Source organism: Streptomyces sp. NBC_00887 (genome assembly GCF_045207585.1).
In genome coordinates, this window is record NZ_CP108788.1 from 9554005 (window position 1) to 9666151 (window position 112147).

General features: G+C 68.9%; 111 protein-coding genes and 13 pseudogenes (1 of these 124 cut by a window edge). 62 read left to right on the top strand and 62 right to left on the bottom strand.

Going from position 1 to position 112147, the window contains the following annotated elements:
* The first annotated feature begins 295 nt into the window (after positions 1–295).
* Positions 296–613, top strand: coding sequence for a hypothetical protein (locus OG844_RS43475; RefSeq protein WP_406387717.1), 318 nt, complete (start codon positions 296–298; stop codon positions 611–613).
* 187 nt (positions 614–800) lie between these two features.
* Entirely contained in the window at positions 801–962 is a 162-nt protein-coding gene (locus tag OG844_RS43480; RefSeq protein ID WP_406387716.1) for a hypothetical protein, read from the top strand.
* A 140-nt stretch (positions 963–1102) separates the two neighbouring features.
* Here the strand turns inward: OG844_RS43480 and OG844_RS43485 are convergent, their stop codons facing one another.
* Positions 1103–2074 carry a pyridoxamine 5'-phosphate oxidase family protein gene (locus OG844_RS43485; protein ID WP_406387715.1) on the bottom strand — a complete coding sequence of 324 codons (972 nt, stop codon included), beginning with the start codon at positions 2072–2074 and terminating at the stop codon, positions 1103–1105.
* 13 nt (positions 2075–2087) lie between these two features.
* Positions 2088–2543, bottom strand: coding sequence for a VOC family protein (locus tag OG844_RS43490; RefSeq protein ID WP_406387714.1), 456 nt, complete (start codon positions 2541–2543; stop codon positions 2088–2090).
* A gap of 176 nt (positions 2544–2719) precedes the next feature.
* Between OG844_RS43490 and OG844_RS43495 the strand changes: the two genes are divergently transcribed.
* The gene (locus OG844_RS43495; RefSeq protein ID WP_406387713.1) at positions 2720–3295 is read left to right on the top strand and encodes a CGNR zinc finger domain-containing protein; all 576 of its coding nucleotides are present in this window, start codon (positions 2720–2722) and stop codon (positions 3293–3295) included.
* Positions 3296–3469: 174 nt separating this feature from the next.
* A complete protein-coding gene (locus tag OG844_RS43500; protein WP_406387712.1) occupies positions 3470–4201 on the top strand; it encodes a S1 family peptidase in 732 nt (243 codons plus the stop codon).
* A 75-nt stretch (positions 4202–4276) separates the two neighbouring features.
* Here the strand turns inward: OG844_RS43500 and OG844_RS43505 are convergent, their stop codons facing one another.
* The 3 genes from OG844_RS43505 to OG844_RS43515 all read right to left on the bottom strand — a co-directional run bounded on the left by OG844_RS43505 (position 4277) and on the right by OG844_RS43515 (position 6175).
* Positions 4277–4672 (bottom strand): DUF6355 family natural product biosynthesis protein, encoded by a 396-nt coding sequence (locus OG844_RS43505; RefSeq protein WP_406387710.1) that lies wholly within the window; start codon positions 4670–4672, stop codon positions 4277–4279.
* Positions 4673–4908: 236 nt separating this feature from the next.
* Positions 4909–5952: a zinc-binding dehydrogenase gene (locus tag OG844_RS43510; RefSeq protein ID WP_406395967.1), complete on the bottom strand. Its 1044-nt coding sequence runs from the start codon at positions 5950–5952 to the stop codon at positions 4909–4911.
* A gap of 37 nt (positions 5953–5989) precedes the next feature.
* Complete coding sequence (locus OG844_RS43515; RefSeq protein WP_406387709.1) at positions 5990–6175, bottom strand: hypothetical protein; 186 nt, start codon at positions 6173–6175, stop codon at positions 5990–5992.
* Between the two features lie 53 nt (positions 6176–6228).
* Here OG844_RS43515 and OG844_RS43520 point away from each other — a divergent pair, with 53 nt between their 5' ends.
* From OG844_RS43520 to OG844_RS43545, 6 genes are all read left to right on the top strand, one after another.
* Positions 6229–6693 (top strand): hypothetical protein, encoded by a 465-nt coding sequence (locus OG844_RS43520; protein WP_406387707.1) that lies wholly within the window; start codon positions 6229–6231, stop codon positions 6691–6693.
* Positions 6694–7017: 324 nt separating this feature from the next.
* Positions 7018–8265, top strand: a complete 1248-nt coding sequence (locus tag OG844_RS43525) for an NAD(P)/FAD-dependent oxidoreductase (protein ID WP_406387705.1) — start codon at positions 7018–7020, stop codon at positions 8263–8265.
* 102 nt (positions 8266–8367) lie between these two features.
* Positions 8368–9078, top strand: coding sequence for an SDR family NAD(P)-dependent oxidoreductase (locus tag OG844_RS43530; RefSeq protein ID WP_406387703.1), 711 nt, complete (start codon positions 8368–8370; stop codon positions 9076–9078).
* Entirely contained in the window at positions 9075–10298 is a 1224-nt protein-coding gene (locus OG844_RS43535; RefSeq protein WP_406387702.1) for a lycopene cyclase family protein, read from the top strand. The genes OG844_RS43530 and OG844_RS43535 overlap by 4 nt, the downstream gene beginning before the upstream one ends.
* Entirely contained in the window at positions 10295–11026 is a 732-nt protein-coding gene (locus OG844_RS43540) for a methyltransferase domain-containing protein (protein ID WP_406387701.1), read from the top strand. Before OG844_RS43535 ends, OG844_RS43540 begins: the two co-directional genes overlap by 4 nt.
* A complete protein-coding gene (locus tag OG844_RS43545) occupies positions 11023–12576 on the top strand; it encodes an FAD-dependent oxidoreductase (RefSeq protein ID WP_406387700.1) in 1554 nt (517 codons plus the stop codon). Before OG844_RS43540 ends, OG844_RS43545 begins: the two co-directional genes overlap by 4 nt.
* Positions 12577–12667: 91 nt before the next feature.
* Here OG844_RS43545 and OG844_RS43550 read toward each other — a convergent pair whose 3' ends face one another.
* The 5 genes from OG844_RS43550 to OG844_RS43570 form a co-directional block, all read right to left on the bottom strand.
* A complete protein-coding gene (locus OG844_RS43550) occupies positions 12668–13675 on the bottom strand; it encodes a DUF5914 domain-containing protein (RefSeq protein WP_406387699.1) in 1008 nt (335 codons plus the stop codon).
* A complete protein-coding gene (locus tag OG844_RS43555) occupies positions 13672–14667 on the bottom strand; it encodes a phytoene/squalene synthase family protein (protein WP_406387698.1) in 996 nt (331 codons plus the stop codon). Before OG844_RS43555 ends, OG844_RS43550 begins: the two co-directional genes overlap by 4 nt.
* Positions 14654–16225, bottom strand: coding sequence for a phytoene desaturase family protein (gene crtI, locus OG844_RS43560; protein WP_406387696.1), 1572 nt, complete (start codon positions 16223–16225; stop codon positions 14654–14656). Before crtI ends, OG844_RS43555 begins: the two co-directional genes overlap by 14 nt.
* Positions 16222–17364: a polyprenyl synthetase family protein gene (locus tag OG844_RS43565; RefSeq protein WP_406387695.1), complete on the bottom strand. Its 1143-nt coding sequence runs from the start codon at positions 17362–17364 to the stop codon at positions 16222–16224. Before OG844_RS43565 ends, crtI begins: the two co-directional genes overlap by 4 nt.
* Positions 17365–17656: 292 nt before the next feature.
* Positions 17657–18529 (bottom strand): oxygenase MpaB family protein, encoded by an 873-nt coding sequence (locus tag OG844_RS43570; RefSeq protein WP_406387693.1) that lies wholly within the window; start codon positions 18527–18529, stop codon positions 17657–17659.
* 270 nt (positions 18530–18799) lie between these two features.
* On the opposite strand from OG844_RS43570, the gene OG844_RS43575 reads away from it, so the two are divergent.
* Positions 18800–19543, top strand: a complete 744-nt coding sequence (locus tag OG844_RS43575) for an esterase/lipase family protein (protein WP_406387691.1) — start codon at positions 18800–18802, stop codon at positions 19541–19543.
* 305 nt (positions 19544–19848) lie between these two features.
* Here OG844_RS43575 and OG844_RS43580 read toward each other — a convergent pair whose 3' ends face one another.
* On the bottom strand, positions 19849–20490 hold the full coding sequence (locus OG844_RS43580; protein ID WP_406387690.1) for a dihydrofolate reductase family protein: 642 nt from the start codon (positions 20488–20490) through the stop codon (positions 19849–19851).
* Positions 20491–20831: 341 nt separating this feature from the next.
* On the opposite strand from OG844_RS43580, the gene OG844_RS43585 reads away from it, so the two are divergent.
* From OG844_RS43585 to OG844_RS43600, 4 genes are read left to right on the top strand one after another with little or no spacing between them, the layout of a single operon-like run.
* Positions 20832–21410, top strand: coding sequence for a dienelactone hydrolase family protein (locus OG844_RS43585; protein WP_406387689.1), 579 nt, complete (start codon positions 20832–20834; stop codon positions 21408–21410).
* Positions 21411–21424: 14 nt separating this feature from the next.
* Positions 21425–21940 carry a DUF4259 domain-containing protein gene (locus tag OG844_RS43590; protein WP_406387687.1) on the top strand — a complete coding sequence of 172 codons (516 nt, stop codon included), beginning with the start codon at positions 21425–21427 and terminating at the stop codon, positions 21938–21940.
* A complete protein-coding gene (locus tag OG844_RS43595; RefSeq protein ID WP_406387686.1) occupies positions 21940–23154 on the top strand; it encodes a hypothetical protein in 1215 nt (404 codons plus the stop codon). Before OG844_RS43590 ends, OG844_RS43595 begins: the two co-directional genes overlap by 1 nt.
* Positions 23155–23165: 11 nt before the next feature.
* Entirely contained in the window at positions 23166–23840 is a 675-nt protein-coding gene (locus OG844_RS43600; protein WP_406387684.1) for a hypothetical protein, read from the top strand.
* Between the two features lie 139 nt (positions 23841–23979).
* Here OG844_RS43600 and OG844_RS43605 read toward each other — a convergent pair whose 3' ends face one another.
* Positions 23980–24660: a pyridoxamine 5'-phosphate oxidase family protein gene (locus OG844_RS43605; RefSeq protein ID WP_406387682.1), complete on the bottom strand. Its 681-nt coding sequence runs from the start codon at positions 24658–24660 to the stop codon at positions 23980–23982.
* Between the two features lie 450 nt (positions 24661–25110).
* On the opposite strand from OG844_RS43605, the gene OG844_RS43610 reads away from it, so the two are divergent.
* Both OG844_RS43610 and OG844_RS43615 read left to right on the top strand, forming a co-directional pair.
* Positions 25111–26820, top strand: coding sequence for a RecQ family ATP-dependent DNA helicase (locus OG844_RS43610; protein ID WP_406387681.1), 1710 nt, complete (start codon positions 25111–25113; stop codon positions 26818–26820).
* Between the two features lie 447 nt (positions 26821–27267).
* Entirely contained in the window at positions 27268–27801 is a 534-nt protein-coding gene (locus OG844_RS43615; RefSeq protein WP_406387680.1) for a GNAT family N-acetyltransferase, read from the top strand.
* Between the two features lie 265 nt (positions 27802–28066).
* Here the strand turns inward: OG844_RS43615 and OG844_RS43620 are convergent, their stop codons facing one another.
* Positions 28067–28729: a response regulator gene (locus OG844_RS43620; protein ID WP_406387678.1), complete on the bottom strand. Its 663-nt coding sequence runs from the start codon at positions 28727–28729 to the stop codon at positions 28067–28069.
* Entirely contained in the window at positions 28726–29853 is a 1128-nt protein-coding gene (locus OG844_RS43625) for a sensor histidine kinase (RefSeq protein WP_406387677.1), read from the bottom strand. Before OG844_RS43625 ends, OG844_RS43620 begins: the two co-directional genes overlap by 4 nt.
* A 194-nt stretch (positions 29854–30047) precedes the next feature.
* Here OG844_RS43625 and OG844_RS43630 point away from each other — a divergent pair, with 194 nt between their 5' ends.
* The gene (locus OG844_RS43630; protein ID WP_406387675.1) at positions 30048–30470 is read left to right on the top strand and encodes a DUF6223 family protein; all 423 of its coding nucleotides are present in this window, start codon (positions 30048–30050) and stop codon (positions 30468–30470) included.
* A 25-nt stretch (positions 30471–30495) separates the two neighbouring features.
* On the opposite strand, the gene OG844_RS43635 is transcribed toward OG844_RS43630, so the two are convergent.
* Positions 30496–31767 carry an APC family permease gene (locus OG844_RS43635; RefSeq protein ID WP_406387674.1) on the bottom strand — a complete coding sequence of 424 codons (1272 nt, stop codon included), beginning with the start codon at positions 31765–31767 and terminating at the stop codon, positions 30496–30498.
* An 854-nt stretch (positions 31768–32621) separates the two neighbouring features.
* Here OG844_RS43635 and OG844_RS43640 point away from each other — a divergent pair.
* Positions 32622–33269 carry a dihydrofolate reductase family protein gene (locus OG844_RS43640; RefSeq protein WP_406387673.1) on the top strand — a complete coding sequence of 216 codons (648 nt, stop codon included), beginning with the start codon at positions 32622–32624 and terminating at the stop codon, positions 33267–33269.
* Positions 33270–33379: 110 nt separating this feature from the next.
* Here OG844_RS43640 and OG844_RS43645 read toward each other — a convergent pair.
* The 4 genes and pseudogenes from OG844_RS43645 to OG844_RS43660 all read right to left on the bottom strand — a co-directional run.
* A pseudogene (locus OG844_RS43645) lies at positions 33380–33469 on the bottom strand (IS5/IS1182 family transposase); the annotation flags it as partial.
* Positions 33470–33981: 512 nt separating this feature from the next.
* The gene (locus OG844_RS43650) at positions 33982–34422 is read right to left on the bottom strand and encodes a VOC family protein (RefSeq protein ID WP_406387672.1); all 441 of its coding nucleotides are present in this window, start codon (positions 34420–34422) and stop codon (positions 33982–33984) included.
* 558 nt (positions 34423–34980) lie between these two features.
* Positions 34981–35376 (bottom strand): YciI family protein, encoded by a 396-nt coding sequence (locus OG844_RS43655; RefSeq protein WP_406387671.1) that lies wholly within the window; start codon positions 35374–35376, stop codon positions 34981–34983.
* Between the two features lie 456 nt (positions 35377–35832).
* Complete coding sequence (locus tag OG844_RS43660) at positions 35833–36117, bottom strand: hypothetical protein (RefSeq protein ID WP_406387670.1); 285 nt, start codon at positions 36115–36117, stop codon at positions 35833–35835.
* Positions 36118–36494: 377 nt separating this feature from the next.
* On the opposite strand from OG844_RS43660, the pseudogene OG844_RS43665 reads away from it, so the two are divergent.
* Positions 36495–37074, top strand: a pseudogene (locus OG844_RS43665) (hypothetical protein).
* Here OG844_RS43665 and OG844_RS43670 read toward each other — a convergent pair.
* The 4 genes and pseudogenes from OG844_RS43670 to OG844_RS43685 form a co-directional block, all read right to left on the bottom strand.
* The gene (locus OG844_RS43670) at positions 37031–37375 is read right to left on the bottom strand and encodes a transposase (RefSeq protein ID WP_406387669.1); all 345 of its coding nucleotides are present in this window, start codon (positions 37373–37375) and stop codon (positions 37031–37033) included. The pseudogene OG844_RS43665 and the gene OG844_RS43670 overlap by 44 nt on opposite strands.
* Before the next feature lie 13 nt (positions 37376–37388).
* A pseudogene (locus OG844_RS43675) lies at positions 37389–37718 on the bottom strand (transposase); the annotation flags it as partial.
* Between the two features lie 157 nt (positions 37719–37875).
* A complete protein-coding gene (locus OG844_RS43680) occupies positions 37876–38676 on the bottom strand; it encodes a maleylpyruvate isomerase family mycothiol-dependent enzyme (RefSeq protein ID WP_406387668.1) in 801 nt (266 codons plus the stop codon).
* A 347-nt stretch (positions 38677–39023) separates the two neighbouring features.
* Positions 39024–39644: a phosphotransferase gene (locus OG844_RS43685; RefSeq protein ID WP_406395917.1), complete on the bottom strand. Its 621-nt coding sequence runs from the start codon at positions 39642–39644 to the stop codon at positions 39024–39026.
* A 1561-nt stretch (positions 39645–41205) separates the two neighbouring features.
* On the opposite strand from OG844_RS43685, the gene OG844_RS43690 reads away from it, so the two are divergent.
* Both OG844_RS43690 and OG844_RS43695 read left to right on the top strand, forming a co-directional pair.
* Positions 41206–41985, top strand: a complete 780-nt coding sequence (locus OG844_RS43690) for a hypothetical protein (RefSeq protein ID WP_406387666.1) — start codon at positions 41206–41208, stop codon at positions 41983–41985.
* 384 nt (positions 41986–42369) lie between these two features.
* Positions 42370–43236, top strand: coding sequence for a helix-turn-helix domain-containing protein (locus OG844_RS43695; RefSeq protein WP_406387665.1), 867 nt, complete (start codon positions 42370–42372; stop codon positions 43234–43236).
* A 1680-nt stretch (positions 43237–44916) separates the two neighbouring features.
* On the opposite strand, the gene OG844_RS43700 is transcribed toward OG844_RS43695, so the two are convergent.
* Positions 44917–45147, bottom strand: a complete 231-nt coding sequence (locus OG844_RS43700; RefSeq protein WP_406387664.1) for a hypothetical protein — start codon at positions 45145–45147, stop codon at positions 44917–44919.
* A 59-nt stretch (positions 45148–45206) separates the two neighbouring features.
* The gene (locus OG844_RS43705; RefSeq protein ID WP_406387662.1) at positions 45207–45851 is read right to left on the bottom strand and encodes a hypothetical protein; all 645 of its coding nucleotides are present in this window, start codon (positions 45849–45851) and stop codon (positions 45207–45209) included.
* A 310-nt stretch (positions 45852–46161) separates the two neighbouring features.
* Here OG844_RS43705 and OG844_RS43710 point away from each other — a divergent pair, with 310 nt between their 5' ends.
* The 4 genes from OG844_RS43710 to OG844_RS43725 all read left to right on the top strand — a co-directional run bounded on the left by OG844_RS43710 (position 46162) and on the right by OG844_RS43725 (position 49173).
* Positions 46162–46614 carry a hypothetical protein gene (locus OG844_RS43710; RefSeq protein ID WP_406387661.1) on the top strand — a complete coding sequence of 151 codons (453 nt, stop codon included), beginning with the start codon at positions 46162–46164 and terminating at the stop codon, positions 46612–46614.
* Positions 46615–46839: 225 nt separating this feature from the next.
* Positions 46840–47637, top strand: coding sequence for a hypothetical protein (locus OG844_RS43715; protein WP_406387660.1), 798 nt, complete (start codon positions 46840–46842; stop codon positions 47635–47637).
* 244 nt (positions 47638–47881) lie between these two features.
* Positions 47882–48151: a hypothetical protein gene (locus OG844_RS43720; protein WP_406387658.1), complete on the top strand. Its 270-nt coding sequence runs from the start codon at positions 47882–47884 to the stop codon at positions 48149–48151.
* 476 nt (positions 48152–48627) lie between these two features.
* Positions 48628–49173, top strand: coding sequence for an MOSC domain-containing protein (locus tag OG844_RS43725; protein WP_406395966.1), 546 nt, complete (start codon positions 48628–48630; stop codon positions 49171–49173).
* 781 nt (positions 49174–49954) lie between these two features.
* Here the strand turns inward: OG844_RS43725 and OG844_RS43730 are convergent.
* Positions 49955–50390, bottom strand: a pseudogene (locus OG844_RS43730) (integrase core domain-containing protein); the annotation flags it as partial.
* Positions 50391–50532: 142 nt separating this feature from the next.
* Here OG844_RS43730 and OG844_RS43735 point away from each other — a divergent pair.
* The 4 genes and pseudogenes from OG844_RS43735 (at position 50533) to OG844_RS43750 (ending at position 52909) form a co-directional block, all read left to right on the top strand.
* On the top strand, positions 50533–51033 hold the full coding sequence (locus OG844_RS43735; protein WP_406387656.1) for a hypothetical protein: 501 nt from the start codon (positions 50533–50535) through the stop codon (positions 51031–51033).
* 195 nt (positions 51034–51228) lie between these two features.
* Positions 51229–51474: pseudogene (locus OG844_RS43740) on the top strand (NAD(P)H-dependent glycerol-3-phosphate dehydrogenase); the annotation flags it as partial.
* A gap of 66 nt (positions 51475–51540) precedes the next feature.
* The gene (locus tag OG844_RS43745) at positions 51541–51894 is read left to right on the top strand and encodes a hypothetical protein (protein ID WP_406387654.1); all 354 of its coding nucleotides are present in this window, start codon (positions 51541–51543) and stop codon (positions 51892–51894) included.
* Between the two features lie 52 nt (positions 51895–51946).
* Entirely contained in the window at positions 51947–52909 is a 963-nt protein-coding gene (locus OG844_RS43750; RefSeq protein ID WP_406387652.1) for a hypothetical protein, read from the top strand.
* Positions 52910–52917: 8 nt separating this feature from the next.
* Here OG844_RS43750 and OG844_RS43755 read toward each other — a convergent pair whose 3' ends face one another.
* The 5 genes and pseudogenes from OG844_RS43755 to OG844_RS43775 all read right to left on the bottom strand — a co-directional run bounded on the left by OG844_RS43755 (position 52918) and on the right by OG844_RS43775 (position 57599).
* The gene (locus OG844_RS43755; protein ID WP_406396372.1) at positions 52918–54315 is read right to left on the bottom strand and encodes an SDR family oxidoreductase; all 1398 of its coding nucleotides are present in this window, start codon (positions 54313–54315) and stop codon (positions 52918–52920) included.
* A pseudogene (locus OG844_RS43760) lies at positions 54222–54698 on the bottom strand (alpha/beta fold hydrolase); the annotation flags it as partial. The pseudogene OG844_RS43760 and the gene OG844_RS43755, both read right to left, overlap by 94 nt.
* Positions 54695–55564 carry a M24 family metallopeptidase gene (locus tag OG844_RS43765; protein ID WP_406387649.1) on the bottom strand — a complete coding sequence of 290 codons (870 nt, stop codon included), beginning with the start codon at positions 55562–55564 and terminating at the stop codon, positions 54695–54697. The pseudogene OG844_RS43760 and the gene OG844_RS43765, both read right to left, overlap by 4 nt.
* 30 nt (positions 55565–55594) lie before the next feature.
* A complete protein-coding gene (locus OG844_RS43770; protein WP_406387647.1) occupies positions 55595–56689 on the bottom strand; it encodes a PDR/VanB family oxidoreductase in 1095 nt (364 codons plus the stop codon).
* Between the two features lie 31 nt (positions 56690–56720).
* The gene (locus OG844_RS43775) at positions 56721–57599 is read right to left on the bottom strand and encodes a metal-dependent hydrolase (RefSeq protein ID WP_406387645.1); all 879 of its coding nucleotides are present in this window, start codon (positions 57597–57599) and stop codon (positions 56721–56723) included.
* Positions 57600–57733: 134 nt separating this feature from the next.
* Here OG844_RS43775 and OG844_RS43780 point away from each other — a divergent pair, with 134 nt between their 5' ends.
* Positions 57734–58384, top strand: a complete 651-nt coding sequence (locus tag OG844_RS43780; RefSeq protein WP_406387643.1) for a TetR/AcrR family transcriptional regulator — start codon at positions 57734–57736, stop codon at positions 58382–58384.
* Here the strand turns inward: OG844_RS43780 and OG844_RS43785 are convergent.
* From OG844_RS43785 to OG844_RS43795, 3 genes are all read right to left on the bottom strand, one after another.
* On the bottom strand, positions 58337–58636 hold the full coding sequence (locus tag OG844_RS43785; protein ID WP_406396374.1) for a rubredoxin: 300 nt from the start codon (positions 58634–58636) through the stop codon (positions 58337–58339). The two genes, OG844_RS43780 and OG844_RS43785, sit on opposite strands and share 48 nt — an antisense overlap.
* Before the next feature lie 37 nt (positions 58637–58673).
* Positions 58674–59054 carry a hypothetical protein gene (locus OG844_RS43790; RefSeq protein ID WP_406387642.1) on the bottom strand — a complete coding sequence of 127 codons (381 nt, stop codon included), beginning with the start codon at positions 59052–59054 and terminating at the stop codon, positions 58674–58676.
* Between the two features lie 122 nt (positions 59055–59176).
* Positions 59177–59311 (bottom strand): hypothetical protein, encoded by a 135-nt coding sequence (locus tag OG844_RS43795; protein WP_406387640.1) that lies wholly within the window; start codon positions 59309–59311, stop codon positions 59177–59179.
* Between the two features lie 220 nt (positions 59312–59531).
* On the opposite strand from OG844_RS43795, the gene OG844_RS43800 reads away from it, so the two are divergent.
* From OG844_RS43800 to OG844_RS43830, 7 genes are all read left to right on the top strand, one after another.
* On the top strand, positions 59532–60623 hold the full coding sequence (locus OG844_RS43800) for an IS630 family transposase (RefSeq protein ID WP_406387639.1): 1092 nt from the start codon (positions 59532–59534) through the stop codon (positions 60621–60623).
* 56 nt (positions 60624–60679) lie between these two features.
* Positions 60680–60994, top strand: a complete 315-nt coding sequence (locus tag OG844_RS43805) for a hypothetical protein (RefSeq protein WP_406387637.1) — start codon at positions 60680–60682, stop codon at positions 60992–60994.
* A gap of 415 nt (positions 60995–61409) precedes the next feature.
* Positions 61410–61895: a hypothetical protein gene (locus tag OG844_RS43810; protein ID WP_406387635.1), complete on the top strand. Its 486-nt coding sequence runs from the start codon at positions 61410–61412 to the stop codon at positions 61893–61895.
* Positions 61896–62491: 596 nt separating this feature from the next.
* Complete coding sequence (locus OG844_RS43815) at positions 62492–62989, top strand: transposase (protein WP_406387633.1); 498 nt, start codon at positions 62492–62494, stop codon at positions 62987–62989.
* Positions 62986–63426, top strand: a complete 441-nt coding sequence (locus tag OG844_RS43820) for a transposase (RefSeq protein WP_406395962.1) — start codon at positions 62986–62988, stop codon at positions 63424–63426. Before OG844_RS43815 ends, OG844_RS43820 begins: the two co-directional genes overlap by 4 nt.
* Positions 63427–63745: 319 nt before the next feature.
* On the top strand, positions 63746–64195 hold the full coding sequence (locus tag OG844_RS43825) for a hypothetical protein (RefSeq protein ID WP_406387631.1): 450 nt from the start codon (positions 63746–63748) through the stop codon (positions 64193–64195).
* A gap of 980 nt (positions 64196–65175) precedes the next feature.
* A complete protein-coding gene (locus OG844_RS43830; protein ID WP_406387629.1) occupies positions 65176–66816 on the top strand; it encodes an L-lactate permease in 1641 nt (546 codons plus the stop codon).
* Between the two features lie 40 nt (positions 66817–66856).
* On the opposite strand, the pseudogene OG844_RS43835 reads toward OG844_RS43830, so the two are convergent.
* A pseudogene (locus OG844_RS43835) lies at positions 66857–67564 on the bottom strand (transposase); the annotation flags it as partial.
* Between the two features lie 116 nt (positions 67565–67680).
* On the opposite strand from OG844_RS43835, the gene OG844_RS43840 reads away from it, so the two are divergent.
* Positions 67681–68706 (top strand): MmcQ/YjbR family DNA-binding protein, encoded by a 1026-nt coding sequence (locus OG844_RS43840; protein ID WP_406387628.1) that lies wholly within the window; start codon positions 67681–67683, stop codon positions 68704–68706.
* A 292-nt stretch (positions 68707–68998) separates the two neighbouring features.
* On the opposite strand, the gene OG844_RS43845 is transcribed toward OG844_RS43840, so the two are convergent.
* The 3 genes and pseudogenes from OG844_RS43845 to OG844_RS43855 all read right to left on the bottom strand — a co-directional run bounded on the left by OG844_RS43845 (position 68999) and on the right by OG844_RS43855 (position 73051).
* A complete protein-coding gene (locus OG844_RS43845; protein ID WP_406387627.1) occupies positions 68999–69214 on the bottom strand; it encodes a hypothetical protein in 216 nt (71 codons plus the stop codon).
* 757 nt (positions 69215–69971) lie between these two features.
* Positions 69972–70193 (bottom strand): annotated as a pseudogene (locus OG844_RS43850) (helicase associated domain-containing protein); the annotation flags it as partial.
* Positions 70184–73051, bottom strand: coding sequence for a BTAD domain-containing putative transcriptional regulator (locus OG844_RS43855; RefSeq protein ID WP_406395919.1), 2868 nt, complete (start codon positions 73049–73051; stop codon positions 70184–70186). The pseudogene OG844_RS43850 and the gene OG844_RS43855, both read right to left, overlap by 10 nt.
* Before the next feature lie 171 nt (positions 73052–73222).
* Between OG844_RS43855 and OG844_RS43860 the strand changes: the two genes are divergently transcribed.
* From OG844_RS43860 to OG844_RS43875, 4 genes are all read left to right on the top strand, one after another.
* Positions 73223–73372, top strand: coding sequence for a hypothetical protein (locus tag OG844_RS43860; protein ID WP_406387625.1), 150 nt, complete (start codon positions 73223–73225; stop codon positions 73370–73372).
* 33 nt (positions 73373–73405) lie between these two features.
* Positions 73406–74317, top strand: a complete 912-nt coding sequence (locus OG844_RS43865) for an esterase/lipase family protein (RefSeq protein WP_406387624.1) — start codon at positions 73406–73408, stop codon at positions 74315–74317.
* 146 nt (positions 74318–74463) lie between these two features.
* Complete coding sequence (locus tag OG844_RS43870) at positions 74464–74613, top strand: hypothetical protein (RefSeq protein ID WP_406387623.1); 150 nt, start codon at positions 74464–74466, stop codon at positions 74611–74613.
* Positions 74614–75127: 514 nt separating this feature from the next.
* Positions 75128–75925, top strand: coding sequence for a hypothetical protein (locus OG844_RS43875; RefSeq protein ID WP_406387622.1), 798 nt, complete (start codon positions 75128–75130; stop codon positions 75923–75925).
* 873 nt (positions 75926–76798) lie between these two features.
* On the opposite strand, the gene OG844_RS43880 is transcribed toward OG844_RS43875, so the two are convergent.
* Both OG844_RS43880 and OG844_RS43885 read right to left on the bottom strand, forming a co-directional pair.
* The gene (locus OG844_RS43880) at positions 76799–77809 is read right to left on the bottom strand and encodes a hypothetical protein (RefSeq protein ID WP_406387620.1); all 1011 of its coding nucleotides are present in this window, start codon (positions 77807–77809) and stop codon (positions 76799–76801) included.
* Between the two features lie 13 nt (positions 77810–77822).
* Positions 77823–77999: a hypothetical protein gene (locus OG844_RS43885; RefSeq protein ID WP_406387619.1), complete on the bottom strand. Its 177-nt coding sequence runs from the start codon at positions 77997–77999 to the stop codon at positions 77823–77825.
* A gap of 409 nt (positions 78000–78408) precedes the next feature.
* On the opposite strand from OG844_RS43885, the gene OG844_RS43890 reads away from it, so the two are divergent.
* On the top strand, positions 78409–79020 hold the full coding sequence (locus OG844_RS43890) for a DUF6461 domain-containing protein (protein WP_406387617.1): 612 nt from the start codon (positions 78409–78411) through the stop codon (positions 79018–79020).
* Between the two features lie 26 nt (positions 79021–79046).
* On the opposite strand, the gene OG844_RS43895 is transcribed toward OG844_RS43890, so the two are convergent.
* Complete coding sequence (locus tag OG844_RS43895) at positions 79047–79478, bottom strand: hypothetical protein (protein WP_406387616.1); 432 nt, start codon at positions 79476–79478, stop codon at positions 79047–79049.
* 222 nt (positions 79479–79700) lie between these two features.
* A complete protein-coding gene (locus OG844_RS43900) occupies positions 79701–80045 on the bottom strand; it encodes a C40 family peptidase (RefSeq protein ID WP_406387615.1) in 345 nt (114 codons plus the stop codon).
* Between the two features lie 86 nt (positions 80046–80131).
* Between OG844_RS43900 and OG844_RS43905 the strand changes: the two are divergent.
* The 4 genes and pseudogenes from OG844_RS43905 to OG844_RS43920 form a co-directional block, all read left to right on the top strand.
* A pseudogene (locus OG844_RS43905) lies at positions 80132–80524 on the top strand (IS5 family transposase); the annotation flags it as partial.
* Positions 80525–80540: 16 nt separating this feature from the next.
* A complete protein-coding gene (locus OG844_RS43910) occupies positions 80541–80891 on the top strand; it encodes a transposase (protein WP_406396375.1) in 351 nt (116 codons plus the stop codon).
* A gap of 318 nt (positions 80892–81209) precedes the next feature.
* Complete coding sequence (locus OG844_RS43915; protein WP_406387613.1) at positions 81210–81341, top strand: hypothetical protein; 132 nt, start codon at positions 81210–81212, stop codon at positions 81339–81341.
* The gene (locus OG844_RS43920) at positions 81338–81970 is read left to right on the top strand and encodes a hypothetical protein (protein WP_406387612.1); all 633 of its coding nucleotides are present in this window, start codon (positions 81338–81340) and stop codon (positions 81968–81970) included. The genes OG844_RS43915 and OG844_RS43920 overlap by 4 nt, the downstream gene beginning before the upstream one ends.
* Positions 81971–82029: 59 nt before the next feature.
* Here the strand turns inward: OG844_RS43920 and OG844_RS43925 are convergent, their stop codons facing one another.
* From OG844_RS43925 to OG844_RS43955, 7 genes and pseudogenes are all read right to left on the bottom strand, one after another.
* Positions 82030–82206: a hypothetical protein gene (locus OG844_RS43925; protein ID WP_406387610.1), complete on the bottom strand. Its 177-nt coding sequence runs from the start codon at positions 82204–82206 to the stop codon at positions 82030–82032.
* 18 nt (positions 82207–82224) lie between these two features.
* Positions 82225–83076, bottom strand: coding sequence for a helicase associated domain-containing protein (locus OG844_RS43930; RefSeq protein WP_406396376.1), 852 nt, complete (start codon positions 83074–83076; stop codon positions 82225–82227).
* Positions 83025–83207, bottom strand: a complete 183-nt coding sequence (locus OG844_RS43935; protein WP_406396389.1) for a hypothetical protein — start codon at positions 83205–83207, stop codon at positions 83025–83027. The genes OG844_RS43930 and OG844_RS43935 overlap by 52 nt, the downstream gene beginning before the upstream one ends.
* A gap of 1282 nt (positions 83208–84489) precedes the next feature.
* Positions 84490–84612, bottom strand: a pseudogene (locus OG844_RS43940) (IS5/IS1182 family transposase); the annotation flags it as partial.
* A gap of 114 nt (positions 84613–84726) precedes the next feature.
* Complete coding sequence (locus OG844_RS43945; RefSeq protein ID WP_406387609.1) at positions 84727–85395, bottom strand: DUF4232 domain-containing protein; 669 nt, start codon at positions 85393–85395, stop codon at positions 84727–84729.
* A 795-nt stretch (positions 85396–86190) separates the two neighbouring features.
* Positions 86191–86604, bottom strand: a complete 414-nt coding sequence (locus OG844_RS43950; RefSeq protein ID WP_406387608.1) for a hypothetical protein — start codon at positions 86602–86604, stop codon at positions 86191–86193.
* 1810 nt (positions 86605–88414) lie between these two features.
* Positions 88415–88771: an HIT domain-containing protein gene (locus tag OG844_RS43955; RefSeq protein ID WP_406387607.1), complete on the bottom strand. Its 357-nt coding sequence runs from the start codon at positions 88769–88771 to the stop codon at positions 88415–88417.
* 346 nt (positions 88772–89117) lie between these two features.
* On the opposite strand from OG844_RS43955, the gene OG844_RS43960 reads away from it, so the two are divergent.
* Positions 89118–90173, top strand: coding sequence for a GDSL-type esterase/lipase family protein (locus OG844_RS43960; RefSeq protein WP_406387606.1), 1056 nt, complete (start codon positions 89118–89120; stop codon positions 90171–90173).
* 691 nt (positions 90174–90864) lie between these two features.
* Here the strand turns inward: OG844_RS43960 and OG844_RS43965 are convergent.
* The 6 genes from OG844_RS43965 to OG844_RS43990 all read right to left on the bottom strand — a co-directional run bounded on the left by OG844_RS43965 (position 90865) and on the right by OG844_RS43990 (position 97752).
* Positions 90865–92052, bottom strand: a complete 1188-nt coding sequence (locus tag OG844_RS43965) for a hypothetical protein (RefSeq protein ID WP_406387604.1) — start codon at positions 92050–92052, stop codon at positions 90865–90867.
* Between the two features lie 262 nt (positions 92053–92314).
* The gene (locus OG844_RS43970) at positions 92315–92638 is read right to left on the bottom strand and encodes a hypothetical protein (RefSeq protein ID WP_406387603.1); all 324 of its coding nucleotides are present in this window, start codon (positions 92636–92638) and stop codon (positions 92315–92317) included.
* A 154-nt stretch (positions 92639–92792) separates the two neighbouring features.
* On the bottom strand, positions 92793–93995 hold the full coding sequence (locus OG844_RS43975; RefSeq protein ID WP_406387601.1) for an MFS transporter: 1203 nt from the start codon (positions 93993–93995) through the stop codon (positions 92793–92795).
* A 586-nt stretch (positions 93996–94581) separates the two neighbouring features.
* Complete coding sequence (locus OG844_RS43980; RefSeq protein ID WP_406387599.1) at positions 94582–94806, bottom strand: hypothetical protein; 225 nt, start codon at positions 94804–94806, stop codon at positions 94582–94584.
* A 727-nt stretch (positions 94807–95533) separates the two neighbouring features.
* Entirely contained in the window at positions 95534–97153 is a 1620-nt protein-coding gene (locus tag OG844_RS43985) for a cation acetate symporter (RefSeq protein WP_406387598.1), read from the bottom strand.
* Positions 97150–97752 (bottom strand): DUF485 domain-containing protein, encoded by a 603-nt coding sequence (locus OG844_RS43990; RefSeq protein ID WP_406387597.1) that lies wholly within the window; start codon positions 97750–97752, stop codon positions 97150–97152. The genes OG844_RS43985 and OG844_RS43990 overlap by 4 nt, the downstream gene beginning before the upstream one ends.
* Before the next feature lie 322 nt (positions 97753–98074).
* Here OG844_RS43990 and OG844_RS43995 point away from each other — a divergent pair.
* Positions 98075–98203 (top strand): annotated as a pseudogene (locus OG844_RS43995) (hemolysin III family protein); the annotation flags it as partial.
* Between the two features lie 222 nt (positions 98204–98425).
* Complete coding sequence (locus tag OG844_RS44000) at positions 98426–98599, top strand: CsbD family protein (RefSeq protein WP_329204906.1); 174 nt, start codon at positions 98426–98428, stop codon at positions 98597–98599.
* 74 nt (positions 98600–98673) lie between these two features.
* On the opposite strand, the pseudogene OG844_RS44005 reads toward OG844_RS44000, so the two are convergent.
* From OG844_RS44005 to OG844_RS44015, 3 genes and pseudogenes are all read right to left on the bottom strand, one after another.
* Positions 98674–99064 (bottom strand): annotated as a pseudogene (locus OG844_RS44005) (DUF2267 domain-containing protein).
* Between the two features lie 106 nt (positions 99065–99170).
* On the bottom strand, positions 99171–99566 hold the full coding sequence (locus OG844_RS44010; RefSeq protein ID WP_406387595.1) for a DUF2267 domain-containing protein: 396 nt from the start codon (positions 99564–99566) through the stop codon (positions 99171–99173).
* Between the two features lie 111 nt (positions 99567–99677).
* Positions 99678–100112 carry an Hsp20/alpha crystallin family protein gene (locus OG844_RS44015; protein ID WP_406387594.1) on the bottom strand — a complete coding sequence of 145 codons (435 nt, stop codon included), beginning with the start codon at positions 100110–100112 and terminating at the stop codon, positions 99678–99680.
* 129 nt (positions 100113–100241) lie between these two features.
* Between OG844_RS44015 and OG844_RS44020 the strand changes: the two genes are divergently transcribed.
* The 4 genes from OG844_RS44020 to OG844_RS44035 all read left to right on the top strand — a co-directional run bounded on the left by OG844_RS44020 (position 100242) and on the right by OG844_RS44035 (position 102500).
* Positions 100242–100904, top strand: a complete 663-nt coding sequence (locus OG844_RS44020) for an HSP18 transcriptional regulator (protein ID WP_406387593.1) — start codon at positions 100242–100244, stop codon at positions 100902–100904.
* An 818-nt stretch (positions 100905–101722) separates the two neighbouring features.
* A complete protein-coding gene (locus OG844_RS44025; protein ID WP_406387592.1) occupies positions 101723–101950 on the top strand; it encodes a UDP binding domain-containing protein in 228 nt (75 codons plus the stop codon).
* Positions 101951–101954: 4 nt separating this feature from the next.
* Positions 101955–102362, top strand: a complete 408-nt coding sequence (locus OG844_RS44030; RefSeq protein ID WP_406387591.1) for a hypothetical protein — start codon at positions 101955–101957, stop codon at positions 102360–102362.
* A gap of 15 nt (positions 102363–102377) precedes the next feature.
* Complete coding sequence (locus tag OG844_RS44035; RefSeq protein WP_406387589.1) at positions 102378–102500, top strand: hypothetical protein; 123 nt, start codon at positions 102378–102380, stop codon at positions 102498–102500.
* Here the strand turns inward: OG844_RS44035 and OG844_RS44040 are convergent.
* A pseudogene (locus OG844_RS44040) lies at positions 102455–103345 on the bottom strand (transposase); the annotation flags it as partial. The gene OG844_RS44035 and the pseudogene OG844_RS44040 sit on opposite strands and share 46 nt — an antisense overlap.
* A 207-nt stretch (positions 103346–103552) precedes the next feature.
* Here OG844_RS44040 and OG844_RS44045 point away from each other — a divergent pair.
* Positions 103553–103675: a hypothetical protein gene (locus tag OG844_RS44045; protein WP_406387587.1), complete on the top strand. Its 123-nt coding sequence runs from the start codon at positions 103553–103555 to the stop codon at positions 103673–103675.
* Between the two features lie 183 nt (positions 103676–103858).
* On the opposite strand, the gene OG844_RS44050 is transcribed toward OG844_RS44045, so the two are convergent.
* Both OG844_RS44050 and OG844_RS44055 read right to left on the bottom strand, forming a co-directional pair.
* Positions 103859–104086, bottom strand: coding sequence for a hypothetical protein (locus OG844_RS44050; protein ID WP_406387586.1), 228 nt, complete (start codon positions 104084–104086; stop codon positions 103859–103861).
* A gap of 102 nt (positions 104087–104188) precedes the next feature.
* Positions 104189–104530: a DUF6233 domain-containing protein gene (locus tag OG844_RS44055; RefSeq protein WP_406387584.1), complete on the bottom strand. Its 342-nt coding sequence runs from the start codon at positions 104528–104530 to the stop codon at positions 104189–104191.
* Positions 104531–104891: 361 nt separating this feature from the next.
* Between OG844_RS44055 and OG844_RS44060 the strand changes: the two genes are divergently transcribed.
* Positions 104892–105473, top strand: a complete 582-nt coding sequence (locus tag OG844_RS44060; protein WP_406387582.1) for a fasciclin domain-containing protein — start codon at positions 104892–104894, stop codon at positions 105471–105473.
* A 48-nt stretch (positions 105474–105521) separates the two neighbouring features.
* Here OG844_RS44060 and OG844_RS44065 read toward each other — a convergent pair whose 3' ends face one another.
* Entirely contained in the window at positions 105522–105659 is a 138-nt protein-coding gene (locus OG844_RS44065) for a hypothetical protein (protein ID WP_406387580.1), read from the bottom strand.
* An 860-nt stretch (positions 105660–106519) separates the two neighbouring features.
* Here OG844_RS44065 and OG844_RS44070 point away from each other — a divergent pair.
* The 5 genes from OG844_RS44070 to OG844_RS44090 all read left to right on the top strand — a co-directional run.
* Positions 106520–108790: a catalase gene (locus OG844_RS44070; protein WP_406387578.1), complete on the top strand. Its 2271-nt coding sequence runs from the start codon at positions 106520–106522 to the stop codon at positions 108788–108790.
* 261 nt (positions 108791–109051) lie between these two features.
* Entirely contained in the window at positions 109052–109444 is a 393-nt protein-coding gene (locus OG844_RS44075) for a hypothetical protein (protein WP_406387576.1), read from the top strand.
* A gap of 11 nt (positions 109445–109455) precedes the next feature.
* Positions 109456–110640 carry a zinc-dependent alcohol dehydrogenase gene (locus tag OG844_RS44080; protein WP_406387575.1) on the top strand — a complete coding sequence of 395 codons (1185 nt, stop codon included), beginning with the start codon at positions 109456–109458 and terminating at the stop codon, positions 110638–110640.
* A 182-nt stretch (positions 110641–110822) separates the two neighbouring features.
* Positions 110823–111860: an NAD-dependent epimerase/dehydratase family protein gene (locus OG844_RS44085; RefSeq protein ID WP_406387573.1), complete on the top strand. Its 1038-nt coding sequence runs from the start codon at positions 110823–110825 to the stop codon at positions 111858–111860.
* Positions 111861–112102: 242 nt separating this feature from the next.
* Positions 112103–112147: the 5' portion of a glutamate--cysteine ligase gene (locus OG844_RS44090; protein WP_406387571.1), read on the top strand. It continues 1047 nt past the right edge of the window; only the first 45 of its 1092 coding nucleotides appear in the window; the start codon lies at positions 112103–112105; the stop codon falls past the right edge of the window.

Consider the following 112147-nt stretch of genomic DNA (forward strand, 5'->3'; position numbering starts at 1 on the left):
CCCACCGACCAAGTGGCGAGTCACCTTCTCGAGGCAGACGGCAACTGAGGGCAGGCGGGCCGGCCGCAGTCCGTCAGCCGACGGACGACTGGTCCCGCGTACGTGCGAAGTGGCCCCGGGCCAGTACGAGGACCGTCCTGTCAGGAATGCTCAGACCGACCGTACGGTGATCGAGCGGGGCACGCATCTGCTGGTGTCCGCCAGCCATAAGAAGCCATCTCACTCGGGAACATCAGCGTCGGCTCACGCTTGCTGAGGCACGCATCTGATCTGCAGGGTGCGCAATACTCCGTCAATGAATATGCCGATCGGCCCCGTGATCCTCTTCGATGACGACTACTCCATGTATGTCCTTGAGGACCGAGCGTCTGCCGAGGCGTGGTGGGAGATGCCCGACGACTACTCATGCGGGTTCGACGCCCTGGCCAGACCGTTGCGCATGACGGGTGAGCCGCACCAGGTGTCCCTTGAACTCAACGGTGACGAACCGGCCGAGGCCGAATTGCGTCGTCTCGTCGCCAATCACTACCAGCGGTTCTCTCATGGGCAGGTCCCGCCCCGGTCGTGCGATCTTTCGGAGTTCGTGGCGGGGCTACCTGTCGAGGGTTCGTGACGCGGCTCCACCCGTCCAGCGCGACGCGCCGGCGCATCAGGACACGAGCCCGCGGTAGCAGATGAGGGTGCAGGCGATGCTGGTGAAGGCGATGTGCTGCGGGCCTCGACCAGGCCCGGCAACCATGTGCCGCGCTAGTCCGTCCTTTGCTGAGCGCTGTGACCAAGGCGGCCCCCCGTGGGCCGACATGGGTGGCATCTCGTGGCAGGGCGACCGTTTCGCCGAGTACCGGGACACCGGTCCGCGCGCGGGCACCGCGAGCAGCGACCGCCCGCAACTGACCGACAGCCAGGCCGCAGGTCAGGAGACAGTGGACTGGCTCGGTGCCTGGACGCCGACAGCGTCCTGACACGCCGCCTTGACCCGGCTCACTCTTCGATGCGTCTCACCGCTCCACCTGCTCCTCTTGCTTGATCCGTCTCATGGGGAAGCCCCGGGCCGATGGTTGACCGGGACTTCCCCGCGCTTGGCGTCGGTGCGACGTGCGTGTCATGGCCGATCAGAAGGTCTCCCGGCGACCGGCGGGTTGAACCGGGAGTATCCGGGCTGCGACCAGCGAAGGCGCGAGGTGGCCATGATCTCCCGCACGGCCGCGATCTCGAACTCGACGAGCCGCTGCGCCCCGGGGACGCGGGCGATCTCCGCCGCGTCCCACACCGTGCGGGCGGCGCCGGTGAGGTGCAGGGTGCTGCCCGTCTCCCAGCCGGGCAGCAGGATGCCCGCTGCGGGGTTGATTTCGAGGTTGCCCAGGGTCAGGAACATGGAGTTGCCGAGGTAGTCGGGCCAGCGCAGCCGGGTGGGCGAGAGCACCTCGACGAAGCCTGGGTTGCCGCCCCGGTGCGAGGCGTCCGCGTCGCCCTGGTCGGACGCGGTGGCGATGAAGAAGGTGTCGGCGGACCGCAGCGCCTGCTGCTGGGCGGGGCTCAGGGAGGTGCTGTCGGTGACGGAGCGGCGGTTGCCGGCGGTGAGGTCGGTCCTGGGGTCGTCTGCGGGGAGGAGGCGGTAGTCGCGGGTCTGGAGGTACTTGGGGCAGTTCGAGACGACCTGGTCGAGGTCGATGCGCAGGCCCGCACCGTCCTGGACGGAGCGGCCGTTGATCCGCATACGGCGGCGGGTGGCCGGTTCGATGGCGATCGCGCCGACCCGGGCAGGGGCGGGCGCCTCGCCCACCCCCGTACCGAGCAGGACGCCGGCGAGCGGATCCTCCGGCAGGGGGAGCGCACCGACACGCAGAGTCCGGGGGTCGGGTGTGGTCAGGAACCCCGGCTCGCCCGTGAGCTGGGTGGCCCAGACCCGGCCCGCCCTGTCGGTGCCTCCCAGCACCAGCATCGGCTGTCCGGCGAGGAAGGCGGCGGCCACTTCGGGAATGCTGTCCTTGAGCGCTCTGCCTGCGGACCCGGCCTGCCGGGTGAGGCCGGCCCGGTCCTGTACGGCGATCTCACCGCGGTGATAGCTGTCCACGACAGGCTCCCTCCTAGAAGAACCCGCAGGTGGGAGCACCGGCGGTCGGCGCATCCGACGGGTCGGCCCCGGTGGGCGCGTAGATCTCCAGACGGGTGCCGTCGGGGTCGGTGAAGAAGATCCCGCCTGACGTGCCGTGCTCCCCGTGCGGGACGACGCCGTCGTACGCGAACGCGGCGCCGAGCCCGCGCAGCACCTCTTCGGTGGCCCGGACCTCCTCGACGGTGTCCACCTGGAAGGACAGGTGATGCAGGCCGGGCAGGTCCGCCGCGAAGGTGCCCTCGCTCTGCTGCCAGAGGGTGACGAGCAGCCTGGACCCGCGGCCCAGGAACGCCCAGCGGCGGTCGTCCTCCTTGCCCTCGGCCAGCACGTCGAAGTCGAAGACCTCGCGGTAGAAGGCGAGCGAGCGGTCCAGGTCGGTGACGTTGAGGCCGATGTGGCCGGTCTGCAGTGTCGGTGCCTTGCTCATGGCTGCTCCCCATGCTTCCGGGTCAAGGCTGCGAGATGCTTCTCGTAACCGTTGAAATGAAAGTTAAGGGTTAGAACGAGCACCGTCAACCGGTCACGGGGGCTTGGCCGGTTAGTATCGATGGTGGTGAGCCGCCCTGTCGGTGGCTGCCTGTCCGAGACGGAAGGGCCCGACCCGTGCCGCACACCCCGGGGATCGATCCGCGTCCCCTGACCGGCGAACCGCCGGCGCTCGACCTGCTGAACACGCGGTGGATCGGCCCGGAGGGGTATCACGACCTGCTGGAAACGCCCGAGGGGCTGGCCATCTGGCTCGCCGCGCCCACGGTCCGGGAACTCACCGGCCCGTACGAGCCGCCGGCCGACGCCGCCACGCTCGACCGGCTCCTACGGGTACGTGCGGCACTCGACGGCCTGGTGGCAGGCGGGGACCCGCCCCCGGAGGGCGCGGTGAAGGCGCTCAACGAGGTGCTGTCCCATGGTCAAGTACGCCGGATCCTGGGTCCGGACGGGACGCCGCGCACGCGGGTGGACGTGGACGACGCGACCTGGGCGCCCGCCTGGCACGCGGCGGAGAACTGGCTGGAACTGCTCGCCGGCCGCCCCGAGCGCATCCGCCCGTGCGCCAACAACGCCTGCATCCTGCACTTCTACGACATCTCGAAGAACGGGACCCGCCGCTGGTGCTCGATGGCGGGCTGCGGGAACCGCGCAAAGGCCCAGCGCCACTACGCGCGCCGCAGTGGCGCCTGACGCGAGGCCGGCCGGTGCTGGAAGAGGGTCGGGAAATGGCAGGGTTGGCGGGGGGAGGCGTGATTACTCCCCGGTCACTCTCCGCTCACCGCCCTACGTCACCTTGTGGAAGGTGGACTGGCGAGCATAATGGCAAGGGCATGACATGTCAGCTCCGCACTACGGGGAGGGAACATGATTCCGCAGCGCATCGACAGGTCGTTCCGCGCAGCCGCCTCGGCGGTCGCAGCGATGATCCTGCTGCTCAGCTGGCTCAGCGCCGCAGGGTCGACCTCGTACGCGCAGGATTCCGGTGGTCATGCCACCAGGTCGGCCGGCAAGGCGATCGAGGTGCGTGGCGGCGACGTCATCCACAGCAACGCCGGAACGCGCTGCACCGTCGGCTTCAACGCCCGCAGCGGCAGTAGCCTCTACGGTCTGGTGACGGGTCGCTGCGCCCAGGGGGCCACCCGTTGGTACGCGGACGCGAGCCTGAGCGTGCTCATCGGCACCACCACGAGCGCGAGCTTCCCCGGCAACGACTACGCGCTCGTCCGTTACACGAATTCGTCGGTGGTCTTCCCCGGCGAGGTTTCGCGCGGCTCCGCCGGCGGGGTGCAGGACATCACGGGTGCCGCGAATCCGACGGTCGGTCAGTCCGTCTGCCACGTGGGCCGGGTGACCGGATACCGCTGCGGCACAGTCACGGCCGTGAACGTCACGGTCAACTACCCCGAGGGTGTGGTGAGCGGACTGTTCCGCTCCAACATCTGCTCCGAGCCCGGCGACGTGGGTGGCCCCGCGTTCGCCGGTAGCACCGCGTTGGGCGTCATCGTCGCCACCACCGGAAACTGTGCGGCAGGAGGAGCCACCTACTACCAGCCGGTCGTGGAGTGGCTGTCGGTGTACGGCCTGTCCCTCTACTAGGTGCCGACGGAACATTTTTGCGGAGCCGGACTCGGACCGGTGCGCAGGGCCCCCGGCGTGACCGGCACATCCACCTCAGTGGGGGGTGTGTCCGGTGCGGTCTCCGCTCCGGCACCCGGCACCGCCGATGTAGTACGCGTTGAGGTAGTTCGGCCCCGCACCCGGCAGTTGCGTGGCTCCGGGGCCGACGCAGAGATGGAAGTCGTTCCCGCTGCCGCCTCCTCTGACGTCGACATGGATCAACACCGTGGTCCCACCGCAGTGGTTGTATGCGGCGAACCGGGACTCTCGGACGCTGTACCGGAAGAAGCCGCACTGTGGAGCGGTGCTCGCAGCAGCCTGCTGCACTTCCGGACCACGGGCGGATTCGGCGAACGAGGGACCCGTGGACGTCACCATCGCCGTGGCGATGAGCGCGCTTGACGCCAGTGCGACGGTGACCCGAGGGGATGTGGGCAGGGAGAGTTTCACGAACATTCCTTACGGTGAGCCACTGTGAGCCATGACGACGGGCGACGAGCTGATTGCGTTCGCCGACGCCACAACACCGACTGCACAGCCACTCACCGACAGCAGCACCATAACGCTACGTCGGATTGTCGTGGCCGTATGTCACCGGATCGAGTGGTGGGGCGAGAGGAAACCAACGAGGCTCCCAGCGCGCTCTTCGTCGAACGGTCCGGGTAGGGCGACAGGCCCGACGAACCTCACGGAGTGACGGTGATCTTTCCTACGTGTGTGCCGCGCCGGAATTCCTCCTGGGCGGCGTGGAGTTCGCCAAGCCGATAGCTGCCGGCGATGCGGGGTCGTACGGTGCCGTTGCGAGCCATTTCCGCCAAGGAGGCGAAGTGGGCGCGGGTGTGCATCGAGGAGCCGATGAGACTGAGGTTGTGCAGGTACAGACGGCGTAGGTCGAAGGTGACGACGGGCCCGGCGACAGCTCCGGCGATGACCCAGCGAGCACCATCGCGCAGCACGGGCAGGAGTTGTTCGAGCCACGGTCCGCCGGCCACGTCCGCGACGGCATCGAGGCCTCCGGGCGCCAACTCCCTCAGCCGGTGCTGCAGCTCTGCCGGTTCTGCCTCCCGGAAGACGACAGCCGCAGCGCCTGCCTCCCGCAGTGCGGCCTCCTTGGAGGTACTCGTGAGCGCCACCACCCGTGTGCCGCGAGCGGCGGCGAGCTGGACGAGCGCGAGTCCGACCCCGCCGGAAGCGCCGGTCACCAGCACCGTCTCCCCGCTCCTGATGCGGGAGCGTTCCAGCATGCCCATCGCCGTGCCGTAGGCCACCGGAAGGGCGGCAAGTTCCTGGTCCGAGAGCGGGGAGGCGCTCATGTCGTGGACACGATCGGCATCGACCGCTACGTAGGACGCGAAGCCGCCGTCCGCTTCGCTGCCGAGCAGTCCGACGGGCACGGCGTCGTCGCGGGCATCCGCATAGAAGGCGGGATCGACCAGGACCCGGCGACCCAGCCACGCGTCGGGCACGTCCGCGGCTGTTTCGCTGATGACGCCCGCGATGTCGCCGCCCTGGATGCGGGGGAAGTCCAGTGCTCCGCGCCAGCCGGCCTTCGCCGCGGGGCGGCCGGGCAGCCCGTACGCGCCTTCCCTGGTCCACACGTCAGTGTTGTTGACTGCCGCCGCGCCTACGCGCACGAGCACTTGACCGTGCCCGATGCTCGGTAGCGGCCAGTCATCTCGAAGTTCGAGTGCCTCCGGACCGCCGTGCCGGAAGAGAACGGCGGCAGTCATCACGGTGTCGTTCACCCGCCCATTCTGCGGGCACGGATCACGCCCGCCGAGGGTTGAACGAGCGGGTGTCGCCCGTCGCGTCGGCGAGTACCTCCTGCGGCCGACCGTCGTGCGGAGGGGGACGGGGGCGGCTCACGAGGTACCACCGTTCTCCGTCTCGGCAGGCATCATCGAGAACGGCGGCGATCTCGTCGAGTACGTAGAGGGGTGGGGTGTAGGGCACGCGCAGACGGTGGACGAGGGCGGCGTCGGCCGCGAACCGTGGGCCTGCCGCGCGTGCGACCCCGTTCCGGCAGGCTTTCGATCCACGACGGTGTCGGCGGGGGCGGTGGTCAGCCGCAGCCACAGGGCGAGTCCGCCGGGCGGGAACCTGCAGACGAACGTCTTCCAGAACGCGGCGGCTTACCTCGGCCCCCTCGGAGACACCCCGGCACGGCCCGCCTCACGCCGGAGAACTCCCGTCGCCTGCACGCTCTCGCCGCTTGGTTCACCCTGCGGGCCTACGGGCAGGACGGCCGCCGTGAGATCACCGAAAGGTGCGTCGGATGCGCACGCGCCCTGGGTGACGCCGTCGAGAGCACACCCGGCCTGCGGCTCCTGGCGCCGGTCGGCCTCAATGTCGTCTGCTTCACCCTCGCCGACGACCCCACCGTCATGCAAGGACGCATCGTCGAGTACTGGATCCAGATCGACCGGCAGCAAATCACCGCGCAGCTGCAGCGAGCGGCAACCGAGCACTGATCCCGACCCATGGCCCGGTCATCCGTTCGTCGTCCTGGAAGTCGTGCTCTCCGACCAGGCGGAGGCGGCCATGGCGGTGGAGTCGCCGCTCGTGCTCAGGTGATGTGGAGTCACCGGTCGACACGCGGTCGAAGTGGCGCCTGGTTCCACCGGACGGAACGTGTTCGAGTGGACACTGTGAGTGTTTGCCCTCCGCGCCTGGCGCACGACGCACCGCAGACGACGGGCCTCATCATGGTCAGCGCGTGCGACCAACACGCGGAAGGCCACCGGGGGACGGACTCAACTCGTGACGGACAGAGGTTCGCGTCGAAGGAAGAGGTCATGACCGCTCAACATCGTCGCTCTCCGCTCACCGTCGTGGTCGGCGCGGGTCTGGGCGGCCTGGCCTGTGCCCTGGATCTGTGCCGCTCGGGTCAGCAGGTGGCGTTGCTGGAGTCGTCCGACGGTGTGGGCGGCCGGATGCGCACGGACCGGCGGGACGGGTTCCTGCTGGACCGCGGATTCCAGGTGTTCAACACGTCCTATCCTCAGGTGAAACGACGCCTGGACCTGCCCAGCCTGCGGCTGAGGCCATTCACCCCAGGGATCATCGCGCACACGTCGAAAGGGCCTGTCCGCCTCGCCGATCCGACCCGGCAGCCGAGGAGGGCGGGCACGCTGCTGCCCGGGCGGGCCCTGACGGCCCGGGACCTGGCAGCCATGGCTGCCCTTACCGCGCGGGACGCCGTCCTCCCCGTCGGCCCCCTCAAACGACGTCCGGACCGCTCCACCGCCGCCACCCTGTCTCGTGCGGGGCTGTCGGACGAGGCGGTCACGGAGATCCTGCGGCCTTTCCTGGCCGGAGTGTTCCTGGAGGACCGGCTGGAGACCTCCGCCCGCTTCTTCCATCTGGTCTGGCGGAGCATGGTCAGAGGAACGCTCTGTCTGCCCGCGCACGGCATCGGTGCCGTGCCTGCCCAGCTGGCCCGCTGCCTGCCCGACGGCGTCCTGAGGCTGGAGACACCCGTCGCCGCGGTCACCCCATCGGGGGTGCTCCTGGCGGACGGCCGCGAGCTGTCGGCCACGTCCGTCGTCGTGGCGACGGACGCCGTCACCGCGACCCGTCTGATGCCGGGTTCGGCCGTGCCGGACGGCCGTACGGTGACCACGTATTACCACGCTGCCATGGGAACACCGCTGGCTGAGCCGACCCTGGTGGTGGACGGCTCCGGAGCGGTGCTGAACACCTGCGTCCTCACCGAGGTCGCGCCCACGTACGCGCCGCCCGGCACCGCGCTGATCTCCAGCTCCGTGCTGGGCCGCGACCGACCCGGCGTGGACGGTGCGGTGCTCCGGCGCCTGTCCGAGCTGTACGGCACCGACACGAGCGGCTGGCAGCAGGTCGGGGTGTACACGGTCGACGGGGCTCTGCCGGTCATGGAGCCGCCCTGGCCGCTGAGCCGAACCACGCGTTTCGGCCCGGGCAGGTACGTCTGCGGCGACCATCGTGCGACCGGTTCCGTGCAGGGTGCCATGGCGTCGGGCACGCGGGCCGCCCGGGAGGTGATGAGCGATCTGGTGCGCCTTTGAATCCGGCCGGACCGTGTCCGCCGCACCCACCGCAGGCCGGTCCACGGAACACACAACGCGGTGCGGAAGCAGCCTGCCCGGACCGGCGAACGGGAGTGGGACGTGAACCTTGACGGCGCGCGCGTGCTGGTGGCCGGTGCTACCGGCGTCCTCGGTGGTGCCCTCACCACCGAGCTGGCCGGCCGGGGAGCACACCCGGCGCTCGCAGGCCGCGACCCGGCCCGCCTCGCCCGGGCCGCCACGGCGCATCCGGGCGCTCCGACCGTCCTGTTCGACGCGTACGACACCGCGTCCTGCGCCCGAGCCGTACACGGCGCGGCCGCCGGCCTGGGGGGACTGGACGCGGTCGTGACGGCTTTCGGGACGGTGGCCTTCGGCCGGGCGGCGGAGGTCGGTGACGAGGTCGCGGAGTATCTGACGGCCGTCAATGTCCTCGCGCCCGCCGCGTTCTTCCGCGCCGCGCTCGGCATCCTGCCTCCTGGTTCGGTGATCGTCGCCTTCACCGGCGTGGTAGCGGAACGCCCGCAGCCGGGGATGGCCGACTACAGCGCTTCCAAGGCCGCATTGAGCGCCTGGCTCGGCGCCGCGCGCCGCGAGGCACGGACCTCCGGCATCCGTGTCCTGGAGGTCCGGCCCGGACACCTGGACACCGGCTTCGCCGACCGGGCGGTCGCGGGCACTGCCCCGCCGATGCCGACGGGAGGCGACCCGCACCAGGTCGTCGGTGCGGTCGCCGACGCGATGGAGGCGGATGCCGAGCTGCTGCGCACGACGTCGGACGGAACGCCCGTCATCGAACGGCGTGCCCGATGAGCGGACCTTCCGACACGCTCGACGGGACGTCCGACGTGGTCATCGTCGGTGGCGGTGCGTCCGGGCTCAGCCTCGCGCATCGCCTGACGGCGGTAGGTGCCCCCACCGTGACCCTGGTGGAAGCACCGGACGGTCCACGACGACCGCCCGAGCGGACCTGGTGCTACTGGGACCAGGGGACCGGCGACTTCGGCGAAGCGATCACCGCCTCCTGGTCCCGGCTGCGGATCCACGCCACCGACGGCAGCGAGGTCACCGTCGACCCGTCCCCGCTGCGCTACCACATGCTCCGCTCGACGGCGTTCGAGCGGCTCGTGCACTCCCGACTGGCGCTGTCCCCCGGGGGACGCCTCCTGCGCGCGACGGCCGACACGGTACGCAACACAGTCGACGGCGCGGAGGTCCGCTGCACGGCGGCGGACGGCCGGACGCTCACACTTCGTGCCCGCCACGTGTTCGACTCCCGCCCGCGGCGCGCCCTGCCACCGGCCCGCACACAACTGATGCAGCACTTCCGCGGATGGCTCGTGCACACGGACGCGGACCGGTTCGACCCCACGGTCGCCGACCTGATGGACTTCCGTGTGCCCCAGCCGGTCCACGGGCTCGCCTTCGGCTACGTCCTGCCCCTGGCGCCGGACCGGGCCCTCGTCGAGTACACCGAGTTCTCCCGGACTCCGCTGACCACATCCGCGTACGAGACGGCGCTGGCCCACTACAGCCGCGACATCCTGAAACTCGGTGCGTTCACCGTGGAATCGGCGGAGCAGGGCGTCATCCCCATGACGGACGGCCGTTTCGCCCGCCGGAGCGGGCCGGCTGTCTTCCGGATCGGGACCGCGGGCGGCGCCACCCGCCCGGCGACCGGCTACACCTTCGCCGCCGTGCAGCGGCAGAGCCGCGCCGTCGCCGCCGCCCTCCACGGCGGACGAGCCATCGTGCCACCGCCCCACGGACGGCGTGCCCTGGCCATGGACGCGGTACTGCTGCGCGCCCTGGACACCGGACGGATCGACGGCCCCGACTTCTTCACCGACCTGTTCCGCCGCATCCCGCCGGAACGGCTGCTGCGTTTCCTCGACGGCGCCACCTCGCCCTGGGAGGAATGGGGCATCGGTATGCGCACCCCCATCGGCCCCATGATCCGAACGGCCGTCGAACTTCCCTTCCTGCCCCGCCGTTCCCACCCCGCCCCCCGATCCGGAGGCAACCACCGATGACCCTGCTGCGGGACCACGACCTGGCACGCGCCTTCGACCACGCGTCGCACGCCTACGACCTCCTCACGGCCCTCAACCCCGGTTACCGCACCGATCTCCTGCGCTCGGCCCGACGGCTCCGCCTGCCCCGCGCCGGGGAAGGCCTGCACGTCCTCGACCTCGGCTGCGGCACGGGAGCCTCAACCCGGGCCCTCCTGCGGGCCGCGCCCCGTGCCCGGATCACGGCCGTTGACGCCTCGTCGGGGATGCTGGGGCGCGCCATGGCCAAGCCGTGGCCGGCCCGGGTGCAGTTCGAGCACCGGACCGCCGAAGAAGTGGTCACGTACGGTGAGCGAACCTACGACGCGGTGTTCGCCGCCTACCTGTTCCGCAACGTCGCCGACCCGGACGGCGTCCTGACAGCCGTCCGGTCCCTGCTGCGACCGGGCGGCCGGCTCGCCGTGCACGAGTACAGCCTCAGCGGCTCGGCCGCCCACCGTGCCCTGTGGACGGCCGTGTGCCAGGGGGTGATCATTCCCGCGGGCACGCTCAGCGGCGACCGCGCCCTCTACCGACACCTGTGGCGAAGCGTTCTCGCCTTCGACACCGCCCCCGCCTTCACCGCCCGTCTCGCGGCCGCCGGATTCACGGGAGTGCGCGCCGCCCCCGTCGCCGGATGGCAGACCGGCATCGTGCACACCTTCCTCGCCCGCAGCGGTGCCCCCGCGACAGCGGAGTACGCCCGATGAGCGTCCCGCAGCGCGCCGCCCGGCGAGGCCGGGACCGCAAGGCCGAGATGCTCCAGCCCGTCCCCGGCCGGGACGGCTTCGAACGTGCGGACGCTCCCGGCGTCGCCGTGATCGGCGGAGGCATCGCAGGTCTCGCCGCAGCCACCCTGCTCGCCGAACGAGGCGCCCACGTCACCCTCTACGAACGGGAGGAGGGGCTCGGTGGCCGTCTCGCGGGTTGGCGCACCAGCCTCGCAGACGGCTCCGAGGCGACCATGAGCCGCGGGTTCCACGCCTTCTTCCGTCAGTACTACAACCTGCGTGGATTGCTGCGGCGGACCGATCCCGGACTCGACCGTCTCCGTCCGCTGCCCGACTACCCGCTGCGCCACAGCGGCGGGCTGATCGACAGCTTCGCCCACATCCCCCGTACACCCCCGTTCAGTGCGCTCGGGTTCGTCGCCCTGAGCCCCACCTTCGGCTGGCGCGATCTCGCCGCCATGGACGCCCGGGCAGCACTGCCACTCCTCGACGTCCGCGTGCCCGAGGTCTACGAACGCTTCGACTCGGTCAGCGCGACGCGCTTTCTGGAACGTGTCCGCTTTCCCGAAGCCGCGCACCACCTCGCATTCGAGGTGTTCTCACGCAGCTTCTTCGCCGATCCACGTGAACTGTCCGCAGCAGAACTGCTGTTGATGTTCCACATCTACTTCCTCGGCTCCTCCGAGGGCCTGCTGTTCGATGTGCCGAACGAGCCCTTCCCCCAGGCACTGTGGGAGCCGCTGGGCGACTACCTCCGGCGTCTCGGGGCGGATGTGCGCACCGGCACACCGGTGCGCGGCGTCAACCCGTGCGAGGGCGGGGGAGTGGACGTGCGGACCGACGCCGCCGCGGAAAGGCACGACGCGGTCGTACTCGCCCTCGATCCCGGGGCACTGCGCGGGGTTGTCGCGGCGTCACCCGGTCTCGGCACCCCCCTCTGGCGCGACGACATCGCCGCCCTGCGCACCGCCCCTCCGTACCTCGTCTCCCGGCTCTGGCTCGACCGGCCGGTCCGCTCCGACCGCGCCGGGTTCCTCGGCACCAGCGGATACGACGGCCTTGACAACATCAGCGTCCTGGAACGCTACGAGGGCGAGGCCGCCCGCTGGGCGGCGCGCACCGGTGGCTCGGTGGTGGAGCTGCACGCCTACGCGGTCGCCGCCGGAGCGAACACGGAGACGGTGCAGACCCGCCTCGTCGACAGCCTGCACCAGGTCTACCCGGAGACACGGCAGGCGCGAATCGTGGACGCACGGCACGCATGGCACTCCGACTGCCCCCTCTTCACCGTCGGCTCGTACTCCCGGCGGCCCACCGTGTCGACGCCCCACCCCCAGGTGACGCTGGCCGGTGACGCGATCCGCTGCGACCTGCCCGTGGCTCTGATGGAACGGGCCGCCACCACCGGATTCCTTGCAGCAGGCGTTCTGCTCGCCGGCTGGGGCGTCCGGGGGCAGACCCTGTGGACGGTTCCCCGGGCGGGCCGTTCACCTCTGCTGCGAGCCCTCGGCACGGTCGGCACGCGCTGATGCGCACGAGGCGCGCCGGCCCAGGCCGCGAGCGTACAAAAGGCCGTACGCGCAAGGGAAAGCCGACGCCGCCGACGCCTTCCCGCCGCTGTCACCCCGGGAACCGCCCGCTGCTGCGCAGACTCCAGCGCCGCTCCGCGTACGCCAGGTCGTCGCGCCACAGCCGGCCTGACGTACGGCGCATCAGCGGGCGCAGCGCCGGCGCGGCGGCCCGTGCCAGTGCGAAACCCGGCCGGTCCGAGGCGGCGACGACCGCCTCGATCACGGCGGTCCGTGGCCGCCCGGCCGCCTTGCGGGACAGCGGCGTGGCATGGGTCTCCACCACGGACGTGGCACCCTCACCCCCGGTGATGCGCATGACGACCGTGCGCGGATCGGGCGCGGTGAACTCCGCCCGGACCGGGACCACCAGACTTCCCGTCACGCGGAAGGAGACGTCGACGACGAAGGCGTCGTCATCCCCGCCTTGCGGTTCCCGGTCCACGGTCAGGTCGACGAACGAGTACGGATGGAACCACGAACCGTGCCACGGGTCGAGCCGGTTGGCGACCACGTCCTGCGGTTCGCATCGCCCCACCACCGTGAACACGGCATCCACCCCGCTGCCCGCCGCCGGCCGGACCGGTACCACGGGACGCTCCGAGGGCTCCTCGCCCCCGACAGCGTCAAGCCGGACCCACACCAGAATCCCGTCGTCATGGACCGGGTACGGATCCCAGCCGGCGAACGACCCACCGTCCAGAACCAGTCCGTGCCAATGGCACACCAGAGTGCCGCACACCACCCGGCTGTCGCGCAGGGGGGCACCGAGGTGCGGGCAGGCGCCGGGCCCAGCGTGGAGCTCACCCGTGTCGGACCGCCACAGCACGACCTCGACGCCGCCCACCGTTCTGCCGCACGGGCGGCCACCGGCACGCACGTCCCGGGAGGCCCCGACGACGAACCAGTTGCCCGAGGGACGGGCGGAAGCCCGTTCGAGCGCGTCGGCGATGAGCGCCGGGCGTGCCTGACGCCACGTCGGTGTCTGTGTCGCCCAGCTCGACCGGCGGCGTCGCCGCAGAGGCGGTGTCCAACCGGTCCGGTCCGCTCGGTCGCTCACTGCACAGGTCCTTTCACCTGCAGCGCCGTGCCACCCGCCCGGAGCGCCCGTTGCGCGGTGCGGGCGCGCCACCGCGCGCCCGCGATGTGCACGACCCCCACGGCGGCCGTGGCCGCACGGCGCCCGCGCGACACCACCGCACGGCGGTGCAGCACCGAGTACCCCTGGTCCGCGATCGCGTCGAGGATGCCGCTGTACAGCGTGAACGCTGTGCGGATGCAGGGGCGCACCCGCGGTTCGAGCATGGCGATGCCCGGTTCCGCCGACCGGTACACGTCCCTGGTCATGGCCTCGGCGGCGACGAGCGCCGCACGGATCCGCGGATCGCCGCGCCCCGTGCGGCGGCTCCACTCCAGCAGACCCCCGTCCACGCCGTGGGCGGTGAGCAGGTCCGTCGGCAGGTACACCCGACCCCGGTCCAGGTCTTCGCCGACGTCGCGCAGGAAGTTGGTGAGCTGAAAGGCTACGCCGAGGGCCGCGGCGTGCGGCTCAGCCTCCTCGCGCGGGGTGACCGTGCCGAGCACGGGCAGCATCTGCAGGCCGATCACCGCGGCCGATCCGTGCATGTAATCCCTCAGATCGGCATAGGTCGGATAGTCCGTGACGTGCAGGTCGCTGCGCATCGAGGCCAGGAAGTCGGTGAACAGCGTGTGGTCGATGCCGTAACGGTCCGCGGTGTCGGCCACGGCCCGGACCACGGGCTCGTCCCCGCCGCCGGTGAGCAGCCCGTGTGCGAGGTCGCTCTCCAGGCGTCGCAATTGCTCGTCCCGCTCCTCCGGCGTCCGGGGCCGGTCGAGGTCGTCCACGATGTCGTCCGCCCAGCGGGCGAAGCCGTACAGCGCGTGCACTGCGGAGCGGCGTTCCACCGGGAGCAGCCGGGTGGCCAGGAAGTAGGTCCTGCCGTGGCGGGCGTTGAGCCGCCTGCATCGGCTGTAGGCGGCGCGCAGGGCGGGGCCGGTGATCCCGGCGGCGTCCAGTTCACGACGGGTCATGGGCGTCCTCCTCGGTCGGGGCCGCCGCCACACGCGTGACACGCGGTGCCGGTCGGGTACGGAGGGGGCCGCTGCGGACGCCGCCGGTGACACGCGCGGCGGCGAGTTTGCCGCTGAGGAGAACCGTCGGCACGCCGACACCGGGGGTCGTCCCGCAGCCGCTCAACACGACGTTCTCGAGGCCGCGCACGAGATTGCGTGGGCGGAACGGGCCGGTCTGGGCGAAGGTGTGGGAGACGGAGAACGGGCTGCCCGCCGTATGCCCTTGCGCAGCCCAGTCCAGCGGCGTCACCAGCAGCTCCTCCTGGACGCTGTCCGCGAACCCGTTCAGGCCACGCCGCTCCAGCTCGGCGACCAGGTCGTCGCGGTAGCGCGGTCCCAGGTCCCGCCAGGCTGCGGGGGAGGGGCCGACGTCGGTGTTCGGGCAGGGCGCCAGCACGTAGTGGAGGTGCCTGCCCGGCGGCGCCAAGGAAGGGTCGTGCGCCGTCGGCCGAGTGATCAGCAGGGACGGGTCGCTCATCAGCTGCCCCGAACGGGTCAGTTCCTCGAAGGTGCGCTCCCAGGCCCCGCCGAACGAGAGGGTGTGGTGTGCGAGGCCGGGCCAGGTACGGTCGGTCCCCGCGTGCAGGACCACGGCGGACGGTGAGTGACGCAGCCGTACCGGGCGCCGGGGGGCCCGCCCCAGCAGACCGTGGGCGGCGGGCAGCTCACACGTCAGCACGACCGCGTCGCAGGCGATCCGTTCGCCCGAGGCCAGACGTACGGCACGTACCCGGCCGGCCGAGCGTTCCAGTTCGGTCGCCTCGGCCGACCAGCGGAAGTCGGCACCCGCGCCGGCCGCCGCGTTCGCCATGCCGCGGGGCAGCGCGTGCATACCGCCCTTGGGGAACCAGACGCCGGCCACGGTGTCCATGTAGGCGATCACCGCATAGGCCGCGAGTGCCCTGGCCGGAGCGACCCCGGCGTACAGGGACTGGAAGGAGAACACGCGACGCAGGCGGGTGTCGGAGAGGAAACGGCCGATGCGCCTGTCCAGCCGTCCGAAGCCCCCCAGCGCCGCCAGACGGGCCAGGTCCGGGTGCAGGAGCTGAAAGGGCGAGTCGAAGTTCGTGTCGATGAAGCGTCGCATCTGGACCCGGTACAGCCGCTCCAGCCAGTCCCGCAGCCCGCGGTAGCCGGCCGCTTCGGACGGTCCGGCGAATCGCCGGACCTCCTCTTCCATCGCCTCGCCGTCGGTGTGGACGTCGAGCGACGTTCCGTCCGCGAAGCACGCCCGGTAGGCCGGGTGCAGCGCCACCAGCTCGACGTGGCCGGCGAGGCTCTCGCCGACGGCGGCGAAGGCCTCGTCCGCCAGATGCGGCATGGTCAGCACCGTGGGGCCGGTGTCCACTTGGTAGCCGCCGAGGCGTACGCGGCCGGCCCGGCCGCCCGGGCCGCCGTCCCGTTCGACCACGGTCACTCTTCGGCCGGCGCCCAGCAGATGGAGGGCGCAGGCGAGACCGGAAAGCCCTGCGCCCACGACGACGACATGGTCCGTCGCACCCGGTACGGTCCTCACGCCGCCTCCCCGGCGTCGTCCAGGGCGACACCCGAGGCCCGTTCGACCAGCGCCGTGAACTCCCGCCGCACGGCCAGGTCCGCGCCGGTTGTCGTGAAGTGCCGCAGGCTCGTGGCCGCCAGCTCCGCGATCCGGGACTCCACGACGGCCCGGGCCCCGTTCCGCTCCAGCGCGGCCCGCATACGCTCCACGCCGTCATCCGACCGTGAGACCGCTCCGATGGCGAGCGCGTCGGCGGCCTCCTCGTCGCCGGAGGACTCGGCGAGCCTGAGACCCATGGCGAGAAGGTAGGTCAGCTTGTGCGTCCGCAGGTCGTCACCGGCCGGCTTGCCCGTCAGCGCCGGGTCACCGAAAGCCCCGAGGAGGTCGTCGCGGAGTTGGAAGGCCAGCCCCGCGCTCCGTCCGGCCGAGCGCAGCGCGTCCATGGTGTGCTCCTCGGCGTCGGCCAGGGACGCGCCGAGCGCCAGGGGGCGCTCGACCGTGTACAGGGCGCTCTTGAGCGTGGCGATGGTCACCGCCTCGTCGAGACCGCACGACCCGGCCGCCTGCGCGTGGATGTCCCGGTACTGTCCGGCGACCATCTCAGTGCGCATCGCGCGCCACTCGCGGTACAGCCGCGGGCCGTGCGGCGAGCCGAGCGCGGTCTCCGTCAGCAGGTCGTCGGCCCAGACCAGCGCCAGATCGCCGGCGAGCACGGCGGCGGCGGTCGCGAACGCTTCGGGCGCGCCCGTCATCCGCGCCTCCCGGTGCAGACGGGCGAGGTCGACGTGCATCGCCGGCGCGCCTCGGCGCAGCGGTGATCCGTCCATCACGTCGTCGTGGACGAGAGCGCACGCCTGGACCAGTTCGAGGGCGGCACCCGTGCGCAGTACCGCCGAGGCGTCACCCGCGCCGCCCGCCGCCCGCCACCCGCACCACGCGAACGCCGTACGCAGCCGCTTTCCGCCGCGCCGGACGAACGCTGCGACACGGTCGGCGACGTCAGTAGCGAATACCGGATCCACATCGCGGGCCCTGCGCAGGCCTGCGTCGAGGACGTGCTCGAGTTCCGTCTCGAGGGCCTGGACGGCATCGAGGGCTGTCAGCGGATCGTCGACGGGACCGATCGGTTCGGCCACGGTGGGCCGTAGTCCCAGCATGCACAACCCCTACTCACTCTCGGTCACCTGCACACCAGTGCTTCCGGCGAATGCCTTTGTGCGGATGCGCTGATGTCTGCCCCGTTGACGGGATGTCCGGATGATGCTCACCCGACCGGCCCAGCCGAACGGGTGTCACGGCGGCAGACGCCCCACCGCAGGGGTTGAGACGGCGCCTCGATGCCGGGTGCATCGTGCACAGGCGTGCGTGGGGGCCTGGGGCGTCGGTCAGGCGTCAGTGGTCGCGCCGCGCTCAAGCGCTCAGCGGCGGGCTCGTGGTGCTGCCGACCGATCACAACGGCCGGCGTGGTGGAGCCATGGCCCAGCGAATTGCGGCGGTCAGTGCGCGCCCGGTCGGGGTCACACCGGCTTCGGCCATGCCGGGCAGCCGAGGTAGCTCCAGCGACGTGCGGGCCCACCGGGGGAGGGCGGCGACGGCGTTGGCGGCGAGGACCGCATAGGGGACGCGGGCGGCCCAGGGCAGGGGCGGGTGCAGCAGAATGAAGCGTGCTGCCTCGCGTGCCTCTTCCGTCGGGCGCAGTTCACCACGGTAGGCCGCGAGCTGGGCGGCGAGTTCCCTCCGATCGCGCGGAGGATCGCTGACGCCGAGCGCTTCGGCCACGCGTGCCGTGTCGGCGACGTAGCCGTCGTACCCGGCGGCGTCGAGCGGTTCGGCCCCGTAGCGCTGGTGCGCGAGCAGGAAGCTGTCGACCTCAGCCACATGCACCCAGCCGAGAAGATGCGGGTCGGCGGCGTCGTAAGGCTCTCCGGACGGAGTCGTTCCGTGCACCTGGCCATGTACGGCCCGTACCCGCTCGACCGCCTGCTGTGCGTGATCCGCTGTCCCGTACGTGGTGACGGCGAGAAAGGTACTGGTGCGCTGGAGCCGTCCCCAGGGATCGCCGCGGTAGCCGGAATGGGCCTCCACGGCAGCCATGGCCAACGGGTGCAGCGACTGGAGCAGGAGTGCCCGGAGTCCACCGATGAACATGGACGCATCGCCGTGGACGACGCGAATCGGCCGGTGCGCACCGAACCAGCGCGGGCCGGGCGTTCCGTGTATGCGGGCACGGTTCTCCGGTCCTTCGGGACCCGCGACCCGGGCGAAGACGGCGCTGCCCAGTCGCTCCCGCAGGCGGGGTCCGCCACCCGTGGACGCGTCCATGAGGCCAGTATGCGCTCACGGACGCCCGGGCGAGAGAAGCGAGGGCCGCCCCAGCGGGACACGCCCGCAGAGCGGATCTCGGCTGGGCGACCACCGGCGGGTCGTCCCCCTCAGGTGCGGTCCACGCGGCCGGGCAACCCCCACCAGGCGTTCGGAGCGCCCGGCACCCATCGGGGAACGCCGGTGAATTCGCCGATGGCGCCAGTGCCTCGCGCCCCGACTCTTGTCGGGTCAGGCACCCTATCCCCGCATCCCCATCAGGAGTGCTCCATGCGTCGTCGTTCACCCCGCCGGCTTCTCGGCGTTCTCGCGTCCGCCATGGTCGCGTTCACCGTGCTCTCCTCGGCGTCGACGGCAGGCGCAGCCCAGACAGCGGCCACCCCTGCGGCAGCACAGGCCGCTGCGACCGCCGCTCAGCCGCTCTCGACCAGCACCCCGGTCGTCTTCGTCCACGGATACACGGGCAACGCCTCCAACTGGGCCACCGCCATGAGCGTCTTCCAGCTCAACGGGTGGTCCAGTTCCAAGCTCTTCGCCTACGAGTACAACTCCTACGGCAACAACATCAGTAACGCTCAGGGCCTGGCCTCCTTCGTCAACAACGTGAAGTCCCGGACCGGAGCGAGCAAGGTCGCGATCGTCAATCACTCGATGGGCGGCCTTGTCAGCCAGTACTACCTGAAGGTGCTGGGCGGCAACACCAGCGTCAGCCACCTCGCCTCGATCGCGGGCGCGAACCACGGGACCACGTACGCCGGCGCTTGCCTGATCTACACGACCTGCCAGCAGATGTACCCGGGCTCCTCGTTCATCGCCCAGATCACCTCGGGCGACGAGACCCCGGGTGACACCAGGTACGCGAGCTGGTACTCGGCGTGCGACGGCATCATCCTCCCGTACACCAGCACGCGGCTGAGCGGCGCGACGAACAACAACGTGGTCTGCCAGACCCACATCGGGTTCCTGGCGGACACGGTCGTGCTGGGCCAGATCGCGCGCTTCGTCGCTTCCTGACCTGTCGCGCGAGCCGACTTGTCCCCGGCACCCGTGGTGCCGGGGACAAGGAGTGTCGGCGAGCGCCTTCCGGGCGCGCGGGTGTGCAGGTCAGCAGCGGGGTCCGGAATGGCGGTCCGCCTTGGCAAGGTCGGTGAAGGGGGCCGGGCAGCACGGGCTCCGGGTCATCACGTCCCGGCGGCTGGGAACACCTCCGGGGGTAGACCTCTACCCAGGTATCGGATGCAAGCGCCCAGGCCGGTCGGCCGGCCACGTGAGAACTCGCCGACCGACTACGACCTTCCGTCGCAGCTCCCAGGGCGGCGTCAGCCGCTTCCGGCACCGCGATCGGGTGCGCTCATGTCCCCCGTCGCGGGCGTGCCGTCGGCGAGCCCGTAGCGCAGGTACACGGTGCCTTTCGGGCCGGCTACCGGAGGGGCGAGGAGCGTGACGTTCGTGGGCACCGCGCCATCCTCGAACACCTTCTTCCCGACGCCGAGCACGATCGGATGCAGCCAGAGGTCGAGACGGTCGAAGAGCCTTTCGCGCAGCAGGGTCTGCACGAGGTTGAGGCTTCCGACGACCTTCACGTGCTTGTGCCGGTCACGGATCTCGCGCACCGATTCGGCGAGGTCCGGCCCGAGCTGCGTGGACCCGGCCCAGGAGAGGTCGGGCCTGCCGCGAGAGGCCACGTACTTCGGGACGCTGTTGAAGAGTGTGGCGATCTCGTTGTCCTCGCCGCCCTCCTGGTGAGGCCAGTAGGCGGCGAAGATCTCGTACGTCCGCCGGCCGAGCAGGAGGGCGTCCGTGCCCTCGTACGCGGCACCGACCTGTGCCCCGGCGACCTCGTCCAGCAGGGGCGCCTGCCAGCCACCGAACGGGAACCCCACCGGGTCCTCGTCGGGGCCGCCGGGCGCCTGCCCGACGAGGTCGAGGGTCGCGAACAGCTCGATGTGGATGGAGCCCATGACTTACTCCCGATGAGTCGGTTGTCTCCCCCTAAGGGATAGACCTGCGGATGCCCGCAGACTCATCGCCGCGACGGCACCCGGTTTCACCTGGTCCGGCGGAATATCTACGAAGTCGGTAGGGAAGTGTTCGGGGAGCAGGCAGTCCGCGATGACTTCTGGGCGCTGGACGCCACCATCGGGCCACGGTCCCCGGGTCCCGGAGAGCTGGCCTGGATCGAGCATGTCATCGGCCGGGGACAAGGGTCTGATCAGTTCGGGCTGCGACCCGCAGATGTCAGTGGCCCGGGCCATACTCGTGCTGCGGTGCCGCCCGGGCCCCGCAGCACGAGGGGAGCGGCATGACTGAGGTGCTGGTTTTCCACCATGGGCATGGGCTGACCGTCGGCGTCCGTGAGTTCGCCGAGCGGCTGCGACGGGCCGGACACACGGTTCACGTCCCGGACCTGTTCGAGGGGCAGGTATTCGACACTCTCGAGGAGGGCTTGGCTTACGCCGAGGACGTGGGGTTCGGCACGGTTGTCGCGCGCGGAACCGCCGCTGCCGAGGGGTTGGCTTCGGAACTCGTCTACCTCGGGTTTTCGCTCGGCGTCCTGCCGGCGCAGAAGCTGGCCCAGACCCGCCCCGGGGCAAGGGGCGCGCTGCTGCTGGAGGCATGCGTCCCGGTCGCGGAGTTCGGCGGCGCCTGGCCCCTTGATGTTCCGGTCCAGGTCCACGGTATGGACGCGGATCGGTTCTTCGCCCGTGAGGGCGATGTCGACGCAGCCCGGGCGCTCGTCGAGACGGCGGCGGATGCCGAACTGTTCCTCTACCCCGGCGACAGGCACCTGTTCACCGACAGCAGCCTGCCGTCGCACGACGAGCACGCCGCAACGCAGGCCACCCGTCGTGTGCTGGACTTCCTCGACCGCATCAAGTAGCCCGGCGTTTCGGCGTGGGCGGCCAAAGCCAAAGGGAGCCCGCTCCGAACTCCGCTCCCAGTACTGGTGCGTCGCCGACTCCGAAGCCCACGCCCCGTTCTGGCCCACTGCCCCGAGCCGGACGCCTTCGCCGGACGGGCAAACGCGAATCCATGATCCGCAGTGCACTCAAACGTGCCGCGGACCCTGCGGACCACCTCGGCACCTCCGACGGCGAGCGCGTACCGGCCGCGGCTGCCCTGGTCGTTGCCCAGCATCCTGATGGCGAGCCGGCCTGTTCGAACTACGGCCCATCAGAGCCGCTATCGGAGCTGCCCGCGGATCTTCGCACGCTCGTCGTCGACGCTCTGGACCAAGTGGTCTCCGAGCTCTCGGAACTCGCCGGGCTCTGGGCCGAAGCTGCGAACGGCCCGAAGTGGCGCCAGGACATCACCCGCCTTCGCGACGTCCAACCACGAGGGCCGGCCCGATGGGACCCGACCGATATTGCCTGGCGGATCGAGGCCCGGGTCGGGCAGGGTGCCTGGTGATGAGCGATGCGTGCGAGGTGCCCTATGCCCTCCCCAACTCCCTGGAGGGCCTGCTGCAACGGGGGCGTGGTCTGGGTGCGGTGCGAGCGGTTCGGGATCCGCAGAGGGCTGCCGCCTTCGTGTATGACGGGATCCGCCGCAACTGGCGGTGGGACGACCAGTCGGATGAACGGTCCCTGTACCTGGCGCGGCTGGTCCGTGATCTGGGCCTGTCCTCCCTGCCGATCGTGGACATGCTGGCGGGGGATGAGGAGGCTTGCTTGCGGGCCTGCGAGGTGCTGGTGCTCCTGGCTCTCGCCGGATCAGGCGACGCCAGGGAAGGGCTTCTGGGGTACGTCCGAGAAGGCGAGCACCGGGCCCGCGTGCTCGAGTTGCTGTCAGCCCGCTGGCCGTCGCAGTGGTGGGAAGTCCTCGGTGACATCGCGCGCGCCCGGATCGGCGCGGAGCCGGAGCTTCCGTGGCGCTCCGAGCCGTGGACGCGGTTCGGTATCAAGGGCCAGAGCCGTTCGTTCGTTCCGCGCACGTCACTGAACGGACTCGGCACCGCCGAACTCCTCGCTCTGCTCGCCGACAGTCACACGGAAGGCAACACGAAGGTCGACGCGCTGCGCGCGCTCAATGCCCGAGAGCCTGCTGTGGAGCTGATACCGCTGGTGCCCTCGTTGGGCATGGCCAACGGCCGTCGACCCTTGCCCCTGCTCAGACGGGCCGTTGAGCGCCTGGGCACCCTGGCCGTACCGGCGGCGCACGGCTGGGCACAGGAGGACCACCCCTGGCTGGCACAGCTGGGTACCGACGTCCTGGCCGACCATCCCGGACCGGAAGCATTGCCGGGACTCGTGCAAGAACTCGTCGAACAGTGGACGGCGCGGGCCTGGTGCGGTCCTGACCAGACGGCCCGGCGCCTGGCCAGGTTCGGCCGGGACGCCGCCGGGGCGGTTCCCTACCTGCGGCGCTTCTGGCTGCACACCCCGCACTCGTACGAGCGGACCGCGTACCTGGAGGCACTCGCCGCCATCGACCGGGACGGTCTGGAGCATGTGTACACCGAGTCCCTGTGGGACTGTGAGGAAACGACGCGGCTGCTGGGGATCACCTCGGCACCTACGAACCCGGAGACTCTGAGCCGGATCGCCGCGCTGCGTGATGACCCGATGGAGACGACTGAGGTGAGAGCCGCAGCCCGAGTACGGCTGGCGGTCGCTACTGGCTAGCTGCTCTGACCTTGACGGGCCCCGCAAGAGCGAATTCCGATCCCCGGATCGGTGTCATCGCCGCCAAGCGCCGTGTCACCTTGTGTCTGCGCCTGCGCTGGGCCGTCACCGGTGACGAACACGGGACCCCGGTTCTGGCCTGTCACTTCGACACCGGCGTGCTGAACGCCGAGGCCACCGTCGACGGCTGGTACGCACGTACTGCTGACGTCCGTCCCCGCCGACCCCTCAACCGGGCACGGTCTCCGTCACTGATGGAGGCAGGTGCTCCGCCCGACACCGGGCGCGGGCAGACTACGCACATGAAGCTCCCCGCCGAAGCCCTGGCCGCCACTGCGCTGCTCGAGGTCGTAAGAATCTCCGACCTCCCGACAAAGCGGGGCACCCCGTATCCAGGCAGTGCGGGCGCCCACTGGATCGGGAGCGAGGCCGTCAGCGCCCTGGCCTTGATCGAAAGCCTGCCCGGCAGTGAGCAGCACCGCTGCGGCTTCTTGCCGGGCTGGAGTGTCCGGGCGTACGCGGACACTCTCGACCTGGTGCTGTTCGAGGCGGCGTTCTGCTTCAGCTGCTATGAGGTCCGCATGCAGGGAACCGCCGTACCCCCCGCACTGGCCACGCAGTTCTTCGACGCGGGCGCCCCGCAGGCACATGCCCTCCTGGAGCGTTTCCGCGAAGCAGCTCCGTAACCGGCCGACCCTCGAACTGAGCGCTCCAGTCGTCCAGAATGGCCAACTGGAGCGGTCGGCCACCTTGGGCCTCTCGTTTGGATCATGGCGGGCCCGTGTCCCGGGGCGAGAGCGGCTGCGACCGCGTCCGGGCGGCGGCTCAACCCGCCCGGGTTCCGCTGCGGGCGGCGATGTGCCGGGGCGGTTCGATGCCGTCAGGGAGCAGAGGGTCGGCTTCCGGGGCGCCCCAGGTGGAGACCAAGGGCAGGACGCCCGCCCAGATCCCGAGGGCGGCGTCGGGTCCGTCGCCGTCCTCCGGGGCGCCCGTGCGTATCTTGACCGACGCCTCTCGAAGCGAAATGGCTAGCAGTGAGGTCGCCGCCAGCTCCCTGAGGTTCGGCCGCCGTGCGTGGTCCCACTGTCCCGGTGCGGCCTGCTCGGTCAGGCAGCGCAGCCCCTCCAGCTTCCCCTGCGCATCCGTGAGCAGGCGCGGGACGCCGTAGATCATCGCGCTGCGGTAGTTGACGCCGTGCTCGAACACCGACCGCGCAAGGACGAGGCCGTCCACGTGCGTCACGGTGACGCATACCGTCGCCCCCGGCGAGGCGGTCAGGCTCCGGCTGGCCACGGAGCCGTGGAAGTAGAGGTTCTCCCCGTCGCTTCCGTAGACGGTGGGGACGACCATGGGGTCCCCTTCGATGACCACACCGAAGTGGCACAAGAAGCCTGCGTCCAGGATCGCGTCGAGTTCGCCGCGGTCCAGGCTGCCCTGTTCCCGTAGTCGGCGGTGACGGGTGCGGTCTGTTTCCGGCAGCGTGGCGGGCAGTTGGCTGGGGTTCACGTCAGCTCTTTCACGAGGGCGTTGTCCGTTGCTGGACTTCATGCCGAACCGGACGGCTGTCGCGGCCCGGCACAGGCGCGCGCTCCACCGAGGTCGATGCGCCCTCAAGCTACCGATATCGGTAGCTGGGTGCCAGCCCTCAACGAAATCAGTTCTACGGAACCTGAAAAGGTGCGAAAACCGTTGCAAGGTGTGGGGCGGTGCGGGAGGTGAGGGTGCCGCGATCCCGGTCCGCGACGGCGCTGCGACATGCGGCGCTGAGCGACATGCGCACCCCGCCGGCGCGGCGTGCCGCTCGCGCGCACAGTCCGGGGCGGGCGAGCTGTCGCGCGGGCGGTCGACGGGATCAGCCGCATTCGGTGCCGTGAGGTGGCGGACGCGGGGTAGTCGGAGGTCACCCGGACGGCGCTTTTGCCGCCCGGCCCGATCCCACAGCCCCCGAGGAGCACCATGTTCACCTTCAGCGCGTTGTCCCGGCGACTGCAGCGCAGTGCGCGCAAGGTGTTCGGATGGGAGCGGCTGCGCCCGGAGCAGTTGCGGGCGATGAAGTCGGTCATGGAACAGCGCGACACTCTCGTGGTGATGCCGACCGGCGCAGGGAAGTCCGCCGTCTACCAGGTGCCCGGGGTACTTCTGTCCGGCCCCACCGTCGTCGTCTCCCCTCTGATCGCCCTGCAACGGGACCAGGTGAGCGGCCTGTTGAGACGGGCCGGTGCGGACGCCGCGGCCGTGAACTCCACCCAGAGCCGCGGCGAGAACGACGCGGTGTGGGACCGGATCAGCGAAGGAGACGTCGACTTCGTCTTCCTCGCCCCGGAGCAGCTGGCCAAGGACGAGGTGGTCGAGCAGCTCGCGGCGGCACGGCCCGCGCTGTTCGTCGTGGACGAGGCACAGTGCGTGTCGACCTGGGGGCACGACTTCCGGCCCGAGTACCTGCGGCTGGGCCAGGTGATCGACCGGATCGGCCGCCCGCCGGTGCTCGCCCTCACGGCGAGCGCCGCCGCCCCGGTGCGGGCGGACATCGTCCAGCGGCTCGGCATGCGCGACGTGCGGGAGGTGGTCACCGGCTTCGACCGGCCCAACATCCACCTGGAGGTCATTCCCTTCCGGAGCGCCGCCGACAAGCGCCGGGCGGTGGTCGAACGCGCCGCCGCCGAACCCAAGCCCGGGCTGGTCTACGCTGCGACCCGCAAGGAGTCCGAGGAGTACGCCCGCGAGCTGGGCGACCTGGGGCTGGGCGTGGCGGCGTACCACGCCGGCCTGCCCGCCAAGGAACGCGGCGCGGTGCACGACCGTTTTCTCGCGGGGGAGCTGGACGTGGTGGTGGCCACCTCCGCCTTCGGGATGGGCATCGACAAGCCGGACGTCCGGTTCGTGCTGCACGCCTCGGTGCCCGGCTCCCTGGACGCCTACTACCAGGAGATAGGCCGCGCCGGACGGGACGGGAAGCCGGCCCGGGCGATCCTCGCCTACCGGTCGCAGGACCTCGGCATGCAGCGGTTCTTCGCCGCCGGACGCCCCGACCCGGACACCGTCTCCCAGGTAGCCGGCACACTGGAGGAACACGCCGGCCCGGTCCGGCCGAGCGACCTGCGCAGCGAGACGGGCCTGACGGCCAGTCGGCTGACGGCCGTCGTCAATCTACTGGAACAGGTCGAAGCGGTACGCACCACCGAATCGGGAGACCTGGAGACCACCGGCGCCGCCGATCCGGCGGAGGCCGCCCGCAAGGCCGTCGAACTCGGTGACGCACACCAGCAGCTGGAGCGATCGCGGGTCGACATGATGCGGGGCTACGCGGAGAACACGGGCTGCCGGCGGCGGTTCCTGCTCGGCTACTTCGGGCAGGAACCGGAAGCCGGGGGGTCCTGCGGCTCCTGCGACCGCTGCGAGGCCGCCGCACTCTCCCCGGACGGCCCGAAGGCGGCCGCGGGGGTGCTGGCCGGCACCGGCGGACCGGTGGCCCCGCAGGAGGTGAGCCGCGCCGGCGCCGCCCCGCACCCCTTTCGGCTCGGCGCCCGGGTCCGGCACGGTCAGTGGGGGGACGGCTCGGTGATGAGCCAGGACGGCCGTCGGCTGACCGTGCTGTTCGAGACGGCCGGCTACCGCACGCTCTCCCTGGACGTGGTCGAACAGAACGGCTTGCTGACGTTGCGCTGAAGGCCCGCGGCCGGCGCGGACCACGGGCCGGGCCGCGGGCACTCGCCCCGCAGCCCGGGATCGCGGGCCCGCTCCAGCTGGGTCTTTCGTTTGGATCAGGCCGGGCTCGCGTGCCCTGGTGCCGCACCTCGCGGCGTTGTCGTCCGTCGCCGACGCTCCGCGTCGCCTCCCTCCTCCGCCTTGCGAGGCACAGCACCAGACCCCGCTCCCTGACCCGGCCTGATCCAAACGAAAGACCCTAGCCCCAGACTTCGCGGGTCACCATTTCAGATCTGTTTCGGCCGTGTGCGAGCGGCCCGTGCAGCGGACCGGCCCGACGGTAGTGGCAAGTCAGCCTGCGGCCCGCCCGACCGCGCCTACGCCTTGGGCGATGTCCAAGTGGCTCTGTTGGCTGTTTCACCAATAGGGATGTGGCATCACCCCATGTCATGCGTGAGGCTGGTCCGCATGGAGATCAGAAAGGGCGTGCGCGATGATGTCGCGCAGATCGCAGCGCTGCACGCGGAGAGTTGGCGTACGGCGTATGCGGGGATTATGCCGACCAGCTTCTTGAGCGGCCCCCTCTTGGAGGGCCGGCTGGAGCTCTGGGGCGCGAGGCTTCTTGAGCCGGAGTCCGGCGCAGGATTGTTCGTTGCTGTGGACGGGGGCGAAACAGTCGGTTTCGCATACGTGGCCCCGCGCCCTGACGGTCGGCTTCTCCTGGACAATTTGCATGCCAGGCCAGGCCGTACGGGCTCCGGCATCGGAGGTCAGCTGCTCCAGCACGCTCTCACGTGGGCTGCTGCCGAGCATCCCGAGCGGGCGGTGTATCTGGAGGTGCTGCGCGCCAATACACGCGCAATCGCCTTCTACGAGCGCCACGGGGCTGTCCGTACCGATGAACGTGTCTGCCTGTTCGAGCAGGGGTTTGAGTTGCCCGAGTTCGAGTACACCTGGGCTGCCAATCCGGCGTCGGCGCATTCCGGCGCGCTCTCCCAGTGATCACATGCAAGCCTCGATCCCGCAGCCTGGTCGGCGGTTCATGAGCGGAGCCAAAGAGCGTTCGATGCGCGGGAGCAGCTGGGGTCGGGCGACCCGACGATGTCGCCGAGGTTCACGCCGCCCCGGTCCGCGAGCCGTGACCTGACTCGAGCCCTGCAAGCTCAGGCGGCCCGAAGACCGGATCCGTTGGGGGTGCTCAGGGCACGCGTGGGGATGTCCGTCCGCGTGAGCACGGAGGTGACTTCGACGTGGCCGTCGCTGGTTGTCAGGAGTTGTGGGGGGTGACCAGGCCGGATTCGTAGGCGAGGACCACGAGCTGGGCACGGTCCCGGGCCCGGAGTTTGGTCATGGATCTGTTGATGTGGGTTTTCGCGGTCAGCGGGCTGATCACCATGTGGTCCGCGATCTCGTCGTTGGAAAGGCCTTGCGCGACCAGGACAACGGCTTCGCGTTCGCGGCTGGTCAGCTCTTCCAGGGCCGTATCAGTGGCCGTGGGAGGCGGCTGGGTGATGTATCGGTTGATCAGCTTGCGGGTGATGGAGGGTGCGAGCAGGGCATCGCCGCGCGCGGCTACGCGTACGGCGTGCAGAAAGTCCTCCGGCACGATGTCCTTGACGAGGAATCCGGCCGCGCCGGCGCGCAGGGCGTTGAAGACGTATTCGTCCAGGCCGTAGTTGGTGAGGATGACGACGTGTACTCCGGCCAGGGCCGGGTCCGCTGCGATGCGCCGAGTCGTCTCGATGCCGTCGAGACCCGGCATCTGGATGTCGACGAGCGCGATGTCGGGCAGGTGTTCCTCGGCGAGTCTCAGGCCGTCGTGGCCGTTGGCGGCTTCGGCCACGACTTCGATGTCGTCCTCCAGGTCGAGGAGCGCGCGGAATCCGCTGCGGATGAGTGGCTGGTCGTCGACCAGCAGGACACGGATCATGAGGCTCGTTCCAGGGGGAGTTCGGCCTGGACGGTGAAGCCGCCCTCGCTGCGTGGTGCTGCCCGCAGTCGGCCTCCGAGGGCGGTGACGCGTTCGCGCATCCCGAGGAGCCCGATGCCCGGTTGCGGCGCACTGTCCGGGGTGGCTTTGCCGTCGTCGTCGACGCGGATCGCAAGGGCGTCAGGCCGGTATCCGATGCGGACCGACACCGTGCCGGCGTCCGCGTGGCGGGCGATGTTGGTCAGTGACTCCTGAACGACCCGGTAGACGGTTTTGCCCACTGCGGCCGGCACGTCGTGGCGCTCTCCTTCGATCGTCAGTGTCGCCAGCAGACCGCCCCTGCCGGCCCGTTCAACCAGCTCCGGGATGTGGTCGAGCCCACGGGGCGGGGACTTGTCGTCGTCACGCAGCGCCTCCAGCGTGGCGCGGAGCTCCCGGGACGCCTCACGGCCGGCCTCACGGATCGCCAGCAGGGCCTCTGGCACCGTCTCGCCGCGCTTACGTGCCACGTGGACGGCGACTTCGGACTGCACCTTGATGACCGAGATCTGGTGGGTGAGCGAATCGTGCAGCTCGCGCGCGATGTGCAGCCGCTCCTCGTCGGCGCGGCGCCGCGCGGTCTCCTCGCGGGTACGTTCGGCTTCGTCCGCCCGTTGCTCGGCCTGCCGGAGGGCTTCGCCGGCGGCGCCGGCGGCGATGAGCCAGGCGATTTCGAGGGCGCCCCGGGCCTGCGCGAACGCCTCGCCCGTGTCGTGCAGGCCGGAGGTCAGGGCTGCGAGGGGGAGAGAGGCCAGCACGGCCACGCTCACCGCCACCGTGATGAGGCGGTGTCCTGCCCGCATCGCCGCGTACACCGCGAAGAGGAACGCGACGGCGGCCACGTCGAAACCTGCCGCCTGGTACCCCACCGCGCACAGCGCGGTGACGGCGAGGACGGCGATCGGAGCTCGGCGGCCCGCGGCCAGCGCGAGGCCGCCCACCGTCAACAGCACGTATCCGAGCAGGTCGAGTCCCGTGGCGGAGTGCTGCCCGGACAACCCGGTGACCATCAGCGCTGTCGCCACGCCCACGGCTATCAGCCAGTCTCTGACATCGGCTCGAATGCGGAACTGTCCCATGCTCATGCCCGCACCGTAGCCCGTGGCCGCCGCGGGCGAATCCCGCGTGCGGACGAGCGGCCGACTACCGCGCGCGCAGTAGCACCGAAGCACCTGCTGCGACCGCGGTAGCGCGAAGTGCCTGCGTCTGCTGGACGACCTGGCGGGGCCGGGCCGAGATGCTCCAACCACATCCGTTTCGTGGGAAAAGGAGCACCCTCATGTCCGCTCGTCGCCTCTTCACCGCCTCTGCGACCGCCCTGCTCAGCGGGCTCGGTCCTGCCGCACCAGCGGCAGCACACCCCTCGGTCCAGCCTGTCGCCGCCGGCGTCACCGAATTCAGCCTCGGGAGGCTGGGAGCCACCACCGGCGGGCTGCTGGGGCTGGCCGCACTGGTCATCGCCGTGTTGGCCCTGACCCGACCTGCCGGCCGGCTCGGCATTGCCAACGGGTCGCTCGGGGCCACGGCAGCCGTGGTCCTGGGACTGGTCGCCATGGCTCTCGGCGGGCTGGTCGCGGCCACCGCCGACGGTGGGCTCGGCACCGGCAACGGCTTGGGCGGGGCATACGTGGCCCTGATGCTGGGGCTGATCGGCACCGCCCTGGGCAGGCGAGCTCTGGGCCGCGTCCGCCGCACCCGCTGACAGAGCGGATGCGCGTCAACCGTGGTCACCCACTGCGGGCGGTCACCACGCGACGTACCGCGTAGGCAGCGGTGCCGACGGTCAGAACTGCGGCTCCGGAGATCACCGACGAGGCCGGCAGGGCGAATGCGAGGACGAGGCAGCCTGCGAGCCCGACGGCCGGAATGATCCGCGCGGGTCGGCCCTCGTGCGGGGCGAGCGTCCACGCGGACGCGTTGGCGACGGCGTAGTAGACGAGCACCCCGAAGGAGGAGAACCCGATCGCCCCGCGTACGTCGGTGGTCGCGGCGAGCGCGGCGACGACGGCGCCGACCACGAGTTCGGCGCGGTGCGGCACCTGGAACTTCGGGTGGACGGCAGCCAGGGCATGCGGGAGATGCCGGTCGCGGGCCATCGCCAGGGTCGTACGCGAGACCCCGAGGATCAGGGCGAGGAGCGAGCCGAGCGCGGCCACCGCGGCACCTCCCCGTACGACCGGCGGCAGCCAGTCCGCGCCTGTGGCACGCGCGGCATCCGACAGAGGGGCAGTGGCGTCCGCCAGGCGTTGCGGGCCCAGCACGAGCAGGACGGCGACGGCGACGGTCGCGTAGACGACGAGTGCGATGCCGAGAGCGAGCGGGATGGCCCGCGGGATGGTGCGGGCGGGGTCGCGGACCTCCTCGCCGAGCGTGGCGATGCGGGCGTAGCCGGCGAAGGCGAAGAACAGCAGGCCCGCCGCTCGGAGCACCCCGCCGAACGTCGCGTCGTCACCGATGCCGAGCCGGGCGGCGTCCGCATCGCCGGAGGCGACCACGGTGACCGTCACGGCGACCAGGACGGCCAGGACCACGGTGACGATGACGCGGGTGAGCCAGGCGGACTTCTGCACCCCCGCGTAGTTGACCGCGGTCAGCGCCACCACGGCCGCGACCGCGACGGCGTGCGCCTGACCGGGCCACACGTAGGAGCCGACGGTCAGCGCCATGGCCGCACAGGAGGCGCTCTTGCCGACCACGAACGCCCAGCCCGCGAGGTAGCCCCAGAACTCGCCCAGGCGCTCGCGCCCGTAGACGTAGGTACCACCGGAAGCGGGGTAGCGGGTGGCGAGGCGTGCCGAGGACGTCGCGTTGCAGTACGCCACCACGGCCGCCAGCGTCAGGCCGAGCAGCAGCCCCGACCCGGCCGCATCGGCCGCCGGAGCCAGAGCGGCGAAGATCCCCGCCCCGATCATCGACCCCAGGCCGATCACCACGGCATCGAACACACCCAGGTGCCGCTTCAACTCGCCCGCGCCCGCGGGCCCTGACTTCGTGTCCATCACTCGTTTCCCAGCCGCACTCCGGTAGATGTACCGGCGCACCGTATAGGAACAAGGTGTCGAGGCGGGGTCAGCGAAGTTCGTAACGGCCGCTGTCGGGGGCAACTGGCGTGCAGCGACCCTCCCGTGGGGAGGCCGGGAGGGGCGGCAGGCCCCGCCTTTGCCGAAGCGCGCAGGCGGGGCCGTTGCGGGATCCCGATCCTCGGGGGGATGACCGGGTTCCGCGCGATCAGCATGGCACTGGAATCAGCCAGACGACAGAGGCATGACCGGAAACAGTTGATCGGGTTGAATCAGGGGCACAAACGGAGCACCATCACCGCAGCCGTCCGGCCCGCGTTCGTGGGTTTCGGTGCGCTTGCGGGAGCGCGGAACAGCGGCTTTGCGCTCAGGACCGACGAGGCGTTGCCGGCCGAAGCGAGTGGGCCCCGTTCGCCGGGTGCCGGTGCGAGATCGACACCGAGTTATGCCGCCGGCCGTTGCAGCGCTGATCCGGCTGTCCGCGACAGCCGGATCAGGGTAGTGCTCGGACTCCACCTCCATGGTCTGCTGTGGTGACGCCACCGATAGAGCGGCGATCAGGTCACGCAGCGAGGCCGTGTGCGCGTGACGCCGCGTGGGCGTTTCTCACGACCCGTCCGACGTCTGTGGCAGTGCCTTCGAGTCTCCTCGATGGCCGAGCGGATAGTCGAAGACCCCACCGGCGCGGACGCCCGCTCACCGCCGGAGTCTGGGCAAACTTCACAGGGAGAGACGCTGTCGTAGCCCAGTTTCTGACCCGTCACGGAATCAGCGATGAATTCTCACCGCCCGGCTAGTCTCACTACCGTCATCGCCCATCGCGGGAGGAACGCGTGAATCAATTACTGAGAGTCCAGAACTTCAATGTCTCAAGTGACGGAATCGGCGCGGGAGAGAACCAGACCCTCGAGAGACCGTTCGGTGATGGGGTCGAGCCCGAGAGGCTGTTCGCCTGGGCGGGCGCCACGGCGAGCTGGCCCATGCGCACGGACCCAGGAGGGAGCCGAGGCCTGGACGACTACCTCACGAGGGACTACGACCGCAACATCGGCGCAGAGATCATGGGCCGCAACAAGTTCGGGCCCCAGCGCGGGCCCTGGCAGGACCATGAATGGCAGGGCTGGTGGGGTGACAAGCCGCCGTTCCGCACCCCGGTGTTCGTCCTGACCCACCACGAGCGTCCGTCGTTCACACTTTCCGACACGACGTTCCACTTCGTCGACGGTGATCCGGCCACGGTCCTCGAGCAGGCCCGGGAGGCGGCGCAGGGCAAGGACGTCCGGCTCGGCGGCGGGGTGACCACCATCCGGCAGTTCCTCGACGCCGACCTCGTCGACACCATGCATGTGGCGGTCTCGCCGGTAAAGCTCGGGTCCGGACTACGACTCTGGGAGTCCCCAGACGAGCTGCTCGACCGGTTCCACCTGGATGTCGTGCCCAGCCCGAGCGGCGTGAAACACCACCTGTTCTGGCGGAAGTGACCCGTCCTCAGGGCCGGCCCCGGTCGGCTGTCCCACCTCCCGAGGCCGCCCTGAGGTGGGCCGTCGAGCCTGCTGCACACGGCCGGCGAGTCTGCTCGAGGGTCCGCCGGCGGGAGGACGGCGAAACCGCTGGTGGGGTCGCGGTGAACGATGTTCATGTCGATGCCGAGAGTGGCGGTGTGCTCCACGAGGTGCTGGCGTCAGCAGCCGTCGGCGCAGGTCGAGTGACCAGCCCGGCCGCTCCGCGGTGACCTCCTGGTGCGCCAGGTGAATCCGGGCCCCGGCACACGGCCCCGAGCGGTGCGCGCGGCGTCCCTCTCCTCGACGGAGGAGCGACCGGCCTGACAGAACGTGGTCTCGGACGATCAGCACCTGTCGTCCCACCCGGCGCTTCCCCGCCCCGCCCGCGGGCTGGAGGGGGCCAAGGCGTCGATGTCGGGCAAGGGGCGCCGGTTCCCGCCACCTCCGTCCGACTGCACAGGCAGCGCGTAGTTGTTTCGGACGCAGGGCCCCATCCGGACACCTGACCTGTGGTCCTCCGCCCACCGGCCGAGCCGATGCCCCCAGTCCCGCGAGACGATGCCCGGCGCCTACCGGCGGGGGCAGGTTCGACGGGGGTCAGGTGGGTCACGTCACCGGCCAGAGCTCCAGGCTGATCGGCGGGTCCGCACCTCGATGATCTTGTTCTGCTGCGTGGTTCGACTTCTCCTTCTCAGTGCAGTTGCTGGGCCAGCCCGACGATGATGCCGTCCGGCCCGCGGAGGTAGCAGAGCAGATAGCTGTCCTCGAACCGGGCGATCTCGCCGACGAGTTCGGCGCCATGAGGGCGCAGCCGGGCAACGGTGGCCTCGATGTCGTCGACGGCGAACATGACGCGGTGCGTGCCCAGAATGTTGTGTGGCCGGTTGCGCGGCCCGGCGCTGATCGCCGCAGGGCTGCGGTACTTCGCCAGCTCGAGCCGGCTGCGACCGTCCGGGGTCCGGACCATCGCGATGTCACAGTGGACGCCGTCGAGTCCGGTGCACTGGTCGGCGACGAGGCCCTCGACCTCCGCCCTGCCCTCCAGCTCCATGCCGAGTTCCACGAAGAACGCCACGGCGGCATCAATGTCCTCGACGACGATGCCGACGTTGTCCATCCGCTGAATCGCCATGGTGGTGTCTCCTTCGTTCTCATGCGGCCGGTGGTGGCCGCTGATGTCCCTGGGACGGCGCCGGTGGCACGCTCTCGACATCCTCAGCGCGACCTTCGCACTACTTCCTCGACGATGCGCTGCGTGCGCCCTCGGGCATTGCGCCTCCACAACTGGTTCACGGTGCCGGGTCACCCTCGGCGGGTGAGTTCCTCGTGGCGCCGCCCTCGCCGCACCAGTCGGGGCCCTGCCGCGCGGCGTCGGCGCGAGCTGGGGCCGCGCTGCCCCCAGCGGGCCCGAGCATCCGTGGACGGGAATGCAGATCAGGGATGGATGAGGCCCCGGGAACAAGCTCCGGTACGTCCCGTTCAGCCGAACCTCGTCGCCGAGGTACGCGCTGACACACCGGTAGACCGTTGTCGGCACCGGCAACCAGCGGCCGTTATGGTCGAACTCCGGCCTGAAGCCCGCACTCTGGCGTGGGTGGTGGGACCGTGACGGCCTCACCGGCGCGCAGAGTCACATGGGAGGGGCTCAGGCACGAACCGATCCCGGCCCCCATGCGTCGACCGGGCCGGATCAGGCCTCCGGTGGGCCCTCGGGGATCGGGTGCACTTCGACCGGGTCGCTGCCGGGCTTCCCGCCTGGGCCGGGACACGCGGACGCCCGTGCGGCGATCTCCAGTGCCCGGTCCTCGCTCTTGACGTCGACCACCCAGTACCCGGCCAGGATGTGCTGTTCCGCCTGTGCCGGCCCGTCGGTCACTTGCGGGCGCCCATCGCTTCCGGCCCTCACCGTCTTGACCAGCGAGGGGCCGCCGAGGCCCTGACCGTCCACCCATTCACCAGCGGCATTGATGTCCTCGTTGAGGGCGTTCATGTGGGCGAACATGGCCTCCATGTCGGCTGTGGAGTAGGACGACATGATGGCGTCCCACTGGGCCGCAGGCACGTTCATCTGGATCATGTACTTCATGTTTCTCACTTTCCCGGGCCGGCTGGGAATTCCTCGGGCTTACGAAGAGGAAGACAGCCGGACATTGCGGAACTCATTTCTGCAACCGTCCTCACTATGCTCCGCCAGCACATACCCGCCGGGTAGAAACCCCCGACGATGCGGGAGACAGTCGCATTCCGGCGTCGCCTGCCAGCTCACCCGGCGGTGACTCGAACAACGGAACGTTGAGCTGACGCAGGCATGGGAGGGATCCCGCGGGATCAGGATCATCAGTCACAACAGTGTGGTCATCACCCGCATCACCTGCCGCTGATGAAGACCTGTTTGTGAGGCCGCCCAGCCCTGGGCGTGGCCTTCGTCATTGCTGGGTTCGACGGAGCCCGCACCTTGATGGCTAGTTGCTCGCAACGCAGACGGCGGAGGCCGCGATCCGAGCAAGGGGCCCCCAGCGTCGCGAGGCCGGCCGGTATCTCGTCACGGTGCGCCGCGGACTTCATCCAGGCAGGCAGTCGGGCGAACATCCCCATCGTCGGAGGAGGCATGACGCTCGCGCAGCCGGGCACCCACGCAGGCGGCGAGGGCATCCACGTGCTCCTCGTCGTAGGCCCACAGGATCCGTCCCGCGCAGCGGGTCTGAAGCCAGAGCGGCCGCCGGAAGAAGGGGTCCTCGATGCCGCCGGGCACCTCGCCGGCCAGGCCCACGTCCCACTCCTCGGCCGTCCGGTCGACCACATGCGGGCGCCGGACGCGGGTCCCCAACGCGCTCTGGGTGCACTCCGCCTCCGGCCTGTTCTGGAGGTGGGGCTGCCTACCTTGTTCGGTTGGGGCTCGGGTCCGTCTCGGCCAGTCCTGCGGCCCCTCGCCCGCCGGTGAGCAGGGGGCTGCCCCTGAGGTCGAACATTACGGCGCAATGGTTATGGGAGTTGCCTCGCGCAGGGCAGCCAGTCGTCGTGGGCGATCGCTCTCATCCTGCGGCCCCTCCGTCACCGCCGCTGCGGACCGGGTGACAATGACCAGCACGGGTCAGCACACAGTGAATTGACTCAGAGGTTGTTGTCTTTCCGGGCTTGAGACTGCGTTCTCGCTGGTCAGGCATAGGGTCGGCGGTCTCGTGGCAGTGGTGACGTGTCGTGTCGTTGCGTTGGTGTAGGTCGAGGACGCCGTCGGTCGTGGGACTGCTGGAACAGCGTGAGCTCACCGCTCACCGCTCACCGCTCGCCGTCGTGTCGACGGTCTGCGGGAGGAGGCCGGCCGCCTCCAGGCGGAGCTGGCCTTGGCTGAGCGGGAGTGGAACGAGTGGGTCATCGCCCGCTCACGCGTGGGCGAGGTACTGGCCCCGGGCAACGACGCCGTCGTCGGCCCCCCGCCTCCGAGGGTCTGCCGGCTCCCCGTGTGCAACCGGCGCGGCCCGAACCGGCGGAGGCGGCGAAGCCGAAAACAGTGGTGCAGGTGTGGCGCGCGGGGCTGGCCTGGTCGGCGCTGTCGGTGGACTACCAGCGCATCCTGCAGGCCCTCAGCGACCGTAACCGACTCGGTCAAGGAGCGTTGACGTGCCAGGAGATGGCCGCCTGTTTCGGCCTGGACCCCGTACCGGGAAAGGTGGAGGCACTGCGATCGAAGGCCAAGCGGCTGACGGCGCGCGGCTGGCTGATCGATCCGGCACCTGGCCGATTCACGCTCGCGAAGGACGTGGCCGGGCAACGCGGCGGGTCATGAGCATCGTCATCGACCAGTAGACCATCGCCTCCGCGCTGGCGATGGAACGCTCGAAGTCGCGCACGAGACGGCGACTTCGCATCAGGTGGGCGAAGAACCGCTCGACGATCCACCGCTTGGGCAGCACGACGAAGCCGCGCATGTCGTCGCTGCGTTTGATGATGGCGAGGACCAGGGCGAGGGCCGCGAGGCAGTACTCGACGAGGCTGCCGGTGTATCCGCCGTCGGCCCAGACCAGGGCCAGGGTGCGCGGCAGTGACCTGGGTGAGCAGGACCTGGGCCGCGGCGCTGTCGCCCACATCCGCTGCGGTGACCATCACCGCGAGCAGCAGGCCAAGGGTGTCGACCACGACGTGCCGCTTGCGCCCGTCGATCAGCTTGCCGCCGTCGAAGCCGCGGCTGTCAGAGCCGACGACCGCGTCCGCTTTGACCGACTGCGAGTCGATCACGCCGGCGCCCGGCTCCGAGTCCCGCCCGGCCCGCTCGCGGACCAGGCGGCGGAGCTGGTCGTGGAACTCGCGGGCCAGATCGTGGTTGCGCCAGCGCCGGAGGAACGCGTAGACCCGGTCCCATGGTGGGAAGTCGGCAGGCATGGCCCGCCACTTCGTGCCGTTGTCGACCAGGTAGCGGATCGCGTCCAGCATCGCGCGGTGGCAAATTCGACTGCCATCCAGGTGGACGGTCGGCTTGGTGACGCCCCGAGGCCGCCTCGCGGGTTTGAGTCCGGTGCCGCGACTGACGAACCTGGCGAAGAGTCGTGTCTTACCGGCTCGAGGCGCGGCCAACCGCCCCCGCTACGTCCTACTTCTCCTCCGGCTCCCAGGCGCGGAGCAGGTCGAGCAGCCCTGCGTCTCCGTCAACGCGCAAGGAGTCGGCCTGGATCCGGTCGTACAGGTAGAGGACCAGCTCACTGGCCGTGCCGTGGACGGAGGCGCCGGCTGCGTCCGAGTCTTCGCCGGTCGCCGCGGTGGGCGCGGGGATGCGGGTGGTGCGTGCGCCGTCGCCGTCGACGGTGAGGCGCCAGGAGCGGCCCTCGGCGGAGTGGAAGTCGAAGGCCGTGGGCTTGTGCGGCCAGGCACTCGGCGTTCCGCAGACGGTGAACAGGAACTCCTCCACACCGTCGAGTGCCAGCTCGACCGGCAGCGGTTGCGGGGCGCCCCCGGCGAGCTGGGCGTCGTAGGTGTGCACCGCGGTCTCCTGGATCCGGTGCCGGGCGGTGCCGCCGGCGGTCTGCGGTGACTGCGACGCGGGCCACCACGTCCAGCAACCGCTCTCCGGTCCCGCCTCGCGCAGGGCGCCCAGCAGGAGCTGCGTCGACGCGGCCAGCCAGGCCAGCAGGGCCTCACGCTCCTGCGGCACTTCCAGCGCGGCGCGCGCGGCGACGGCCTCGGCCGGGGGAGCGTCGGCAGACCCCGCGCCGACGATGGCGGCCCAGAAACGGTCGCCCCCACCCAGGTGCTTCACCAGATCGAACAGCGTCCACCCGGGGCAGGTCGGCACCTGCGCGTCGAGACCGGGCGCGGCGGCGACCACGGCGCGGAAGGCGGTCGACCGTTCATCGATCAGTCGCAACAGGTCAGGGAACTCAAGATTCTTTTCCACGCCGGATGTCTATCACCGTGCTCCGGTGATCGGACAGCGATTTTCACAGTCGCCGCCGGTTGGCCATTGCGGGCGTCCTCGCCTCCCACCGCTCGGGTGACAAGCTGCGCACTGCTGCGAGGACGCTGGTGGTGGCGGTACGCCAGGCGCCGTGCCTGTGGGTGCTCTGGCCTCGCCGTGCGGCCGGGCACCTCGGCGACGTGACGTCCACCCGGTGCGCGCGGTCATGCTGCCGCTCGATGTGATGGACGCGGAGGTCACGACGGCGGGGGAGGACCGGTCGGGTCGGGAGTTCAGGTGACTCCCGTTCGACCAGCACTCCTCAAGTTCGGAACAACAACAGCCACTCAGCCTTCCTCCAGCACCGCCCGGATCACATGCCGGGCGTTGTGTGCCATAGGCGGGTTCGTCTTCCGGTAACAGGGCAGCGCGATCAGCGCCTGCGAGAGTGTCTTCCCCCGGCCGCGGATCCATGTTGCATCGTCCACAGCGAGTGCCTCGCGGAAGACCTTTCCGGCAGCGGCCGGCAGCAGATTCCACGCTGGGAACAGATCGCAGGCAGGATCCCCCACCCCCGTGCACCCGAAGTCGATCACGGAGATCAGTCGGCCGCCGTCGATCAGCAGGTTGCCCCGAACTGTGCCGTGAATCAGAGCGAGGGCTCGTCGTGCCAGGAGCCGCCCCAGTACTCGGGCGGCGGTGGGGTGGGCCGTTGGAGGATGGCCAAGGCATCCTCGACGCGGCCGAGGTCGATGAGGTAGCCGGCCAGGTCGTGCCTGTTCGCGGGGGCGTGCTGTTCGAGGACGGCGAGAGCGTCCTCGGTGCGTCCGGTGCCGGCGAGGAGCTCGGCGATATGCGGCGCCGCGTACGAGGTGGCACCTTCGGGGTGGGCACGGGCCTGTGCGATCGCTTCGTCGATACCGTTGCAGGCGGCGATCAGCGGCAGTCGTATCCAGTACAGGTCCCATTCCTCCTCTCCCCCGCGGGCGGCGGCGAGGGAGTCGAGGAGCTCCAGACCGTCCTGGGGGCGGCCGTGCTCGAGGTAGAGACCGGACAGAGTGTGGAGGATCCAGTCGTCCCCGTTGTGGGCTTCGGCCTGGACGCGCATCACATCGATCGCTTCGTCGCCCCTGCCGTGCCGGGCCAGGAGCTGCGCGAGCTCGAATGCCGAGTTGGACGTTCGATCCACAGTTCCCTCGGCCTGACGGTATGCCGCGACCGCGCCCTCCACGTCGCCGCGCTCCTCCAGCAACCGCGCAAGCCGTTGCACGGCGAACCCGGAGTCATCACTCGTCGCGGCCGCCCGCAGTGCGTCGAGCCGGCCGTGCCGTGCCAGCAGTGCAGCGAGTTGCTCACGGTGTCCGACCGGCGTGATGTTCTCGGCGCACAGCAGGGCGGTCGCCTCGTCGATGCGGCCCTGGCGCTCGCGGATGGTGGCGAGCAGCCCGATCGCCATGTCGCGATCGAAGCCTCGGCAACACCACGGAAAGTCGGAACACCGGTGCTCGGTTCGGGCCGTGAGTAGAGCGGCGACTTCGTCGTCGCGCCCGGCGGGTCCCGCGACGTCTACCAACGCCTCGGCCAGGGACGGCTCACCGAGGTGCGGTCGCAGCAGGGTGAAGGCCTCCGCGGCGCGCCCGTTCCGGGCGAGGAGGCGCGTGTAGGACTCCAGCGCCATCGGATGCCCGGCCTCCATACGGACCCGAGTGATCTCGACCGCCTCCTCGACGCGGCCCCAGCCCTCCAGCAGGTCCGCGGCGGCTTCCACGGCCGTCCACCAGCCGGTCGCCAGGTACGGAGCGAGCACCTGCAACGCGTCGGCCTGCCGCCCCTGCTCGCCCAGCAACCGCGCCCATGCGAGCGCGCAGAACCATTCCCCACGCCCGGCCCGCGCTTCCACCACGTCGGCGTAGCCATGTTCGAGCAGCCGCGAGACCAGTTCCGGTGGGATACAACCGGACCGCGTCCGGGCCCGGTGGTCAAGATCAGTAGCGTCCACGAGCACGCACCCTAGCGTTCGCTCCTGACACCCTTGCCGTCGCCACCGGCGACTTCGAATAGAGCGCCGTGGGGACGACGCTCTTCGCCAGTCTCGCCGACTGCCGCCGCCTCCACCGACGTTACGAACGCGAAGCCGCCCACTTCCTCGCCCTCACCAGCTCGCGTGCACCCTCATCTGCTGCCGCAGGCTCTGAGGGGCACGTTCAAGTGCCCCTCGCGGGCCTGGAATGCCTCCGTCGCCCCGCACGTTGACCGTCCACTTGCCGTCCTGCGTGCGCCTCACCAGCTGCTCCTCCTCGGTGGCAGGGGCCTGGGAGAACGGGGTACCGCCGGACGGCCGGGCGGGGGACGCAGGTGCCACGGCAAGAGGGCGTGCGGGAGGTGGCTGATCATCGGCCCGGCCGTCGGGATGTGCCCGTCAGGCCTTTGACCGGGCGCCGCTTCGACGGAGGATGGGGAAGAGAGCGGGCTTGCGTGGTGAAGTGTGGGCCGCTCTGACAACTCCGACAGCAGGGAGCGTTTCTTCCGATGACCGCACAGCCCGCACGCCCTGAGCACAGCGGTCCCGAGGCCACCTCGGTCATGGATGTCTTGCCGTTCAAGTCTTCTCTCGTCAAAGCGGTGTTCAGGGACGTGACCCCGATGCACGTCTCTCGGTCGGCCGCGTGGGCCGCCGCGTCGGTGACGCGGACAGTGCTGACGGAGATCATCGACGGCGCGCGGAGAGCCGCGGCGGAGCAATCCCGGAAGAAGCTGTTGTCCGGAGACCTTGTCTCGGCGATCGACCGGAACGTCGAGCTCGAGGTGGGGCACAAATGGTACGACCACAGCCCGACGTTCAAAGGCATGACCGGTGTCCTGTACGACGCCGAGGGTGCCATCGTGCCTTCTCGTAGGCGCAGCAAGTCGCGCAAACCGAGTGCTGTGGTCGGCGCACACAGGTTCGAGGCCGGGGTCAAGAAGCTGCTGTGGAGCCAGGGGGCGACGGCCGTCCCGGAGATGATCCGCGACCTGGACGGAATCGCGAGCGTGTTCCTGACGGACCTCGCCCGGGAAGCTGCCCTTGTCGCCCGCGAGGGCGGGGTCAAACGTTTCGGTACGGTCACCCCAGTGATGTCGGGCGAACCGGCCCCACCCCCGTTCCTCCAGGATTCCCCCCGTGCCCTGCCCGCCCGCAGGGGGGACGGGCGGACCATCGGCAGGGACGACATCCTGGCCGCCACCACGATTCAGTTGTTCGGCGGCAACCTCAGGCAGCGAGCCCTCACCGAGGCACGCGAGGCGACACAGAACACTTCGGCCGGCTGAGCGGGTTCGACCGACATCGCCGCCTGCACCCCCATCTGCTACCGCAGACTCCCCAAATGAGATGGCCTCCAACGGCATACCCGCGATTGACTGACGACGGGGCAGGAACGTCGGAACGGCGCCTCATGGCGAGCCCTGATCAGCGTGTCCCGGCCGGTGTGACCCTCGGACCGCAGTGTGAGGGCGGCCGGGGCGCTGCCCCCTCGGCGCCGACGACGCCGGAGCCGTCAGGCATGCGTGACCTCCGCCATCCGGCACTACGTGATGAGGGCACGCGAGACACGCGGGCGGCGAGCTGACCCGACCGCACAGGGCACAGGATGTCGGGTCCGGCACAGTGGGACCTCCCTAGCGTGGAGACCAGTGAGGAAAGGACGGCCAGGAGTGCTGGAGCGGCTGAATCAGGCCATGGACCACATCGAGGAGCACCTCGATGAGCGCATCGACGCGGCTGATCTGGCCCGTATCACCGTGACATCGGAGTACCACTTCCGGCGGATGTTCTCCGCGCTGGCGGGCATCCCGCTCTCCGAGTACGTCCGCCGTCGGCGGCTGACGCTCGCCGGGGCCGAAGTGCTCGCCGGGGAGCGGACTCTGCTCGATGTGGCGGTGCGGTACGGGTACAGCTCGAGCGAGGCGTTCGCGCGTGCCTTTCGCGCCGTGCACGGGGTCGGCCCCGGCGAGGCACGGCGGACGGGTGCGGCGCTGCAGTCCCAGCCACGGATGTCCTTCCGACTCATCGTAGAAGGGAGCAGCAGCATGCGGTACCGGGTAGTGGACAGGGACGGATTCAGGCTCATGGGCAGGGGGACACAGGTCCCGCTGGTCTACGAGGGGATGAACCCGGCCATCGTGGAGTTCGTCAAGAGCATCGGCAAGGAGACGCTGGGGCGCTGGGAGGAGTACGCAGACGGGGAGCCCGGCGGTGTGGTGGCCGCTGTCAGCAACCACTCCGCGGACGACTCGGAGGGCACCGAAATCGACTACTTCCACGGGGTGGTGAGCGACGCGGAGGTGCCCGGCGCTTCGGACAGCCTTGACGTCGAGCCGGGCATGTGGGCGGTGTTCGAGTCCTCGGGCCAGTTCCCGCAGGCGGTGCAGTACCTCTGGCGAGATGTGTACACGCAGTGGTTCCCGTCAAACCCGTACCGGAGCCGGCCGGGTCCATCACTTTCGCGCACGCGGGTGTCCGAGGACGGCACACACGCGGACGCGGAGGTGTGGATTCCGGTGGAGCGGGTCAGCGGCTGAATCCGACGTCGGCTACGGGCTCGCAGGGCAGCCCGCCGAATTCGTACAGCCACTTGTCCGGCTTACGCCCCCACGATTGATGGCGGTCGGCCGTGACAGGAGGCGGGCCGTGCGGGTTCTTCGAGTGTGATCAAGAAGTACATCCGCACGGCCATGTGTCTATCGCGGTCCGGCCAACGAGTTCCCCGACCGGATCAGCGCCCCGCCTCCGAGGCCGAAAGACATCGACAACGCGCCACTGACCGAGCGGTACAGGTGGCGCGAGCTGCGACGCCGGCAATCTTCCCGCCGGAACACCGTCGAGCACGCCAACGCCGAGCATCGACAACGGCGCCCCTCCAGCCGTACACCGGACGCCGCGAGGACTACGGCGAGATCCATCTGGCCGTCGCCGGCCTGGCCTGGCCTCCGACCGTGCTGCCCGGTGCATCACCCGACACCAGCCGAGCGCCGAACTCGTGCCCGCCCGCACGATGGCCCGCTGAGCCACCCGCCCAGCCGAACCCCAAGCCGGTACACCCCGATATCGATCGTGGGGCAGCCCGTAAGTCAGACAGGGACTCAGTCGGCCGGCTGCCGCCGGCCGAAGCCACCCACCGTGTGTACGCCGCGGACTGGACCGCAACCACGCTGCGGTGGGGACTCGGCGCCGACGACAGAGAACGGGCCGCGCTGGTGAAGGTCGCCGATGAGTGCCGGATGTGACTGAGGAGTGCAGAGTCGCACCTTTGAGTCCTGAGCGGGAGGCGAGACCCCCCGCGCCGACCTAACGATCGCCCCCGCACCCTTCATCCTCAGGAATGCAGTCCGGCGAGGAACCGTCGTCTTGGACGGGCTGTTGAGCACGTGAAGTTCCGTCGCGGGGAAACGGTCGTCGTCTCACGGACTGTTCGCACGAGGAGATCGAGCCGGCGGCCCGGGCGGCCCGTGCGCTCGACAGCGGCTGTCGCGGATGGGCACGGCGATCGGTGAGTGTGGTGCCCGTCCAGGCGCTTCGGGGGCGGTCATGGTGCGCCCGAGCCGCTTTGAGCAGACCACGTACCCTTGGCCCCGTGCCCCGTCATCCGAACAAGCCCCGCAAGCTGGTCGCCGACGGGCGCGTATACCTGTGGTCGCTCCGCCACAGCCACCGAGCGCCGGACAGCGGCCGGTCCGCGGACTGCCGCGAGACCCTCACGCTGCACCCTCAACCGCCCGGCATCGGCGGCCCGCTGCGCATTGTTTTCGCCCAGCACCCGGGCCGGTACGTTCCAGGTGGGTTTCCCCTGGGCTCCGGGGACGTGGGATTCGTGGGGGGCGGCTCCCTGAACCTGCACGAACCAGGCGCCGTCCGGGCCCTGCTCGACGCGGCGTTGGCTCGCGGGTGGCAGCCGGGGGAGCAGGGGGCGGTGGAGGTCGACGGATGGCCGCTGCTGGAAGCGCCGTCGCCCCCGGCCCCTGTGCTGATTCCGCGTAGCGTGATTCCCGGAGCTACGAAGGCAGCACCGGGAGCTGCGTGTTCCGCAGGAATCGCTGAGCTGCTGCAGCCCAGAAGGTCGTGGACAAACTGGTTCAGAGACTCGCCCTCAGCGGCGGCGGCCGGGCGGACCGCTTCGAGTCCGGTCGTCGGAAGGCGACAGTGGAAGACGGCAGAGGCGAACTCCCCGGCGGGCGCGGGGCGACCGCCGCCCGGGTGCCATGTCAGTACCTCTCGTCGAGTTGGTACTGGCGCACGTCGACTGCCGTCCACTCCGATGTGTCTGCCATGTCCTGGCTCGCAGTCTCGGCGCCCTCGGTGGCGACACGGCTGCAGACGACCTTCCGTTGGTCGACAGTGGTCTGCTCCCACGCCTTGCCCCACGGATCGTGGCCGCCGGGCCGCAAGCCGAGAACCGCAGCCGGCGGCGGGTGGCATGCCCGCATTGGCAGCATGCGCCGGCTCACCTCCGCCGGCGCGGACAGCACACGGGGCGATCGCGCCGAGCTGGTGGTCATTGCTTCCGAACTCCAGGCGTGAACGGACCGGTCGCGGGGGCTACACATTTGTCGATGACGGTCCTCTCGCCGGCTGCCGAGCCCTCCAGGCAGAGCCGCCCGCCCTTCTCGCGCAGGTCGAGGAAGAACCGCGTGGACGCACCGGACTGCTTGAGATCATGGATGCGCTCGTCGGCATAGCCGAGGTCGTTCAGGATCGTCCTGACCTTGGTGGGGGAGGGGTCCACCAGGTTCCAGAGTGCCTGGGCGATGCGCTCTTCGTGGAGGTTGCTCGCGCACCAGTCGCGAGCGTTCAACTCCACTTCCGGCCCCGCTGCAGGAGCGATCGGCTCGATCGCATCGCTCGGCACCTCGGCACCCGGCGGCAGCTCCTCCGCCGGACCCGTCGGCGGCCCCTCCGGCGGGGCGCTCGGGGGACACGACTGCTCGAACCTGTCCCGGATCTGAGTGAGGGACGGACCGGCCTGGCCTCCGACGGCTTCCGCGCGCTTGGTCTGCTCTGCGCCGACGGTCGGCTTTGCGGTGCCTTCCGTGCCGCACGCACCAAGCGCGAGCACAGAGAGCCCTGTTACGGCGAGGGTGAGGCGCAGACGGCGCGGGGAGCGGGCAAACGTGCTGGTTGCAGCAGGGATTCGTGTCATGCGCACAGCTTCTGATCAAGCCAACCTCCCGCGCGTGAGTACGCATACTCACGTAGGCAGGGGTACTCACTCAAACGTCGATGAGGCGTGACCAAGCTTCAGTGAGACAGAGCAGGTCTAGCAGGTCGCGCTGCTAAGGGTTGTTGTCCCGTCCCAGTCGAACTGGTCCCTGTCTCAGGTGATCCGGCCCGATGGTGCTGTAGCTCTACGTGGTCAGTAAGTGGTGACTCCGCCTGTTGAATGAGGCCTGACCGGTGTCGAGCCGGAGCCCGGTAGCTTCGGATCGAAGCCTGCCTGGCATCCTGGCCGCATGGACGCCGACGCCCTGACTCCGGTCCACCTCGACATGGTGATGGACGGGTTGGCAATGAATTCCGCCTTGCCGGAATCCATGATCCGGCGACTGTTCGCATGGCGGCGGGGCCGCGGAAAGGTGGCGAGGCGTCCGGACCTCACCGAGGACATGATCGCCGAAATCATTGCCATCGACGACCACTGGCTCCTGCACAGCCTGGCGCTCAACGACCGCCTGCCGGACCGGTTCCGCATCCGTCTGGCCGCCCATCGGGACAGCGCGGTGCGGTCCGCGCTCGTTACACACGCCGAGACCGCGCCGAGGGAGATGCTGGAGCAGCTCATCGACGATCCTGAGTCACAGGTCCGCGAGTACCTGGCCCAGGGCCGTCACACACCGCCCGACCTCCGGGCCCGCCTCGCCGTCGATTCCGACCCCAGGGTCCGCGCCGCGCTGGCGAAGCACTAGACACAGGCACCGGAAGAGGTCCGCCGGATCCTGCTGACCGATCCCGAGGCCGAGGTCCGCGCCGCGGCCTGCTCCACCTATTTCGCGCATCGGCCGCATCCAGTACCGCCCTCGGACCTGCTGCCGACGCTGTTGTCGGATCCTGTGACTCGGGCGGGCGCGGTGATTCACGCCGTTCTCGACGCAGACACTCTCCAGCGGCTCACCGACGATCAGGACAGCGACGTGCGCACTGAACTCGCCCAGCATCCCGGTTTGCCGCCGTCGGTCCGCGAAGTCCTTGCCGGCGATCCGGCCTTGAGCGTCCGGGTGAAGGTCTTCGCCCGACCTGACACGCCGGAGCACATGCGGGCACAGATCCACGCCTCGGTCCACGAGCTTTCGCATTCGATGGCCGATCCGGGCCCTGACGCCGACGATGAGGCAGTCCTGCAGTGGTATCAGAATGCCTTCGCACCCACGGACCTCCGGATCCTGCGCCTGCCATGGGTTACGGCCGATCCGCTGCCGCACATCGACTCGCCCTATGTCAGCTTCCGAGTCTCCGCGGCCGCCAGCAGGGCCCTTCCCGTCGACGCAGTGTCCCGGTTGCTCGACGATGAGGAGGAGATCGTCCGCCTCACTACGGCACACACCGCCCCGCACCTGGTCGATCCTGAGACCGCCGAGAGCATCGAGCGCCGCTACCACCCTCGGCGGGACAAGTTCACGTTCTGGTGGGACAAGGCGGAGGTCTTGACGTTCCCGCCGACAGCCCTGAGCCGTTTCGCCACCGACCCTGAGCCCCGGCTCCGCTCCTTCGCGCCCCGTAATCCGGATCTGCCCCCGGAACTCGCGGAGAAGCTGGCCTTCGACCCCGAAGACCGCGTCCGCCGCGCAGTCGCGGCCCACCGCAGCCTCCCGCTCACATCCCTGCGCCGACTCCTCGCCGACTCCTCGGAGCGTGTCGCGGAGGCCGCCGGCGCCTCGCCGTTCCTTCCTGTTGAGCGCATGGAGTGGCTGCTGACCCAGGCGGGCCTGTAGTCGTCAGGTCGACCGGGCTCGGTTGGGACGTGGGTCCCCGAAACGATGGCCCGACCTCACCGAAGATGAATACGACATCTCGCCGTGGTCGACCTGTTCGCTTATCGGAAGGGCAAGCGGCCTTCTGGTCTACTCCCGATGCGCTGGAGCATGACGGAGGCTGGACGACCACGACGCCGATGTCTCCTAGTGCACCGTTCACCGCCACATGTCCAGCCACCCACCCGCTCAGGAACCGGGGCCCATGACCAGTCAAACCGGAATCATGTCTGGCGATGTCCTGACCGAATCCCAACAAGCCCTCCATGCCGGCGTGTTCAAGCACCACGAGGGCGTCGTGACCGCCGTCCTTCGGGAGCCGGCCAGGCACGACCTCGACTGCACCTTCGCCACGACCACCGCCTTCATCCTCGGCATGGACGCCGGCACCTCCGGAAGAATATGCGCACGGGCTTCCGGGAGTGGCTCGTCGTCCGACATGACCGTGACGACAACCGGACCTGGGCGGCTCTGACCCGCCACCTCGCCCCCAACGGCTGGCCCGCCCACTCACGCCCCAAGCCGACACCGAGGCCGTGACCACTCTCCATCGGCTCCTCGCCGAGTTCTTCGACACGCGAGAGCGACCGAACAGCATCGCCAAGATCTTCAGCGACTACCAGTCGTGGCTGACTACCCGGCCCTGATTCCAGTCCGAAACGGCGTCACCGGACCAGCCGAGACAGCACCCGGCATCCAACCAGTCGGAACCAGATCAACTGAGAATTCCGGCCGCGCGGCATGTCAATTGATCTGGTCGTCACAGGTCATAGTCCTACCCACAGACAAGATCAATTGCGACGTGACAGTTGTTCCCTTGACACACGCTGACGGGAGGAAGCCGGTCGGGTTCCGCACCCTGACGCATCCGTCCAGCGAAGTCCGTTCACAGGGCTGGTTGCCCCGCCTTTAGGATCGAGCAGCCGCAGAAGAACGACAGTGGGAGACGTGGTGGCTGGTCTGGTAGGCGCTGTAAGTCGGAACGAGGTGTACTCGTTCGGCAAGCCCAATCGTGATTCCATCACGCTGCTCACGGGGCTCGGAGTGGAAGGAGACGTTCACGCAGGTGAGACGATCCGTCACCAGTTCCGCATGACCTACGAGCCGGACCTACCCAACTTGCGCCAGGTCCATCTGATGCATGAGGAACTCTTCGGCGAGCTCGCGCGCAAGGGCTTCAAAGTCTCTGCGGGCCAGCTCGGTGAGAACATCACTACGCGTGAGGTGGACCTGTTGGGTTTGCCCACCGGTGCTCTGCTCCATCTCGGAGAGCGGGCGGTGCTCGAGGTGACGGGGCTGCGCAATCCGTGCGCGAAGATCAACGACTTCCGTAGTGGGCTGCTCGGTGAGGTTTTCACCATGGACTCCCTGTCCGGCGAGTTCACCTTCAAGTGCGGCGTCATGGCCGTTGTCCGCCGAGGAGGGATCGTCCGCCCCGGTGATTCCATCGAGGTCGAAACCCCGCCACCTCCCCACCGTTCGCTGGAACGGGTCTAGAGGCTGTGGCCTGGCTGAGAAGTTGCCCAGCCGACCGGAAAGTCCGGCGCCCCGAAGGCTGCTCGGCTACGGTGGCTGGGAGGTAACGCGTGTCCTGGCCATCTGTGATCATCCTTGTCTCCGCAGAGCGACGTCCGTTGCTTGAGGGGCAAATCCGTGCTTTGAGCAAGGTGTCGGATCCTGTGACGGGTGACGGCAGGCTGTACTGGGACGGGTACTCGTACTCCACGACCTCTCAGCCGAGGTCCTGGCTGGCTACGAGCGTGAGGAGCTTCAACAGATGACGACCCGGTTCGACGAACCATAGGCGGCGTACGTTTCGTACCAGTCCATGGACGCGGCCCGGGCCTTCCTCCGCGACGTTCTCGTCAGCATCAACCACTACCTGCGGGACCTCGTCGGCCGTGGGGACCAGTCCCGGCCTCGACGACATCGGGCTCTTGGGCGTTCAGTCCCCAGGTGAGTTCCCAGGTCTCGATCAGGGCGCGGACGGCGGTGGCGCCGTTCTTGTCGGCGGCGTGCAGCAGCGCGAGGGGCGCGGCCCTTCTGCCGGGCGATGTGGCGGTACCAGGTGGCGGCGGGGATCCGGGCGGGAGGAGTGCCGGCTGATGTTGCGTCGGAGGCGGCCGCGGCGCCGGCCCGGATTGGCCAGCATGCACCTGTACGCCCGCGGTTGCCTGCGTGCGCCGACATTGATGTCAGACAGCGACATCGCCACACCAAGGAGTTGGACCCCACCACGTCGGCGATGGGGTCAAAACTCAACGCCTGCACCAGCCTTCTAGGTGTATTTACCCTCAGCGTTGTTGACTCGGTGATCGGTGGCTTGCCGTCGAGTGCGGTGTGGCAGCGGTGGTGGTTGTAGCTGTGGAGGAGAAGTCTGCCAGGGCAGCCGTGCGCTCGTCGTTGGAGGTGTAGGGCCGCAGGTAGGCACACTCCTCCTGGAGGGTGCGGTTGAAGCGTTCGACCTTGCCGTTGGTCTGTGGCCGGTAGGGGCGGATGCGCTTGTCGGCGATGCCATCCGCGGTGAGGGCCTGGGTGAAGAGTTTGGACTTGTAGCAGGAGCCGTTGTCGGTCAGAACCCGTTCGACAGTGACGCCGTGTCCCTTGAAGAACGCGTGAGCCCGCTGCCAGAACCCGATCGCGGTGTGCTGGCGTTCGTCGGCCAGGACCTCGCTGTAGGCGAGCCGGGAGTGGTCGTCGACGGCGGAGTGGATGTGGCGGCGCCTTCCGCGCGCCAGCCGGCACGATCCAGGTCAAGCCTGTTCGATCCCTCGTGCGTAGGGGTATGCCCTGCATATGCCCTGCCTTGCCGACCGCACGTCAGGGCTCGGACCGGATCTGGCTGATGGGGGAATCGTGCGCACTCGCGTGTCCGGACTGGGCCTCGGTCCGATCCGAGGGGACTACACCGTCATGACCCCGTTCGCGGGCACCCTGCTGCAGATATTTCGGGGATTCCTGCTTATCTTCTGGGTCGTCATGGCCGGTCTTACCGTGTTCACCCCCGACCAGGTCGACGGGAACCTCGCCTGGACGACGGCGGTGGTGATCGCGGTCTACACCGTGACGTTCGGATGGCGTCTGCTGACCGCCCGGCTCGGCATGAACCGGTGCTACCTCCTGGCGGAGGGGGTGGCCGTGACCAACCGCTTCGGCCGGGTGACCGATTCCGTGGCCTGGAGCGACGTGACCGGTATCCAGCAGACAACGGTCGTGGAACTCTACATGGGAGCGCACCGCATGGAGATCCACCGGAACCAGACCGCCAAACCCCTCACGTTCCTGGCACCGGGCGTGAAATCGCAACTGGTGGAAGCGCTGCTCACCGAGGGCCGCCGCGCAGGAGCCCTGCAGTGAGGGGCATCGGGGTCCCGGGCCGTGGCCACTTGCTATGGCAAGCGCGGATACATCTACCAGCGGCTGCAGGGCGGGTAGCGGCGGACCTGGTGGGTCGATGACGCCAGTCGTAGAAGCGGTAGCCCTTCGCACCACGTCCGGCGGACATCCTGCGCTGTTCTGCAGGTCTCGCGGTCGAACGCCGGCGGTCTCCGGCCCCTCTCCCGCAACCGCACCTTCGGCACCCACCTCGGCCAGGGCCTGAGCGTCGAACAGGCAACGGCTGCCACCCGGCAGACCACCGAGGGCGTCAAGAGCGCGGAGGCGATCCTCGCCCTGGCCCGCAGCCACGACGTGGAAATGCCCATCACCGAAGTGATGTCGGACTTTCTTCACGAGAAGATCAGCCTCAGCCAGGCCGCGGCCGCACTGATGCAGCGGCCGCCCAAGCCCGAGCGCTGACCCCGCCGCCCGCACACCGGGCCGGCCACCGCACCTTCACCCTCCAAGTCACGGAGGTTGTCACCCATGCACGAATCCGTGCTGCCTGCTGCCCAGACCGCCGTCACCCTCGCCCTCGGCGCGTGGATGATCACCGGCTTCACCCGTCTCCCCGGCCGATGGCTCCGCTGGAAGATGTTCTGCCGGGCCACCTTCACCGTCATCACGCTCACCGGCACCAAAGACGGGCGCACCGAGTCGGTGAACGTCTACGACCATCTCTCCCCAGGCTCATTCATCCTCGGCCCGCCGCAGCTGCAAGCCATCCTCAACTACCTGGTCCGCAGCGGCCGGTACGACCGCCTCGACGGACACGGCCGCCTCCTGAATGCCCAGGGCGAACACCACATCGAGGTGAGGGGCAGCCGTGTGGTTCTTTGACAGCATCACCTCCGGCTTCCAGAACCCCACCGACCCCGGCCGCCTCCAGCTGTTGCGCATCGTCATCGGCACGGTGCTGACCCTGCGCTTCGCCCTGTCCTTCGGCCAAGGCGGCTGGGACCGCTTCACCCCCGACTCGCTCAGCACGCACCTTGCCAAACAGCGCTTCGGCAAGCGGGCCCGCCTCCTGATCCGGTTCCACCGGCCCGCACTGTTCATCCGCAGCTTCGCGGCCGTCGTCCTCGCCGTTGGGTTCCTGCCTCGGCTGTCGCTCGTGCTGGTCCTGGCCGGCGCCGCCATGGAACTTCTCTACCTCAAGAGCCCCAACGCCGTGCTCTTCACCCTGTTGACCGGCACCTGTCTCCTCCTTGCCGGCGACCTCGGCCACGGCCTCCACATCGAGCACCACCCCAGCACCACCAACACCTGGGCGCAGTGCCTCCTCGTCTTGGTCACCGCCGACATCTATGGGAACAGCGCCTGGCAGAAACTCCGCTCGACCCAGTTCCGAACCGGCCTCTACCTTGCACAGTGGATCCACGTCTACGCCCAGATCAGAGACCGATTGCCCCACCGCCGCCAATACGGCGTCCCCGGCTTCGTCCGCCACCACACCGGCAACCTCACCGACCGGGACATCCGCTTCTGGCGCTTGGCATCGGCCACAGCCATCGCAGCGGAGTTCGCACTGCCCCCAGCGCTACTGATCCCGCAGACGATGCCGTACACAGTGGCCGCGGGCATCGCCATGCATGTTGCGTTCACCTGCCTCAAGCCCCGACAACTCATCACCTTCTCCGGCCTTACGTCGGCACCTACCTCGCCTTCATCTGAAAGAGAGGATCAAGGTATGCGCTGGTCCACGGATGGGGCCCGACTCCGCTCAGTCCTCGCAGGACTGCGGCACCACCCAGCTCAGGCGCGCTCAGCCAGCCTTCGCGGCGGGCTCGAACGCCGTCTGCGTCGGGGTTTTCGAGCCGATGCCGAGGGATTTGGACATGGGAAGCCTTCCTGAACGGCCACTCAGCCGATGTTGAGGCGGGCAGCGGTGCGCAGGAGGGCGGGAGACAGACGTCCGATGAGGCGGGCGGCTTTGGCTTCGAAGGTGACGGGTACGACGGCTCGATCCTTGGTGACGGCGCGCAGGATCTGGTCGGCGACCTTCTCCCGGGGGAAGTTGCGCTGTGCGTACATGCCGGAGATGCGCTTCTGCTTGGTGGCCTCCTGTGTGGCGTCGAGTCCGGAGAACGTGGTGGTTTTGGTGATGTTGGTGTTGACGATGCCGGGGCAGATCGCGGAGACGCCGATGTGGGAGGCGGCCATTTCGGCGCGCAGGCAGTCGGAGAGCATGAGGACGGCGGCCTTGCTGGTGGCGTAGGCAGCGAGCATCTTGGACGGGAGGTAGGCGGCGGCGGAGGCGAGGTTGACGATGTGGCCGCCCTCGCCACGTTCGGCCATGAGGGTGCCGAAGGCGCGGCAGCCGTGGATGACGCCCCAGAGATTGACGTCCAGGACGCGCTGCCATTCCTTCTCGGTGGTTTCCAGGAAGGTGCCGGAGTGTCCGATACCGGCGTTGTTGACGACGATGTCCGGAACGCCGTACTCCGCCGCGACTTCCGACGCGAAGGCGTCGACGGCGGGGCCGTCGGAGACGTCCACGCGCCAGGCACGGGCGGAGGCTCCGATCAGGCGGGCGAGTTCGGCGGTGCGTTCGGCGGCTTCGAGGTCCACGTCGCAGATGGCGATGTCCGCGCCCTGTTCCGCGAAGGCCAGGGCTGTGGCCCGGCCGATGCCGCTGCCGGCACCTGTGACAACGGCGAGCTGTCCGGTGAAGGGCATGCGGCTGTCTGCTTGGCCCCGGCGGGATCTGTTCAGGGGACCTGCGGCCTCCTGGCCCTCATGGTGGGCGACGAATTCCTTGACCATGCGGGCCACGGTGGTTCCTCTCTCCAGCAAGGCGGACCAGTGGGTGGCGGGAATGGTCCGCTGCCACAGGTGCGGGGCCCAGCGTTCGAGTCCGTCGGCGAGTGCCGGGCTTACGTAGTGGTCTTTGGTCAGGCCGATGAGCTGCACGGGCACAGTGGTGGGCCGCTGCCTGGGGCGCAGGAGGCGGGGGAGCATGTTGGCGCGGTAGAGGTTGATGCCGCGTACCGCGTCTGCGGTGAGGGTGGACTGCGGGTGTCCGGGGCGGGGGGTCACGCCTTCCACCCGGTGCAGCACGGCGTCCCAGCGGTCGGCGAGTCCGTTGCGCCAGGCGGCGGGGGCGAGGGCCGGAAGGTGGAAGGCGGCGATGTACCAGGAGTGCGCCAACTGGTTGAGGAGCTGGCCGACATGGCGGGGGGTGGGGCGGGCGAGCCGGTGGCGGATCCAGTGGCCGACATGGTCCAGGCAGGGGCCGGAAATCGAGGTGTACGAGGCGATCCGGCCGGGCGCAAGGGGTGGGTGACGGCCTCCCAGGACTGGATGGAGCCCCAGTCGTGGGCGACCACGTGGACGGGACGGTCAGGGCTGACGGCCTCGGCCACCGCGAACAGATCGGCCGCGAGCAGCACCAGCCGGTAGTCCCGGCGCCGGGCAGAGGGCCCGGACTCACCGGCGCCGCGCACGTCGTAACGCACGACATGGTGGCCGGTGGCGAGGGCGTCCGCGACGTCGTCCCACACCCGGTGGGTGTCGGGGTAGCCGTGCACGAGCAGCACGGTGGGGCGCTCCGGGTGGCCCTGCTCGTACACCGCGAGCGGGATGCCACCGGATGTCACGGTGCGCCGTCGTGGCTCGGCGAGGCGGTCGGGTATGGCGTTCATCGGGCCGCGTCCTCCCAGCGGCGTACGTGGGGAAGGTCGTCGTCAAGCCAGTAGGCGTCGTCGTCGGTGACGACCAGCAGCTCTTCGAACTTCAGGCCCACGTCACGGAATCCGACATGCGGCTCGACCGCCCACAGCCCGGGGGCCGGGGCGTGGCGCGAGGAGCGGCCGTCGGCCCACAGGGGGGAACGTCCGTGCAGCCGTTCGCTGATCAGCTCCCGGCCCAGGGTCTGCAGGGTGCGTACGCCGAAACCGAAGACGTTGACGCCGGCCGGACCGCGCGCCTTCATCCGGGTCACCTGGTGGCCGATCACCCGGCCGGGATAGACCTGGTGACGGTTGTCGTAGCCGTGCTTGGCGATGAGTGCGTCCACGGAGGCGTAGATCTCGTTGAGGGGCTTGCGGTCCCGCACCTCCTGGACGATCAGCTCCCGGTAGTGGCGCAGGTCCAGCGCGATCTTGTCCCAGACCGGGTTCTCGCCGATCTTTCCGGCGTAGCCGATGTCGGCGGTGTAGCCGTCGACGACGGGCGCGCAGTCCAGGACGTACGACATGCCTTCCTCCAGGCGGCGGCCGCTGGCGAAGAACTGCAGCGGCGTCCTGAAGTGCCGGAAGGCGGTGCGGTCGCCGAACCATGCGAACGGTACGTGGAAGAAGTCCTCGACCCCCTCCGCGACCAGCTCGCGGCCCAGCCGGGCCGCCGCCTGACGCTCCGTCACGCCCGGCTCCAGCCAGTCGCCGACCTTCTGCGCGCAGTGGTACGCGAGCTGCTGGAGCTCGCGGAACCGGTCGAGGTCATGGTCGTCGAAGGGGAACGCGGGGGCGGCGGACGAGCCCGCCCTGCGGGTTGGTGCGTGCGTGCTCATGGTCTCGCCTTCGCATCGTGAGGGAAGGAGCTACAGGTCCAGTTCGAGGCGGGAGCCCTCGGGCGCGCGGGAGACGCATACGCGTATCCGGCCGGCTGCCTTCTCCTGTTCGGTGAGCCTGCTGTCGCGGTGGTCCACGGTGCCGGCGGCCACCCGCAGAGTGCAGACGCCGCAGAAACCCTGACGGCAGGAGTACGGCGTTGCCGGGTTCCTCTCCAGCAGGACGTCGAGGGCGGACCGGTCGGCCGGAACGGGCAGGACCGCACCGCTGCGGCGCAGCTTCAGCTCGAAGGGCCTGCCGTCGACAATCGGCGCGGCCGCGAACCGTTCGAAGTGCAGAGCGGATGCCGCGCTGTCGTCGAAGGCACGGCGGACAGAATCAAGCATGGGACCGGGCCCGCAGCAGTACACGGCAGCCCCGGTCGACGCGCGGCTGAGCAGCTTCGCGCCGTCGGGTACGCCGTGCTCGTCGTCCGGCAGGATCTCGACCCGGCCGGGTTCGAGCGCGGCGAGTTCCGCGCCGAACGGCATTGAGGCGCGGGAGCGGCCGCTGTGGATCAGCTGCCAGTCCAGGCCCAGCCGGGCCGCCTCCCGGACCATCGGCAGGATGGGTGTGATGCCGATGCCTCCAGCGATGAGCAGCACCGAACGGTCCGCGGCGAAGGGGAAGGCGTTGCGTGGCCCCCGGGCAGTGACCCGCGCGCCTTCGCGCAGGATGTCGTGGACTTCGGCGGACCCGCCCCCGCCACCTTCGATACGACGTACCGCGATCCGGTACACGAAGCGGTCCTGCGGATCGCCGCACAGCGAGTACTGCCGCCTGCGGCCGGACGGCAGATACAGATCCAGATGCGCACCGGCCTGCCAGCGGGGCAGCGGCGAGCCGTCCGGGGCTGCCAGCCGTAAGGAGACGACATCCTCGGCCAGGGCTTTGCGGGCGGTGACCACAAGCCTCAGTGGGGCGGACGGCTCCGTCGCCGGACGTCTTCCGTACCGGTCGGATTTCGTGACGGCCGGGAGGTAGTAGTTGCCGAACACGTCCAGGAACCGCATGAGGCGGTCGGGGCGAGCTCGTCCGTACAGGTCAGGTGGCGCGGCAGACTGGGTGTCGCGATCGCGGCTCATCGTGGCGGGTCCTTGTCGTGACGTACGTCGGTCAGTGAGCGGCGGCGCGGGCGGCGGGAGAGGAGCCGAGATAGGCGACCGCCTGCCGGGTCGAACCCTCCTGCGAGGGGTGGTAGCGGGGGCTGAGGTAGCGCGAGGCGGAGCGCGTCAGCCGGCCGAGTCGCGGCAGCAGCCCCCGCCGAGCTCCGTCCACGTAGGCGCGCCAGGTGGGCTTGGCCCCGGCGGCCAGGCCGGGATCGGCCGCCATCAGGAACCGGGCCCCGCGTATCCACAGATGGAACAGCACCGGACCACCGATGGCCAACGTGCGAATACGCCGCAGATATCCGGGGTCGAGGTGGCGCAGCAGGTCAAAGGCCACACTGCGGTGCTCGACCTCCTCCGCGCCGTGCCAGCGCAGCAGATCGAGCATGGTCGGATCGACGCCTGCCCGGTCCAGTCCGTCGGCGTTGAGTACCCAGTCGCCCAGAAACGCGGTGAAGTGCTCGACCGCCGCGATGATAGCGACCCTCTCGATCACGCGCTCGCGCATCCGTCCCGCCGACATGCCGGGGCGCTCCCCCAGCACCCGGCCGAAGAAGAACTCCACCTGCTCCACGTACGGACGCGGGTCCAGGCCGTTCGCCAGAAGATGGTCCAGGACACCCTGGTGCGCTTCGGCGTGGATGGCCTCCTGCCCGATGAAGCCGAGGACATCGTCGCGCAACTCGTCGTCCGTGATCAGCGGCACCGCTTCCTGGAAGGTGCGTACGAACCAGCGCTCGCCCTCCGGAAGCAGCAGGTGAAGGACATTGATGACATGCGTGGCCATCGGCTCGCCGGGGATCCAGTGCATGGGCAGCCGGGACCAGTCGAACTGGACGTCGCGCGGCTGAAGAACCAGGTTGTCGTGCTCATCGGTGGTGCTCATGAAGGCACTCCTCCGTCACGAAGAGAGGGGGCTGGGCAAGCAGGCCAGAACCGGGACAGCGACAGAGCCGGCCCCCGTTATTGAGGTTTACTCAACAGTAGGAGTTATTGATTTCCTGTCAATAGGATGGGGTCATGGCTCGTCAGACCTCTGCCGCCCGCGCATCCCGGATGCCGCCCACCGACCGCCGGACCCAGATCCTCGCGGCTGCCCGCCGGGTCCTGGAGGTCCGCGCCATCGACGAGGTCTCCGTCGAAGCCGTCGCCAGCGAGGCCGGCGTCTCACCGGGGCTGCTGTTCCACTACTTCGGATCCCAGCGCAAGTTCCGGGAGGCGATCCTGGAGTCCGCCGCCGACGAACTGCTGGCCCATGTCCGCCCCGACCCGGCACTCAGCCACGCCGAACAGCTGACCACCAGCATCGAGACCTTCATCGACTACGTCTCCCGCTATCCGGCCATCTACCAGGCCATCACCCGCCTCAACACGGGCGCCGGAGTGCGCACTCTGCACCGCTCGGCACGCGCCACCCTCGCGGGCTGGCTCACCGAAGCCCTCGCCGAAGTCGGCGCACCGGCAAGCCCCGCGCTCGACCTGGCCGTGGCCGGCTGGCTGGCGTACATGGAGGAAGTCGTCCTGGCGTGGCTCGACCGGCCCGGGATGGACCGCGCCGCCCTGGTCGACCTGTGTGAGCGCAGCATGTACCAACTCGTCAGAACCGCACTCAACGACGACCAGCTATGGGAAGAGATCCTGGTGCGGATGGGCAGCACGCCACGCGGATGACGAAGGACTCAGGTCTGGGTGATCTCGGTCAATCTCGAAGTCCACCTTGGCTGCGTCGCAGTCCGGGCAGGACCAGTCATCCGGTATTCGGGCCCACCGGGTACCGGCGGGGAAACCCTCGCGGGGCGCCAGTCTGTTTGTTGTCGAGTTCTGTCCGTCCTTGGCCGTTGGAACGCTGCGACGGCCCCGATCCAACGCGTCGACAGCCTGTCGACAGTTCAGTCGATCACTCGCTGGTGCGCATTGCATCATCGAGCAGTGCGGCAAATTCACCGCCAAGGCTCCGCGGCTATCGGGTCTGCCACGCCCCGTACGAGGTCCTCCGGTCCCCAGTGGCGGTCAGTGGCAGATCATCAGCCACCGCGCAGCGGGAAACCGCGACCAACGGAGTGTCCGGGGCGGTACCGGGGACAGCGAGCATGTCGCGTACCAAGGCGTCGTGCTCATGACGGCCGAAGGGCGGGGTCTCCAGCCACTTGACCGAGCCGACGAAGTGCACCTGCCGGGCCACCGGCTCGCGGTCTGCACCAATGAGATCGATCTCGGGGTTGTTCTGACGGTTCCACCAACCGCCGATGGCCTCGGTCGGGTCTGATGCAGGGTTGGGTGCCAGGATCGCAAACATGCCGGGCTGCGACAGGGCTTCCGGCGAGACGGTGCCAGCGGTCAAAACCGTTGGCACCGCCCCGTACCCAGCACTGCGGTCACCAGCAACGCCAGGATGAGTGTCTCGGCGGCGAGCAGGACGCCGTGCACCTTCGCTCCGACGTCGATACGGCGCCGTCCGAGCCTTCACACCAGCACGATGCCGATCGCGGCGAACAGCCCCCACGGAAGGGGGCTAGCGGGGAAGCGGTGGTACGCAGCGGCGAACTGCGTGCCGAGCAGGCCGTACACGCCGATCTGCAAAGTGTTGAACGAGAACATCGTCAGCAGGCCGGCTGCCGCACCGAGCGTCCGGCACGACGCCGGCAATCAGGTAGCCAGCCCGGAGCGCGGACGCCTCCGGTCGAGATCGCCAGTGGAGCGATGCCGATCATGATGGTTAATGGCGACGCTGGGGCTATGACCATGAGGTGACGCCGGCCGTGCCGAGACTTCTGCCTTGAGCTAGTGACCTGAGTCAGAGGTTTGGCGTTAGTTGGCTATGAGTCGTCCGGGGCCGAAGATTCCGCCGCTGTCACTGACCGATGCTCAACGGGCTGTGCTGGAGGGCTGGGTGCGTCGGCGGACGACCGCGCAGGTGCTGGCTCAGCGGTCACGGATCGTGCTGGAGTGCGCGGACGGCCACTCGATCATGGAGGTGTCCCGTCGGCTGCGGGTTGCGCCGGACACCGTCCGCACCTGGCGGCGGCGCTTCCTGGAGAACGGCTTGGACGGCTTGTGTGACGAGCCCAGGCCGGGTGTCCCGCGGAAGATTACCGACGCGGATGTGGAACGAGTGATCGTCAGAACGCTCGAGGAGACGCCGAAGAACGCGACGCACTGGTCGACGCGCTCGATGGCCGCCGCGACGGGCATGTCGCAGTCGACGGTATCCAGGATCTGGCGGGCGTTCGCTCTGGCCCCGCACCGCTCGCAGACCTACAAGCTCTCCACCGATCCGTTCTTCATCGATAAGGTCCGCGATGTCGTCGGCCTCTATCTCGACCCGCCGGAGAAGGCTCTGGTTCTCTGCGTGGACGAGAAGTCGCAGATCCAGGCCCTGGACCGGTCCCAGCCGGTCCTGCCGATGATGCCCGGGGTTCCCGAGCGCCGAAGTCACGACTACATCCGCGCCGGCACCACCACTCTCTTCGCCGCCCTGGAAGTCGCGACGGGCAAGGTGATCGGGTCGCTCCACCGCCGCCACCGGGCCGTCGAGTTCAAGAAGTTCCTGGCCAAGCTCGACAGGGAAGTCCCGGCCGGCCTTCAGGTCCACCTGATCCTCGACAACTACGCGACGCACAAGACGCCCGAGATCAAGAAGTGGCTGCTGGCACACCCGCGCTTCCACCTGCACTTCACACCTACCAGCGCGTCGTGGCTGAACCTGGTCGAGCGGTGGTTCGCCGAACTCACACAGAAGAAGCTTAAGCGCGGAGTACACCGCTCCGTCCAGGCCCTCGAACGTGACGTCCGGGCCTGGCTGGCCGACTGGAACGACCAACCCAGGCCCTTCATCTGGACCAAGACGGCCGACGAAATCCTCGACAAAGTCGCCGCCTACTGCCACCGAATCTCTGACTCAGGTCACTAGGTCGTTTCCTTCGGATCACCTTCAACGACCCTGTCTGGCCTGGATACGGTGACGGCATGACGACGATCCTGCGGCATCCCCGACCCGGATTCACGTGGGATTGGTGGGCAGTGGACGCTCACGGCTTCCTCGTGCAGTTCAGTGGCGGGCCTGCTCCTGAGCATCTCCTGTCGCATGTGGATCGTGTCGACGCTGCGGCTGCGTGGGCCGAGGAGAATTGTCCGGCATGGTTCAACGATGCTCCCCCATCGCTTCACGCCTTCAGCTGCAACGGCGAGCTGCCGGTCTACACCCGCAACAGCGTCCCGGACTCCCCATTGCGGCTGTCCGGCGCCCCGGCAGCAGTGCGAGCTACACCCACCCGGCAATGATCGGCAGCAACCGCTTACGCACCCCCGGCGCACCACCGGTCCACCGCCAGGCGCGTGGTCCCCCGGACGCCGGTGAATCGGTAACAAGCGGTCTCCGCTGATTCTCGAACACGTATCACGGGGGTCGCGCACACGCGCGAACTGGCATTCGCCACCGTCCAAGCGCTCCGGCGCCAAGTCCGGGTGGACTCGTAGTTGGGGTGCCGGTAGGAACGCTGTCACCAGCCGATTGGTTCGGCTTGAGTGAGTCTGTCTGCGGCGTCCCACCCCCTCGCAATCTTGCAGGTCAGCGGCCTGTTTTTGTCCCAGGCGTTCCATCTCCCGTCCCACCCTTGTGGAGCCTGCGTCCGGGGGCCCACTGTCTGGATATCCGAACGGCAAGGCGTACGAACACGATCAAGGAATTGGGGTTGTCATGCGCAAGGAATCTCGCCTGAATCGGGCGGCCGGTGCAACCGCCGCCGTTGTCCTCATGGCATCCGGGATGGTCGTCGCGGGGGCACCCACCGCCTCCGCGGACAATTGTGGCGGTCTCGGTGACTACTTTTGCGGCGCGGTGAAGAACAGGACCGGCCGGGCGATGAACTACACGACCAATCTCGGCGACGGCAACGGCCGCTGCTACGTGTGGAACATTGACGGCGGTACCGCGAGTCACCCCGACACCCTCCCATGTGACCAGAAGTCGATCGGCAACGGGATCGTGGGCGGCAATGGCACCGGCGTCGACGTCGACGCCTTCACGTTCAACGGTTGGGGCTACCACGAGCGATTCTCGCGGACGGGCACGTGGCACTGGCGGACGGCGGGCACCTGGACGAAGTTGTGGAGCGGGGAGTTCGCCGACTGCAGCATCGGCGATTACAACGAGATCTGGTGCACAAGGCTCATGCAGATCTGAGGCTGCCCGTGATGAAGGCGGCGGCCAGGCCTGGGCCGCCGCCTTCATCCGCACTGACCGCGAGAAACAGCTCCGCTTCCCACGGAGGGCCTGTCCGACCTGCCCTGCTCAAGCTGTCGTCATGAAGGGTGGTGTGTGGGCCGCGGTGTTGAAGGAAGAACCGCTTCAGACAGGCCGTAACTGAACGGTCGGCAGCGTCGACCTCCAAGCCGATGAAGCCCGGCACAGTGGCTAAGCGACGGCGAGTGCCGCCCGCCGCCCCGCATCCGGCACATACGCGGCGATGCCGCTCCAGGACAAGACCCGTGCGACCTGGCACGGCCGCAGCGCTACCGAAACACCCGTTCCGAGCCCTTCCCACTGCGATGCCGCACAGTTGTGGTCACGGGCAGGTGGGCGCGCAGGCCCAGAGTTCGGTGGGTTCGCTCAGGAGTCCAGTGCTGGTCTGGTGGGTGCCGAGAGACCGATCCCGGTGCAGGCGTGCACCGCACAGGGCGCAGTTCCAAGGTCGTGCGGTGGGCGAACGCGCACATCACCCCCGAGGCGTACACCATCGACGACACAGGCTTCCCCAAAGACGGCATGGACTCCCCGGGGTGGCCCGGATGTACTGCGGTGCGCTGGGCAAGCGCGGCAACTGTCAGATCGGCGTGAGCGTCAACCTCGCCAGCGAGAAGGCCTCTTCGGCCATCGACTGGCGGCTGTTCATCCCCGAGAGCTGGGACGATGCCAAGCACGGTGACGACCCGCTGATGGCTGGGGCCATCGTGCGCCGCCGCGCCCAGGCAAAGATCCCCGACGAGGAGCGCCACCGCGAGAAGTGGCGTCTGGCCCTGGACATGCTCGACGAAGTCACGGGCGAGTGGGGCCTGCCCGGCCTGCCGGTGACCGCCGACGCCGGCTACGGCGACGCCACCGGTTTCCGCCAGGGCCTGACTTACCGCGGTCTGCTCTACGCGGTGGCCGTCAATGCCACCACCAGTGCCCAACAACCCGCCGACGCTGAACCAGCACGCGCCCCCTACAGAGGCCGAGGCCCCCCCCGGCCCCCGCCTACCCGGACAAACCAAGTAACCTTCGCCAACTCGCCCTGAACGCAGGCAGATCAGCCCGCCGCACCGTCACCTGGCGCCAGGGAACCAAGACCAGCAAGCGCAACCCCACCGCCGAAATGCGCTCGCAGTTCACCGCCCTGCGCGTACGGCCGGCGAACAAGGACATACCCCGCGCCGCCGACGGATCACTGCCCGAATGCTGGCTGATCGCCGAATGGCCCCACGACACCGCCGAGCCCACCGACTACTGGCTTTCCACCCTGTCCACCGACACACCGCTGCGCGAGCTCGTACGCATCTGCAAGATCCGCTGGAGAGTTGAACACGACTACCGCGAACTCAAGGACGGCCTGAGCCTGGACCACTTCGAAGGCCGCAGTTACCTGGGCTGGCACCGCCACGTCACCCTCGCCGCCCTCGCCCAGGCCTTCTGCACCCTCCTGCGACTCGACCCAAAGGCCCCTGCGCAGGCCTGACCCTGTACGCGGTCCTCCGCGAACTCCAGGCACTCCTGGCCACCTGGACCGGCGCCTGTTCCATATGTGGCCAACCCGCCCCAGAACCCGAACCACACCGTAGAAGCTAACAAAGCCCTGCGAGGCGCCCCCACCACCGACCGGAGAGTTCGCGACCGGCCATTGTTTGGCCGCTGGAACAGCCCTGCCAAACAATGCGCCGACCGCTGAACTCGGTGATGCGAGCCCCAAGGGGCCATCCGGGCGACGGACTGCCGGACGGTCATGGGGTTCGGTCTTTCCCTCAGTTCCGGATGGATCACCAGAATCGGAGAGCGATATGCGCCAGAAGATCATTGCAGGGCTGGGAGTCGCTGCTACGGCGGTCGCGCTGTGGGGGGCGCCGGCGGCCCAAGCCCAGAAAGTTGCCGCCCCCTCGGCCGTGGCAGTGGACGACAGCTTCACGGTCTGGACCGCCGACGTGTGCGGCTCGGCCGACTTCATCGATTACGGAGAGGGAGCCCCGGGCGGCGGGTCCAACGACGACTACATCGAGGTCTGGGACGCCTGCGAGGACACCCATGGCGTGAGGGCCTACGCATGGCTCGACGGCACCTACCTCGGCTCGAAGTACAACGGGAACGGCGCCTGGGAGTACGTGGTCTGGGACCCGTTCGGCAACGTCACGGCGGGTCAGAAAGTGGGCCTGAAGATATGCCTCGTCGACGGGGCCAACGACACGACACCTTCCGACTGCGACGAGATGACCAGAACGTCCGTGGACGGCTGACGGGGGTCGGAGGTATCGCCCGCCAGGCCACCGAACAGCGATGGGGGCACTGGGCCCGCGGGGAGACGTCGCCTGGGTGATCACCCGTCGCGCCCGTGCGCCAGGGCGCCTATGGCCCGCTCGGCACCTGCAGCGAGGGCGAAGGCACACTCGGTTCAGCTGCTCGGCGCGAGCTCCGCGGCGTCCTGGCCGCCGTCCTTGGTCCAGGTGCCGTAGGGCCCCGGGAGGCCGGGCTCCTACGGCACCGACCCTGCTCATTTGTTGTCAGCCTTTGCACTGGCCTTGCGAACCTGGCTGACGGCGGCGTGAGTTGGTGTGTGGCTGGGTGCGAGAAGAGATGAAGCTCCTGGTAGATGGATTGTCGTGCCTCCAGAGCTCGGCGCTCGCGCGCTTCCCGCCATGGACAGTCCGTCCCGCCCCTGGACCTGGCTGACTATCTGGCGGCCCCTCCTTTTTTGTGGCATCCCGCCGCAGGTCAGCGACCTACCTCCTCTACCCGCACGGTAGAGACGCCAGCATCCCGCCCACACCCAAATCAGCAAAACACCAGCTCAATCATCCCCGGAGAGGATCCGCACCCAAGAACGATCCGCCGTCCCACAGTCAGCCGGCCGAGGATGAGCCGCTCTCCCCCGTGCGTCCGGTCGAGGTTCGACGTTCGTCGATTGCGTGTCCTCAAGCACGTCGAACTCCCTGGGATACCGCCGCAATCACCTCGGGAACACCTGCCCGCAACCACCGGCATGCTGGATGCCGAACGGCGTTCGCGCAGGACCATGGCCCGGAGAAGGTGACACAGCCAGGAAACGCTCCTGCGGCTGCGCGACCTGCTGCGTTGTCTCCCCGTCGTCGACGTGGCTTCTGGCCCTCGACGGAGAGAGCAATACGGAAGATGATCGTGCACACCCCGCGTCTGATCCTTAGCAGGCGACCTGCCGTGGCTGGATGTGCCGGCCTTCCGTCGACTGAGGAGGGCTGCCTTGTACCGGCAAACCATCGATCCGGTGTTCGGCTCATTGGCTTGGAGCGCGCTGCTCGCCCTGGTCCCCATCGCAGCCCTCTTCGTGTTCTTGGGAGTTTTCCGCACCAAAGCCTGGGTGGCGTCCTGGGGAAGCCTGGCAGTCGCTGCGCTGGTGGCTGTTCTCGGCTATGGCATGCCTACCGGGCAGGCTGTGCTCGCCGCCGGTCAGGGGGCGGCCTTCGGCTTGTTCCCTCTCGCGTGGACCTTGGTCGCCGCGATCTGGATCCATTCCATGACGGTGCACAGCGGCCACTTCGACGTTCTGTGCCACTCGTTCGCCGCAGTGAGCAAGGATCAGCGCATTCAGGCAATCATCATCGCCTTTTGCTTCGGCTCGTTACTCGAAGGGCTTGCCGGGCAGGGGACTCCGGTGGCGATCACCACCGTCATGCTGGTGGGGGGCGGTTTCCGCCCGATGCGCGCAGCGGCAGTGGCTCTTGTCGCGAACACGGTGCCGGCGGCCTTCGGTCCGCTGGGGCTGCCCATCACGACCTTGGCCAAGGTCAGTGATCTGCCGATGGCCGACCTCGGCGCGATGGCCGGTCGGCAGGTACCGATCATCGCGGTGTTCGTCCCTCTCCTGGTGGTGGGGATCGCGGACGGGCGCCGGGGCGTCCGCCAGACGTGGTTTCCCGCCCTGGCCTGCGGTGTGTCGTACGGGCTCACACAGTTCGTGACATCCAATTACATCTCCGTTCCGCTCGCGGACATCAGCTCCGCGCTGGTGAGCGCCTGCGTGGTCACGGTAGTAGTCCGCGCACAGCATGTACGTCGGTCCCCTGCCCCTGCTCCGTCTGTCATCGCTCATCCCGACACGCCCCAGGCGAGTGCGTCCCCGCTGCCAGTGACGTCCGGCGTCCGAACGGAGGTCTGGCGTGCCTATGCCCCCTACCTTGCGATCGTCTCCATCTTCGTGTTCTCGCAGTGGAAGCCCGTCGCTGATGCGCTCAACTCGGCCACGGTCACCTTCCCTTGGCCCGGCCTGCATCTGTTGACATCGGGGGGAGAACCGTCGACGCTGCCGATGTTCAAGTTCAACTGGCTGGCCGCAACCGGTACCTTGCTGCTGATCTCGGGCCTCGCCACTATGGTGGTATTGCACATACCGCCCCGGGTCGCGGTCACCGCTCTCGCCGAAACACTCGGTCGTTTGCGTGGGCCGATCACTACCATCTCGGGACTGCTGGCTCTGTCGTTCGTGATGAATGCAAGCGGCCAAACGATGGTGTTGGGCACCTGGCTTGCCGGTACCGGTGGTGCGTTTGTCGTGATCTCTCCCATTCTCGGATGGCTCGGTGTTGCGTTGACCGGATCGGACACTTCGTCCAACGCGCTGTTCGGGGCGTTGCAGGTCACCGCGGCCGACAAGGCGGGCCTTCCGGCGACCCTGCTCACCGCGGCGAATGCCTCGGGAGGCGTGGTGGGCAAGATGATCTCGCTGCAGAACCTGACCATCGCCGCCGCAGCCACGGGGATGCACGGCGCTGAAGGCGATCTGTTCCGGCGGATGTTCCGATGGAGCGTGCTTCTGCTTGCCGGAATGTGCCTGATCGTTTTCCTCCAGACGACACGGGTGCTCGGCTGGATGACCGTGCACTGACGGGCCGGTGAATTTCAAGTCCAGTGAGACGGTTGTGGCGCTATGAGATTTGTGGTGCGGGGTCTCTGCGTTTCGCCGGGTCGTTGATCCAGGCGGTCTGGGGTATTGCGGGTGGTCGGGGGTGGCGGCCGAAGCGTTCGGGGTGGCGGGTGTATGCCTGGGCGAGGGTGACGGCGCGCTGGTCGCGGACTTCCTCGGCGGTCCCGAAGTGGACGGAGGCGGGTGTGTGCCAGCCGATGCCCGAGTGCCGGTGCTCGTGGTTGTAGTACGCGAGGAACGTGTCGAACCATTCGCGGGCGTGGGCCAGGGAATCGAACCGTTCGGGATAGTCCGACATGTACTTCGTGGTCTTGAACTGGGCTTCGCTGTACGGGTTGTCGTTGGAGACCTTCGGCCTCGAGTGCGAGCGTGTCACGCCGAGGTCGATCAGTAGCTGGGAGACCTTCTTCGATGTCATCGAGGTGCCGCGGTCCGCGTGCACGGTCTGGGGCACGATGCCGTTGCGGGCGATGGTCTCGCGGATCAGTTCCTCGGCCCGCACCGCCGATTCGGCCCGCTCGACGGTGTGGCCGACGATGTACCGGCTGAAGATGTCGATGATGACGTAGGCGTGATACCAGACGCCCTTGGCCGGTCCGGCGGCCTTGGTGATGTCCCAGGTGAACACCTGCGAGGGCCCGGTCGCGACCAGCTCGGGCACCGCCTTGGCGGGATGGGCGGCCTGGCGCCGGCGTTCACCGCACTGGCGGCCACCTCCGTACATCATGGGAGGCTGAGCCGGAGGCGTCGCTGCGACGCCTCCTCCGCCCTGTGGCGGGCAACAGTGAGCACCAGGACCAGTTGAAGAATAAAGGAATCCTCAGGATGATGGCAACGATCAAAGAGGTGCGCCAACTGGCACACTCCCTGCCGCGAACGGAAGAGGCTGTGGTCAGGGATCGAGTCAAGTTCCGGGTCAACCGCATCGTCTACCTCTCGTTCTCCAAGGACGAGACCACGATGGGATTCGCATTCCCTAAAGCAGAACGGGCGGATGCGATCGCCGCCGAGCCCGAGAAATTCAGCATGCCTGCTCCGGCGATTCAACGATTCAATTGGCTCGAGGTCCGCCTGGACGCTCTCGACGTAACCGAGATGGAGGAAATCGTCATCGAGGCCTGGCGTATGGTCGTGCCGAAGCGCGTGGCCGCGGACCGCCTTCGCGGCACCCGGTTCGACCGCGACGTGCCGGCCTCCGCCCCGCCCTTCCCGGCTGCTCCCTCTCCAGACGAACTGCGGCACGCCGCCGGTGTGTTCAACGGATTCAGCAACATTGACACCAGCTGGCTGAGGCTCCTGGACAGCACACGGCCGGCACTGGACCTGTCCGATGAGCACCACAGGGCCGCGCTCCTGCGATGGCTCAACTCATGGGGCTGCCGTATTCGTTATCCCCGCGAGGGAGAACCGGCACCGTTCGACACCGGCGTGGAGGAGTGGTGGCGCGACTGCGGCGCGGAACTGCCCGTTGCCGGCCTGACGGCCCTTTCGGACCGCGACATTTCCACATTCGCCGACGCCTACGCACAACTCGCGGCGCTCCGCGTCGCCTCCGGTCCGCGCGCTCGCTCGCTGGGCCCGACGGCAGCGGCCAAGGCGCTCTATGCCCTGCGACCGCACGGTGTGATGCCGTGGGACGCGGCCATCGCCGAGCAACTCCACGGCGCACGCGACGCTGCGGCGTTCGCCGGCCATCTGCGGCTTGGACGGTTTTGGGCACAGAGCCTGCTCGAAGCGATGGACGTGACCGAGGAGGATCTGCCCGGGGCGGTCGGCCGACCCTCCGTATCCCTCGCGAAGGTCCTGGACGAATACCTGTACGTCAAGATCACGAAGGCTGGACCCGGCTGAGGCGGAACGGTAATCAACCACCCGGATACCGGCCTTCTCCAGAGCAATGGCACCGACTCCTCCCGCATCACGCGAACGAACTCGTCACCGGTGCCCGGCCTCAGCCGGTAGGTACGGATCTCAAGAATCACAGCCGGTCTCCTGCGTATGCGCGGTATCGGTCGGCACGGTATCTGGTGCGCGCGGCGTCGGCCTCGCCAGTACTACCGGCCTCTGTCCCCGCAGGGCCGTGAGTCGCGCTCGGCGGCGCCGAGCGCGTGACGCGGCCTGCCCGAGGGCGCCGATGACCGGTCTACGCGACGCCGGGTGACTGGCGGCTGTCCCATGCGGCGGTGAGGGCGGCGACCGGGTCAGGGGTACAGGGCGCGCACGGCCACCACTCGCCGTTTTCGCGTGTGTACGGGTACCAGTGGGCGTCCGGGCCGAGGCGGAGCTGGAGCCCGGCATGGTCGACGGTGAGACGGTTCCGCCAGGACTGCAGGCGGGGCGGTGCGGCCGTGTCGTCCATCTCGGGTCCGGTGAGCGGGCACGGCGATGGCCGGGTGGGCGCCCGCCGGGACGAATATCACCCGACCCGGGTCGGGCTCGTAGGAGCTCACCGTGCCTGGCACTGGTAGCCGTCGGGCGGCCGGAACCACTTCGCCGGGTTCTTGCAGCAGCGCTCAGGCTGTCTCCGCGGACAAGGGATGCCACAGAAGATACTCCGCGAGCTGTTTCGTCTGCCGCCCGGGCAGCTGAAAGTGACGGCTGTCGGCCTCCCTCGCCCCGCAGCTCGTCCTCGCCGGACACGCGCCCACGGACGTCGCCCGTCTGCTCCGCGACCATCCCGCCACCGCCGACAGCCCGGACACCACCACGGCGTTCCTGGCCGCACTCACCGGCCACTGGCACCGCAACGCCCGGAAGCCCGCGCCCCCGGCGCCCCCGGACTGCGCGCCTACCAACACCGCGCCGCCGCCGGCCTCGCGCTCCTCGACTACCGCCTGAGCTGAACAGCGGCTGCTGCACCCTCGCGTCAGTGGCGGCACGGCTCCACATTGCCCGCAGGCCGCCCAAGATCCCAGGGCCTACACGCACTCCAGTGCGATGCCGCCGCCTTCGGGGGCACGACATCGCACTGGAGTGCGTGTAGGCCCTGGGACGCGGTGCCGCTGGGCCCGGGTCAGCGAAAGACCCCGGGCCGCACGGCTCGCCCGGGGTCCTCTCCAGTCCGACCTGGCGCTGCACTCCGTCCATCGGGCGACGCCGGGCCCCTGAAAACGACGTCAGGCCGCGGCCCACTCCAGCCCGAGGCCGGCCAGTGCGGCGATCTTGTCGGCGGTCAGCTTGGCCCGGCGGCTCTTGCTGTTGCTGAGGAACACCCCCAGCTTCACCTCACTCCCGTCCTCCAGCCGCTCCACATGAGCCCTGGGGACGGTCACAGAGCCCTCGCGGGCCTTGTACTGCGCCAGGGCCGCCACGCCCTTCTCGAAGGCGCTCACAGCCGCCCACCCCACCGGCCCGGCATATGGAGCTCTGCTGTCTGGTTGAATGCGCCACCGTCAGCGGGCGCTGCGTCGAGTTCGGCCAACAGGGCGCGGACCTGCTCCAGGTCTGATTCGGGGGCGCGGACTTCGAGGTAGATGTCGAGGGCCTGCCGCACGACTTCCCTGGCAACTTCGACGGTTCCTGTCGCCTGGTGGGTCTGGCCCAGGTGGAAGAGGTTCTCGGCTTCGTTGTAGCGGTGGCCCAGTGCGCGGTTGAGTTCCAGGCTGCGTTCGTAACCGTCAATGGCGTTCGTATGGTCGCCGAGCTGGTGGTAGGCGTATCCGAGGGTGTCCCAGGTGCCGGCCTGGCCGCGGGAGTCGCCCAGCTCCTGCTGGATGGCGAGTGCTTCTTGACCGCGGTGCACCGAGGTGGCGTGGTCTCCGTTCTGGGCGTGGTCCCAGGCCACCGCGTTCAGTGCGCGTGCCCTTCCTGCGAGGTGTCCGGCGGAGGTGAACAGGTCGACGGCGCTCTGGTCGTGTCGCAGGGCTGCGGCCCGGTCGTCTTCGCGTTCGTATAGCCAGCCGAGCGCGAGGTGGGTGTGGGCCCGGGGGACAAGGCTGCCGGTCGTCTCCGGGAGGGACAGTGCATGTGCCAGCTCGCGGTGAGCTTCGGCGTAGCGGCCGGTCTCGGTGAGAGCCCAGGCGAGCGAGCGGTGGGATTCGACCTGGGCGGCCGGGTCGCCGAGGCGGACGGCGGCGGCGAGAGAGAGGGTGTGCAGGTCGGCGATGTCGGCCCAGCGTCCGCGCCGGGCGAGGTAGGTGGTGAGGGCCCAGGCCGTCTGCCAGGCGCGGGCGTCCTGGCCGGTGCGCACGGAGTGGTCGACGGTCGCGGTGAGCACGGGGTGCTCGTTCGTGAACCATTCCATCGCCCTGTCGTGCGTGGTGAGTTCTTCCGGAAGGGCGCCGTGTGCGGGCGGGGCCAGTGGGATCGGGTCGCGGTGGGGCAGCAGGAGCCGGTCGGCGGCATATGCGGTGTGCGCGTAGTGGTCGAGCACCCGGGTGAGGGCCGCCCGCCCTTCGGCGGCGGGAGCTACGGTCTGCGCCAGCTCGAGGGCGTAGGCGCGCAGCAGGTCGTGGCAGGAGAAGCGGCCGGGGCTGCGTTCCTGGACGAGGTGGTGGGCCTGGAGGCGGCGCAGCCAGGTGCGGAGGCGGGCGGGCGGTTGGGCGGTGAGGCTGGTGGCGGCGGGCAGGGCGAGGTCGGGGCCGGGTGCCTGGGCGAGCTGGCGGAACACCCGGGCGCAGTCGTCGTCGAGGGCGAGGTAGGAGGAGGCGAAGACGGTCCGCACGTCGGCGGATGTCTCGCCGGTGTCCAGGGCGTCGAGCCGGGTCGCGGTCTGGTGCAGCTCTGCAGCCAGGGCGGTAAGGGTGAGCATCGGGCTGGTGGTGAGGCGGGCGGCCAGGACACTGATGGCCAGGGGGAGCCCGCCGCAGTACTGGAGGATCTCGGTGACGGTGTCGGGGTCGTCGGTGAGCTGTTCGGCGCCGAGGCGCCGGGCGAGCAGGTCGTGCGCCTCGGCAGGGGCGAGGGTTTCCAGGGTGAGTTGCGCGGCGCCGTGGGAGGCCGTCAGTGCGGGGAGCTGGCGCCGGCTGGTGATCAGAACTGTGCAAGTGGGGCTGCCGGGGAGCAGGGGCAGCACCTGCTCGGTGCTGTGGGCGTTGTCGAGCAGGATGAGGATCCTCTTGCCTGTCGTCAGGCTTCGGTACAACGCGGCATTCGCCTGCGGGTCCGTGGGGATGTCCGCGGAGCTGACGCCGAGGGCTTCCAGGAATCCCCGCATGACCACGTGCGGGTCGGCCGGCTCCCCTGCAGGGGTGAACCCCTGCAGGTCGGCACAGAGCTGCCCGTCGGGGAATTGCTCGTATCGGCCGTGGGCCCAGTGCAGCGCAATCCAGGTCTTGCCGACGCCGCCGGTCCCGCAGATCGCCGAGACCAGCACTGCACCGCCCGGTTCGGACTCAGTTGTCAACAGCTTGTCCAGCTGGGCGAGCTCGCTGCCGCGGCCGGTGAACAACGGCGGCGGGGCGGGCAGCTGCCGGGGGACCGGCGTGGTCCGCGCCACGCTCAACGGGGCGCGGGCCGGCGGGGCGAGCTGCGGGTCCGAGTTCAGGATCTGCTGGTGGAGCTCGCGCAGCGCCGGTTCCGGGTCGCTGCCCAGCTCCTCGGAGAGCAGGAGCCGGAGGCCCTGGTAGTGGTGCAGGGCGTCCGTGGGGCGTCCGCTGCGGTACAGGGCCAGGAGCAGCTGGGCGGCGAGGCGCTCGTCCAGCGGATGGGCGTCGGCCCGCGCTGTGAGGGGGGCGAGGCATTCGCTGTGGCGGCCGGTACGCAGCATGACATCGGTGTGATCCAGTTGCGCGGCCCACCGTTCCGCCTCCAACTGCGCGCGCACGGTGTCCAACCAGGGGGATTTCAGCCCGGACAGGGGCTCACCGTGCCACAACCCGAGCCCCTGTTCGAACAGTGCCCGGGCGGCGTGGTCATCAGTGGCTTCCGCGGCTTGCCGGATCAGACGGCGGAAGCGGTACAGGTCCACTACGGCCTCGTCGACCTCCAGGACGTAACCGCCGGAGCGGCGGACTATACGGGTGCCGTGAGGGCTCAGGGCGCGGCGGAGCCGGGAGATGTAGGCGTAGAGCGTGGTCTGGGCCCGTGCGGTCCCGTCGCCGCCCCACACCCGGTGGAGGAGTTGATCGGCTGGCACGGGGTAGTTGGCGTCGATCAGCAAGGCCGCCAGCACGGACTGTTGCTGCGGGTGACCCAGGGGTACCCGGTGCCCCTCGTTCCGTACCTCAAGGGCGCTCAACAAACAGAACTTCACCATGCCGTGGTGCCTCTCGCGCAGGTAGAGGTGCCGGAGCGGCCACTCTGACCTGCTGTATCAAGGTTTCGGCAAGGTTTCCCCCAAGTCGGCCGAGCATAGTAGCAGACGTGTCCCAAACCGGGTGGTTCGGAGCCTGGCAAGGACACGGGTAGCTGGCACAACTTCGCCCGCATGAAGGGTTGGAAGATCCTGCGTGACTGCCGACTCAAAGGCGACGGCGTCCATCACGCCATGTTCGGCACCGCCCGACTGCACAACCTCGCCCTCGCCGGAAAGCGAAGGGGTGGCACCGCGACCGGCCCCGCCGCCACCGTCCCCTAGATCGTTACGGGACAATCCTTAATGGGAGTATTTATGCGACTCAGATCGTCTCTCGTCACGTCCGTAGTGAGCGCCGCCGTCCTCCTCACCATGACGCCTGCGGCCAGCGCCGCCACTTCCTCTGAGGCCGAGACCTCAGCTGCGCGGGAAGACAGCAAGCAACGCCCGGTCTTCTTCATAAAGGGCTACACCCCAGGTCACACCTGTGGAGAGAAGTGGAACTCCGCCGCCACACTGTTCAAGAAGTCCAAGTGGGAGGGGACCCTACACCGCGTCGGTTTCTATGAGGAGGACGACGAGGAGGACGCCGAGAACGGCGGCATCGGGTGTGACGTACGGATCGACCCTGAGGGCAAGGGCACCGTGGATACCTCCCTGAAAGATCTCGGGCGCGGCCTCGCGTGGAAGATCCACGACATGTACTCCTCCAAGGGGCAGACCGTCGACGTCGTCGGCCACTCGATGGGCGGACTGATCGCCCGTGCCGCGCTGGCCGGATACGAGAAGGGTGACCCGACCTGGCCGCCGGTCCTCTTGGTAGAGGACGTCGTCAACCTGGGCACCCCGCAGAAGGCCGCACTGTTTGCCGCCCTCTGCTCCTCCAACCTGCAGTGCCGGGAGATGCGCTACCCGAACGGCACCTTCCGACGCTGGCTCGGCCCCACCCTCCCCCAGGCGAAGGGGGGAACGGACTGGACGCTCATCGGCTCGAATGCCGACGGTACGGTCGGCGCCGGCAACGCGGCTCCCACTGACGTCGGGGCGCAGCATTTGGTGCGCTACTCGGAGAGCTCCGGTCTCGATCACACCAAGCTGCGCACCAAGCGGGCCGGCACCTTCCCGCTCCGGTATACCAACAACGGCGGCGCCTGGGGATCACTGCCGCAAGGCGCTGCGCCTCTGCGGGCCACCATGAACGCCCTTTACTGGCACAGCCGCTGGTGAACCCTCCGAGAAATGGCATGGCGAGCGATTACTGTCGCTGAGCGCAACCGCCAGTAGCCCGGCACTGCTTGGGGAGCACCCCGTACGACGGACGCTGATTAACCCATGTCCGTCGTACGGGACCGCGATCCGTAGAAAGCAGCACCATGTTTGCCGAGGACGCCTCCACTATCCGCGCCGACCGCCTGCCCCGCGTGATGGCCAGTCTTCGCAACCTCGCTATCAGCGTCTGCCGACAGGACGGCCACACCAACATTGCTGCCGCCACCCGCCACAATGCCCGCCACCCAGGCTGACCTCTGGCCACACTCGGATTGACATGATCAACCGGAACTCACGTGCTCAACCGGACAGAACCGCAACACGCAAAGTCCCAGCTCAGTGGCCCAAGAAGCCCCGGCGTGGCCAGGTAGTCGACCGGAACGGCCGTCAGCCACTTGCTCGAACGCAGGTTTGTAGGCCAGTGCTCCCCACGCATCGATAATCAAGCTGCGCCAGCGCCGCATCCGCTACTCCTCGAAGATGGCCCGAAGTTCGGGGAGCCTACGCCCTTTGACGGTGCGGCTGGCTGGGGTCTGTGTCACGGTGGGTATGGGGCGCGGTTCGTGGGGGGAACTGATTGTAGATCGAGTCCCCTGGTTGGATCGCGGCTCCGGGGCTAATCCGGGATACAACCCACAACACCCCAGTGAGACCGTTGAGCTATTGCTCGATTTTCGGAATCACAAACGAGAATCGAACCATGTGATCCAATACTCGGCCATTACGTGGTCAATTTAGAGCAAGCTCGACTAGGGCAGGGAGGTAGCCATGGCGCAGATATCTGGATCCGGACAGAGCGAGGCTGGAATCCTCGGAACAAGCGAGAAGGAAGACGGCGTCCTTGGACTCGGCAATGCTCCCGGCAAGGCCGGCGTTGCTGGCGTCAACGAAAACAGCGGAAACGGCGTATTCGGCCGGGGCTTCAACGGCCTATTCGGAGACGGCAAGGACGGGAACGGCGTTGTCGGAGTAAGCCAGAACAACGACGGCGTTCTGGGAATAGGCAATATTTCCGCTAAGGCCGGCGTTGCCGGAGTGAACGACAACGGCGGCAACGGCCTGTTTGGTAGGGGTGGAAATGGTGTATTCGCCACGAGTAACGTAGCCGGGGGGAAAGCCGGCGTCTTTGATGGCGACGTCCTGGTTACGGGCGACCTTCTCCTCGCAGGTGCCGACTACGCCGAGGCCCTGACTGCTGCTGACCCCGCCGTTGCTCCTGGAACGGTTGTCATAGTCGGTGAAGACGGTCAGGTCCAAGCATGTGAGCAGGAATACGACACAGCAGTAGCCGGGATCGTGTCTGGTACTGGCGGAGAGAAGCCGGCCGTCGTGCTCGATCGCCACGACGGCGGCGTAGCGGTTGCGCTAGTGGGCAAGGTGTGGTGCTTGGCCGACGCCGATGCCACCCCCATCCACCCGGGCAACCTGCTCACAACCTCTTCCACCAACGGTCATGCTCGCCGCGTGACAGAACCCCACAGGGCGCTTGGCGCCATCATCGGTAAGGCATTGACCCCGCTCGCCAGCGGCCGCGGACTCGTCCGTGTCCTGGTCAGCCCTCGCTGAGAAGGACGAGACCATGATCAGTGTCCGTCAGCAATTCGGGCCGGGTGTCGGCAGCCTGGAAGCGGTTCGCTCGGCCTTGGGGCCCCAACGCCCGACATCGCTCCGCGATCTTCTCGGTCTCTACGCGGCGCCGATCGACTCTGATGAGCCTCTCGTGACGCCCGACGGCGTCCCACTTGGCGGACACCATGCCATCCACCTTGAGCGTAACGGGCTCCGCTACAACGGCCACGTGCGGGCGACGGGCTCGGAATTGGCTTCGGCTCCGGCTGGTGGCTCCTGCCCTGGAGGCGGCTGAGTGCAAGTGCGGCGGCCTCGTGCGCCTCTTCGTAGGCCAGTGCCTTTTGGGCAGCGAGTTCCTCAACTGCCATCCAGGGAGCGCAGATCCGCTCCGCCTTGGTCCGCCTGATGGCGCGCAGGACGTCCGCCTCGCCGCCGTCAAGACTCAATCTGCGAATCACGCAACTGTCCAGAATGATCATGCGTTGCCCTAGCTCTCGCTCGACGTCCAGCTACGACTAGCACCCATAACCTGCTCCCCGCAGCTGAGTTGCGGTACCGAGCCCTTGCAGGTCCGTCGTTACGACGCTGGGGGTCCTCGGAGCTCCGAAGAGGGCGGCGGGCCCCCGGGGGAGGACGCATCCACCGGGGGCCCGCACAGGTCGGGCCGCACTCTGGGGCCGGAGGCGCCGCAGCTACAGGGAGTGCACTCCTGCGCCGCTCGGGCACTGCGTCGGCATAACTGCCGGCACCTCGCGGCGAGGAAAGTACACGCCCGCCCAACCCTCGGATTGATCAGCTTCACGGGGACCGACTCATGGCCATGATCTAAATACCGGCGGACGACCTTCGGATCCATGGAACGGCGTTGCCTTATAGTGCTTGGCTCGGGCGATGGTGGAGCACCCGGGCGTGCACGGTCGGCGGTTTCAGGAAACCGGCGAGCTCATCGACCCGGGCCCACGCATTGCGGCCGGGCCGGATCAGTCCGGTCGTCCACTGCTCGTCGAACCGGTCCCGCCACGGCCACCGGTCGGGGCCCAGACGCAGCGGGCCCAGGGACCAGCCGGCCGAGGAGAACCGGGTTCGTGCCGCGTAGACGTCCAGGGCCGCTTCGATGTGCCGCAGCCGTCGCTCGGCCCGGCCAACCACGTCGGAAGAACACCGCACGAGCAACTGCACCCGAACCAGCCCGGCATCCTCCGCCAGCTTCCCCAGCGCCTTGTCCCGATCCACCCTCGGCGGCCGCGGCGCCATCAGCAGACTCCGCCCCGACCCCGACCGCTGCTCCTGAGGCATGGTCAGCCTCGTCACCTGCCAGGTCAGGGCGTCCTCCATCGTCGCGGCGTCCTGCGTCATCCACCGCGCTTCCCGCCGAGACTCACGCCGCGCGTGATCCCGCGCCGCGTCGACGACCTGCCAGCGCCTGGCCCGAAGGCGCCACTTCGACGCCGGCGACAGGTCCAGACACATCTCTGCCAGATCGCCCAGATCTGCCCGCAGGTCGGCGACCGCGTCGATGAGCGGCTGCAGCGGATCGGGCTCCAGCGGTACTTCCCGCAGCCGTGACCCCGGGGCGCCGTGCAGGCTGAATACCGCCCGCACCGTGTGCTCCGGCAGCTTGCGCTTGTCTCCTATCGGCCGGGCCGGCTCCGAGCGCACCCGGGCGTACGGCGTCTGCAACAGCAGATGCCGCGCCGACGCCGGGGCCTCGACCCGGTAGGTCAGCGGCTTGCTGCCGTCGGCTCGCAGCCGCACCCGCACCGTACGAGCAGACCTCGGTGTCCACCACGGACCCGCACCGGCAGCCCGGACCAACTGCGCGCCGAACCGGCCGATCTCCTCGCCACTCGCCTCGAACTGACGCGACGGCAGCAGCTCCACGTACGTCCGCCGCTCAAGAGCCGCTGCAGACAGACGCCGAGGCGCCACCCGCGATGCCGCCGATCAGCCCCAGCAGCCACGCGTACTCGTACGTCCAGTTCGCCCATGACCAGGCCAGGGAGCCGAGGGAGGTCAGGGTGTCCCATGCGGCCGCAGGGGCTGAGGCAAGGTTCATCGTGCGGGACGTCATGAGTCCCTCTCGGACGGGATGGCGTGCGTGATCGGCTCCGTCGCCGTCGGCGGGGCCGGGCTCGTCGCGCGGGAGAGTTGAAGGGGCATGCGGGACTCCGAAGGGAGAGGCGATCAGGTGTTGTTCCTAAGGAACCCGGCGCCACTCACCGATTCGCTCACCATGGCCACCCGGTTGAGATCACGGTTGGGGCACGGGGTCGGTGGTGAGTTGCTGACGCTTACGTGGCGGTGCATCTCGCACTCACCATCCCTGGTCAGAGCCTCCGGGACGCGTGTGGTGCGCGAAGGTCCAGGCGGCAGGGTGCTATGAGCCTCTGGGAGCGAACTCACCACGACTGCGCGCCCACTCACTCACCGCGGAGCCGTGCAGACGGCTGGGTGGCAGCAGCGGCTGGCATGCTGCGGGCATGACCGACAGGAGCACCGCCGCCGATTATCTATGGCTCGAGAAGCAGTACCCATTTCTCATGGAGGCGTACTGCATCACCCTTATCCAAGGCCTTGGCCCGGATGCGCTGCTCAAGGCGCTCGGGGCCGACCCCGGGGAACGCATGACGGGTGTGAGGGCACTGGACGGGCTAGCGTACGGACAGGTCGAAGACGGTGAGCGCTTCGTGGCGGCGACTTCCATTGGTGACTGGACGCTGATGGTCGAGCACAACGGCTACGTGGGCATCGCGGACACGATCATGCTCCCTATCTCGAGCGGCCGGACAGTGGTCTCCCACTACTGCAACGTCAACGCGGGCGACCAGTTTTACTGGTACCAGGACGGAGCCACCCGCCTGCACTTCGAACCCGGCATGCCCAACCGCCGCGACGGCGGCCACCCCGACGGGCTCCTCACGGAGATGGAGGAGGCGGGCTTCGATCTGAACGACATGGACGAAGACAACCTCAACAGGCACACCGAAGCTGCCTTCGCCCTCGCCGAACACATCACAGGCGTACGCCTGACCCCAGAGCTCTTCGCGTCGGCGGAGTTCACCTGCGGTCGTGTGCCCGATCCACTCAGGTAACTCCCGACCGGATATGCGGCGGAAGTTCACCGTACGGGTGCCCACGTCTGTGCTTTGCGTGCGAAGCGGACAGCGGCGGCTCGGCCATCGATGAACGCGCCGGACGGGTCGGCTCCCGCCCGTACGAGTTGCACAATCACGCCGGCCGGATGGTAGGTGTCGCGGCGGGCGATCAGCCCTTGGATCCGGATCCGGGAGTACGTCGCAACCGTCCGTCGTTCGGGAAAGTAGGCGGGCCACTTCGACCGTCCCGCACCGGTGATCTCTGCCATCCACACCGCCCGCCCCAGCGCGGTGAGCTGTCGTTCATCTTCCGGGGACAGGTCGGCAGGAATCGCCCGGTCCAACGCGCGTTGCACCAGCGGGTCGGCACGGGGACCGGCACCTGGCTCCGGCAGGACCTCTTCCTCCGCCAGGACGGGTGGCGACGCGGTGCTCGCCGCTGGTACAGACCTCACCTCATCGGCCCCAAGCCCCTCGTCGGCCGGCAGCCCGGTGTCCGAGCTGCTCCGGGTCTGCGCCGGGTGGGGGGGAAGAGAGGGCGAGCGGTAGGGAAGGTGCTGACCTTTCGCCCGACGGCATCGCGTAGACGACGAGCGTGCAGCCGGTCGCGGCCAGGACCCCGGCTGCTGCGAGGAGGGCGCGGCCGCGGCCGCGGCCGCTACCTGACTGTGTGGTGGTCACAGGACGCGGGCTCCTCCGGCGTAGTCGGACATGGAGGTGCCGGAGTCGACCCGGACCCTGGTGCCGGGCCGGGCGGCATTGATCATCTGACCGTTGCCGAGGTAGATCCCGACGTGGTGGATGGTGCTGTTCCGGGTGGGGATGTAGCCGTAGAACACCAGGTCGCCGGGCTTGAGTGCTCCGATTCCGGCGGAGGCGGGGATCCGGGTGCCGACACAGGCCTGCGCGGAGGCGGTACGCGGCAGCGATATCCCCACCTTGGCGAATGCGTACAGGGCGAGCCCTGAGCAGTCGAACCCCGTGACCCTGCGGCCGTCCTGCCCTCCGGGCGAGCAGCACACCCCCGACGAGGGGCCCTTCGCGTTGCCGCCGCCCCAGGAGTACGGGACGCCCTTCTGCGCTAGGGCCTGTCTTCAAACACTGTTGCATGGTGCGGCGACATGAGCTCTCGGACGACGAGTGGGACGTTCTGTCGGGGCTGCTTCCGCGGACGGGCACGGGGCGGCCCCGGCGAGACGACCGGGTGGTGCTGAACGGGATCGTGTGGAAGCTGCGGACCGGTTCGGCCTGGCGTGATGTGCCGGAGAGGTATGGGTCCTGGCGGACCTTGTACACACGTTTCCGCAGGTGGGCGCTCGATGGCACGTTCACGCGGATGCTTGAGGCCGTTCAGGCTCAGAAGGATGCGGCAGGGGACGTTGACTGGCTGGTATCGGTGGACTCCACGATCACCCGCGCTCATCAGCACGCGGCCGGCGCCCGTAAAAGGGGCAGGTCCCGCAGAAACGGCACACGCTCACGCCCTCGGACGATCCCGTGGCGGACTGACGACCAAGATTCACCTCGCCTGCGACGGCCGCGGCCGTCCGCTCGGCTTTGTCGTCACAGGCGGCAACACCAACGACTGTACGCAGTTCGAGCAGGTCCTCGCGCAAATCAAGGTTCGCCGCCCAGACCCAGGCCGACCGCGCAACCGACCCGACCATCTCCTGGGCGACAAGGGATACAGCAGTCGATCCATACGCAACTACCTGCGGAAAAGCGGAATCCCGCACACCATCCCGGAACGGTCGGACCAGCAGGCGAACCGCCGTCGTCGCGGCAGCAACGGCGGCAGGCCGCCACGCGTTGAAGCAGCGCTCGACGACGTTGCGCTGTTTGTAGCGCTCCTTGTCGAAAGTGCTTAAAGCAGTACCGGGCCATCGCCACCCGCTACGACAAAACCCGCGAATCCTACGAAGCGGCACTCACCATCGCGTCACTCCTGATGTGGATATGACCCTTTGAAGACAGGCCCCAGTGCCCTGGTACACCCCACGCGGCTGACCCGTCCCGCCACCTGCGCCCAGACCGTGCCACCATCACCGAACAGCCGACCCGTGACGCCCAGTAGGCTCTGCAAGACCGGCTGGGAAGCCGGACCGAGAACATGACGAGCACCGGACGCCAGCAGGGCGCACAGGACCACGACGCCGGGCCGGCACGCGACAGCCCAGGGGGAGCGGATGACGGGGCAGAACCCGCAGGTCGCGGGCCGGACGGTGGACCCGAAGCAGCAGTACCGCGACCTCAACGACACCCCACTGCCCGCTTACGAGACCGACTGCACGACGGCAGGCTGGGAGAGATTCGGATGAGACCCGGCCCGCAGCACTCCGGCCGACGACACATCCGCATCGTGCGGAACCTGCGCGTCCTGACAGCCGCGCCCGCCCGCTCCCCACGCTGTCAGGAGGATGCACGCCGTGTCGCCGCCCGCCTGACCTACCTGCGCCGCGTGACCTCCCTGCCGTCCCCGACCGAGCCAGTCCTGATCGTGGCACCCGGAGACGCAGACCGCGCGCTCGGCGCCACCGCAGACGTCCTCTACCTCTGCGCACACTCCTACCCCGGACCTCAGCCCGAGGGCTTCCTAGACACCGACCTCGCTTCCCTGAGCAGCCCGCTGACGGCCAAAGCCCTGATCCTGGACACCTGCTGGGGCGCGGCCCCCGCCGTACGCCGAACCCTGGCCGGCTTGCGCCCCGCCCACCTGCCGCCACTGGCATTGCTCGCCTCCGCCGGCCCTGCCCGCTTCGACCACCACGTCCTGGCCGGCCCGTTGCTGGAAGCTCTTCTCACCGGCCCCCGTTCCGGCCCGTGGCATCAACGTCTTGCCTCCGCGAAGACCGCCGCCCTGACAACCACCGAGCTGGCCGCGCACACACGACGCGACTGGAAACGCTGGCAGATCCACTACATCCCCGGTACCCGTACCACCTCGTAACTGTGGCGCAGCTGATGCGTTCTGACCTGCCCTGCCAGGCGGGCAGCGGACGCAAGAGGTCATCGTGCTGCTTTGAACGCACCCCGGCCCGCTGGTGACTTGATGTCGATGCCGTCGTCCCTGCCGCGCCCGTTGACCACCTCCACCGTCGCCTCGGCGTCGTACAGGCGGTGCACCAAGGCCTCGACGATCCGGTCGAACAGGGGCTGCCCGATGCGCTCCCACTCAACAGCCATCCTTCTGCCGCGCGGATCTTACTCACGCCATCGTCCCGGCAGCGTGCCGCTGTGACACGTGAGTGGCTGCGCGATCCGGACCACAGCGTCCCCGAGTACCCCAAGGAGCCGGGGCTGTGAGTAAGGCCGGGCTCCCCGGGCATCGACGGCAATAGGCTGGGCAGAAGTCCTACCCAGCCCACTGTCGCGCTTGCGCGCTACGCCCACCGCAATCCCGATCGCGGACAGCTGCTCCATCCGCTCCGGCGTCAGCGTCGCCGCCCGGCTGCGCTGATTCCCCATCCAGGCCCCCAGCTTGTGCTCCCGCTCCTCCCGCTCCTCCCGCTCCTCCTGGTCCTCGCCGACGATCCGCTCAACCCACTTCCTTGGGACCTGAAGGTGCCCCTCGCGCTCGTAGAACTGCTTGGCGGCCTCGTAGTTCATCGCCCACTTGTCGGACTGCGAACGGCGCCGCTTCGGCCTTTCCTCCTCGGTCGCGGGCGTGATCCCGAGGACCTGCTCGCACATCCACCGCTGCACGCCGGTGAGCTGGTCCCACCCGTACCGCACCGACGTCACCCACCGCCCCAGATCCTCGCCCTGGCGCAGGACCTCGCGCGCCTCGGTGGGCAGCGCCTCACCGGTGTCCAGGTGCATCCGGACCAGGTGGAAGGACCGCTGCCACGTCACCGGCCACGACGGGCACCAAGAGGCGTCGATCTCCTCCAGCTGCTCGCGCCGGGTGTCCGACAGCGCACCGGCCGACGACTCCACCGGCAGACCCTCCGCGCGCCGCCGCTCGATCTCCTGCGCCTTCCGCGCGGCCGCCCGCGCGTTCTTCAACCAAATACCCACCGCCGCACCCTGGAACGTGGCGTCCAGCGGTGCCAGAAGGTGCCCGTTCTCGGCAGCCTTGCGGGCGGCGGCCCGCGCGCGGCGGTCAGGCCCTCCTCCCTCGCGACGTCGAAGTGGGACGAGATCATGCCGAGCTTTTCCAACTGGGCGGCACGGTCCTCGTCCATGTTGCCGGCGTAGAACCTCCTGGCGTCGGCGGTCCACTGCCCCAGCGGGAACCCGGCGAGCGCGGCCGGTCACCCCTCGCCTTCCGCCTCCTGGTCGTCGACGGCCGGGACGCGAAACGTGAACGGCACCCGTAGGTCACCGTGTTCGCGGGCGTAGATCACAGCGGCCTCCACGCCACGGCGCCAGTGCTCGTGCTCGGGGTTGAGGACGCGCAGGTTGATGAACGCGGCGAGGGTGGCCGGGTCGCGGGGCGTGGAGAACCTCAGCAGGGCCTTGGCGGGGGCGCTGACGCCCCCGGAGCCCTCGCCCGTGCTTTCTTCCCGCTGGCGTCCTTGCTGACGGGCTTGTAGGCGCTCGGTGCCTGCTGCTCCGCGAGGGTTTCCACGATCCGCGCGTTGTGCGCCCGCAACGCCTCCAAGAGCTTGGCCGGCCCGCCGAACGCCGGGGAGGTCAGCATGCTGTCCGCCGTCTCAGTCTGGTCACTCGGGCGAAGAGCCACGGCCAACACCGCCTTCGACACACCCGACGACCTCGACCGCACACTCCGCCGCGAGTTACGCAGAATCCAGCTCCGACCCCACCTCAGCGACGGCTGCCTCACCGCCACCGGCAGGACCGTAAGAAGAACGGTGTAATTCCGATCATGGAAGGGTGCACCTGTGACCAGCGAGAACATAGCCAAGCCGTCTGCGGCAGGAGCCGCGTCAGCGTCGGTTGACGGCCAGTTCCTGAACGAGATCGTGGCCCGGGCTCAAGCCGATGGCCGGCAGCTGACCTCGGCCATGACGGGCACGATCCGGCCGGGAAGAACGGCGGAAACTTCCGCAACGCACCTGCGAGTGTGGCTGGAGGAACGACGGCTCGCGCACGTGCTGGCCACGAAGGTCAACGACACCGTGATCACCGTGCGCGGGGCGGACGCGCGGGTGGAGCAGCTGGTTGCCGCGCTGCCTGCCAGCGGTGGAACCGGATCTCCGGCGGGGCCGGCGCGCACGGTGAGCGGATTTGCGACTGGGCGCGTGTCGCGATCCGCCCGTACTGGGAGAACGGCTTCGGACCCTGGGTACTGGCCCGACGCAGCGTCAGCGACCCGAGCGAGATCGCCTACGGAAGACGCGATCGTCGGCACGAACTGGAGTGCTGATCCGGAGGCGCCGACCTGGGGGGGGGCGATGGGTACGGTGCGGAGCGGTGATTCGGTCTGTCGAACCGGCCCGCAGTCCATGGACGGCGGCGGCAGGAGACGGTGCCGGCCAGTACGTCGAGCCGGTTCCGCTCCGTGACCAGGGCATGCTGGTGCGGTGGGAGCTTGCAGCTGCGGTCACCCTCACTGGTGACGATGAGCAAGGTGGCCCGCTCGACCAGGGCGTGGGGCAGGTCGCGTGCGGCAGGATACGGAACCAACGCGGCTCCTGCGCCTGGGGGGTGAGACTTCGGAAAAATCCCCCAGCGCCACAGGAGCCTCGTGCGTCGCGGGCGTCGAGCCCGTCACCCGATCAGTGGCCACGCTGAAAGAGCTCAGTAGGTCAGCGCGTCCTCGGCGGTACCGAAGAAGCTGGTGACCTGGCTGTCGTTGACCGTGACGGGGCCATCGTTGACCGGAACGGTCGTCGGGCTCTCGGAAGCGGCGAGTGCGACTTCCACCTTGTCGGCGCTCTTGCCACCCGCGGTGTCGGCGCGCGAGAACATGATCCCGGCATACGCGCTCTCGCCGGGCTTCAGAATCCAGTCCTTGCCGGCGGGTCCCATGTGCCCGGCGGCGCCGTCGAGCCCCGGAATCGTGATCACCAGCTCGTTCGGCGACAGCAGACAGGGGTCGCTGCCTTTGTTGCTGGCGGTCAGCAAGGCGTGGTTGACCGGCCTGGACGCGACGGTGACGTTGTAGGTGAGGTCGGCCGTCTCGCACATGCCGACACCTCCGTCCTGATCGTCGTCGGCCCCGGGCTTCGGCGACGACGGCGGGGTGCTGGGGCTGTCGGAGAACTTCCCGCTGCCGCTGCCACCAGGGTCGGCCGACGAGGGCTTGTCGGTGCCCTCGTCCGTACTCGTAGCGGAAGGGCTCGCGTGCGTGCCCGGGGTGGCCGCGTCGTTCTCGACGTCACCGTCGCATGCGGTCAGGGCCAGGATGCCGATCGACAGAGCGGCGAGTGCGGCGGTGGTACGGCGTGAACGAGCGGTGTGAGCCATGAGAAGTCCCCCGGGATTCGGAATGTCCCGGTGATCGTGCCTCATGGGAGCGGTGCTGCCCATTGATCGCACCGAGCGGGAGCGGTCTTCGAACAGGTTCGTGACATTGTGACGGCGGCCGTGGCGAGGGAGTACCCGGCATCGAGCGGTGGCCGTACACGCCGCCGACCCGGCTCGGCGAGGCCCTGAGCAGGGTGAGGTCGGCGTTCACGGCGGCGCGGTCGAGATATGGGCGACAAACTGGGCCCACCTGTGCACGGTGGCGGAGAAGCGGATCGACCCCGTGGACGAGCTGGGTGCCGATCCAGGCCGACCGGCTACGTACTGGGGCTACCCGCCGGATCAGTACGCCCGCCGCTGGGACAAAGACGACGGGGAGGCCCGGCACGCCGCGGTCGAACCGCCCGCGAGGCTGCCATCGCTCTCAAGGACCTGCTCCTGGACCCGGCCTGCACCGCAGGGAAGACAGCCACTCTGTTGCGGAGCGGGGTGGGCCAACGCCTGAAACGACGCGGTGGCCCGCCCCGCATACCGAGGCAGTCCGCGCTGCGGCAGGACACGCGAGGGCACAAGCACCAGCACGCGGCCCGCGTGGAGCTCCTCCGCGCTGCGGGCGGCGACGAGCGTCTTGCGGAGCCGGTGGCCATGACGAGCTGCGTCCTCAGTCTCGCTTGGGAAGGAGGGCCCGGTCTGGCAGGGCGAGGGCGCGCAGGACCGCGTCGACGGCCTCTCTCTGGTGGGGGCGTACGTTCATGCCGGTCTTCCCATTCTGTCCCGAGCAGCGAAGCGGCTGCTTCAGGTGGCGTTGTAGGCCAGATTGGCAAGCTGGAGTGCCTGGGTCAGGCTGGTCTCGTTGCTGAGATCGACACTGACGCGGTACGCACGGTGACCCGTGACGAGGATGCGCGCCTGCGTGGCCCCAACCTCGTCGAGCTCCTCCCGGGTGTAGTTGAGCCGGAGATTGATGCTGCTGCGCTCCGCAAAGACGTAGGCGAAGCCGCCCAGCTGTGAGCCCTGTCGGCGCAGCCGGAGGTACCGGCTGTAGTCGAGAGGAGCACCCGGCTGCGCGTCCTTGCGCTTGATTCCGTGCACACCGACGTTCTCCCACCCTGTCGCCTCGGCCAGGAAGCGGACGAACAGCTCAGGTGCCGGGCTGCGCCCGAGCAGCGCGCGGACCGTCTCCTGACCTTCCTCAGCTACCCCCGGCACACGAGGCATCGCGTTCCGAATCGCTGAACTCGTCGGTCCCGACTGCTGCACCACGCTGGTGGTCCCACGGCGGGGCTGTGTGAGCTCCCGTAGAGCCTGGGAAGCGTCGAGTTCCTCGGCGGTTCCCTCGAACTGAAAGACAGTCAACTTCAAGCTCTACCCCCAGTGTTCTGTTTAACGAATAGCTACTCTATCAGCTAGCCTCACTTTGGGTAGTTCATCAAGGAGGGTCGGGGACGGGGAGTCATGACTGGGCGTCTGGGTGCCGGGCGGGAGGGTTGTCCAGGTAGGCGTTGAAGCGGGGGTGTCACGGATGACGCATCGGCCGCAGGAGCCTGCCCGTCCGCAATAGGCATGGTCGTGGTCGATGTTCCAGAAGGTCTGGCCGGCTTCGTCCACCCTGCCGAACTCATAGTTAGGTTCCTCCTCGCACAGTGCGCAGGCGTCGCGCTGAACCGGGATTCCGTTCACCTGCGCTATGGAGAGCGAGTACGTACGAGCCTGCTGCTGCCCGCGGTTGCAGCGGACGCACAGGTCCTTGTCGACCCGCCGGAACCGGGGATCCGGGTCGTTGTCGTCGTCGCACAGAGTGCAGGAGAAGTAGGTGTCGTCGAAGTGCAAGTTCACGCGCGGAGGGTAGCGCCAAGGCCGGACACCGTGGGCGGCTACGTCCCGGGCCTGCCCGCTGCGGCTGCTCTCAGATGCGGTGCAAGCTGGTGGCTTGAGAGGTGGGCAGCGGTTCGTCGCCAGCCCTACGAGTGGGCGTGCCCGCGTTGCCGGTATTCGATGCCCTGGGCGGTGTAGATGCAGCCGATCTGCTGGTCTGCCTGGTGGCGCGAGCACCTCGGGGCCGGTGAGGGCGTCCCGGGCGTTCCACGCCGCTTCCCAGAAGAAGCCCGAATACGAGGACAGTCATCCCAGTTCGGCGTCCTGGCCACGGGCGCTTCCCCGCGATTCCGTCTAGAGAACTGGCTGCAGGGCACTGCCACCCTCTACCTCTTCCGGGTCGGCGGCGGCTTCCAGGAAGGCGAATTCTGGCACTGGCCCGACGAGGAGGCCGAGAGACGCCTGAAGTACCCCCAGCGCTTCGGCATAAAGCCCCTGGGCCCCGATGGTCCGCTCACCGAAGCAGGAAGCTACGCCATCCGCCGCTCCGGCACCGACCGGGGGCATGGGCAAACGCGTCCAGATGCCCGCCCAGCGCCTCCTGGAGCTCGCTGGCATCCCCGTCGACTCCGACAGCCCGAAGACGTTCCCCTGGACAAGTCACCTGGCTTCACCGCCGACGGTCGGGGGCGAGGAGAAGCCCCAGCGCCGCCGCGCCGGCTACGTCTCGACCCCAAGGAGCGCAAAGCCATAGAGCTGCACGCCGGGGACCACGCGGTCAACCACTACGAAAAGGATGGCTGGGTGGTCGAGGAACTGGGCAAGCCCTACGAGCTGCGCTGCCGCGCGGGACAAGGACAACACTGTTGATCTCTACGTGGTCAGCGGCATCAAGATCGACCCCACTCCGACCCGTACACCGCCTGCGGTGACAAGGTCACGCTCTACACCGACTGGGAGCCGGCCGAGGAGGACCTCATGCCCGCAAGTACGCGTGCCGGCTTCCCCCGGAAACTACCTGGCCGACGGGTCCCGCCGCGGGAAGTGGGTCCGGCCGTGCTGTGCGATACGTGCGCGCGCCTTGCCCCCCAAGAAGCGTCCCGTTCTGGGGAGCGCGCTCCGTCGCCCGTGGACGTACACCGCGCCCGTCCGCCTGATCGCCCAGAGGAGGCTCGAAGGGATCCGAGGGTTGCCATGTTGACGATCAGCGGTCGTGGTGCCCATACGTCTGTAGGATCGCTGCCTCGTCCTCACCCCGGTAGAGGACGTGCCAGTGCAGGTGTTTGCTCTCCTGGTACAGGCCCAAATTGGTGACCACCGGGCAGGAGCCATGCTCCTCCTCGACCTGGGCGGCGACCTGACGGACGACCTGGACCAGTTCCAGCAGTAGTCCCTCATCGGCGCCCGCGAGATCGGTCTGCGATAGTACGTGTTCCTTCGGGATGACCACGATGTGAACCGTATGCGAGGGGTTGGTGTGGTGACAGGCCAGTACCCGCTCCGTCTCGGCCGCTACCTCCAGCGGGATGCTGCCACTGAGGGCCTGATGACGTCGTGGCATCCGGGCGAGATCGTGCCGGACAGCGGGATCTACGAGTGTGACCGCGGGGGAGGGCATCACTGGAGTACGGACGTGAAAGGGCACCGCTTCCCGCCCCTCCCTCCGACTGCAGTGGTGCGGCGTGGTTGCTGCGGACTCAGGCCCATCCGGACGCCTGACCAGTCGTCCTGCGACCGTCGTCGAGCCGATGCTTGCCCAGACCTCGGTCGCGGCGGCACCGAGAGCGCCGACTCCCGGCCTCCTTGGGTTATTGACGTGCCAGCGACAATCGTGGCTTGATGAATGGGAGCGCTCCCAGGGATGCGTACCGCCATCCCACTTCCGCCCCCACCTCAGGAAGGCCCCCGTGCGCAGCAGACGCCACCCCCTCCTCGCCACTTTCCTGGCCGCCCTATGTGTCTTCGCCGCCGGATTCGGCCTGGCCGGGGCCCCATCCGCCGCCGCAACCGGCGCGACCCCGGTACGGATCATGCCGCTCGGCGACTCCATCACCGGCTCCCCGGGCTGCTGGCGTTCCCTCCTCTGGAACCAGCTGCAGAACGCCGGTTACACCGATATCGACTTCGTCGGCACGCTGAACGCCCAGAGCTGCGCCCTCACGCACGACGCCGACAACGAAGGCCACGGCGGGTTCCTTGCCACCGCCACCGCAGACCAGAACCTCCTGCCCGGATGGTTGGCGGCGACAGCGCCGGACATCGTCGTCATGCACTTCGGCACCAACGACGTCTGGAGCAGCATCGCGCCGGACACCATCCTTGCCGCGTACACCAAGCTGGTCGGCCAGATGCGGGCCGGCAACCCGGCAATGAAGGTGCTGGTCGCCCAGCTCATCCCGATCAATCCGAGCAGCTGCGCCGAGTGCGCCGCTCGCACCGTCGCCTTCAACCAGCGCATTCCGGCCTGGGCCCACGGCATCACCACCGCGCAGTCGCCGGTATCCGTCGTCGACCAGTGGACGGGCTTCGACACGGCCACAGACACCTACGACGGCGTGCACCCCAACGCCTCCGGCGACGCGAAGATGGCGGACCGTTGGTACCCGGCGCTGTCGGCGCTGCTCACCCCGGGTGACCCGGAGGGCCCGGAGGACCCGGGGAATGGTGGCTGCGCGGCGGCCTTCCGGGCGGTGTCAGCGTGGCAGGGCGGCTATCAGGGTGAGGTGACGGTGACCAACGCCTCGTCCACGGCGGCGATCTCTTCCTGGGCGGTTGCCCTCGCACTCCCGGCGGGCAGTCAGCTCACCCAGGTCTGGAACGGCGCACTGACCGGGACGACGGTGCGCGACGCCGGGTGGAACGGCGCGCTGAAGGCGGGGGCCAGTACCACCTTCGGCTTCCTCGCGAGTACGTCGGCAGCGGCGGGCACGCCATCGGTTACGGCTACGTGTTCGGCGTCCTGAGAGGTCATCCATGCCGCAGTGGCCGAGCCCCCGAAGGTCGCGGTCCGCGCCGGTCCGGATCCGTGCGGTTGCGCCAGCACCTGAACCCAGCCAATGGGCAAGTGTTCGGTGGGTGTCGGAGGGGCAAGCCTCCGACACCCCGCCGGGCGGTCGGCAAGCGCTCCCCGGCACCCGTCGCTCGGCGTTGCGCTCCTCGTCGGAATCGGCGCGGGACGCTCCTGCAGCTCCTGACGACGGAGCGGCGACCAAAGCTACGGGACACTCCGAGCCAACACATGTGTCCGACAAGCCTCGAGACGGGAGCCCTCGGCCGACGCCACGCAGCAGGTGGGGAGTGCTGTCCGGGCGGCGAGGGCGTCGCGCAGGTCGCACACCGCCCGCTCCTCGTGGTTCTGGGGTGGGATCGAGCGGTACTGGTCGAGCGCAGGGTGGCGAACGAGTCCGGTGCGGTAGGCATCAGAGAGAGCGGGAAGGACCGCGACGGTGCGCCGGCACGCGATTCGAACGGTCCGCAACCTACGACTGTGCAGGATGGAACGATCACCCCCACCAGTCCTCGCCGGGGCGCAGACGTCAGCGATCACCCACACCTCTCCACGGCGGGGGCCGGTGGTCAGCAGGAGCCAGGACGGGCCGTCCTCGGACCTGAGAACGACGTACCCCTGGACGGCCACGTCGGACGGTCGTCAGCTCAGGTCTGGGCCCGGTGGCGGCGCACGATGAGGAGCGTGCCCGCACCCGCGACCACCGCCGCGGCAGCCGCGCCCGTGATCGTCCACGTTGAGGAGCCGGTCTCCGCCAGGGTGCCGCTGTTCGTCGTCGTCGTCGTCCCGTCGTCGCCGGTCGACGGCGACCCGCCGGCTGAGCCGTCCGAGCCATCGGTCGAGCTGCCCGTCGAGCCGGTCGACCCCCCACCCGTGACGTCCAGAGTGATGTCGGCCTTGTCGTTGCTCTTGTTTGGGTCGAACGGCCGCGCTTCGGTGCTCAGCGCCACCGAGCCCTTGGCGTCCGCCACCCGTTTGTCGATCTTCAGCTGGAAGGTGTAAGTCTCTAGGCCGCCCTCATTGACCGACCGCTGACTGGTGCCGCAGGCGTACGCCTCACCCTTGGCCTCGCAGAATCCGTGGGGCTTGATGACCGACGTTCCTGCGGGAGGCGTGATCATGACCGTGACGAGCCGGTCCCCCTCCCTGGTCAGAACCCAGGCGGGCCCGGCGTTGGTGAACTTCACCGTCATCCTCACCGTCTCACCGACACTCCCCTTCAACGCGGCACCCGTCACCTGGTAGTCGGCCGTGTTGATGGAGGTGACGGGCACGTCGACGAATTGCGCGGCCCCCTCGCTCCCCGCCTGTCCCTCGACCAGTTTCACCGCCGGTGCGGTTCCCGCCACAGGCGGAGTGCCGTTCTCGTCCGCCCCGGGATCGACGTCCCCGACACGCACGCGCAGCTCGTCGTTGAGCGCGCGGTCCAGTGCCTTTACACGGAGAGGCTTCTCGGGCGTGTAGACGACGCCCGGCTCCACCGCCTGGTCGAACGCACACACCGCGATCCACCTCTCGGGCATCTCGTCGTAGGACGGGACCTGCTGTGCTCGGCAGTTGGAGGGAACCTCCGTGAAGTCGAGTCCCCGGGTGACGGAGTAGGAGACCCATACCTTCTCGGCGGCCCCGGTGCCCTTGTTCGCCACGGTGACCGGCACATCGAAGCTGCTCCCCGGTTTCACCCTGTCGATCGGCTCGATGCCCCCAATGACCAATGCGGGTGCGGTTTCATCGCCGAAGGCGGCGGGAGCCCCGGTCAGCGCGATCAGGCCGACAGCGCCGAGGGCGGCGACAGCGGCACGGCAGGCACGACGGTTGTGCGGGGATATCGGCATGGAGAGAACCTCTGCTGGGACGCGGGCAAACGGACGGTGTCTTCCGGGAGAACAGCCCTTCGGTCCGTAGACTCTTGCCGATCTCGAACGGTTGCACGTCCGGTGCCTCCTCCGCCTTTCCCTACCGAGTTTGCAGCGACGGGCCAGGGTCGTACTGAGGCGGTGGCTCGTCGGGCCGGGTCTGGGCCGACGTCCTGCGCGGCGCTCACCCGGCTCTCGACCCCGTCAGGCCTCGGTCTCAGCCGTCACTCGCTCCGCTTGGTCACTGGGCATGGGGAGCGGCGAGGAGGTAGGAATTGGTTCCGGTCTGAATGATGTTGCCGCTGAACGATTCGTTCGAGGTGGTTGCCACGCTGTTCACCGCCGTGGTCCGCACCGTCTCGGTCGACGAAGCGACGCGAAGCACGCTGTACGCCTGGCCCAAGCCGACCCGGACGCCGTCCTCGCGCCGGCCGCTCGCACGGGTCCAGGAGACGGGGGCGAAGAGCGGGGAACGCCGACGCGAAGAGCGGTGGTCGTCACCCGGGTGGAGTCGACCGGCTGGGGCACCTGCTTCGAGACGTTCACCGCCGACGGCGAGTTCCACATCAGCGGCCCGCTCCTGATCGGCGAACCGGGGTCCACCGACGACCCGACTGCCGCGCGGTGGCGCGATTCTCCTCACGAGCTGCCCCCGGATTCATTTCTGAGGCTGGCACGCGATCGGCGACCACGCTCGTGCCGCACGTGGCCGTCCGTCGTCACGAGCTGCCCTGCGCGGAGGGAGCGGAGGTAACACCTTTCCCGAAGGCGCGCATGGCGAGGGCGCCGGCAAGAGGGCCGGGAGCCAGGAGGAGGAAGGCGTAACGCCAACCGACGGCTTCGGCCAGGAGTGGGGTGAGCTGGATGCTGATGACGGTGAGGGCGAACCCGATCGCGGTCTGGCCGGTCAGGGCCGTCCCGATGTATCGCTGGTCGGCGACCTCGCTCAGGGCTGTCGAGAACACCCCTGAATCCGCGATCACGGCAGCACCCCACAGCGTGCAGAAGGCGAACAGGAAAAGCGGCGGAGCGTGGAAGAAGAACGGGGAGACCAGGCAGCAAAAGCCGCTGACAAGGAGCGCCGTCAGGGCGGCGGGAGCGCGGCCGAACCGGTCTGCGCCCCACCCGCCGAGCAGACAGCCGACTGCCCCGCCGATCCCCATGGTGAGGAAGACGGTGATCTCCACCGAGACCGGAAGATCTCTCCTGGTGCCGGTCGTCAACAGGAAGGACGGGATCCAGGTCCACAGGGCGTAGAGCTCCCACATGTGCCCGAAGTAGCCGAGATTGGCCAGCCGAGGCCCGCGTTCGGTGAACATACTCAGTGCGTAGCGGGGGTTGCGGGCGGGGGAGCCCGGCGCTGCGTAGGGGCCGGGCCGGAGGAGGAGCAGCGCGATGGCGGAGCCCCCAAGTCCGGCTGCTGCCGCGGTGAGCAGGACACCGCGCCAGGGCAGGGATCCCAGCCCGGCGATGAGATGGGGAAGTGTGGAGCCAAGCGTCAAGGCTGCGATGAGAACGCCCATGGTCCTGCCCCGCCCGGCGCTGCCGGCCCATGAGGCCATGAGCTTCATGCCGGTGGGGTATACCCCGGCCAGGAACACCCCGGTCATCAACCGCAGGGGAACGGCGACGGCCAGCCGGTCGGCGAACAGGGCCAGCATCAGGGTGCAGCCGGCGGCGGCCGCGGCACTGGCCGCGAGCAGGTATTGGGGCGGGAGGCGGTCAGCCAGGTTCAGGGCAGTCGACGTCACGGCCCCGGCGACGAAACCGACCTGGACGGAAGCCGTCAGCCATACCGCGCTGCCGGCCGTGAGCCCCCATTCGTTCCGCAGGCTCGGCACCACCGCTGACATGGAGAACCACACAGCGAGGCCGAGAACTTGCACGACGGCGATCGCACCGCGCTGCACCCCAACGTTCACAGAAACCCACCTCTGACCAGCCCTTGTCTTCCTCGGCCTTGCACGCTGTGGCCGAATGTCAGACCCTACGGCTTCAAGAAGCCGAGTCCGGTGCGCCCAGCGGAGCTGGAAGCGCAGGAAGCCGCCCGGAAGCTGGCGCCACGGAGCGGGTATTGCTTGCCGGTGCTGAGGAGCAGTGAGGGGTGTCCTGTTGGGACTGGGCGGCCTGCTCGGCCCGGTCGTGGGACTTCACGACCGGCATCATCACTTGGGCCTTCCCCGACAAGACGGTGAAAGCACCCGCGCGGATCCCCGGCAGTTTCAGCCGGGCTCATGGTTCGGGCGCTGGGACAACAAGAGCATTCTCTCCGGCATGAGCCGCGACGCCCGCAGATTCCGGGGACTGGGCAGTGGCCAACGGGCATCCTGATCTTGCCTGGACGAAGATCGACTCGTTCCTCATCGAGCCGTGGCCCGTGGCCCGTGGCCCGTGGCCCGTAGCCCGTAGCCCGTGGCCCGTGGCGGGTAGTTCTGTTCTGCGTTGTGAGGGGCTTGTCGGCCTCAAACAGGGGTGTGCGGGCTGCGGGTGGTACGGCGGGCGGCTTGTTCAGTCGGAGACGTGGGTTGTTCCCAGGATTGTCGGGTGTTCCAGGACGTCCTCGAGTGGGTCGTCGATCTGTCCGGTCTGGATGAGGCTGAGGTGTGGTGCGTTGTGTGAGTGGGTGTGGGTTTCGTCGGCGTGTACCGCTGTTGTGGGCAGGGCTGCCGCCATGAGTACGGCACCGGACCCGAACAGTAACCGGGTCAGTGTCCGTGCCTGCTGTGCCTGCATCGTGTGTCCTCGTCCATTCCTCGACGGATACGCCCACCTGGTCATCCGTCTCAACCACTGGCGGGACCAAAGGTCACGCAAGATCATCCCCGTGCCTCACCGCACCGCATCGGCCCGGCACTGCACGGGCCCGGGCCGGTCCGCACGGGCCCGGCCCGGTCCCACCTTGCCTCGCCCGTGCCCGGGGGGCCGCTCCGCACTGCACCGGCACCGGTCCCGCCCGGTGCTCGGCTGCGGACAGGCGTGGGAGGACGTATGGCGAGTGCGGCCGGTTGCGCCACTGGTGTGCGATGAGTGTCGACACCCGCTGCGGCCAAGGTCTTGCCAACGGGGCTGCGGTTCTTTGCCCACGCTCCGGAAACTCCGGAGTGCGCCGCCGCCGAGGAGTCGATGGCGCACCACTTGCTCAAGCCGGAGTTGGCGGCCGCCGCGCGGGCCGCCGGCGCGCACACGGAGGTGGAGGTGCGCGGACCGGAGGGCGCGTGGAGGGCGGACGTGACGGCGAGCGATCCGGCCGGGGTGTGGCGGATCGCAATGGAGGCGCAACTCTCTCCGATCACAGCCGAAGACATTGAGGCAAGGGAGCCATGCCGACCGACGACAACGCGGCGAGGTGCGGCACCAGGGCACGCGAGTCCGGCAAGATCCAAACGAGAGGCCCAAGGCGCCTCGGACAGCCGAAAGGGCGCCCGGCCTGGAACTTCAGGCCGGGCGCGGGGCGTGCGGGTCAGGACGCGGAGGCGCTGTTAGCCGCGGGTGTGCCGGCCAGGATCGTCTCCTCCACCGCTTCGTACCGCATGCGCTGGTAGGCCGGGTCAGGTTCGTAGAGCACCGTGCCGAGCCAGCCCGCGAGGAAGCCCAGCGGGGCCGAGAGGATGCCCGAGGTGGTGAACGGGAACCAGTTGAAGTCCTGGTCCGGGAAGATCGCCTGGGGCGATCCGGACACCAGGTTGCTGCCGGTCATGAGGATGAACGCGGAGGCGCTGCCCACGATGAGGGTGCAGAGCAGTCCCGTACGGGAGTAGCGGCGCCAGAAGAGGCTGTAGATGAGGGCCGGTGCGACCGCGGACGCGCCGATGCAGAACGACAGGGTGAGCAGTGCCTGAAGGTTCAGATGCCGTGCACCGGCGGCGATCGCGATCGCCACGAGCCCGACGCCCGCAGCGGCGGTCCGGGCGATGGCCATCTCTGCGGAGTCCTTCAGTTGCGCCTTGCGGCGCAGCCCGTGCGTGATGAGGTCGTGCGCCAGGGTGTTGGCGCAGGCGAGGGTGATCCCGGCGACGGAGGCCAGCAGGGTGAGGAAGATGGCTGTCGCCACGGCCGTGAACAGCAGTGTCTCGACGGTCGTCTGGTCCGTGCCCATGACGGCCTGGCTGACCATGAGGAACGCTGTCTTGCCCTGCGGGTCGCCGGCAACGATCCCCTGGTGGCCGACGATCGCCGCCGCGCCGAAGCCGATGACGGCGATCAGCAGACAGGTCACGACGACGGTCGACACGGCCCAGGACATCGAGCGCCGCACGGCTGCCGCGCTGCGTGCGGTGAACATGCGCATGGTGATCTGTGGCAGCACCGCGGCGCCGAGCACGACCGTCAACTGAGTGCTGATCATGTCGAGTTCGTTGCCACCAAACTGCAGACCGGAGGCGAGATAGGCGTCTCCGGCCCCGCTGCCGCGCTTGGCGGCGTCCAGCAGGGAGGGCAGGCTGAAGTCGAAGCGGTTGAGGATGAGCGCGGCGATCGCGAGGGACGCGCCGAGCAGGACGACGGTCTTGACGATCTGGATGAAGGCGGTGCCCTTCATACCGCCTATCGCCGCGTACGCGATCATCAGCAGGCCCAGGAACACGATCGCCCCGGTCTTGAAGCCGTCGGCGTCGAAGCCGAGGACGACGGAGAGGAGATCGCCGGCGCCCGCGAGCTGGAAGATCACCAGCGGCAGCAGTGCGGTCAGGGTGACCGCGGCCGTGGTGATCCGCACGGCGGGGCCGGGGAGACGCCGGGTGAGGACGTCGCCGATCGTGAACCGGCCGGCGTTACGCAGCGGTTCGGCGAGCAGGAACATCATCAGGACCAGCGAGAGCACGGTGCTCAGGACGAGCGTGACACCGTCGTAGCCGACGAGCGCGATGATGCCGATGGTGCCGAGCACGGTGCCGGCGGAGATGTAGTCGCCGGCGATCGCGAGGCCGCTCTGCACGGGGGAGAGCGAGCGGTAGCCGGTGTAGAAGTCGCCCAGGTCGTCACGATCGGGGCCGGTTATCACGCACAGCAGCAGCGTGACGGTGATGACCGCGATGAACGCCATCAGCGACATGGTCTGGGCCTCGGAGCTGAAGCTGGTCATGCGCGCGCACCTCCGGTGGGCTGCTGCCACACGGGGCCTCCGGAGCGGCTCTGGCGTTCTGGCCGGGGCGCGGCTGCCGCGGCCGCCTGCTCGGCGCGTTCGCGGATCGCCGCGGCGAGCGGGTCGACGTGGTTGCGCGCGCTCCGCTCGTACAGCGCGATCGCAGCCAGCGCCACGGGCAGCTGGAGGAGCCCCAGGACCAGACCGGTGGTGAGACCACCGGTGAAGATGCTGGTCATCATCGAGGGGGCGTATCCGGACAGGAAAAGGAAGATGACGAAGTAGCCGAGCGCGGTGAAGGTGGCGACGCGGCGGAGCCTGCGGTAAGCCGATCCGAGCCGGTGCAGATCATCACGATCGTCGGTGGTGGCGGGTGGTTGCGGCTGTGGGGACGCGTCCCAGGGCTGCTGCGCGGAGTCCCAGCCCGGCGGCGAGGAGTCCCACGCTCGCGTGGACGAGTCCCAGGTTGCCTGTGGATCGGTGTCCCAGGGCGGCGATCCACCCTCCCAGGACTGCGACGCCGCCTCTTGGCGGTGCCGCCCGGCATTCCGGTGCTGGGGTACGGGCGGTGGGCCGGGGAAAGGCTGGTGGTACGACATCGATCTTGCTCCTTGCCGCCCCGGGGAACGGGCGGGTGGCGCCGGTGGTCCGCGTACGTTACTCATGGGTATAGCCCTTGCGTAAGGGGTTTCCGACCGCTCGGTATGTCGGTTCGGTGACGATCCTGTGCCCGTGGCGACGGAACCCGCGGTAACCCCGGTCGTGGATCTTCCCGCAGGTCACGGGTGAGTCTCGGGAGTCTCGGGCCGCCCCTGGGGCCGGGCAAACCGCTCGGCGCGACCGGTCCGGCGCATGCGCAGGGCGGGCCGACGATGTGGTCGGGTGGATGCCCTCGGCTGCCCCGGGCCCGGGGCAGCGGTCCGTTCTGTTCTCCTGTGGACCGTGTGGACGGGCGCTCTGGCCGGCATCGCCTTCCGCGCTCTGTGGATCGGAGCGCCCCGCTCGCTGTACACGCCCTGCTACCTGGCCCTGGGCTGGGCACCGGTGCGCCTTCCAGGTGCGGACCACGTCCTGACGGCACCGGCCTGATGCGATCCCCCGCTCACCATCAGCCCTGTATGGCCCTGGGTCGACAGTGCCTTTGAAGGGACGCAGCAGTCCCGGGTGGGGTACGGCTGCGACTGAGGCGATGACGCCGTCTGTTTGGGCGGGCGCTCGCCGGTCATACGGGGTTCTGTAAGACCTTTTCCATCGAACAGGGAGTGATCAGCTGTGTCTGGTGAGCAGAAGACCGAGGCAAAGGCCGAGCAGGCCAAGGGCAAGCTCAAGGAGACCGCTGGGCGCCTGACGGGCAACGAGCGGCTGACCGCCGAGGGCCGCGCGGAGCAGGCCAAGGGTGATGCTCGCGAGGCCAAGGAGAAGGTCAAGGACGCTTTCAAGCACTGACCTCACGTATGCGTCGGGGCCGGGACAGCAGATGCTGTCCCGGCCCTGACGCGTGTCCGCGCAGCCGGTTCCATTCAGGCGGCGGGCTGGTGCCGACGCAGTTGGGCCTGGCCGAAGAGGAGTGCGTAGCCGTCGGGGAGTCGCTGGAGGATGCGGGCGAGGAGGTCGGGGCCGGCGAGGGCGGAGACTGAGGCGAGTACGGCGCCGGCGTCCCAGTGGGCAACGGCCGGGCTGACTCCGGTTCGTGTGGCCAGGTCTTTGGCGAAACCCCAGCCGCTGAGCTGTTCGATGTCGGTAGTCGAGGATGTCAGGGCGAGGGCCGCTTCGAGCGCCATTCGCTGGGCGAGGTCGACGCGTTCCTCACCGGTGATCTGCCGGCCGAGTGCGGCCAAGACCGTGCGTACGGATTCTTCCGCGCGCTCACGGGTGGGGTAGATGCCGCTCGTAGCGGACGCGTTCCAGCATCTGGTCGAACGTCACGGTCGGGGTGGACCGGTCAGGTCGGAGCCGGGCGTGCACAGCGGTGAGGTGTCCTTTCTCTTCGAGGGTTCGCGTTCCGGCCGGGTGCTGCTCAGGGGGACTGGGGGCGGCCGAAGAGGAGGTCGTAACCGGGCGGGAGCTGGAGCAGGACCTCGTGGGTGAGGGCGTCGCCCGCAGCGGTGGCCACGGGGGAGAGCACGGCGTTGATATCCCACAGGGCCGTCTTCTCGGTGGCGCCTTCGATCCAGGCCGCGGTCGCGCGGACGAAACGCTCGGGCGAGAGCGGTTCCGTCGCCTGCAGGGGGTTGAGCAGGATCAGGGCGTACGCCTCGGGAAGCCGGGCCGCGAGCTCGGCCCGTACCGTGCCGACGAGGTGGGCGCCCAGGAGAGCCAGGACGACGCGGGCCACCCGGTCGGCCTCCTGGGCGGTCGCGTACTGGCCCTGCTCGCGGACCTGGGCCAGAAATGCTTCGTGTCGCATCGGCATCACGTCACCTCCGGAAATGCAGTGAGGCGTGAGGAGCGGATTGCGGGGTGCGGAGGACGGGGTTTCCGGAGGGGGTCGGTTCCCCGTCCTCCGCGGGCGGGTGGGGCCGGTTCAGCCGGAGATCTGCTTGTGCCCGTCTGTACGGCCGATGCTGACCTTCCGAGGCTTGGCACGCTCGGCGATCGGGATGCGCAGGGTCAGGACGCCCGCGTCGTAGTCGGCCTGGATGCGCTCGGTGTCCAGGGTGTCGGCCAGGACGATCTGGCGCGAGAAGACACCGAGGGGGCGCTCGGAGAGCTCCATCTGCACGGTGTCGGCCTTCGGGGCGGGCCGGCGCTCGGCCTTCACCCGGAGCATGTTCCGCTCGACGTCGATGTCGATCGCCTCAGTGCTCGCGCCGGGGAGGTCGAAGGCGATGACGTACTCGTCGCCCTCGCGGTAGGCGTCCATGGGCATGGCGGTCGGCTTCGACCAGGTCCCGGACGTACCCGACAGCTGCTGGACGATCCGGTCCATCTCGCGGAACGGGTCAGTGCGCATCAACATCGCGAAACACCTCCAGTTGGTTCAGGCAGAAACTGCCAATGCGCTTCAATGCACATCCGTTGTAACATGTCATCGAAACGATGACAAGCAAGATGTCACCCGGAGGGTGACATCCAGTTGAGAGGTGTCATGGACAAAGTCATTCGGCCGACCACTCCGGTCCCGGTCTCCGCTGCGGCGGAGGCTTTGCGGGCCATCGACCAGGCAGTGAAGAGCGTTCAGCGATCAACCGCCGGAACCCCCTCGTCCGAGGCGGCGGACACGCCCGGACCACACTCGGCTTTGGCCGCGCTCCTCATGCTGCGTGAGGTACGGGAGGAACTTGCCGGCTGGGAGAGCGGCCTGATCGAGACCGCCCGCAGCCAGGGTGCGAGCTGGGCCGAGCTCGCCGGGCCGCTCGGGGTGGCCAGCCGCCAGGCCGCCGAACGCCGCTACTTGCGCCTGCGCCCCGGCAGCGCTGGGTCCACCGGCGAGGAGCGCGTGCAGGCCACCCGCGACACCCGTGCCGCCGACCGTGCCGTCACGGCCTGGGCCCGCGACAACGCAGCGGACCTGCGCCGGCTCGCCGGCCAGATCACCGCGCTCACCGGTCTTCCGGACGGTGCCGCGGCAGCCGTCAGCGACCTGAACCGGGCCCTCGCCGACAACGACGCGGCCCACCTCGTCCTCCCCTTGACCGATACCCGGCCCCACCTGCGCGCCGAAGATTCGGCCCTCGCCGATCACATCGACACCATGACCCGGCACACCGACCGGCTCCGCCAGAACACCCACGAGCAGCGCAATGGCTGACTGGCCTGATACGGCTGCGTCGGTCGATCCCGGCTCAGGCACGGATCAGGGCCGCGCAGCAGACACTGCGCGGCCCTGATCTGGTCCTCCTCGGATCCCGCCGACATCGCAGAGGTCCGCCGTTCGGGCGCCTGCGAGCTGTACGGACAGTCGTGCCGATCGCGGTGGCCGCGCGGGCGGGGTGGGGAGGGGTACCGCTCCTAACCTGATCAACTGCCGAGCGCGATACTGACGGATGCCCCATGATGTCGGCCGCGACATGGGGGTGTTCATGGGTAGGTGGGAGATCAGGCAGACCTGGATCTTCACCGGGCGGAAGAAGTGGCCCTTCCACGTCTTCACGCGGGTCACGGACCCGGTTGCGCTGAAGGCTCTCCACGATCATCTTCATGAGGAGCACGGAGCTCTGTGGTGGCCGGATCGGTCCTGGGAAGGCATGGTTGCCGACCACTGCTCCAGGCATGCTCGCGACGGATGGGGCACGCACTCTCACCACCACATCCCGGAGACCAGCTGGGAGTGAGACGACAGCGCCCTCGCGCTATCGGCCGGCCTGTCCGGGCAGGGACGCAAGACGTCGCCGGCAGATCAGATCAGTTACATCAACGCGGACGCCGACATGGGCGAAGCCGCAGGTGGCGACGTCGATCAGATCGTGTACATCCTCGGCATCGACCCCAGGATCGGCAAGGGCGGCATGAAACCCGGCCTCGTACGGCGGCGGCTGCGAGGACGTCCGCGCCTGCGCCCGACAGCTCGGCGCAGACCAGGCCGCCGTCCTGCTGCGCGCCGCCGAGGAGATCAACGAGAGTCGCACCGTGGTTGCCCTGGGCTTCATCACCCGCGCCCTGGGCGACCGCCCCCTCAAGGGCTCCCGGGTCACCGTGTGGGGTGCCGCGTTCAAGCCCGGCACCAATGACGTCAGGGAGAGCCCGGCCCTCGCGCTCGCCCGAGCGCTCCAGCAGGCCGGCGGCCTCGTCACCGTTCACGGGCGGGGGGTGTGCGGCGGCGGCACGACTTCCATACAATCTCACTCGGTATCGTGACCCCGTGGAATCCGACACCGCAACGTTCCCGCCTCACCCGATCCGGGGTGTCCACGCCGTCTACGCGCGGCAGGCCGGCTGTCCCTCCGACTTCGCGGACGTCACTGTCGACTTCGAGCCGTGGGAGACAGGCGTCACCTTCGAGACAGCCCCTGAACTGGCTGTTGACGGCGACGACGATCCGAAGTGGCAGGCCGAGTGCCAGGCCGCTGTCGAGGCGGGAATACGCGACGAACTCACACAGTCAGCGACCGGGTTGTCTCCAGCTACAGCGGTAGTCCTACGGCGCATGCGCTTCCACCCGGTCGACTCCCACCCGCGGGCGTTCCGGCAGGCCGGCCGCCTTGCTGTCCGCAACGCTCTCGCAGCAGCCCACCGGCCACCGCAGGCGGCACCTGAACACCAGGGCTGACGGCAGGATGTCCGCATGACGACACGACCGACGATCACCCCCGTACGCGGGGACATCACCGAGCAGCCCGCCGACGTCCTGGCCAACGCCAGGACGCGGGCGCGCTTCCTGCGTTCGGCGGCCAGGACGTCGCGGTGACGGGTGTTGGCGTTGCGCCAGCGCAGGTAGGCGTGCAGGGCTCGGGTCTGCACCGGGTGGTTGGGGTGGTTCGAGTTGGCGATGGTGAACTGCCGTAGCCGTCCGAAGTGGGCCTCGATGGGATTGGTCCAGGAGACGTAGGTCGGGATGAAGCACAGTTCGACCCGGTGTTCTTTGGCCCGGTCCCGGAGGCGGGTGCTCTTGTGGGCGGACAGGTTGTCCAGGATCACGTAGATCGGGGCGCCGTCGGGGCGGGCCGCTCGGATCGACCGAAGCGCGGCCAGGGTGTTCGCGGTGCCTTTCTTGCGCGGTTGACGCCCCACAGGGTGTCGTCGCCGATCGAGTAGCAGCGGTGGAGGTACCGCACGCCGTGGGTGCGGTGGTAGGTCGCGGGGTGCCGTTCGGGTGGCCGGAGGTGGCCCAGGCTGATCCACCGGTGGGCCGAATCCCGAGCGGCCCGAACTCGTCGAATGCGAAGATCCGGTCCGGGAAGCGGTCAAGGACGTGCTCGATCCGGTCGAGCTTGGCGTCGCGCTCGGGGTCCGGGGACTCCTTCCAGGTTTTGGTGCGCTGGAAGGTGACGCCGCGGCGGGCGAGCAGGCACCGTAACGCCTCGCGACCGATGCGGGACTGAGCAGGCGGGAACGGCCTCCCGCCCAGCGAGGGTCCAAGCCAGCCAGGCCGATCTCGTTGAAGCGGTGGATCACGCCGCGGACGGTGTCCTCTTCCGCCTGCACCAACTCGGCCATGACGGGGACACGGTTTCCGCCGGCCGAGGCCAGCAGCATCATCGCTCGCCGGTAGCGCACTGAACTGGTGCTGCCCCGGCGCGCAATCTGCAGCAGCCTCTGCCCTTACCGGTCGGTCAGTCTGCGCACGCGGAGAGGCTCGGCCACTGCACCTCCACCGGACGGAATCGGGCATCACCGCACCTCCAACCGCCCCAACCACCAACCCGGCGAACCGATGTGGTCACAGCACTAGATGCGCAGCATGAGGCGACGCACAAGCTTGGCGAGGCCTGAGATCCGGCCTACGCGGCCTCAGACGACGTGGCCGCCGCCATCGCCGAACTCGCCGAAGAGGACCGGGTCCTCGGCGCCGACCACCGCGACACTCTCAACGCGCGGCACGCGGCCGCCCGCTTCCGCGGTGCGGCGGAGAATCGGCCGTAGATCTCCTGGCAGAAGTTGGCGCCAGCACTCGAGGTCGTCGTCACAGTTTATCGGCGTACGGGTGTCTCAGCTAGGACTCCTGGGCCACCCTTGCGGGGCACCGCAAGCTCCCTGGAGGTGAGGAGCCGTTGCCCTCGTGCGTCGGTCCCCGGGGACGGTGCTCGTCTCCGGGGACCGCACGCGTCACCGCCGTGCGAGCACCTGCACCACCACCAAGGTGAGGCAGGAAGCACCGACGTGCGTGGCGGTCGACCTGACGGCCCGGACGGCCCGGACGGCCCGGACGGCCCGGACGGCGCGGCGGGCGGTGCGCTTCGGCGCGGTGACTCGGGCTCGGCCGATGCTCAGATCGACGTAGGGTCGGCGCTCGATCTCCTTCTCCCGGCGGTGGGAGGTCTTCTTGGTGGGCATGGACTTTCTCCTGTCCGTTCGCTGACGGACAGGACTGTGCGGGGTGCGAGGGTTAGCGGCGCAACCCCCCTCGGGCCTCGAAGAGCCCCTTCATGCCAGGCCCTACTGATCCCGCAGATCCGTCTGCGGGGTACAGATCTCACACATCACGATGTACGTCTCATGTGTCACCACAAGCCGCGCCTGCGCTCGGTCCAGCAGAATCCCGTCCCTGGCCTTGTATGTGGCGCAGCCACCGCGGTGCAGCACCGGCGGCGCCTCACCGCGCTTCGGCTGGATCTTCCACCCCTGATCCGCGCGCGCCTGCTCCGCACGGTGCCGGTTCTGTTCCTCCTGGGCCGCCAGCTCCCGGATAGCCGTGTCCGTCCGCTGCAGCTGATACGCCAGGTACTCGCGGGTGATCCGGAGCTTGTCCAGGCGAGATATCTGGGACGGGTCGGGCATGGCTATGCCTCTGGCGTCGCGGAGATCCTGCGGGCGGCAGGAACTCGCCGACGGCCGTCAGCATCTCTACGAGGCCGAGATGAAAGAAGGGCGCAGTACTCGCGGCCACCCGGACCACAGGGCACAGCCCTGAATGCTGCGTGTGCGTCGTCGGCGTAACCTGTAAGTCGGTGGTCCCTGAGGCGGCGGGGCGGTTCGTCCTTGTGTGCCGAGCACAGTCCGCTCCGTAAGCGCTGCCCACTCGTGGTTTCTCAGAATTCTGCGCCGGAAGTCATCCGACTGGGCTACATCGCGCGAAGACATTGATGTGACGGGCAGCAGCATATGCCGCCACTCCTCCCACCAGTAAAAGGTGAAGGTCATGATCATCAACCATTTCAGGGGTGCCGCTCTCACCGGAGCCGGTGCGCTTCTCGCCCCCCTAGCCCTCTTCGCCGTGGCCCCCGCAGCGAACGCGGGCCCTGTGGCGGAGCCGTTCGGGCCGGCGTGTGCGTCCCTGCCGGCCAGTGGCGAAGGCAGCGCCGCCGGCATGGCAGACGACCCGGTCGCCACCGCTGCGTCGAACAACCCCGAACTGTCCACCCTCGTCACCGCCGTAAAGAAGGCCGGCCTGGTGGACACGCTGAACAACGGCGAGAACATCACCGTGTTCGCGCCCACGAACGCTGCCTTCGAGAAGATCCCGAAGGCAGACCTCGACAAGATCCTCAATGACAAGGAGAAGCTGACCGACCTGCTCACTTACCACGTTGTCGGCGAGAAGGTGACCATCGACGAGCTGCCCGACGGTTCGTTCAAGACCCTTCAGGGCGGCACGTTGACGACGTCCGGGTCCGGGGACTCGTTCAAGGTGAACGACTCGGCGGCGATCGTCTGCGGTGACGTCGAGACGGAGAACGCGACCGTTCAGCTCATCGACACCGTGCTGATGCCCGCGTCCTGACAGGGCTCCGGCACTACAGGGCTCCGGCCCGCCCCGCGTTGAAAGGTGTCAGAGCGCGTAGCGGATCGGCAGCCAAGGAGCGTGGGTGTGCACCAGGCGGCGTACGGTCTCCACCGCGGCCGTCCTGGTGCTGTTGCGGTACCGCACGATCCAGCTGCCGTTCTCCGAGCGTCCGTTGGTCTCCACGGGCGGAGCACGACGGTCGAAATAGAGCCCGATGGTGCTGCCTGGCGGGCCTCTACTGGAACGAGCGGTCGGCGGACGTTCCATGTCGCTCACGGCACTGGTAAGGCGAACGAAGAGAGCGATCAACAAAGCCCTTCCAGAACAGGTCACCAGCCCTACCCCGCTTCGGAGAGCAGAGGGAAGCTGACCGGCGGGTTCCCTCCCTTCAGCTCAGGTTGCATCGTGATCGGAACCTGGAGCTCAGCTGCGGCAGCTTGCACGACGCTTCGAGCTCGACTCGCACGTCCCAGCGCCTCCCGAGCGGGTGTCGAACCACTTCGTCGTCACCCTGGAGAGAGTCCACCGCCTCACAGAAGGTGGCGAACTCGTGGGACACCTGGGTCGCCTGTTCGTAGGCCTCAGCCGCGACATAGTCCAGCTTCTACCCGTGTGGGTACGCCCAGTCCGCATCCCTCCAGTGGTGCATCTTGGCCGGGCGGTCGCCGACACCGCCCGGCCGGGGACAGACCCTGTCCGGTCGGTAACGCGGCTGATCCGAGCACCGGTCCGATCCTGGAGGTCGGGAAACGGGAGCCGCTGGCCGGGGGGGGGTCTGGCGCGCCAGGCTTGGTGACTGTCTGCCCTGCGCCTAACGCGTACCCGGTGCCCGGTGGAGCTGTTGCCAGACACCCCGCTCGGACGCTGTCTATCGACAAACGACCCGAAACGACTCTCGCCCGGTGGTGCTGGGCGCAACGACGAGGACCAGGAGGGTGGCGGGCACGTGCCAGGCGGCGCAATCAGCACGCTCAGCGCGCTTTCGGGCGTTATTACTGTTTTACCCCTGTCCGTCCAGTGCTGAGCCTCTCGGGAGCCGATTCATGAGCGAGAAGAAGAACCCTCTGAAGGCGGCTGCCAATGCCGTGCTGGGCAGTGACGGCGCCGAGGACGGCATCCCGGGGAAACCGGCCGTCGACCCGCCCTCGGCAGAGGAGCCCACAACACCGCGAGAGCCCTTGCCGGCCAAGCACGACCAGAGCGGTCCGGAGACGGTGAGTCCCACGGGACAGCCCACGGGCGCGGACCGCGCCCGGATGGCGCAGAGCGGTGCCTACCTGACCACAGCGCAGGGCGCACGCCTGTACGACACCGACCACTCGCTGAAAGCAGGCCCCCGCGGCCCGGTGCTCCTCCAGGACCACCACCTGCGGGAGAAGATCACCCACTTCGACCACGAGCGCATTCCCGAGCGGGTCGTCCACGCCCGGGGAGCCGCCGCCCACGGCGTCTTCCGCGGTTACGGCACCGCGGCGCGTATCTCGAAGGCTGCGTTCCTGGCGAAGGACGTACAGACTCCGGTCTTCGTCCGGTTCTCCACAGTCCTGGGCTCACGCGGATCGGCCGACACCGTGCGTGACACCCGGGGCTTCGCCACGAAGTTCTACACGGAGGAGGGCGTCTTCGACCTCGTCGGCAACAACATCCCCGTCTTCTTCATCCAGGACGCCATCAAGTTCCCCGACGTCATCCACGCCGGAAAGCCCCACCCCGACCGCGAAATCCCCCAGGCACAAAGCGCGCACGACACATTCTGGGACTTCGTCACCCTGCACACCGAGGCGACCCACCACACGCTGTGGAACATGTCCGACCGGGGCATCCCGCGTTCCTACCGGATGATGGAGGGCTTCGGCGTCCACACCTTCCGGCTCGTCGACGGCGAAGGCACCTCCACCCTGGTGAAGTTCCACTGGAAGCCAAGGCTGGGCGTCCACTCCCTGGTGTGGGAGGAAGCGCAGATCGCGGCCGGTGTCGACCCCGACTTCCACCGCCGTGACCTGGCCGACGCCATCGAGGCCGGTGCATTCCCCGAGTGGGAACTGGGTATCCAGACCTTCCCCGACAACCCGGAACAGACCTTCGAGGGCATCGACCTGCTCGACCCCACAAAGATCGTCCCCGAGGAGCTCGCCCCCGTTCAGCCGGTCGGTCTGATGACCCTGAACGCCAACCCGTCGAACTTCTTCGCCGAGACGGAACAGGTTGCCTTCCACCTGGGCAACCTCGTCCCCGGCATCGACGTCACCAACGACCCGCTGCTCCAGGGCCGGCTCTTCTCGTACCTCGACACCCAACTCACCCGGCTCGGCGGCCCCAACTTCCCACAGCTGCCGATCAACCGCACCCACGCACCCGTCAACGACATGCTGCGCGACGGAATGCACCAGACTGCAGTACACCGGGGCGTGGCACCCTACAGGCCCAACTCCCTTGACGGAGGATGCCCGTTCCAAGCGGGCGCGGACACCGGCGCCTTCATCGAAGTACCCGCCGAGGTAGCGGAAAGTCGGAAGGTGCGCGAAGCCCCGGCTTCGTTCGACGACCATTTCAGCCAGGCCCGACAGTTCTGGCTCAGCATGAAGCCGGTGGAGCGCGAGCACATCGTCACCGCATACACCTTCGAGCTGGGCAAGTGCTACGAACAAGTCATCAAGGAACGTGCGCTCGGGGTGCTGGCGAGAATCGATGCCCAGCTCTGCGAGGAGGTCGCAGCAGGACTCGGCCTGCCCGCCCCCGCAGCCGAAAAGGCGCTGCCCGAACCGGCCCCGAGCCCCGCACTTTCGCAAGTGGGCGCGGTGTGGCCGCTCGACGGGCGGATCATCGGCATCGTCGCCGACGCCAACGCCGACCTGGACGGCGTCCGGACCGTCCGCCAGGCAGTGCTCGATGCCGGTATGGTCCCGCTGGTCATCGCCCCGGCCGGCGGCCGGCTCGCTACGGATGGCAACCCCATCACGGTCCAGCGCACCTTCGCGACCGCCCGCTCCATCGAGTTCGACGTCGTCCTGCTCGCCGGAGCGCCGGGCCCCGGCGGTGATGCCGCCGGGGCGAGGGACGCCAAGGCGGACAACACCCGAACCGCGTCGGCGGTCGCCACCGACCCGCGGGCCCTGCTCCTGGTGAACGAAGCATTTCGCCACGGCAAGGCGATCGGCGCATGGGCCGGCGGCGAAAGCATCCTCGCGCAGGCCGGTGTCCCCGTAGACGCACCGGGCGTGGTGAGCGAGGAGAACGGCATCGCTGTCCTGGAGAAGATCACCACGCTGCTGGGCACCCACCGCGTCTGGGCGCGATTCGCCCCGCAGGCCTGACACTCTGACCTACGCATGCCGCTGCAGGCCAGACAGCGAGCCTGTAGCGGCAACCCCACCGAGAACAGACCCCACCTGTCCGTCCCGGCGGTCCGTGCTGAGAGCGCCACAGCCGCGCTGCTGCGCCTCCTTCACGTACGCACTGTCTGGGATCACTGCAACAACATCGACTCGCGCCGTTTGCCGAGCGAGCAGGTCCGATCCACCGTCGGCTCCACGAACCCGCTTCACCGGTACGGCAGGTCTGGGCCGGCGAGAACTGTGGCGGCGCTGAACGCGGGTGTCGGCCGGGCAAGGGCGTTTCTCGAAACTGATCTGGCCGACGAACTGGAGTTGCTTGATCTGAACGTCCGTTTCACCATGCCCGGGCCGACCGAGATGGACTTCTTCCACCGCGCGGGCATGGACGACACCAAAGTCGGCCGGCAGTCCAATGACGATCCAGCTTTGGTGGCCGAGCAGGGCCTGGACGTGTTCTTCGCCGGCAAGAACAAGATTGTCGCAGGGTCGGTCAAGACCGAGGGCCAGGGACGGGCCTCGGTCAAGACCGAGGCCCAGGGACTGGCCCACAAGGTCCTTCCCGATGCGGCCAAGGCCGAGGCGCACCGGGAGATGGCGGAACCGGGCTCGGGCGAACGCGACGGCACCGAATAGAGGAAGGCAGCATGAAAGCTCTGACGTGGCACGGTAAGCGCGACGTACGGATCGACACCGTTCCGGACCCCGAGATCCAGGATCCGACCGACGTGATCATCAAGGTCACGACGACCGGGCTGTGCGGATCCGACCTGCACCTGTACGAGTTGTTCGGCCCCTTTCTCGGGGCCGGAGACATCCTCGGCCACGAGCCGATGGGCATCGTCGAAGAAGTCGGCGCGGAGGTCACCAATCTGCGCCCCGGCGACCGGGTCGTCGTCCCGTTCAACATCTCGTGCGGATCCTGCTTCATGTGCCATCAAGGCCTGCAGTCCCAGTGCGAGACCACCCAGGTGCGTGAACACGGCAACGGGGCAGCCCTCTTCGGCTACACCAAGCTCTACGGACAGGTTCCCGGCGGGCAGGCGGAATACCTGCGTGTGCCATTCGGGAACACCCTTCCCATCGCCGTGCCTCCCGGCCCTGCGGACGACCGATTCATCTACCTGTCGGATGTCCTGCCGACGGCCTGGCAGGCCGTTGATTACGCGGCGGTGCCGTCCGGCGGCACCGTCGCTGTGCTCGGGCTGGGACCGATCGGGGACATGTGCACCCGCATCGCCGCCCACCGAGGTGCCGGCCAGGTGATCGGGATCGACCTCGTTCCCGAACGGCTGCAGCGGGCACGAGCACACGGTGTCCACACCCTCGACCTGAACGAGCACGGCAAAAACATCGGCGAGGCCGTCCGCGACCTGACACAGGGCCGCGGCCCCGACGCCGTCATCGATGCTGTCGGCATGGAAGCCCACGGCGCCCCCATCGTCAAGGGCATGCAGAACATGACCACACTCCTGCCTGATGCACTGGCCGCCAAGCTGATGCAAAGCGTCGGCGTGGACCGACTTTCCGCCCTGTACCTGGCCATCGACCTCGTCCGGCGCGGCGGCACGATCTCGCTCTCCGGCGTCTACGGAGGCATGACCGACCCCATGCCGCTGCTGACCATGTTCGACAAGCAGGTGCAACTGCGTATGGGTCAGGCAAACGTATGGCGCTGGGTCGACGACCTCCTGCCGCTGCTCACCGACGCGGACCCGCTGGGCGTCGACGACTTCGCCACACACCGCATGCCCCTGGCCCAGGCGCCGGAGGCGTACAGCATGTTCCAGAAGAAGCAGGATGGCGCGGTCAAGATCCTCTTCACACCCTGAATCGCCGCAGGATCACGCCCGAGGAGCGACTGTCTGAAGGTCGACAGCGACCGGCGTGCGCGATCGGTCAGACCACGCACCCGGAGAACGCAACGCACCTCACGGCTTGCAGTGGTGAGCCGTCCTCGGTCGGGCCGACGCTTCGGCTTCGAGGGAACAAGGTCCGTACAGAGGAGTGACATATGAGTACAGGCCCCGCTCCGCGCATCGTGGTCACCGGTGCGACCGGCAACGTGGGAACAAGCGTCATCCGAGTTCTGTCACGCGACCCGGGGGTGGGATCGGTCCTCGGCCTGGCCCGGCGCCGCCCACAGATCACGTTGCCCGGCGTGGAGTGGGACACGGTGGACCTCTCCAGCCCGGCCAGTGCCGGCACACTCAAGGCCCAGTTCGCAGGTGCAGATGCCGTCATTCACCTGGCGTGGCGGTTCCAGCCGACCCACGACCCAGTCGTGACGTGGCAGAGCAACGTCGCGGGGTCGCTACGGGTCTTCGACGCGGTGCGTGATGCGGGAGTCCCAGCCCTCGTGCCCGCCTCAAGCGTGGGGGCGTACTCTCCCGGCCCGAAGGAGGAGCCTGGTGTCGACGAGGATTGGCCGACCCATGGATGGCCCGACGCCGCATACTGCCGGGAAAAGGCATATTTGGAGCGGGTACTCGATACCTTTGAACTGCGTCATCCCCAGATCCGTATCGTGCGCATGAGGCCCGGCTTCCTGTTCAAGGAGCAAGCGGCCAGCGAACAGCGTCGTATCTTCGCGGGCCGCTATGTCCCCGGCACACTGCTTCGGCCCGACCTTCTGCCCTTCGTGCCGGACCTCGACGGCCTACGCTTCCAGGTCCTCCATACGGACGACGCCGCCGAGGCTTACCGCCTAGCCGCACTCCACCACGTTCGGGGCGCCTTCAATCTGGCCGCCGACTCAGTGACCGACGTCCGTGCCCTCGGTGAACTCCTCGACGCCCACGTAGTCCCGCTGCCCCGGGCACTGGTGCGCGGCGCCCTGGCCGCCGCTTGGCAAGCACGTGCCGTCCCTGCCTCCCCGCATCTGTTCGACGCCGTCCTGCGGCTGCCGGTGATGAACTGCGGCCGTGCACACGACGAACTGGGCTGGGCACCGGTTCACTCAGCCGACCAAGCGCTGCGCGCTTTCCTGCACGGCGTACGCCACGGCAAAGGCGAGGACACCGCTCCGCTGGCGGGAAGGAGCTTCGGCTGAACGAACCAGCGTCGGCCGCAGAGAGGTTCCCCCCGGCAGGCAACCGGGGGAACGAGCACGGACGAGTTCCTCCCCTTCGTTCACGCACTCATGAAAGTCACGCGCGAATCCAGCGAAGGGCTCAGGCTGCTGCATGCTGGGACAGCGATGTACATCTTCGTGGTGGTCTACCCGGGCGGACGGACGACGCCGCCTGCGGCACATGCGAGAGCGCGCCTTACGGCGACTGTCTGGGAGGCGTGATGGTGCGGACCGTTGGTGTCGAGGAGGAGCTGTTGCTCGTCGAC

Bases quoted from the DNA above. Each gene is read 5' to 3' on its own strand.
- OG844_RS43475 (WP_406387717.1), top strand. From the start codon at position 296: ATGAATATGCCGATCGGCCCCGTGATCCTCTTCGATGACGACTACTCC.
- OG844_RS43480 (WP_406387716.1), top strand. From the start codon at position 801: ATGGGTGGCATCTCGTGGCAGGGCGACCGTTTCGCCGAGTACCGGGAC.
- OG844_RS43490 (WP_406387714.1), bottom strand. From the start codon at position 2,543: ATGAGCAAGGCACCGACACTGCAGACCGGCCACATCGGCCTCAACGTC.
- OG844_RS43500 (WP_406387712.1), top strand. From the start codon at position 3,470: ATGATTCCGCAGCGCATCGACAGGTCGTTCCGCGCAGCCGCCTCGGCG.
- OG844_RS43510 (WP_406395967.1), bottom strand. From the start codon at position 5,952: ATGACTGCCGCCGTTCTCTTCCGGCACGGCGGTCCGGAGGCACTCGAA.
- OG844_RS43525 (WP_406387705.1), top strand. From the start codon at position 7,018: ATGACCGCTCAACATCGTCGCTCTCCGCTCACCGTCGTGGTCGGCGCG.
- OG844_RS43535 (WP_406387702.1), top strand. From the start codon at position 9,075: ATGAGCGGACCTTCCGACACGCTCGACGGGACGTCCGACGTGGTCATC.
- OG844_RS43540 (WP_406387701.1), top strand. From the start codon at position 10,295: ATGACCCTGCTGCGGGACCACGACCTGGCACGCGCCTTCGACCACGCG.
- OG844_RS43545 (WP_406387700.1), top strand. From the start codon at position 11,023: ATGAGCGTCCCGCAGCGCGCCGCCCGGCGAGGCCGGGACCGCAAGGCC.
- OG844_RS43555 (WP_406387698.1), bottom strand. From the start codon at position 14,667: ATGACCCGTCGTGAACTGGACGCCGCCGGGATCACCGGCCCCGCCCTG.
- OG844_RS43565 (WP_406387695.1), bottom strand. From the start codon at position 17,364: ATGCTGGGACTACGGCCCACCGTGGCCGAACCGATCGGTCCCGTCGAC.
- OG844_RS43570 (WP_406387693.1), bottom strand. From the start codon at position 18,529: ATGGACGCGTCCACGGGTGGCGGACCCCGCCTGCGGGAGCGACTGGGC.
- OG844_RS43575 (WP_406387691.1), top strand. From the start codon at position 18,800: ATGCGTCGTCGTTCACCCCGCCGGCTTCTCGGCGTTCTCGCGTCCGCC.
- OG844_RS43580 (WP_406387690.1), bottom strand. From the start codon at position 20,490: ATGGGCTCCATCCACATCGAGCTGTTCGCGACCCTCGACCTCGTCGGG.
- OG844_RS43585 (WP_406387689.1), top strand. From the start codon at position 20,832: ATGACTGAGGTGCTGGTTTTCCACCATGGGCATGGGCTGACCGTCGGC.
- OG844_RS43595 (WP_406387686.1), top strand. From the start codon at position 21,940: ATGAGCGATGCGTGCGAGGTGCCCTATGCCCTCCCCAACTCCCTGGAG.
- OG844_RS43610 (WP_406387681.1), top strand. From the start codon at position 25,111: ATGTTCACCTTCAGCGCGTTGTCCCGGCGACTGCAGCGCAGTGCGCGC.
- OG844_RS43615 (WP_406387680.1), top strand. From the start codon at position 27,268: ATGGAGATCAGAAAGGGCGTGCGCGATGATGTCGCGCAGATCGCAGCG.
- OG844_RS43620 (WP_406387678.1), bottom strand. From the start codon at position 28,729: ATGATCCGTGTCCTGCTGGTCGACGACCAGCCACTCATCCGCAGCGGA.
- OG844_RS43625 (WP_406387677.1), bottom strand. From the start codon at position 29,853: ATGAGCATGGGACAGTTCCGCATTCGAGCCGATGTCAGAGACTGGCTG.
- OG844_RS43630 (WP_406387675.1), top strand. From the start codon at position 30,048: ATGTCCGCTCGTCGCCTCTTCACCGCCTCTGCGACCGCCCTGCTCAGC.
- OG844_RS43635 (WP_406387674.1), bottom strand. From the start codon at position 31,767: ATGGACACGAAGTCAGGGCCCGCGGGCGCGGGCGAGTTGAAGCGGCAC.
- OG844_RS43650 (WP_406387672.1), bottom strand. From the start codon at position 34,422: ATGGCGATTCAGCGGATGGACAACGTCGGCATCGTCGTCGAGGACATT.
- OG844_RS43655 (WP_406387671.1), bottom strand. From the start codon at position 35,376: ATGAAGTACATGATCCAGATGAACGTGCCTGCGGCCCAGTGGGACGCC.
- OG844_RS43670 (WP_406387669.1), bottom strand. From the start codon at position 37,375: ATGTGGGCGACAGCGCCGCGGCCCAGGTCCTGCTCACCCAGGTCACTG.
- OG844_RS43685 (WP_406395917.1), bottom strand. From the start codon at position 39,644: ATGGGACCTGTACTGGATACGACTGCCGCTGATCGCCGCCTGCAACGG.
- OG844_RS43690 (WP_406387666.1), top strand. From the start codon at position 41,206: ATGACCGCACAGCCCGCACGCCCTGAGCACAGCGGTCCCGAGGCCACC.
- OG844_RS43700 (WP_406387664.1), bottom strand. From the start codon at position 45,147: ATGCTGCCAATGCGGGCATGCCACCCGCCGCCGGCTGCGGTTCTCGGC.
- OG844_RS43705 (WP_406387662.1), bottom strand. From the start codon at position 45,851: ATGACACGAATCCCTGCTGCAACCAGCACGTTTGCCCGCTCCCCGCGC.
- OG844_RS43710 (WP_406387661.1), top strand. From the start codon at position 46,162: ATGGACGCCGACGCCCTGACTCCGGTCCACCTCGACATGGTGATGGAC.
- OG844_RS43720 (WP_406387658.1), top strand. From the start codon at position 47,882: ATGACCAGTCAAACCGGAATCATGTCTGGCGATGTCCTGACCGAATCC.
- OG844_RS43745 (WP_406387654.1), top strand. From the start codon at position 51,541: ATGCACGAATCCGTGCTGCCTGCTGCCCAGACCGCCGTCACCCTCGCC.
- OG844_RS43765 (WP_406387649.1), bottom strand. From the start codon at position 55,564: ATGAGCACGCACGCACCAACCCGCAGGGCGGGCTCGTCCGCCGCCCCC.
- OG844_RS43770 (WP_406387647.1), bottom strand. From the start codon at position 56,689: ATGAGCCGCGATCGCGACACCCAGTCTGCCGCGCCACCTGACCTGTAC.
- OG844_RS43775 (WP_406387645.1), bottom strand. From the start codon at position 57,599: ATGAGCACCACCGATGAGCACGACAACCTGGTTCTTCAGCCGCGCGAC.
- OG844_RS43780 (WP_406387643.1), top strand. From the start codon at position 57,734: ATGGCTCGTCAGACCTCTGCCGCCCGCGCATCCCGGATGCCGCCCACC.
- OG844_RS43785 (WP_406396374.1), bottom strand. From the start codon at position 58,636: ATGATGCAATGCGCACCAGCGAGTGATCGACTGAACTGTCGACAGGCT.
- OG844_RS43795 (WP_406387640.1), bottom strand. From the start codon at position 59,311: ATGTTCTCGTTCAACACTTTGCAGATCGGCGTGTACGGCCTGCTCGGC.
- OG844_RS43800 (WP_406387639.1), top strand. From the start codon at position 59,532: ATGAGTCGTCCGGGGCCGAAGATTCCGCCGCTGTCACTGACCGATGCT.
- OG844_RS43805 (WP_406387637.1), top strand. From the start codon at position 60,680: ATGACGACGATCCTGCGGCATCCCCGACCCGGATTCACGTGGGATTGG.
- OG844_RS43810 (WP_406387635.1), top strand. From the start codon at position 61,410: ATGCGCAAGGAATCTCGCCTGAATCGGGCGGCCGGTGCAACCGCCGCC.
- OG844_RS43825 (WP_406387631.1), top strand. From the start codon at position 63,746: ATGCGCCAGAAGATCATTGCAGGGCTGGGAGTCGCTGCTACGGCGGTC.
- OG844_RS43840 (WP_406387628.1), top strand. From the start codon at position 67,681: ATGATGGCAACGATCAAAGAGGTGCGCCAACTGGCACACTCCCTGCCG.
- OG844_RS43845 (WP_406387627.1), bottom strand. From the start codon at position 69,214: ATGGACGACACGGCCGCACCGCCCCGCCTGCAGTCCTGGCGGAACCGT.
- OG844_RS43855 (WP_406395919.1), bottom strand. From the start codon at position 73,051: ATGGTGAAGTTCTGTTTGTTGAGCGCCCTTGAGGTACGGAACGAGGGG.
- OG844_RS43860 (WP_406387625.1), top strand. From the start codon at position 73,223: ATGAAGGGTTGGAAGATCCTGCGTGACTGCCGACTCAAAGGCGACGGC.
- OG844_RS43865 (WP_406387624.1), top strand. From the start codon at position 73,406: ATGCGACTCAGATCGTCTCTCGTCACGTCCGTAGTGAGCGCCGCCGTC.
- OG844_RS43870 (WP_406387623.1), top strand. From the start codon at position 74,464: ATGTTTGCCGAGGACGCCTCCACTATCCGCGCCGACCGCCTGCCCCGC.
- OG844_RS43875 (WP_406387622.1), top strand. From the start codon at position 75,128: ATGGCGCAGATATCTGGATCCGGACAGAGCGAGGCTGGAATCCTCGGA.
- OG844_RS43885 (WP_406387619.1), bottom strand. From the start codon at position 77,999: ATGACGTCCCGCACGATGAACCTTGCCTCAGCCCCTGCGGCCGCATGG.
- OG844_RS43890 (WP_406387617.1), top strand. From the start codon at position 78,409: ATGACCGACAGGAGCACCGCCGCCGATTATCTATGGCTCGAGAAGCAG.
- OG844_RS43915 (WP_406387613.1), top strand. From the start codon at position 81,210: ATGACGGGGCAGAACCCGCAGGTCGCGGGCCGGACGGTGGACCCGAAG.
- OG844_RS43920 (WP_406387612.1), top strand. From the start codon at position 81,338: ATGAGACCCGGCCCGCAGCACTCCGGCCGACGACACATCCGCATCGTG.
- OG844_RS43925 (WP_406387610.1), bottom strand. From the start codon at position 82,206: ATGGCTGTTGAGTGGGAGCGCATCGGGCAGCCCCTGTTCGACCGGATC.
- OG844_RS43935 (WP_406396389.1), bottom strand. From the start codon at position 83,207: ATGGACGAGGACCGTGCCGCCCAGTTGGAAAAGCTCGGCATGATCTCG.
- OG844_RS43945 (WP_406387609.1), bottom strand. From the start codon at position 85,395: ATGGCTCACACCGCTCGTTCACGCCGTACCACCGCCGCACTCGCCGCT.
- OG844_RS43955 (WP_406387607.1), bottom strand. From the start codon at position 88,771: ATGCCACGACGTCATCAGGCCCTCAGTGGCAGCATCCCGCTGGAGGTA.
- OG844_RS43965 (WP_406387604.1), bottom strand. From the start codon at position 92,052: ATGCCGATATCCCCGCACAACCGTCGTGCCTGCCGTGCCGCTGTCGCC.
- OG844_RS43980 (WP_406387599.1), bottom strand. From the start codon at position 94,806: ATGCAGGCACAGCAGGCACGGACACTGACCCGGTTACTGTTCGGGTCC.
- OG844_RS43985 (WP_406387598.1), bottom strand. From the start codon at position 97,153: ATGACCAGCTTCAGCTCCGAGGCCCAGACCATGTCGCTGATGGCGTTC.
- OG844_RS43990 (WP_406387597.1), bottom strand. From the start codon at position 97,752: ATGTCGTACCACCAGCCTTTCCCCGGCCCACCGCCCGTACCCCAGCAC.
- OG844_RS44010 (WP_406387595.1), bottom strand. From the start codon at position 99,566: ATGCCGATGCGACACGAAGCATTTCTGGCCCAGGTCCGCGAGCAGGGC.
- OG844_RS44015 (WP_406387594.1), bottom strand. From the start codon at position 100,112: ATGTTGATGCGCACTGACCCGTTCCGCGAGATGGACCGGATCGTCCAG.
- OG844_RS44020 (WP_406387593.1), top strand. From the start codon at position 100,242: ATGGACAAAGTCATTCGGCCGACCACTCCGGTCCCGGTCTCCGCTGCG.
- OG844_RS44035 (WP_406387589.1), top strand. From the start codon at position 102,378: ATGACGACACGACCGACGATCACCCCCGTACGCGGGGACATCACCGAG.
- OG844_RS44050 (WP_406387586.1), bottom strand. From the start codon at position 104,086: ATGCCCACCAAGAAGACCTCCCACCGCCGGGAGAAGGAGATCGAGCGC.
- OG844_RS44055 (WP_406387584.1), bottom strand. From the start codon at position 104,530: ATGCCCGACCCGTCCCAGATATCTCGCCTGGACAAGCTCCGGATCACC.
- OG844_RS44060 (WP_406387582.1), top strand. From the start codon at position 104,892: ATGATCATCAACCATTTCAGGGGTGCCGCTCTCACCGGAGCCGGTGCG.
- OG844_RS44070 (WP_406387578.1), top strand. From the start codon at position 106,520: ATGAGCGAGAAGAAGAACCCTCTGAAGGCGGCTGCCAATGCCGTGCTG.
- OG844_RS44080 (WP_406387575.1), top strand. From the start codon at position 109,456: ATGAAAGCTCTGACGTGGCACGGTAAGCGCGACGTACGGATCGACACC.
- OG844_RS44085 (WP_406387573.1), top strand. From the start codon at position 110,823: ATGAGTACAGGCCCCGCTCCGCGCATCGTGGTCACCGGTGCGACCGGC.